General features: G+C 68.0%; 94 protein-coding genes and 3 tRNA genes (2 of these 97 only partly in view). 74 read left to right on the top strand and 23 right to left on the bottom strand.

Annotated features, from left to right (window positions below):
• Together BN3560_RS01525 and BN3560_RS01520 are read right to left on the bottom strand one after the other, a co-directional pair.
• Positions 1 to 36, bottom strand: the start of a protein-coding gene (locus BN3560_RS01525; RefSeq protein ID WP_096226750.1) for an RNA polymerase sigma factor. It extends 666 nt beyond the left edge of the window; the window shows 36 of its 702 coding nt (coding positions 1–36); its start codon is at positions 34 to 36; the stop codon falls past the left edge of the window.
• A 183-nt stretch (positions 37 to 219) separates the two neighbouring features.
• Positions 220 to 816 (bottom strand): flavodoxin family protein, encoded by a 597-nt coding sequence (locus BN3560_RS01520; protein WP_087190944.1) that lies wholly within the window; start codon positions 814 to 816, stop codon positions 220 to 222.
• 329 nt (positions 817 to 1145) lie between these two features.
• On the opposite strand from BN3560_RS01520, the gene BN3560_RS01515 reads away from it, so the two are divergent.
• The gene (locus BN3560_RS01515) at positions 1146 to 2312 is read left to right on the top strand and encodes a phosphoglycerate dehydrogenase (protein WP_096226749.1); all 1167 of its coding nucleotides are present in this window, start codon (positions 1146 to 1148) and stop codon (positions 2310 to 2312) included.
• A gap of 159 nt (positions 2313 to 2471) precedes the next feature.
• Here BN3560_RS01515 and BN3560_RS01510 read toward each other — a convergent pair.
• Both BN3560_RS01510 and BN3560_RS01505 read right to left on the bottom strand, forming a co-directional pair.
• Positions 2472 to 2547 (bottom strand) — tRNA-Lys (locus BN3560_RS01510).
• A gap of 89 nt (positions 2548 to 2636) precedes the next feature.
• Positions 2637 to 2713, bottom strand: a tRNA-His gene (locus BN3560_RS01505).
• 249 nt (positions 2714 to 2962) lie between these two features.
• Between BN3560_RS01505 and BN3560_RS01500 the strand changes: the two genes are divergently transcribed.
• Positions 2963 to 4807 (top strand): NYN domain-containing protein, encoded by a 1845-nt coding sequence (locus tag BN3560_RS01500; protein WP_096226747.1) that lies wholly within the window; start codon positions 2963 to 2965, stop codon positions 4805 to 4807.
• 126 nt (positions 4808 to 4933) lie between these two features.
• Positions 4934 to 5509 (top strand): DUF4230 domain-containing protein, encoded by a 576-nt coding sequence (locus BN3560_RS01495; RefSeq protein ID WP_096226746.1) that lies wholly within the window; start codon positions 4934 to 4936, stop codon positions 5507 to 5509.
• 94 nt (positions 5510 to 5603) lie between these two features.
• On the opposite strand, the gene sstT is transcribed toward BN3560_RS01495, so the two are convergent.
• The gene (gene sstT / locus BN3560_RS01490) at positions 5604 to 6860 is read right to left on the bottom strand and encodes a serine/threonine transporter SstT (protein ID WP_096226744.1); all 1257 of its coding nucleotides are present in this window, start codon (positions 6858 to 6860) and stop codon (positions 5604 to 5606) included.
• 116 nt (positions 6861 to 6976) lie between these two features.
• Here sstT and BN3560_RS01485 point away from each other — a divergent pair.
• Positions 6977 to 7061: transfer RNA gene (locus tag BN3560_RS01485), tRNA-Leu, on the top strand.
• Between the two features lie 236 nt (positions 7062 to 7297).
• Complete coding sequence (locus tag BN3560_RS01480) at positions 7298 to 8623, top strand: (Fe-S)-binding protein (RefSeq protein WP_096226742.1); 1326 nt, start codon at positions 7298 to 7300, stop codon at positions 8621 to 8623.
• Positions 8624 to 8725: 102 nt separating this feature from the next.
• On the opposite strand, the gene BN3560_RS01475 is transcribed toward BN3560_RS01480, so the two are convergent.
• A complete protein-coding gene (locus tag BN3560_RS01475; protein ID WP_041239908.1) occupies positions 8726 to 9085 on the bottom strand; it encodes a hypothetical protein in 360 nt (119 codons plus the stop codon).
• 341 nt (positions 9086 to 9426) lie between these two features.
• Between BN3560_RS01475 and tig the strand changes: the two genes are divergently transcribed.
• The 8 genes from tig (at position 9427) to BN3560_RS01435 (ending at position 19952) form a co-directional block, all read left to right on the top strand.
• The gene (tig, locus tag BN3560_RS01470) at positions 9427 to 10929 is read left to right on the top strand and encodes a trigger factor (RefSeq protein WP_227115307.1); all 1503 of its coding nucleotides are present in this window, start codon (positions 9427 to 9429) and stop codon (positions 10927 to 10929) included.
• A 171-nt stretch (positions 10930 to 11100) separates the two neighbouring features.
• Positions 11101 to 11736, top strand: coding sequence for an ATP-dependent Clp protease proteolytic subunit (locus tag BN3560_RS01465; protein ID WP_087190938.1), 636 nt, complete (start codon positions 11101 to 11103; stop codon positions 11734 to 11736).
• Positions 11737 to 11742: 6 nt separating this feature from the next.
• Positions 11743 to 13140 carry an ATP-dependent Clp protease ATP-binding subunit ClpX gene (clpX, locus tag BN3560_RS01460; RefSeq protein WP_096226738.1) on the top strand — a complete coding sequence of 466 codons (1398 nt, stop codon included), beginning with the start codon at positions 11743 to 11745 and terminating at the stop codon, positions 13138 to 13140.
• 96 nt (positions 13141 to 13236) lie between these two features.
• The gene (locus tag BN3560_RS01455) at positions 13237 to 15927 is read left to right on the top strand and encodes a valine--tRNA ligase (protein WP_096226736.1); all 2691 of its coding nucleotides are present in this window, start codon (positions 13237 to 13239) and stop codon (positions 15925 to 15927) included.
• A 214-nt stretch (positions 15928 to 16141) separates the two neighbouring features.
• Complete coding sequence (locus BN3560_RS01450) at positions 16142 to 16687, top strand: zinc ribbon domain-containing protein (protein WP_096226735.1); 546 nt, start codon at positions 16142 to 16144, stop codon at positions 16685 to 16687.
• Between the two features lie 225 nt (positions 16688 to 16912).
• The gene (gene thrS, locus BN3560_RS01445) at positions 16913 to 18826 is read left to right on the top strand and encodes a threonine--tRNA ligase (protein ID WP_096226733.1); all 1914 of its coding nucleotides are present in this window, start codon (positions 16913 to 16915) and stop codon (positions 18824 to 18826) included.
• A gap of 195 nt (positions 18827 to 19021) precedes the next feature.
• On the top strand, positions 19022 to 19579 hold the full coding sequence (locus BN3560_RS01440) for a hypothetical protein (protein WP_096226732.1): 558 nt from the start codon (positions 19022 to 19024) through the stop codon (positions 19577 to 19579).
• 37 nt (positions 19580 to 19616) lie between these two features.
• A complete protein-coding gene (locus tag BN3560_RS01435) occupies positions 19617 to 19952 on the top strand; it encodes a hypothetical protein (protein WP_096226730.1) in 336 nt (111 codons plus the stop codon).
• 62 nt (positions 19953 to 20014) lie between these two features.
• Here the strand turns inward: BN3560_RS01435 and BN3560_RS01430 are convergent, their stop codons facing one another.
• Positions 20015 to 21724 (bottom strand): cation:proton antiporter, encoded by a 1710-nt coding sequence (locus BN3560_RS01430; RefSeq protein ID WP_096226728.1) that lies wholly within the window; start codon positions 21722 to 21724, stop codon positions 20015 to 20017.
• 229 nt (positions 21725 to 21953) lie between these two features.
• On the opposite strand from BN3560_RS01430, the gene BN3560_RS01425 reads away from it, so the two are divergent.
• Complete coding sequence (locus BN3560_RS01425; RefSeq protein WP_096226726.1) at positions 21954 to 22862, top strand: ion transporter; 909 nt, start codon at positions 21954 to 21956, stop codon at positions 22860 to 22862.
• Positions 22863 to 23057: 195 nt separating this feature from the next.
• On the opposite strand, the gene BN3560_RS01420 is transcribed toward BN3560_RS01425, so the two are convergent.
• Positions 23058 to 23981, bottom strand: a complete 924-nt coding sequence (locus BN3560_RS01420; RefSeq protein WP_096226725.1) for a patatin-like phospholipase family protein — start codon at positions 23979 to 23981, stop codon at positions 23058 to 23060.
• A 428-nt stretch (positions 23982 to 24409) separates the two neighbouring features.
• Here BN3560_RS01420 and trxA point away from each other — a divergent pair, with 428 nt between their 5' ends.
• Positions 24410 to 24718, top strand: a complete 309-nt coding sequence (gene trxA, locus BN3560_RS01415; protein ID WP_087190929.1) for a thioredoxin — start codon at positions 24410 to 24412, stop codon at positions 24716 to 24718.
• A 227-nt stretch (positions 24719 to 24945) separates the two neighbouring features.
• Here trxA and BN3560_RS01410 read toward each other — a convergent pair whose 3' ends face one another.
• Positions 24946 to 25701, bottom strand: a complete 756-nt coding sequence (locus BN3560_RS01410; RefSeq protein WP_096226723.1) for a MerR family transcriptional regulator — start codon at positions 25699 to 25701, stop codon at positions 24946 to 24948.
• A gap of 184 nt (positions 25702 to 25885) precedes the next feature.
• On the opposite strand from BN3560_RS01410, the gene BN3560_RS01405 reads away from it, so the two are divergent.
• On the top strand, positions 25886 to 27232 hold the full coding sequence (locus BN3560_RS01405; protein ID WP_096226721.1) for an MATE family efflux transporter: 1347 nt from the start codon (positions 25886 to 25888) through the stop codon (positions 27230 to 27232).
• 117 nt (positions 27233 to 27349) lie between these two features.
• Here the strand turns inward: BN3560_RS01405 and msrA are convergent, their stop codons facing one another.
• The gene (msrA, locus tag BN3560_RS14920; RefSeq protein ID WP_096226719.1) at positions 27350 to 28351 is read right to left on the bottom strand and encodes a peptide-methionine (S)-S-oxide reductase MsrA; all 1002 of its coding nucleotides are present in this window, start codon (positions 28349 to 28351) and stop codon (positions 27350 to 27352) included.
• 232 nt (positions 28352 to 28583) lie between these two features.
• Here msrA and trxB point away from each other — a divergent pair, with 232 nt between their 5' ends.
• The 5 genes from trxB (at position 28584) to BN3560_RS01375 (ending at position 33864) form a co-directional block, all read left to right on the top strand.
• A complete protein-coding gene (gene trxB / locus BN3560_RS01395) occupies positions 28584 to 29558 on the top strand; it encodes a thioredoxin-disulfide reductase (protein WP_096226718.1) in 975 nt (324 codons plus the stop codon).
• A gap of 147 nt (positions 29559 to 29705) precedes the next feature.
• Positions 29706 to 30779 carry a peptide chain release factor 1 gene (gene prfA, locus BN3560_RS01390; protein ID WP_238386225.1) on the top strand — a complete coding sequence of 358 codons (1074 nt, stop codon included), beginning with the start codon at positions 29706 to 29708 and terminating at the stop codon, positions 30777 to 30779.
• A 314-nt stretch (positions 30780 to 31093) separates the two neighbouring features.
• A complete protein-coding gene (locus tag BN3560_RS01385) occupies positions 31094 to 32098 on the top strand; it encodes a N5-glutamine methyltransferase family protein (RefSeq protein ID WP_096226716.1) in 1005 nt (334 codons plus the stop codon).
• 199 nt (positions 32099 to 32297) lie between these two features.
• Positions 32298 to 32810 carry an L-2-amino-thiazoline-4-carboxylic acid hydrolase gene (locus BN3560_RS01380; protein WP_087190923.1) on the top strand — a complete coding sequence of 171 codons (513 nt, stop codon included), beginning with the start codon at positions 32298 to 32300 and terminating at the stop codon, positions 32808 to 32810.
• A 220-nt stretch (positions 32811 to 33030) separates the two neighbouring features.
• The gene (locus BN3560_RS01375) at positions 33031 to 33864 is read left to right on the top strand and encodes a purine-nucleoside phosphorylase (RefSeq protein ID WP_096226714.1); all 834 of its coding nucleotides are present in this window, start codon (positions 33031 to 33033) and stop codon (positions 33862 to 33864) included.
• A 40-nt stretch (positions 33865 to 33904) separates the two neighbouring features.
• Here BN3560_RS01375 and BN3560_RS01370 read toward each other — a convergent pair whose 3' ends face one another.
• A complete protein-coding gene (locus BN3560_RS01370) occupies positions 33905 to 34969 on the bottom strand; it encodes a PTS transporter subunit IIC (RefSeq protein WP_096226712.1) in 1065 nt (354 codons plus the stop codon).
• A gap of 390 nt (positions 34970 to 35359) precedes the next feature.
• Here BN3560_RS01370 and BN3560_RS01365 point away from each other — a divergent pair, with 390 nt between their 5' ends.
• Complete coding sequence (locus BN3560_RS01365; RefSeq protein ID WP_096228547.1) at positions 35360 to 36199, top strand: MBL fold metallo-hydrolase; 840 nt, start codon at positions 35360 to 35362, stop codon at positions 36197 to 36199.
• Between the two features lie 99 nt (positions 36200 to 36298).
• Here the strand turns inward: BN3560_RS01365 and BN3560_RS01360 are convergent, their stop codons facing one another.
• Together BN3560_RS01360 and BN3560_RS01355 are read right to left on the bottom strand one after the other, a co-directional pair.
• Positions 36299 to 36715, bottom strand: a complete 417-nt coding sequence (locus BN3560_RS01360) for a hypothetical protein (RefSeq protein ID WP_096226711.1) — start codon at positions 36713 to 36715, stop codon at positions 36299 to 36301.
• Positions 36712 to 36915, bottom strand: a complete 204-nt coding sequence (locus BN3560_RS01355) for a helix-turn-helix transcriptional regulator (RefSeq protein ID WP_015538696.1) — start codon at positions 36913 to 36915, stop codon at positions 36712 to 36714. Before BN3560_RS01355 ends, BN3560_RS01360 begins: the two co-directional genes overlap by 4 nt.
• 280 nt (positions 36916 to 37195) lie before the next feature.
• Here BN3560_RS01355 and BN3560_RS01350 point away from each other — a divergent pair, with 280 nt between their 5' ends.
• The 6 genes from BN3560_RS01350 to BN3560_RS01325 all read left to right on the top strand — a co-directional run bounded on the left by BN3560_RS01350 (position 37196) and on the right by BN3560_RS01325 (position 45172).
• Positions 37196 to 38119, top strand: coding sequence for a LysR family transcriptional regulator (locus tag BN3560_RS01350; RefSeq protein WP_015538695.1), 924 nt, complete (start codon positions 37196 to 37198; stop codon positions 38117 to 38119).
• A 335-nt stretch (positions 38120 to 38454) separates the two neighbouring features.
• Positions 38455 to 41052, top strand: a complete 2598-nt coding sequence (locus BN3560_RS01345; RefSeq protein ID WP_096226710.1) for a molybdopterin-containing oxidoreductase family protein — start codon at positions 38455 to 38457, stop codon at positions 41050 to 41052.
• A 4-nt stretch (positions 41053 to 41056) separates the two neighbouring features.
• The gene (locus BN3560_RS01340; protein WP_015538694.1) at positions 41057 to 41800 is read left to right on the top strand and encodes a 4Fe-4S dicluster domain-containing protein; all 744 of its coding nucleotides are present in this window, start codon (positions 41057 to 41059) and stop codon (positions 41798 to 41800) included.
• Positions 41801 to 41872: 72 nt separating this feature from the next.
• On the top strand, positions 41873 to 43192 hold the full coding sequence (locus BN3560_RS01335; protein WP_015538693.1) for a GntP family permease: 1320 nt from the start codon (positions 41873 to 41875) through the stop codon (positions 43190 to 43192).
• A 167-nt stretch (positions 43193 to 43359) separates the two neighbouring features.
• On the top strand, positions 43360 to 44889 hold the full coding sequence (locus tag BN3560_RS01330; RefSeq protein ID WP_096226709.1) for a purine-cytosine permease family protein: 1530 nt from the start codon (positions 43360 to 43362) through the stop codon (positions 44887 to 44889).
• Between the two features lie 73 nt (positions 44890 to 44962).
• On the top strand, positions 44963 to 45172 hold the full coding sequence (locus BN3560_RS01325; RefSeq protein WP_087190914.1) for a hypothetical protein: 210 nt from the start codon (positions 44963 to 44965) through the stop codon (positions 45170 to 45172).
• A 109-nt stretch (positions 45173 to 45281) separates the two neighbouring features.
• Here BN3560_RS01325 and BN3560_RS01320 read toward each other — a convergent pair whose 3' ends face one another.
• A complete protein-coding gene (locus BN3560_RS01320) occupies positions 45282 to 46184 on the bottom strand; it encodes a cysteine peptidase family C39 domain-containing protein (RefSeq protein ID WP_096226707.1) in 903 nt (300 codons plus the stop codon).
• A 359-nt stretch (positions 46185 to 46543) separates the two neighbouring features.
• On the opposite strand from BN3560_RS01320, the gene serC reads away from it, so the two are divergent.
• From serC to BN3560_RS01265, 11 genes are all read left to right on the top strand, one after another.
• Entirely contained in the window at positions 46544 to 47626 is a 1083-nt protein-coding gene (gene serC, locus BN3560_RS01315; protein WP_096226706.1) for a 3-phosphoserine/phosphohydroxythreonine transaminase, read from the top strand.
• A gap of 279 nt (positions 47627 to 47905) precedes the next feature.
• A complete protein-coding gene (locus BN3560_RS01310; RefSeq protein WP_096226705.1) occupies positions 47906 to 48196 on the top strand; it encodes a sodium:proline symporter in 291 nt (96 codons plus the stop codon).
• Positions 48189 to 48458, top strand: coding sequence for a sirohydrochlorin cobaltochelatase (locus BN3560_RS01305; RefSeq protein ID WP_096226703.1), 270 nt, complete (start codon positions 48189 to 48191; stop codon positions 48456 to 48458). The genes BN3560_RS01310 and BN3560_RS01305 overlap by 8 nt, the downstream gene beginning before the upstream one ends.
• 518 nt (positions 48459 to 48976) lie before the next feature.
• Positions 48977 to 50659: a dihydroxy-acid dehydratase gene (ilvD, locus tag BN3560_RS01300; protein WP_096226702.1), complete on the top strand. Its 1683-nt coding sequence runs from the start codon at positions 48977 to 48979 to the stop codon at positions 50657 to 50659.
• Complete coding sequence (ilvB, locus tag BN3560_RS01295) at positions 50656 to 52530, top strand: biosynthetic-type acetolactate synthase large subunit (protein WP_096226700.1); 1875 nt, start codon at positions 50656 to 50658, stop codon at positions 52528 to 52530. Before ilvD ends, ilvB begins: the two co-directional genes overlap by 4 nt.
• Entirely contained in the window at positions 52527 to 53012 is a 486-nt protein-coding gene (gene ilvN, locus BN3560_RS01290) for an acetolactate synthase small subunit (RefSeq protein ID WP_096226699.1), read from the top strand. Before ilvB ends, ilvN begins: the two co-directional genes overlap by 4 nt.
• Before the next feature lie 29 nt (positions 53013 to 53041).
• Positions 53042 to 54037 carry a ketol-acid reductoisomerase gene (ilvC, locus tag BN3560_RS01285; RefSeq protein WP_096226698.1) on the top strand — a complete coding sequence of 332 codons (996 nt, stop codon included), beginning with the start codon at positions 53042 to 53044 and terminating at the stop codon, positions 54035 to 54037.
• 215 nt (positions 54038 to 54252) lie between these two features.
• On the top strand, positions 54253 to 55833 hold the full coding sequence (gene serA / locus BN3560_RS01280; protein WP_096226696.1) for a phosphoglycerate dehydrogenase: 1581 nt from the start codon (positions 54253 to 54255) through the stop codon (positions 55831 to 55833).
• 30 nt (positions 55834 to 55863) lie between these two features.
• Complete coding sequence (locus BN3560_RS01275; protein WP_087190904.1) at positions 55864 to 56328, top strand: GyrI-like domain-containing protein; 465 nt, start codon at positions 55864 to 55866, stop codon at positions 56326 to 56328.
• 140 nt (positions 56329 to 56468) lie between these two features.
• Positions 56469 to 58001 carry a 2-isopropylmalate synthase gene (locus tag BN3560_RS01270; protein WP_096226695.1) on the top strand — a complete coding sequence of 511 codons (1533 nt, stop codon included), beginning with the start codon at positions 56469 to 56471 and terminating at the stop codon, positions 57999 to 58001.
• A gap of 294 nt (positions 58002 to 58295) precedes the next feature.
• A complete protein-coding gene (locus tag BN3560_RS01265) occupies positions 58296 to 59780 on the top strand; it encodes an aldehyde dehydrogenase family protein (protein WP_096226693.1) in 1485 nt (494 codons plus the stop codon).
• A gap of 171 nt (positions 59781 to 59951) precedes the next feature.
• Here BN3560_RS01265 and BN3560_RS01260 read toward each other — a convergent pair whose 3' ends face one another.
• The gene (locus tag BN3560_RS01260) at positions 59952 to 61415 is read right to left on the bottom strand and encodes a helix-turn-helix transcriptional regulator (RefSeq protein WP_096228546.1); all 1464 of its coding nucleotides are present in this window, start codon (positions 61413 to 61415) and stop codon (positions 59952 to 59954) included.
• A 298-nt stretch (positions 61416 to 61713) separates the two neighbouring features.
• On the opposite strand from BN3560_RS01260, the gene BN3560_RS01255 reads away from it, so the two are divergent.
• The 7 genes from BN3560_RS01255 (at position 61714) to BN3560_RS01225 (ending at position 70929) form a co-directional block, all read left to right on the top strand.
• Complete coding sequence (locus tag BN3560_RS01255; RefSeq protein ID WP_087190884.1) at positions 61714 to 63039, top strand: MFS transporter; 1326 nt, start codon at positions 61714 to 61716, stop codon at positions 63037 to 63039.
• Between the two features lie 52 nt (positions 63040 to 63091).
• Positions 63092 to 64102 carry an acetyl esterase gene (aes, locus tag BN3560_RS01250; RefSeq protein WP_096226691.1) on the top strand — a complete coding sequence of 337 codons (1011 nt, stop codon included), beginning with the start codon at positions 63092 to 63094 and terminating at the stop codon, positions 64100 to 64102.
• 94 nt (positions 64103 to 64196) lie between these two features.
• Positions 64197 to 65348 (top strand): crotonobetainyl-CoA dehydrogenase, encoded by a 1152-nt coding sequence (caiA, locus tag BN3560_RS01245; RefSeq protein WP_096226689.1) that lies wholly within the window; start codon positions 64197 to 64199, stop codon positions 65346 to 65348.
• A gap of 71 nt (positions 65349 to 65419) precedes the next feature.
• The gene (gene caiB / locus BN3560_RS01240) at positions 65420 to 66631 is read left to right on the top strand and encodes an L-carnitine CoA-transferase (RefSeq protein ID WP_096226688.1); all 1212 of its coding nucleotides are present in this window, start codon (positions 65420 to 65422) and stop codon (positions 66629 to 66631) included.
• Between the two features lie 164 nt (positions 66632 to 66795).
• Positions 66796 to 68400 (top strand): crotonobetaine/carnitine-CoA ligase, encoded by a 1605-nt coding sequence (gene caiC / locus BN3560_RS01235; protein ID WP_331712877.1) that lies wholly within the window; start codon positions 66796 to 66798, stop codon positions 68398 to 68400.
• Between the two features lie 171 nt (positions 68401 to 68571).
• Entirely contained in the window at positions 68572 to 69444 is an 873-nt protein-coding gene (locus BN3560_RS01230) for a MaoC/PaaZ C-terminal domain-containing protein (RefSeq protein WP_096226685.1), read from the top strand.
• A 33-nt stretch (positions 69445 to 69477) separates the two neighbouring features.
• A complete protein-coding gene (locus tag BN3560_RS01225) occupies positions 69478 to 70929 on the top strand; it encodes an MFS transporter (protein WP_154270495.1) in 1452 nt (483 codons plus the stop codon).
• A 330-nt stretch (positions 70930 to 71259) separates the two neighbouring features.
• Here the strand turns inward: BN3560_RS01225 and BN3560_RS01220 are convergent, their stop codons facing one another.
• Positions 71260 to 72252, bottom strand: coding sequence for a PDDEXK family nuclease (locus BN3560_RS01220; protein ID WP_096226683.1), 993 nt, complete (start codon positions 72250 to 72252; stop codon positions 71260 to 71262).
• Between the two features lie 544 nt (positions 72253 to 72796).
• Positions 72797 to 73582: an enoyl-CoA hydratase/isomerase family protein gene (locus tag BN3560_RS01215; RefSeq protein ID WP_096226681.1), complete on the bottom strand. Its 786-nt coding sequence runs from the start codon at positions 73580 to 73582 to the stop codon at positions 72797 to 72799.
• Positions 73583 to 74213: 631 nt separating this feature from the next.
• Between BN3560_RS01215 and fixA the strand changes: the two genes are divergently transcribed.
• From fixA to BN3560_RS01190, 5 genes are all read left to right on the top strand, one after another.
• On the top strand, positions 74214 to 74972 hold the full coding sequence (gene fixA, locus BN3560_RS01210) for a putative electron transfer flavoprotein FixA (RefSeq protein WP_096226679.1): 759 nt from the start codon (positions 74214 to 74216) through the stop codon (positions 74970 to 74972).
• 49 nt (positions 74973 to 75021) lie between these two features.
• The gene (locus BN3560_RS01205; RefSeq protein ID WP_096226677.1) at positions 75022 to 75906 is read left to right on the top strand and encodes an electron transfer flavoprotein subunit alpha/FixB family protein; all 885 of its coding nucleotides are present in this window, start codon (positions 75022 to 75024) and stop codon (positions 75904 to 75906) included.
• Positions 75907 to 76078: 172 nt separating this feature from the next.
• Positions 76079 to 77380 (top strand): FAD-dependent oxidoreductase, encoded by a 1302-nt coding sequence (locus BN3560_RS01200; RefSeq protein WP_096226675.1) that lies wholly within the window; start codon positions 76079 to 76081, stop codon positions 77378 to 77380.
• Positions 77377 to 77676: a ferredoxin family protein gene (locus BN3560_RS01195; protein ID WP_096226674.1), complete on the top strand. Its 300-nt coding sequence runs from the start codon at positions 77377 to 77379 to the stop codon at positions 77674 to 77676. The genes BN3560_RS01200 and BN3560_RS01195 overlap by 4 nt, the downstream gene beginning before the upstream one ends.
• Before the next feature lie 160 nt (positions 77677 to 77836).
• Positions 77837 to 78325, top strand: coding sequence for a DUF1269 domain-containing protein (locus BN3560_RS01190; protein ID WP_015538683.1), 489 nt, complete (start codon positions 77837 to 77839; stop codon positions 78323 to 78325).
• A 167-nt stretch (positions 78326 to 78492) separates the two neighbouring features.
• Here BN3560_RS01190 and BN3560_RS01185 read toward each other — a convergent pair whose 3' ends face one another.
• On the bottom strand, positions 78493 to 79701 hold the full coding sequence (locus BN3560_RS01185) for an MFS transporter (protein ID WP_096226673.1): 1209 nt from the start codon (positions 79699 to 79701) through the stop codon (positions 78493 to 78495).
• A 356-nt stretch (positions 79702 to 80057) separates the two neighbouring features.
• Between BN3560_RS01185 and BN3560_RS01180 the strand changes: the two genes are divergently transcribed.
• Positions 80058 to 80630 (top strand): helix-turn-helix domain-containing protein, encoded by a 573-nt coding sequence (locus BN3560_RS01180; RefSeq protein WP_096226672.1) that lies wholly within the window; start codon positions 80058 to 80060, stop codon positions 80628 to 80630.
• Positions 80631 to 80639: 9 nt separating this feature from the next.
• The gene (locus BN3560_RS01175) at positions 80640 to 82337 is read left to right on the top strand and encodes an AMP-binding protein (RefSeq protein WP_096226671.1); all 1698 of its coding nucleotides are present in this window, start codon (positions 80640 to 80642) and stop codon (positions 82335 to 82337) included.
• Between the two features lie 53 nt (positions 82338 to 82390).
• Here BN3560_RS01175 and BN3560_RS01170 read toward each other — a convergent pair whose 3' ends face one another.
• A complete protein-coding gene (locus BN3560_RS01170; RefSeq protein WP_096226670.1) occupies positions 82391 to 83971 on the bottom strand; it encodes a PucR family transcriptional regulator in 1581 nt (526 codons plus the stop codon).
• 279 nt (positions 83972 to 84250) lie between these two features.
• Here BN3560_RS01170 and BN3560_RS01165 point away from each other — a divergent pair, with 279 nt between their 5' ends.
• From BN3560_RS01165 to BN3560_RS01140, 7 genes are all read left to right on the top strand, one after another.
• Entirely contained in the window at positions 84251 to 86659 is a 2409-nt protein-coding gene (locus BN3560_RS01165) for a molybdopterin-dependent oxidoreductase (RefSeq protein WP_096226669.1), read from the top strand.
• Positions 86660 to 86668: 9 nt separating this feature from the next.
• Complete coding sequence (locus BN3560_RS01160) at positions 86669 to 87292, top strand: 4Fe-4S dicluster domain-containing protein (protein ID WP_096226668.1); 624 nt, start codon at positions 86669 to 86671, stop codon at positions 87290 to 87292.
• Between the two features lie 15 nt (positions 87293 to 87307).
• Positions 87308 to 88657, top strand: coding sequence for an NrfD/PsrC family molybdoenzyme membrane anchor subunit (nrfD, locus tag BN3560_RS01155; RefSeq protein WP_227115441.1), 1350 nt, complete (start codon positions 87308 to 87310; stop codon positions 88655 to 88657).
• Entirely contained in the window at positions 88641 to 89393 is a 753-nt protein-coding gene (locus tag BN3560_RS01150; RefSeq protein WP_161959465.1) for a TorD/DmsD family molecular chaperone, read from the top strand. Before nrfD ends, BN3560_RS01150 begins: the two co-directional genes overlap by 17 nt.
• A gap of 149 nt (positions 89394 to 89542) precedes the next feature.
• Entirely contained in the window at positions 89543 to 90487 is a 945-nt protein-coding gene (locus BN3560_RS14620) for a dockerin type I domain-containing protein (RefSeq protein ID WP_227115440.1), read from the top strand.
• Between the two features lie 90 nt (positions 90488 to 90577).
• Positions 90578 to 91615: a discoidin domain-containing protein gene (locus tag BN3560_RS01145; RefSeq protein ID WP_227115439.1), complete on the top strand. Its 1038-nt coding sequence runs from the start codon at positions 90578 to 90580 to the stop codon at positions 91613 to 91615.
• A 41-nt stretch (positions 91616 to 91656) separates the two neighbouring features.
• On the top strand, positions 91657 to 92451 hold the full coding sequence (locus BN3560_RS01140) for a hypothetical protein (protein WP_096226666.1): 795 nt from the start codon (positions 91657 to 91659) through the stop codon (positions 92449 to 92451).
• 25 nt (positions 92452 to 92476) lie between these two features.
• Here BN3560_RS01140 and BN3560_RS01135 read toward each other — a convergent pair whose 3' ends face one another.
• Positions 92477 to 93610: a hypothetical protein gene (locus BN3560_RS01135; RefSeq protein WP_096226665.1), complete on the bottom strand. Its 1134-nt coding sequence runs from the start codon at positions 93608 to 93610 to the stop codon at positions 92477 to 92479.
• A gap of 32 nt (positions 93611 to 93642) precedes the next feature.
• On the opposite strand from BN3560_RS01135, the gene BN3560_RS01130 reads away from it, so the two are divergent.
• From BN3560_RS01130 to ribF, 9 genes are all read left to right on the top strand, one after another.
• Positions 93643 to 95607 carry a GHKL domain-containing protein gene (locus BN3560_RS01130; RefSeq protein ID WP_096226664.1) on the top strand — a complete coding sequence of 655 codons (1965 nt, stop codon included), beginning with the start codon at positions 93643 to 93645 and terminating at the stop codon, positions 95605 to 95607.
• Positions 95608 to 95863: 256 nt separating this feature from the next.
• On the top strand, positions 95864 to 96334 hold the full coding sequence (locus BN3560_RS01125) for a ribosome maturation factor RimP (protein WP_096226663.1): 471 nt from the start codon (positions 95864 to 95866) through the stop codon (positions 96332 to 96334).
• Between the two features lie 15 nt (positions 96335 to 96349).
• Positions 96350 to 97567, top strand: a complete 1218-nt coding sequence (gene nusA, locus BN3560_RS01120; protein WP_096226662.1) for a transcription termination factor NusA — start codon at positions 96350 to 96352, stop codon at positions 97565 to 97567.
• 28 nt (positions 97568 to 97595) lie between these two features.
• A complete protein-coding gene (gene rnpM / locus BN3560_RS01115) occupies positions 97596 to 97874 on the top strand; it encodes an RNase P modulator RnpM (protein WP_087189631.1) in 279 nt (92 codons plus the stop codon).
• Between the two features lie 18 nt (positions 97875 to 97892).
• Positions 97893 to 100673, top strand: coding sequence for a translation initiation factor IF-2 (gene infB / locus BN3560_RS01110; protein WP_096226661.1), 2781 nt, complete (start codon positions 97893 to 97895; stop codon positions 100671 to 100673).
• Between the two features lie 109 nt (positions 100674 to 100782).
• Positions 100783 to 101235: a 30S ribosome-binding factor RbfA gene (gene rbfA / locus BN3560_RS01105; protein WP_087189633.1), complete on the top strand. Its 453-nt coding sequence runs from the start codon at positions 100783 to 100785 to the stop codon at positions 101233 to 101235.
• Positions 101232 to 102257 carry a DHH family phosphoesterase gene (locus BN3560_RS01100; RefSeq protein ID WP_096226660.1) on the top strand — a complete coding sequence of 342 codons (1026 nt, stop codon included), beginning with the start codon at positions 101232 to 101234 and terminating at the stop codon, positions 102255 to 102257. The genes rbfA and BN3560_RS01100 overlap by 4 nt, the downstream gene beginning before the upstream one ends.
• Complete coding sequence (truB, locus tag BN3560_RS01095; protein WP_096226659.1) at positions 102254 to 103267, top strand: tRNA pseudouridine(55) synthase TruB; 1014 nt, start codon at positions 102254 to 102256, stop codon at positions 103265 to 103267. The genes BN3560_RS01100 and truB overlap by 4 nt, the downstream gene beginning before the upstream one ends.
• Positions 103251 to 104174 (top strand): riboflavin biosynthesis protein RibF, encoded by a 924-nt coding sequence (ribF, locus tag BN3560_RS01090; protein ID WP_096226658.1) that lies wholly within the window; start codon positions 103251 to 103253, stop codon positions 104172 to 104174. Before truB ends, ribF begins: the two co-directional genes overlap by 17 nt.
• 14 nt (positions 104175 to 104188) lie before the next feature.
• Here ribF and BN3560_RS01085 read toward each other — a convergent pair whose 3' ends face one another.
• Both BN3560_RS01085 and BN3560_RS01080 read right to left on the bottom strand, forming a co-directional pair.
• Complete coding sequence (locus BN3560_RS01085) at positions 104189 to 105385, bottom strand: erythromycin esterase family protein (RefSeq protein ID WP_096226657.1); 1197 nt, start codon at positions 105383 to 105385, stop codon at positions 104189 to 104191.
• A gap of 183 nt (positions 105386 to 105568) precedes the next feature.
• Positions 105569 to 107635 carry an LTA synthase family protein gene (locus BN3560_RS01080; RefSeq protein WP_096226656.1) on the bottom strand — a complete coding sequence of 689 codons (2067 nt, stop codon included), beginning with the start codon at positions 107633 to 107635 and terminating at the stop codon, positions 105569 to 105571.
• A 318-nt stretch (positions 107636 to 107953) separates the two neighbouring features.
• Here BN3560_RS01080 and BN3560_RS01075 point away from each other — a divergent pair, with 318 nt between their 5' ends.
• Positions 107954 to 110071 (top strand): sodium-translocating pyrophosphatase, encoded by a 2118-nt coding sequence (locus BN3560_RS01075; protein WP_172623296.1) that lies wholly within the window; start codon positions 107954 to 107956, stop codon positions 110069 to 110071.
• Positions 110072 to 110666: 595 nt separating this feature from the next.
• A complete protein-coding gene (locus BN3560_RS01070; RefSeq protein ID WP_096226654.1) occupies positions 110667 to 111740 on the top strand; it encodes a DUF1848 domain-containing protein in 1074 nt (357 codons plus the stop codon).
• A gap of 222 nt (positions 111741 to 111962) precedes the next feature.
• Here BN3560_RS01070 and BN3560_RS14615 read toward each other — a convergent pair whose 3' ends face one another.
• A complete protein-coding gene (locus BN3560_RS14615; RefSeq protein ID WP_227115436.1) occupies positions 111963 to 112784 on the bottom strand; it encodes a cysteine peptidase family C39 domain-containing protein in 822 nt (273 codons plus the stop codon).
• 391 nt (positions 112785 to 113175) lie between these two features.
• Between BN3560_RS14615 and BN3560_RS01060 the strand changes: the two genes are divergently transcribed.
• From BN3560_RS01060 to BN3560_RS01050, 3 genes are all read left to right on the top strand, one after another.
• On the top strand, positions 113176 to 114576 hold the full coding sequence (locus tag BN3560_RS01060) for an NAD(P)/FAD-dependent oxidoreductase (RefSeq protein WP_096226653.1): 1401 nt from the start codon (positions 113176 to 113178) through the stop codon (positions 114574 to 114576).
• Between the two features lie 162 nt (positions 114577 to 114738).
• Entirely contained in the window at positions 114739 to 115011 is a 273-nt protein-coding gene (locus tag BN3560_RS01055) for a twin-arginine translocase TatA/TatE family subunit (protein WP_096226652.1), read from the top strand.
• Positions 115012 to 115255: 244 nt separating this feature from the next.
• Positions 115256 to 115343, top strand: the start of a protein-coding gene (locus BN3560_RS01050; RefSeq protein ID WP_227153925.1) for a helix-turn-helix transcriptional regulator. 1592 nt of this gene lie beyond the right edge of the window; 88 of the gene's 1680 nt are visible here — the first part of the coding sequence; its start codon is at positions 115256 to 115258; the stop codon falls past the right edge of the window.

Here is a 115343-nt window from a genome sequence, read left to right as displayed (position 1 = left end):
GCCCGCGGGCAGCGCTATCTCGCCTGATTCTTCCATATCCCATCTCCTTTCCCCTAGAACACGGGGAAGGAACCGTCATTTGTTGCGCTCTGCCCGAAAAAAGACGGGCGGTTTCGATCGCCCGTCGAAACCGCCCGTTGGATGCTCGCGCCCTCGCTTGCCTTGCCGCAGGCTGGCGTCCACGGGCTCCATCGCAAGTCAGCGCCCGATTCGCACGACCTACCGCAGTCCGGCACCCAGCTCGCGGGCCTCGTCGAGGGCGGGGTTGCCGGCGATGTCGCCTGTGCGGTACACGCCGCCAACCAGCACGCGCCCCAGGTCGCGCCAGCCCATGCGCTCGCAGAGCGTCTCGTAATAGGAGACGACGGGGGCGAAGTTGCGCTCCGTGTCCTCCTCGGCGGGCATGAGCAGCACGCAGCCCTTGCCGCCCGCCTCCGCCTCGGCCGCTGCCGCCTCGGCACCGCCCGCCTCTGCGGCGCGCATGCCGGCCTCCATGAGCGCGAACAGGCGGTCGAGCACGGCCTTTTCCTGCGCGGTGACGCTCCAGCAGTACATGGGCGACGCCAGCACCACCACGTCGGCCGCGCGGTAGGCGGCGTACACGGCATCCATGTCGTCCTTCTGCACGCAGGGGCTTTCCGCGTCGGCGCCTCCGCCCAGACAGCCCCGGCAGGGCGCGATGTCCATGAGCGCCACGTCGAAGCGCACCACGTCGTTGCCCGCCTGTCCGGCCCCTTCCGCGAAAGCGTCCACGAGCGCCGCCGTGTTGCCGTTTGTCCGCGGGCTCCCGTTCAGCACCAGCACGTTCTTCCCCATGGTCCTCCGCCTTCCCTCGTCTGCCTGGCTGCATCCGCCTTGCCGCGTTTCGCGCGCCGTGCCGTTTCCGTCAGCCGTGCGCGGCTTCCGTTGCAGCCGATTGTACCGCGCCCACCGCGGCCCCGCTGCGACGGTTTTCAAATCGCGCCCCTGCTTTCCGCCCACGCGCCCGTTCGCGCGGGCGCCGCCGTTCCCCCGCCCGCCGGGCGGGGGAGGGAGTATACTGCTACAGCAGGCTAAAGCGGCTCGGCTCCCACGCAACGACGGCGCGGCTCCCCTGCGCGACGGCAGCCCTCGGCCTCACCTTATACGAGAGAAGGAGAAGAACCATGCGCTACGTCCACTGCTTGAACAACATTTCCTCGCACGGCACCGACCTGCTCACCGACTCCTACGAGCTTACCGACGACCCCGCGCAGGCGTCGGCCATACTCGTGCGCAGCGCTGCCATGCACGACATGGCGTTCGGCGACGGCCTGCTGGCCATCGCGCGCGCGGGGGCGGGCGTGAACAACATCCCCACGGACCGCTGCGCCGAGGAGGGCATCGTCGTGTTCAACACGCCGGGTGCCAATGCCAATGCCGTGAAGGAGATCGTTCTGTGCGCGCTCTTGCTGGGAAGCCGCGGCATCGTGGACGGCATCGCATGGTGCCGTGACAACGCCGACGATCCGAATATCGCCAAGGCGGTGGAGAAGGCGAAGAAGCAGTTCGCCGGCCGCGAGATCAAGGGCAAGAAGCTGGGCGTCATCGGCCTGGGCGCCATCGGCGCCGAGGTGGCGAACGCGGCCGTGGCGCTGGGCATGGACGTGTACGGCTACGATCCGTACGTCTCGGTGGGCGCGGCGTGGCGCATCTCGAGCGCCGTCCATCACGTCACGAACCTGGACGACGTCTTCCGCACCTGCGACTACCTCACCATCCATGTGCCGGCCATGGAGGGCACCGTCGGCATGGTGGGCGGGCGCGCCTGCTCGCTCATGAAGGACGGCGCCGTGGTGCTGAACTTCTCGCGCGACACGCTCGTGGACAACGCCGCCATGGCCTCGGCGCTGGCGTCGGGCAAGGTGGGCGCCTACATCACCGACTTCGCCACGCCCGAGGTCATGAAGATGGAGCACGCGATCGTGCTGCCCCACCTGGGCGCCTCGACCGCCGAGGCAGAGGACAACTGCGCCGCCATGGCCGTGCAGGAGATGATGGACTACCTGGAGAACGGCAACATCAAGAACTCGGTGAACTTCCCCGCATGCGACATGGGCGCGTGCCCTGCCGGCATGAGCCGCGCGGCCGTCATGCACGAGAACATCCCCAGCATGATCAGCCGCATCACCGACGTGTTCGGCGAGGAGGGCGTGAACATCGAGAACATGACGAACAAGTCCCGCGGCGACGCCGCCTACACGATGCTCGACCTCGACCAGCCTGTGCCCGCCACCGCCGTGGAGAAGCTGGAGGCCCTCGAGGGCGTCCGCCGCGTGCGCGTGGTGTGCTAAGGGGCTCCGAGCCGCGCCGCATGCCCCTCGGGCATGCGGCCGACGGCGGGGACGGCCGGCTCCCAAGGTCCGGCGACCTTCGCCGTAGGCGGGGAGGGAAGATGCCCGCAAAACGAAAAAAGCCAGCCGGTTTCTGCCGGCTGGCTTTTAGATTCTCAATGGTGGACCGTCGGGGACTCGAACCCCGGACCTTGGGATTAAGAGTCCCCTGCTCTACCAACTAAGCTAACGGTCCAAAGAAAAACTATGTCAAAGTGCTCAAAGCGCTGGGCTATCTTAAAGCATGCGTCCAACGATTGCAAGCCCTAATTTCAAAAAGCGCGCTGGGGTGGCTAATCGGACTCGAACCGACGACCTCCAGAGCCACAATCTGGCGTTCTAGCCAACTGAACTATAGCCACCAAGGCGCAAGGTGGAAGTATACGGATTTTCCCTCCCGAGCGCAAGAGGATTATGGACAAATTGTATCAGACTTGCTGCAATCGGGCTCTGATCGGCCCGTTTAGAGTAGTATAGTCGCCTGAAACGCCGTGTTTTCCGCAGGTTGGCACCGCTTCGGGCTGCCGACCGTTTCCGGCCACGGCGCAAAAACCGGCGTTGCGCGCCTGGGCGCGCCCGCCTCCATCACTTTCACCGAGGAGCGGCACCACGTGGAAAAGCAATCATCTGAAAAGCGCTTTGCGCTCTTGATCGACGCCGACAACGTGTCGGCCAAGTATATAAAGCCCATCACCGACGAGCTGTCGAAATACGGCACCGTCACCTACAAGCGCATCTACGGCGACTGGACGCTCACGCTCCATGCCAAATGGAAGGACGCGCTGCTGGAGAACTCCATCACGCCCATCCAGCAGTTCGGCTACACGCAGGGCAAGAACGCCACCGACTCGGCCATGATCATCGACGCCATGGACATCCTGTACACGCGCTCGGTGGAGGGCTTCTGCATCGTGTCGAGCGACAGCGATTTCACGCGTCTGGCCAGCCGCATCCGCGAGAGCGGCCTCACGGTCATCGGCATGGGCGAGAAGAAGACGCCCACGCCGTTTCGCAAGGCATGCGATATCTTCACCACGTTGGAGCTTCTGCTGGGCGATGCGGGCGGCAAGGCGCCCGGCCGCGGCAAGGGCCGGGGCGACCAGGCCGGTGCGAACGCCGCCGGCGCGGGCGCGGGCACGGCCACCGCGAGCAAGGAGGAGATCGAGCAGGCCGTGGTGAACATCATCACCGACAACCAGAACAACGGGAAGTCCACGGGCCTCGGCGAGGTGGGCAGTCGCCTGCTGAAGCGCTACCCGGACTTCGACGTGCGCAGCTACGGCACGAACCTGCTGTCGAAGCTGCTCGACGAGTTCCCGAGCGTGCAGATCACGAAGGACGGCAGCTCGGTGACGGTGGAGCTTGCGGGCGACGATCGCGAGCGTCGGGGCGGCCGCGGCAAGGACGCCCCGCACGGCGCGGAGGCGCCGGCCTCAGAGGCGTCCGACGCGCAGGCCGAGCAGGAGCCGAAGGGGCCTGCCAGCGCCGAGGCCGCAGTCGACGCGCAGGCGGAGCCCGCCCCGGCCGAGGACGCCGGCGAGCCGGCGCGGCAGACGGCTGCGAACGGGGGCGGGGAGGGCGCTTCCGCGAAGAAGCCCCGTCGCTCCACGCGCGCGGCCACGCATCGCGGCGGGAAGGGCGACGCCCCGAAGGCGGCTGCCAAGGACGCCGTCGAGGCGAAGAGCGCCGAAGCCCCCGCCCCGGAGGTTCCGGCGGAGGAGCCGCAGGCTGCTTCGCGCGCCGAACAGCCCGAGCCTGTCGAAGAACCCCCCGTGGACAACCGTCCGGGCCGAGCCGCCCGCTTGCGGGCCGCCGCCGCATGGGCGAACGCCATGGGCGGGCGCAAGGCTGCGGCCAAGACGAAGCCGGCCGCGCGCAAGGAGCCGGAGGCGCAGGCGCAGGACGTCCCGGCCGCCCCACAGGCCGAGGAACCCGCAGAGGCGCGGCAGGAGCAGGCGCCGAAGTCGAAGTCCCGCCGCAAGCCGGCCTCCAAGGCCGCCGCTGCGGTCCCGCAGCCCGCCGAGCAGGGCGAAGTCCCGCCGCAAGCCGCCGAGGCCCCCGCAAAGGCCTCGGCGAAGGCTTCTGAGAGGCCGGCGCCGAAGTCCTCGGCGAAGCGCGCGAAGGCGGCCGATCCGGCCGAGACGGCGCAGCCCGCCGAGAAGGCCGCGAAGTCCGGGAGGGCTCCCAAGCCTCCCAAGGCTGCGCAAGCCCCCGAGGCCCCCGCGCAGGATGCCCTCGCCGCAGGCGGGCCCGAGGAGTACATCCGCCAGACGCTGGCCGAGGCCGGCCCCGACGGCGTGGCGCTCGCCACGCTCGGCAAGCGCGTGCGCGGCAAGTTCCGCACGTTCAAGCTGCGCGACCTGGGCTACGCCCAGTTCCGCCCGTACCTTGCCGACCTCGAGGGCGTCTCCGTCGAGCAGCGCGACGGCCAGTTCTACGCCCGCCTGGCCCGCTAGGCGGGCCGCGGACCAGCGAGACCGGGCGCGCGCCTCTTTTCAACCGCTCGTTGACGGAGGACGGGCGCCCGTTCGTCCGTGGTATCCTGCCCCCTGATCCCGTTTCCACCGAGAAGGAACCTTGCCATGAAGAAGTTACTCGCGATCGTGGCGGCCGGGGCGCTCGTCGCCGTGGGCGTCGTGGGCACGCTCGCGTTCCAGCGCGCCTTCGAGCCCAGCGTCAGGCTCTCGTCCACGTCCATCCAGGAGCAGCTCACGAACTCGAGCGAGCTGGCCACGGCCAAGCTGGAGTACCGCGGCCTCGTGCGCTACGAGAACGGCGACATCGACTTCATCAACAAGAAAGGCTTCACCATGGTCTACGACGCCGAGGTGCGCGCCGGCGTGGACCTGTCGCAGGCCTCCGTGGACGTGAGCGGCCGCACCGTCACCGTGCGCCTGCCGCAGGCCCGTCTTCTGGGCATAGAGATAGACCCGCACTCCATCGAGTTCTACGACTCCGCGTTCGCGCTGTTCAACTGGGAGAACAAGCAGGATACCGCCGAGGCGCTCAAAACGGCCCAGGCCGACGCCGAGGGCAAGGTCGACCAGACGGGCATGATCGGGCAGGCCAACGAGCAGGCGCGCACCCTCGTGGAGAACCTGCTGCACCCGTTCACCGTGGGAGAGGGCGCCTACACGCTGCAGATCGTGGACGCGTAAGGGGGCGCAAACAGCGCCTCATACGGAAACGGCGCGGCGGCCCGGTGGACCGTCGCGCCGTTTCCGTATGGGAAGGGGCTTGCCCCGCGCCGCCCTATGCCAATTCGTTCTCGTCGAACGCGTCGCGGCCCAGGCGGAAGCTGCGGCCCTCGAGGCGGCGCTGGCGGTACTCCGCCGCGGCGGTGAACAGCACGTCGGACGAGGAGTTCAGGGCCGTCTCGCACGAGTCCTGAACCACGCCGATGATGAAGCCGATGGCCACCACCTGCAGGGACACGTCGCCGTCGATGCCGAACAGCGAGCAGGCCAGGGGTATGAGCAGAAGCGACCCGCCGGCCACGCCCGACGCGCCGCAGGCGGAGGCGGCGGCCAAGGCGCTTAGCACCACGGCGGCGAGGGGGTTCACGGCGATGTCGAGCGTGTGGGCGGCTGCCATGGCCATGACCGTGATGGTCACGGCCGCGCCCGCCATGTTGATGGTGGCTCCCAGCGGGATGGAAACCGAGTAGTTGTCCTTGTCGAGGCCGAGCTTCCGGCAAAGCTCCATGTTCACCGGGATGTTCGCCGCCGAGCTGCGCGTGAAGAACGCCGTGACGCCGCTGTCCTTCAGGCACCGCAGCACGAGGGGGTAGGGATTCGCGCGCACGCAGGCGAACACGATGAGCGGGTTCGCGACGAGGGCGATGAACAGCATGCAGCCCACGAGCACGAGGAGGAGCCGTCCGTACTCGGCGAAGACGTCCAGCCCGTTCTGCGACACGGTGGAGTACACGAGCCCCAGCACGCCGAACGGGGCGAGCGCGATCACCCAGCGCACCACCGTGGACACGGCGTCCGACACGCTTGCGAACACGTCCTTCACCGTGCCCGACGCCGCGCGCAGCGCGATGCCCAGCACGACGGCCCACACGAGGATGCCCAGGTAGTTCGCGTTCGCCAGCGCGTCCACGGGGTTCGCCACCATGTTCGAGACGAGCGTGCCCAGCACCTCGCCGATGCCCGAGGGCGTGCCCTGCGCCTCCGCCGGGGCCGCCAGCGTCAGCTCGGTGGGGAACAGGTAGCTCGCCCCCACGGCCACGAGCGCCGCCGCGAACGTGCTCACCAGGTAGAGCGCCACGACCGTCCGCATGGACCCCGCCGCCTTCGCGTTGGCCAGCGCGCTTGTCACGAGGAAGAACACGAGCACCGGTGCCACGGCCTTCAGGGCCGACACGAACAGCGTGCCCAGAAGCCCCACGGCCTCTGCGTTTGGAAACGCGATGCCCAGCACCGCGCCCACGGCGAGTCCCGCCACGATGCGCTTGATAAGGCTGATGTCGTTGTACTTGCGCGCGAGCGCCTTGAAGTCCACGTCTGCTCCTTGCCTTCGTTCCCTACGGTTCGGGCGCCTATGATAGCAGACCGCGCAACCTGGCCGCGCGCCGCCAAGTTCTGCTATCATGTTCGCTGCGCGAAAAGGGCGCACGTGCGGGCGTGGCGGAATTGGCAGACGCGCCAGATTTAGGTTCTGGTACCGAAAGGTGTGAAGGTTCAAGTCCTTTCGCCCGCACCAGCATACCCGGGGAAGCTGCAAGCTTTCCCGGGTATGCTGCGTTTGAGGCTGCGGCCGAAGGCGCGGGCCGCGCACGCGGGCGCTGCTTCCGGGCGCTGCTCCCGGGCGCGCTTCCCGGTTGCCGCAGCGCATCGTCTCTGCCGCAGCCTGCGCAAAATGCGCGTCCTCGCCCGATTCTCGCCTCAGTCGGGGCGCATTGCGCTAAACTGGTCGCGGATACGAGGGGGGAGTACGCCATGCGCATGCAGCCACGACCGGAAAAACTCACGACCGAGGAACTCGGGCAGATCGCCGGCCTGGACGCGGCCAAGCTCGATATGCTGGCCGCCTGGGCGAACAAGAAGCTCACCTGCGCGCACTGCAAGCGCTGCACGCTGCGCTGCGAGGTGCTGAAGGAGCCGGGCCTGGACATGGGCCAGGTGGAGGAGGGCTACGGCGCCATAGCGGCGCTGCCGTTCGACGACCAGCCCGCCGCCGTGCTGCAGCTCGTGCAGGACCGCCCCGAGCTCTACCACGCGCTGCGCCGCTGCTGCTTCTGCGGCTTCTGCACGGCCACGTGCCAGACCCACGTGCTGGCGCCCGAGCGCATGCGCGACTGGCGCGTGCTGTTCATGCGCGCCGGGCTCATGCCGCCCGACGACTCCAAGCTCGTGATGGTGGACAACGAGTGGAACATCTTCAGCGCCTACCGTGCCGTCTACGGCATCGGCTACCCGGAGCTCACCTCGCTCGAGCAGGCGGCCGGGAACGGGCCGGGCCTGGCGGACACGCTGTTCTTCCCCGGCTGCTCGCTGGTGAGCTACGCGCCCGAGCTCACGCGCACGGTGGGGAGGTGGCTCACCGACAACGGCGTGGCCTGGGCGCTCTCCACCGATTGCTGCGGAAGCCCGCTCATGAGCGCCGGGCTGTTCGACCGCGCCGCCGCGCTGCGCCAGCGCATCCTCGACCAGATACGCGCGGCGGGCATCGAGCGCGTGGTCACGGTGTGCCCCGGCTGCGGGGAGGAGTTCGTGGAGCTCATGGGCGACGAGGTGGACATCGTCCCCTTGCCGGAGCTCCTGTTGAAGAAGAGCCGAGCCGCCGAGCGCGCCGGCCGTCCCACGGGCTTCGCGCCGCTTCCCGAACGAAGCGTCACGTTCTTCGACTCGTGCCACGACCGCTTCGACGGACGCCATGGCGCCGCCATCCGCGCGCTCGTGGCGCGCAACCTGCCCGAGACGGCCCGTCTGGAGATGGACCACCGCCGCAAGGGCACGCTCTGCTGCGGGGCGGGCGGCGCCGTGGCGGGCTACGACGGCGACGTCACGGAGCGACGCGTGTGGCGCATTATCGACGAGGCGCGCAAAACCGGCGCTGAAACGCTCATCACCACGTGCCCCACCTGCACCTACACGGTGGCGCAGGCCTGCCTGGGAGCGCCGTCCGAGCGCGGAATCGGCAACCGCCACTACCTGGAGCTGCTGTTCGGCCAGACCATCGACTGGTCGCAGGTGTTCGCCCAGCTGGGCGGCATGTGGGAAGGCGAGTACGGCCCCTGGCTCACGCAGACGTTCTTCGCTTAGGCAAGGGCCCTGCCCTTGCCCTACGCTCGACCCGGGAGAGACGACGAGGCATGACTTTCGATACCGCTCCTGCCGATCGGCGATTGGGGTGCGCCGTGGCCCTTACGCCAGGAAGCGTCCCAGCAGGAAGCCGGCCACCACGCAGAGCGCGGCGAACAGGGCCGACAGGCCGATGAGCCGCGCGTCGCGCTTCTCGCGGCGGACGCGCTCGCGCTCGGCGCGGTTGCGCTCGAGGAAGAAGGAGTACCCGTCCGAGGTGATGACCACGATGGTGCCGCGCTTGCCCTCGGCCTTCGCGGCCAGCGCTCCGGCGTCGATGAGCTCGGCCTGCAGCTCGTCGTCGGGGCGGTAGGGGAAGGCGCAGCGGTACACGAGCTCGCCCTCGACGCTGCACGTCGAGCGCTCGTAGTCGATGAGCCGCGCCAGCTCGCGCTCCTGCGGTATGTTCAAGGAGATGGCCACGCGCACCTCTCGGTCGGGTTCATGATGATGGTTTCCATGATAGCGGGTCGCGGCGGACGGTGGGTGTGGAAAATCGCCGGAGATCAGGAAACGTCCCGGTACCCAGAAGCTCCGGGCGGGCAACGCGGCGTTTGCGCCCCCATACCGCGCCTCTTTCGTCGGTTCTTCGTGAACCTGCTTCCTCAACCCTACCATATGTGCGATAATTCCGTTTCGGTGTGCCAGAGTGCGAATCGGACGTCTTGCGAGGCCGACGCGGATGCGCGCCGCTAGGGGGCAGCCGCCGAGAGCACCGCACGCTGCCGCGAGGCGATTTATCGGAAATGATGGAGGATAGTTACGTGGAGACAAAAGTTGAGGCATTGCAGGATAACCGCGTCAAGGTGACCGTTACCGTCGATGCCAAGGATATCGACGCGCGCATCAAGAAGACCTACAAGGACTTCGCGCACAAGTACAACTTCCCCGGGTTCCGCGCCGGCAAGGCGCCGCGCCCGATCATCGACAACGCGCTGGGAGCCGAGGCGGTCCCCGCCACGGTGACGGACGACGTGGTGAACGAGACCTATCCCCTCGCCATCGACGAATGCAACCTGTACCCCGTGTCGAAGCCGACGTTCGCCGAGGACATGGGCCTCGTGGCGGCCGGCAAGCCGTTCGAGTACTCGCTCGAGGTGGAGGTGAAGCCGGAGCTGGAGCTTTCCAGCTACGAGCCGGTGGAGATCGACATGCCCGCCGAGGGCGCGAGCGACGCCGAGGTCGACGACCAGATCGACCAGCTCCGCGAGCACTACTATGACTACGAGGACGCCGCCGCGGCCACGAAGGTCAAGGAGGACAGCTACCTCGACCTGGGCATGAAGGCCACCGACGACGCCGGCGAGGACATCGCCTCCCTGACCACCCCCACGCGCCTGTACGGCTTGGGCACCGGCCTGTTCCCGGCCGCGTTCGACGCCGAGCTCGTGGGCATGAAGAAGGGCCAGAAGAAGGAGTTCTCCATCGACGTGCCGGCCGAGCCGACCGTCATGACGCAGCCTCTCATGGGCAAGACGTCCAAGATCAACTTCGAGGTCGAGGTGCAGGCCGTCAAGAACAAGGTGCTGCCCGAGGTCACGGACGAGTGGGTCAAGGACACGCTCGGCTTCGAGAACGTGGCCGACCTGCGCACCCGCGTGGCCGACTCCATCCTGGAGCAGAAGGAGGAGGTGCTGCCCCGCATCAAGGAGAACCAGTGCCTCTCCAAGCTGGCAGACCGCCTGCAGGGCGACGTGCCGGAGGCCATGTGCGAGGAGGCCGAGACGAGCCTGCTGCAGGACTTCTTCCAGCAGCTGCAGCGCCAGGGCGTGAGCTTCGACGCCTATCTGAAGCAGCAGGGCATCACGCCCGACCGCTTCAAGGAGGACGTGAAGGCGCAGGCCGCCGACATGACCAAGCAGGACCTCGCGCTCGACGCGTGGGCGCGCCACTACAGCATGGAGGTCACGGACGAGGACGTGGCCGAGGAATTCGTGAAGAGCGGCGTGGAGGATCCGAAGAAGCTCCAGGAGGAGTGGCGCAAAAACGGCCAGCTCCACATGGTGAAGAACGGCATCGCCCGCACGAGGGCCGCCGAGGACGTCATGGAGAAGGCCGTCGTGACCATCGTCGAGCCGGGAGCGGCCGCCGACGACAAGAAGGACGAGAAGAAGCCCGCCAAGAAGGCCGCGGCCAAGAAGACCGCCAAGAAGGACGAGGCCAAGGACGAGGCTACCGAGAAGAAGCCGGCCGCCAAGAAGGCCGCCCCGAAGAAGGCCAAGAAGGACGAGGCCGCCGACGCCGAGAAGGCAGCGGACGCCGAATAGCGCCGCAGGCGGCTCTTCGGACGCGCCCTTCCGGGGGCGCGTCCGCTCGTCTCGCCGAGGGTAACGAAACGGTAGCCTGGCCTTGCGTGGCGGCGAAACGTACATCACTATGGCATTAGACGATTCCGTGCGGTCCCGCCGGGGCCGCGAGCGAAAGCGAGGCAACAAGCTATGAGCTACGATACCAAGGCAGCACTGATCCCCTACGTCATCGAGCAGTCCCCCCGCGGCGAGCGCAGCTACGACATCTACTCCCGCCTGCTGAACGACCGCGTGATCTTCCTGGGCGAGCAGATCGACGACAACGTGGCGAACTCCGTGGTGGCGCAGCTGCTGCACCTGGAGAGCGCCGATCCCGAGAAGGACATCTCCCTCTACATCAACTCGCCGGGCGGCTCCGTCACGGCGGGCCTGGCCATCCTGGACACCATGGACTTCATCAAGTGCGACGTGTCCACCATCTGCCTGGGCGAGTGCGCCTCCATGGCCGCCGTGCTGCTGTCCAACGGCGCCAAGGGCAAGCGCCTGTGCCTCCCGAACTCCATGGTGCTCATCCACCAGCCGTCCGGCGGCGCCCAGGGCCAGCAGACCGAGATCGCCATCGTGGCCGACTTCATGCTGAAGACCCGCAACCGCCTGAACAAGATCCTCGCGGACAACACGGGCCAGACGCTCGAGACCATCCAGGCCGACACCGAGCGCGACAACTACATGACCGCCGAGGAGGCGCTGGCCTACGGCCTGGTGGACCGCATCACCACGTCGCGCGCCGTCGCGTCGGACACCGAAGAGAAGAAGAGCGAATAACCTGTTATGACGAACGAGAGACACGAGGAATTCGCCGGCCGGGACGACATCGCGTGCGCCTTCTGCGGGAAGCACCCGCACGAGGTGGCCGCGATGATCTCGGGCCCCAACGGCATCTACATCTGCGACGAGTGCATATCCGTGTGCGCCGATGCCATGATGCGCGACCTGGGGCTCTCCGTGCCGCCCGAGGCGGCCGCCCCGATGGAGTCCGAGCCGCAGGGCCGCCACGCCAAGCATGCGGGCGAGCCGTACACGGCCGAGGCCGAGCCGGCGCCCGAGGACGTCCTGGCCGACCTGCCCACTCCCCACGAGCTGTACGCGGAGCTCTCCGAGCATGTGGTGGGGCAGGAGGCGGCCAAGCGCGCGTTGTCCGTGGCCGTGTACAACCATTACAAGCGCATCAGCCTGGGGGCCGACGCAGCCGAGGGCGACGTGGAGCTGGCCAAGAGCAACATCATGCTGCTGGGCCCCACAGGCTCCGGCAAGACGCTCTTGGCGCAGACGCTCGCCCGCACGCTGAAGGTGCCGTTCGCCATTGCGGATGCCACCACGCTCACCGAGGCCGGCTACGTGGGCGAGGACGTTGAGAACATCCTGCTCAAGCTCATGACGGCGGCCGACTTCGACATCCCGCGCGCCGAGATAGGCATCATCTACATCGACGAGATCGACAAGGTGGCCCGCAAGGCCGAGAACCTGTCCATCACGCGCGACGTGTCCGGCGAGGGCGTGCAGCAGGCGCTCCTGAAGATCGTGGAGGGCACGGAGGCGAGCGTCCCGCCGCAGGGCGGCCGCAAGCATCCCCAGCAGGAGCTCATCCACATCGACACCACGAACATCCTGTTCATCCTCGGCGGCGCGTTCGTGGGTTTGGCCGGCATCATCGCCGACCGCGTGGGAAAGAAAGGGCTCGGCTTCAACGCCGACCTGCCCGAGTCCAAGAAGCACGCCGAGGCCGAGCTTTTGGCCCAGGTGCTGCCTGAGGATCTGAACAAGTACGGCATGATCCCCGAGTTCGTGGGCCGCATCCCCGTGGTGACGTCCCTGAACGAGCTGTCGGAGGAAGACCTCGTGCGCATCCTCACCGAGCCGAGGAACGCGCTGGTGAAGCAGTACACGAAGATGTTCGACTTCGAGGATTCCACGCTCGTGTTCGAGCCCGAGGCCCTGCGCGCCATCGCGCACGAGGCCGTGGAGCACGGCACGGGTGCCCGCGGGCTGCGCTCCATCTGCGAGCGGGTGCTCATGGACGTGATGTACGACCTGCCCGAGCACGAGGGCGCCACTGCCGTCACCGTGCGCGCGAGCGACATCAAAGGCGAGACGAAGCCGGAGATCGAGCCCGCGGGCGGGGCAGGGGCCCTGCCGATGGGCGACGAGGTGAGCCTGCAGAGCGCATAGCGCGGTCGCGGGATACGGGAGACGAGCGGGCGGATCGCAGACGAGCGGCGCGCCCGCTTTTCGGTTTGAGAGACTTTGAGGACGAAAGAGCAGACCATGGCCGATAACACGAACGAGAAAACCGGGGCGAGGAAGATCGACTACGACTTCGCCGCCCACGAGCGCCCGCTTTTCGAGGCGTGGAAGGATGCCGGCTACTTCCAGCGCGGCGAGGGCTTCGGCGCCAAGAAGGGGCAGCCCTACACCATCGTCATCCCGCCGCCGAACATCACGGGCGTGCTGCACATGGGCCACGCCCTCAACGACACCATCCAGGACACGTGCATCCGCCGCGCCCGCATGCAGGGCCGCCCCACGCGCTGGATCCTCGGCACCGACCACGCCGGCATCTCCACGCAGACCAAGGTGGACAAGAAGCTGGCCGACCAGGGCATCAGCCGCCTGGAGATAGGCCGCGAGGCGTTCATCGAGGCGTGCTACGACTGGTACAAGGAGTACGGCACCACCATCGTGAACCAGATCAAGGGCATGGGCTGCTCGTGCGACTACGACGACGAGCACTTCACGCTGGAGCCGGCCTACGTGCGTGCCGTGCGCAAGCTCTTCGTGGACTGGTACCGCGACGACCTCATCTACAAGGGCAAGCGCATCGTGAACTGGTGCCCCCACTGCACCACGTCCATCTCCGACGACGAGGCCGAGTACGTGGACGAGGCGGGGCACCTGTGGTACCTGCGCTACCCGTTGACCGAGCCGGTGGACGGACTGGAGTACCTCGTGGTGGCCACGACGCGCCCCGAGACGATGCTCGGCGACACGGGCGTGGCGGTGAACCCGAAGGACGAGCGCTTCAAGCACCTCGTGGGCAAGACGGTGACGCTGCCGCTCGTCGACCGCGAGATCCCCATCTTCGCCGACTGGCACGTCGACAGGGAGTTCGGCACCGGCTGCGTGAAGACCACGCCCGCGCACGACCCGAACGACTGGGCCATGGGCGAGCGCAACGGCCTCGAGCGCATCAACATCTTCGACGAGACGGCGCACGTGGTGGAGGGCTACGGGAAGTTCTCGGGCATGGACCGCGACGAGGCCCGCGAGGCCGTCGTGGCCGCGTTCGACGAGCTCGGGCTGCTCGACCACGTGGAGGACCACGATCACTCCGTCATGACGTGCTACCGCTGCCACACGAAGCTCGAGCCCTGGGAGTCCGAGCAGTGGTTCGTGGCCGTGGACGGCCTCAAGAAGGATGCGGCGCGCGTGGTGGAGGACGGCTCCATCCAGTTCCATCCCGAGCGTTGGAAGCAGGTCTACCTCGACTGGCTCGAGAACCTGAAAGACTGGTGCATCTCGCGCCAGCTGTGGTGGGGGCACCGCATTCCCATGTTCTACTGCGACGCGTGCGGCTGGGAGGACGCTTCGGTGGAGGACGTCGAGACGTGCCCCGTGTGCGGCGCCCCGGTGCGCCAGGACGAGGACGTGCTCGACACGTGGTTCTCGTCGCAGCTGTGGCCGTTCGCCACGATGGGCTGGACCGAGGAGGGGGTGGACGCGCCCGAGATGCGCGCCGCGTACCCCACGCAGGTGCTGTCCACCGCGCGCGACATCATGGGGCTGTGGGTGGCGCGCATGGTGATGGCGTCCATGTACTGCACGGACCAGATCCCGTTCGAGCACGTCATCATCCACCCGACGGTGATGGCGGCCGACGGCAAGCCCATGTCCAAGAGCCGCGGCAACGGCGTGGACCCGCTGCGCCTCATGGAGGACTACGGGGCCGATGGCATGCGCTTCGGCCTGCTCATGCAGGTGACGGGCGCGCAGGACCTCAAGTTCAACGAGGAGAAGCTGGAAAGCTCGCGCAACTTCGCGAACAAGATCCGCAATGCCGCGCGCTTCGTCATGATGAACCTGGACGGCTACGAGCCGGGCGAACCCGCGCCCTCGACGCCGGCCGACCGCTGGATCTTCTCGCGCTTGGCGGGCCTCGTGGCGCGCCTGGACGCGGCGTTCGACGGCTTCGAGTTCGGCGAGGCCACGCGCGAGCTGTACGCGTTCTTCTGGAACGAGTTCTGCGACTGGTACATCGAGTTCTCGAAGGCGCGCCTGGGCGCCGGGGCCGACCCGGCGGACCGCCTGGCGTGCCAGCGCAACCTCGTGTTCGTGCTCGACCAGGCGCTGCGGCTGCTGCATCCCATCATGCCGTTCGTGACCGAGGAGATCTACCAGGAGTTGCCCATCGACCGCGAGGGCGCACCGTACCTCATCGGGGCCGCCTGGCCTGACGCGCAGGAGCTGGCGAAGTACGCGGACCCGGAGGCCGAGCGCGCCATCGAGATGGTGTGCGAGACGGTGTCGGCCATCCGCTCGACGCGCGCCCGCTACGGCATCTCGCCGAAGTCCCAGCTGGCCGTGGTCGTGAAGGCCGACGGGGCGGACGCGGCCCTGCTCGAGGCCCAGCGGGGGCTCATAGAGGGCATGGGCAACACGGCGTCGCTCGCCATCGGCGCGCAGGTGGAGAAGCCGGCCGAGTCCAGCGCCGTGCTGGGCGCGGGGCTTGAGGTGTACCTGGTGCTGTCGGGCCTCGTGGACCTCGGCGCCGAGCGCGAGCGCCTCGCGAAGGAGCAGGCCAAGCTCGCCGCCGACGCGGGCAAGCTGGAGAAGAAGCTCTCCAACCCGGGCTTCCTGGCCAAGGCCGCGCCCGAGATCGTGGAGAAGGACCGTGCCAAGCACGCCGAGCTCGCCGACAAGCTTGCTCGCGTGGAGGCCCAGCTGGCGGAGCTGGGGTAGGCGCGGGCGGCAGGCGGGCGCGGGACGTCCGCCTGCCGCAAAGGCGCATCGAGGCACGGGGTCTGTTGGGCGCCTCTTGCGGAAATTGCCTGAACACGGGGGTGCGGTCGGGCAATTTTGGTATAATGACTGACCGTGTCGACGCTTGTTGAGGTCGGCACGGTGCAACGGTCGCCCCCGCGGCGTCTGGCAAGTCGAAGAAAACGAGGTTGAAATGAGCGAACTGCTGTCCCAGTTGTGGACGCCCGAGTTGCAGGCCGCGTTCACCGTGGTCGTCATACTGCTCGTCATTCTGTACGTGCTCTCCATCGTCTGGGTGGTCCGCGACGCGTACCTGCGCGGCTCCTACTGGTACGTGTGGGCCATCGTGGCGCTCATCCCGCTGCTGGGCATCATCGCGTACTGCCTGCTGCGCCCGCCGCTGCTGCAGATCGACCGCGACGAGCAGGAGCTGGAGATCGCGCTCAAGCAGCGCGAGCTCATGAAGTACGGCGAATGCGCGAACTGCGGCTATCCGGTAGAGGCCGACTTCGTGCTCTGCCCGAACTGCCATCAGCGGCTGAAGAACCTTTGCGGCACCTGCAACCATGCGCTCGATCCGTCGTGGACCGTGTGTCCCTACTGCGCCACGCCCGTGGGCGGTGCCGCCCCCGCGCGCCGCAACGCTCCGCGCGCCCGAACGCAGCAGCCGCAGCAAGCGGCTCCCCAGCAAAGGCAGGCCCGGACCCGCTCCCCGCAAGGCGAGCATCCCGCCCCGTAACCCGCGCTGTCGAAGAAGCCGCCTCGTTTACCGGGGCGGCTTTTTATGCTGCGCCGGTGCCTGCCGCCTGCCGGCCTGCCGCCTGCTGCGGCGTCTGTTGAAACCGTGTGCTCGGAGGGCCCTCCGGCCGTTCGTGGCATACTGAGCCCGGGCTGCGCACTCAAGACGCAGCCATACCGATCGTGCAGGCGCTTTGTGCGCGCCCGGCACAGGAAAGGAACCATCATGAATATCGTACTTCCCGACGGCTCGCGCAAGGAGCTCGCCGACGGCGCTACCGTCGCGGACGTGGCCGCCTCCATCGGCGCGGGCCTTGCCAAGGCCGCGCTCGCCGGCATCGTGAACGACCGGCCGGTCGACCTCTCCGCGCCCGTGGCCGAGGGCGACTCCGTAGCCATCGTCACCGCCAAGAGCGACGAGGGCCTGGAGCTCCTGCGCCATTCCACGGCGCACGTCATGGCCGCCGCGCTCGTCGACCTCTACGGCGACGTGCAGTTCGGCGTGGGACCGGCCATCGAGGGCGGCTTCTATTACGACGTGAAGACGGGCCGTGCGCTCTCGCCCGACGACTTCGCCGCCATCGAGGCCCGCATGGCCGAGATCGTGAAGTCCGACGAGCCCTTCGAGCGCCGCGTGGTCACGCGCGCCGAGGCCGAGGAGATCTTCGCGAACCAGCCGTTCAAGCTGGAGCTCATCGCCGAGCTTCCCGAGGACGCCGTCATCACCACGTATACCATCGGCAAGTTCACCGACCTCTGCCGCGGGCCGCACCTTCCCTCCACCGGCAAGCTGGGCGCGTTCAAGCTCACGAAGCTCGCCGGTGCGTACTGGCGCGGCGACGCCGAGCGCGAGATGCTCACCCGCATCTACGGCACGGCGTTCTTCAAGCAGAAGGAGCTGGACGAGCACGTGCGCAACCTGGAGGAGGCCGAGAAGCGCGACCACCGCAAGCTGGGACGCGAGCTGGGCATCTACGTCATGGACCCGCTGGCGGGCGCCGGTCTGCCGCTGTACCTCCCCAAGGGCGCGCGCATCATCCGCACCCTGCAGGAGTGGCTGCGCCGCGACCTGTACACGCGCGGCTACGAGGAGGTCATCACCCCGCACATCTACAACGCCGACGTGTGGAAGACCTCGGGCCATTACGGCTTCTACAAGGAGAACATGTACTTCTTCGAGATCAACGAGGGCGACGACGAGAACCCCCGCATGACCGAGTACGCCGTGAAGCCCATGAACTGCCCGGGCCACGTCATGCTGTACAAGAGCGAGCTGCATTCCTACCGCGACCTGCCGCTGCGCTACTTCGAGTTCGGCACGGTGTACCGCCACGAGATGAGCGGCGTCGTGCACGGCCTGCTGCGCGCCCGCGGCTTCACCCAGGACGACGCGCACGTGTTCTGCACGCGCGACCAGGTGGTGGACGAGGTGGTGGCCATCCTCGGGCTCGTGGACCATATCATGTCCACGTTCGGGTTCGAATACGAGGCCGAGATCTCCACGCGTCCCGAGAAGTCTATCGGCACCGACGACATGTGGGAGCATGCCACAAACGCGCTCAAGGAAGCATGCGAGCGCCACAGCCTGTCCTACGACATCAACGAGGGCGACGGCGCGTTCTACGGCCCGAAGATCGACATCAAGGTGAAGGACGCCATCGGCCGCACCTGGCAGTGCTCCACCGTGCAGGTGGACTTCAACATGCCCGAGCGCTTCGGGCTCACCTACCGCACCGAGGACAACACCGAGGAGCGCCCCTGGATGCTCCATCGCGCCATTTTCGGCTCCATCGAGCGCTTCTTAGGCATCCTTATCGAGCACTACGCGGGCGCGTTGCCGCTGTGGCTGGCTCCTGTGCAGGTTGCCGTGCTGCCGCTGGCCGACCGTCACAACGAGGCGGCCCATGATCTAGCCTTGAAGCTGGCTGATGCGGGCGGTCGCGTGGAGGTGTACGACCAGAACGAGCCCATGCGCGTGAAGATCGCGAAGGCCCAGAGCCAGAAGATCCCGTACATGGTGGTGCTCGGCGACAAGGAGATCGAGAACGGCACGGTCAGCGTGCGCGAGCGCCACGAAGGCGACCTCGGCGCGTGGGACGTGAAGAAGCTGGTGCAGGCCATCAAGGACGCCGCGCTGTAGCGGCGCGCCGGGCGGAGGCATACCGCGCCGCCGGGCTCGGTCGCGCGGTATGCCCGAGCGGCGGCGCACCGTGTCCCAACCTCGCTTCGAACGGAAGCCCCCGCCTGGTCGGGGGCTTCTTTCGTGCTTGCCGAACAGTGCGGGGGCCGGTATGATGGCTTCATGTCCATTCAAGGTAGGGGAGGGGAACGTTTCATGAAGAGGATCAAGATAGCCGCCGTCTGCGCCGCCGCGCTCATGGTGCTGTGCCTGGGGGCGCTTGCAGGATGCGGGCCGAACGACGAGGAGGTCATCCGCAACGGGGTGGCCGAGGAACTGGACGGGCTGAAGAACCTGGACGAGGCAGCGCTCGCCGACCTCATGTCCGGTGCGGACGTTGCGGACCTGTCCGAGTTCGGCATCGATGCGAACGAGTTCATGAAGGCTTACCTGGCCGGCTTCGATTACCGTATCGGCGACGTGACGGTCGACGGCAAGGAGGCCCATGTCGACGTGGCGCTCACGTGCAAGAGCTATGCCGCCTACGAGCAGGCGCTCGAGGATGCTGCGGCGAAGCTGGCCGAGGACGAGTCGTTCCTCGAGCTTCCCGAGGCCGAGATGAACCAGAAGATCGGGGAGACCGTCATGGAGGCCACCGCGGCCATCGAGCCGGTCGATGCCGGCTCCGTCACGATCGACTACACGCTCGAGGGAAGCACCTGGACGCCCACCGAGCAGTCCACCCGCAACATAGCCGAGGTCCTGTTCGGTTAGGCGGGAGCGTGGAATACGGCTGGGGATTGCGGCGCTCATGGCGGGCCTGCTGCTCATGGGGCTCGTGTTCGTGGTGACGGGCGTCCAGATGGCCTGCAGCCGCTGGCGGCATGCGCTCGCCGGCGCCGCAGGGCTACCGGAGCGCGAGCGCGAAGCGAGCGGCGTGGCGCAGGCGACCCGCGTAGGCGGTGTGCTGCTCATCGTCGTCGGAGCGGGCGTCGTGGGCCTCGGCGGCTGGCAGGCTTGGGCGTCCTACACGCCCGAGAGCGACGGCATGCTGACGGTGGCCGGCGTGTTCCTGGTGCTTGTCGACCTGTTCGTGGTCTGGGCGCTGCGTGCCGCGCGCCAGGAATACGAGGACGGCTCCCGCTAGCAGTTCGTCCAAAAGCTGGCGCGATCCGTCCGGCTGCCAGCCGGCCCGTTTCGCGCCGTCCTTCAGGAACGGGGCCCGTCGTCCCCGTTCTCGTCGTGCCCCGCACGTGTGCCGTACCGGTCGCGCAGGGCAGACTCCCGCATCTCCCGCGCGTCCTCGAACAGCCGACGCGCGTCCTCGCGGCTGACGCCCATGCGCTCGGCCGCGCCGCCCAGCTCGTTCATGCGGCGTCGGTACTCCCTCACGGCATGCTCGGCAACAAGACGCCGCCGTTCCTCGCGGCGCTGCTGCCTGTCGGCCAGCCGGGGGCCGTCGCCGTCGGGATCGGCGTCGTCCACGAGCGCGCGGCGTGCCATCTCCTGAGAGGCGAGGTCCAGCGCCTCGTCGATGGCGCGCTTGCGCGCCGAGGCTCGCTGAAGCAGCGCCGCACGGTCCTGCCAGTCCAGGTCCTCGAAGCTGCGCCCCTCGTGTCGTGCCGCCAGCCGCTCGAGCGCCGCCTTGCGGGCGAGCATCCGCTCCAGCTCCCAGTGCTCGCGCAGGATGTCGCCGATGTCGCGCGGGCTGTGCGCTATCTCGCGCACAGCCTCGATGGGCTTCGCGTCGGCCACGCGGTAGGTGAGCATGCCCAGAAGCGGCATGAGGAACACGGTGATGGCGCCGGCCGCCACGAGCACGCTGGCCGTCTCCTGCGGCATGGCGCCCGCGCTCACGGCTACCGACGTGACGGCCACGATGATGGGCAGCGCCGTCGTGCAGTACAGCGCGATGGTCAGGCGGTTGTGCGTCGATATGTCGCGCGTGTCCTTGCCGGTTGAGAGTGCGGCGAAGATGGGCACCGCGCGGATGAGCAGCAAAAGCGCGATGAAGCCCACCAGCACCTCGGGCTGCTGGAACACCGCCGCCAGGTCGATCTTCGCGCCGGACACCACGAAGAAGATAGGTATGAGGAAACCGTACGCCACGCCGTCCAGCTTGTGCTCGAGCGCGTGGTCGCCCTCGGGGATGATGTAGCGGAGCACGAAGCCCGACGCGAACGCTCCCAGCACGATGTCGAGGTCGAACGCGGCCGACAGGGCCACCAACCCCACCAGCAGGAGCACCGTCACGCGCATCATAGTCTGCGAGGTGCCCTCGGCGTTGGCGGTGAGGAAGCGGAACAGCCGGTGGCCGGCCTTCTTCGCCTTGGCGGGCACCACCGCCACCAGCACGCACAGGGCCATGAACGCCATCAGGATGAGCACGGTCTTCCACTCGGCGCGCGTCGACAGCAGAAGCGCCATGGCGAGCACCGGGCACAGCTCGCCCCACGTGCCGTAGGCCAGGACGGACTCGCCCACGCGCGTGCCCATGAGCTCGCGCTCCTTCAGGATGGGCATGAGCGTGCCGAGCGCCGTGGTGGTCAGCGCGATGGCCACGGCCACGGACTCTATCTCGTTCGCGAACAGGCCGCTGGCGAAATGCACGAACAAAAAGGCCAGCACGATGGACACGGCCCAGGTGGCCAGGCCCCGCTTGCCCTGGGAACCGGTGAGGCTCTTCGGGTTTATCTCGTAGCCCGCCAGCAGGAACAGGAAAGCCAGGCCCAGGTCGGACAACAGCCCTACCGAGTCGGTGAGCTCTATGGCGCCCGCGAGGTTCGGCCCGAGCACGGCGCCGGCGATGAGCAGGAACACCGTCTCGGGGATGAGCTTGCCGGGGATGAGCTTGGCGAGGATGGGGCACGCCGCCGCGACGAGCGCGATGATGGCGAGCGAGATGAGGTCGACGGGCATGAAGGGCCTTTCGGGCGTGCGAGAACGACGTTTGCAGACGAACGATGCCATTGTAGCGCAACGGAGGGGGACGGCGTCGTGGTATGCTTAGGGCGCACGCAGAGCACGTACCGCCCGCCGCCCCCGCGGCGCGGGCGAGCGGGAAAAGGAGCGAACCCCATGATCGTCATCGCCGAGGTCTCCGCCGAGGACCGCCGTCCCCGTTCCGTCCCAGGGTGGACGCGGGCCCATGGCTAAGCGGGAGGAGCTGCTGGAGCGCCGGCTGGCACAGGCATCCCCGTTCAAGCGACAGGCGTTCCTCGCCTTGGAGGACGTGCGCGCGGCGCGCGGCGCAGCGCGGGCGGTGGGTATCGCGCTGTTCGCGCTCATCGTGGCGAACGCGCTGCTCGTGTTCGCCGAGCCGCAGCTGGACGTGTCGTCGGGCGTGTCGCATGCGATGCTCGTGTTCGGGCTGGCCTCGAGCGCGTGCTTCGCGGTTGAGTATGGGGCGCGCCTATGGGTGGCCGACTTCGTGCATCCTTGCTGCGGGCCCGTGAAGGCGCGGCTGCGCTACGCGCTCTCGCCCATGGGGCTCGTCGACCTGCTGGCGTTCCTGCCGGGGCTGCTGGTGCTGGCGGTGCCGGTGTCCGCCTCGGCGCTCAACGCCGCGCGCATTATCCGCCTGCTGCGGCTCGTCAAGCTGTCGCGCTACATGCGCGGGCTGCGGTCCATCGCGCGCGTGTTCGCGAAGCGCCGCCAGGAGATCGTCGCCGCGTTCACGGTGCTGGGGCTGCTCACCGTCACGGCCAGCGTGCTCATGTTCGAGGTGGAGCATCCGGTGCAGCCCGACAAGTTCGACAGCGTGCTCACGGGCATGTACTGGGCCATGACCACCATCACCTCAACGGGCTACGGCGACCTCGTGCCCCTGACGGCGGCGGGGCGCCTCGTGGGATTCCTCACCATGCTGCTGTCCATCGGCGTGGTGGCCATCCCGGCGGGCATCTTCTCGGCCGGCTTCGTTGCCGAGTTCCGCGCGCAAGACGCGCGGGCCCGCGCAAGATGCGGTGCGGACGAGGGGGATGTGCGCGACGGCGATGGGGAGCGTGGCGACGGGTGCTGCGAAGACGGCGTCGAGGCCGATGCCGACGACTTGTAGGGGCCCGGCGGGGGCGCAGGCGCAGCCCGTCGCTTGGCGGGGCATCACCTGCGGCACGGCTACCCCGCCGTCTGCGTGCCGGGCGCAGCGGCGCCCCGGGGCTTGCGACGCGCTCCGCCTCGTTGTCTGCGGCGTGGTCGCGCATCACGCCGATCTCGCCCGCGCATCCCTGTGATCGCCGAGGCGGCCCGGCTGCTATCCTGCCAGGTAACGCTCGAGCGCGGGCCAGGCACGCAGGGCCTCGGCGTAGCCCTGCTCGTAGAGGGCCATGAGCTTGGCCTGGTCCTTCTCCATGCTCGATACCGTGACGGGCTCCGGCGGGCGGATGAGGAAGAGGAGGCCCTCGTCGTGCAGGCAGGGCAGGGCCCGGTACAGGCGGTTGTACTCGTAGTGGCGATGCTGCAGGCGGTCGACGTAGAAGGGGAAGTCGGCGTAGCGCTGGCGCAGGAGCGCCATGAGCTTGTTCGGGCCCTTCAGGTAGTCTTCGGCTTGCGTGAGCACCACGATGCGCTTGGCGGGGCCGGTGAGCAGCGAGTAGATCACGGGCACGCTGTCGCACGTGCCGCCGTCCAGCAGGTGCTTGCCGTCCACCTTCACGATCTGGCTCACAAGCGGCATGGACGACGAGGCTATGAGGTAGTCGACGTCGGCCAGGGCGTCGGAGAACTCATGGTAGTCGGCCTCTCCCGAGTCCAGGTCGCTCGACACGGCCACGAGGCGCATCGGCGAGCTGTTGAAGGCGGCGTAGTTGAAGGGCTCCAGCTGGTTGGGTATCACGTTGAAGGCGAAGTCGCGTCCGCAGGCGTTGCCCGTGCGCACGAAGCTCTTCAGGGAAAGGTAGCGCCAGTCGCCCGCGTACTTCACGTTGAGGTAGCAGGAGCGGCCCGCGTCGCCGGCCACGTAGTTGTAGCCGCAGAGCGCGCCCGCCGACACGCCTACCGTGCGTTCGCAGAACAGCCCGCGGTCCATGAAGGCGTCCAACACGCCGGCCGTGAACTGGCCGCGCATGGCCCCGCCCTCCAGCACGAGGTCGACGGGCGTCACGGCATGCCCGCGCCAGGCGGGCTCGTGGAGGTCGCGGGGGTCGGTGCGGGGGAGGCGTGCGGTCGTGTCGCTCATGCGGGATCCTTTCTGCGTGCTCGCGTCCTATTATAGCGCAGCGGCCCCAACGGCGGCACGCGCTGTAGCCTAATCGGGAGGCGCCGTTCGCCTTGCCAGCTGGCCGGGACCGGTCGCGCTCGCAGCGCCCTGCACGAGGGCGGGCGCGCCGCTTCTCCGGCCGAGGGGACGGCGGCCGCAGCCCTTTTCCCGCATCTGTGAAGTAACCATGGAGCGCCTGCCGGCGATCGGCCGTTCGCGGGGCGAAAATGTCGGGAAACCCAAGTTTTATGCCCTAAACCGTAACAATTAGATGCACAGTTGAGCGAAGGCGTTTACAATACGGGCAGAACAAACTGATCGCGCGCCCGCCGGGCGCCGCGAGAGACGGTGCCCGCGGCACCGCGAGCAGGGCCGTGCGAGCGGCCGAGACTATAAGGAGGCTTTACATGAGCGAGGTTGTTTCTTCTTCCGATTTCCAGTCCAAGGTGCTCGACGCGCAGGGTCCCGTGCTGGTGGACTTCTTCGCCACGTGGTGCGGTCCGTGCAAGATGCTGGCGCCCACCATCGACGAGATCGCGGCCGAGCAGGCCGGCAAGGCGTCCGTCTACAAGCTCGACATCGACCAGAGTCCCGACATCGCCCAGAAGTACGGCGTGATGAGCGTGCCCACGCTCGTCGTGTTCGAGAACGGCCAGGTGAAGAAGCAGGCTGTGGGCGTGCAGCCCAAGCAGAACATCCTGTCGATGCTGGCCTAGCGCCGCCTCGCCGCAGGTTCCCGGAAGCGCCGGCCGCCTTGGGCAGCCGGCGCTTCCTTGTGCTCGGGGAGACAAAGGGAGACAAGGGGACGGGGATAACGTCACGTTCTTCGAAGTCCTCGGATCTCGTTAATCGCTTGGAATGTGACATTATCCCCGTCCCCTTGTCTCCCTTTGTCCCCTTGTCTCCCTCCTCCACGCATCCTGCCGCTCGTGCGCCCCTGCGGTCAGCCCAGCACCCAGGCGCGGTAGTAGTCCCAGCGCGCCGCGTGCGGGCCCTCCTCGACGGCGGTGAGCAGGTAGGTGCCAACCGCGAGGCGCGGCTCGAGGCCCTGCCGGGCCGCCTCGGCGAACAGTGCGGGGGCGTTGCTGCGGTTCGGGTCGTCCGGGTCAACCAGCAGCAGGCACTCGCGCCCCTCCCCGGCGCCCGGCGCATCCCGCTCCCAAACGGCGCCTGCGCGCGTGGGCGTGTCGGCTACCATCTCGAACACGGTTCCCGGGTCCGCTGCGTCCACGAGCACGGCGAAGCGCCAGGGCTCGTGGACGAGCAGGGGCCAAAGGGCCGGGTCGGCGTAGTCGATGGCGTCGAGGCGGGCGATGCCCGGCGCGCCGGGCCGCATGCCCGCCGCCTCCAGCTCCTCGGCCCGTGCGTTCAGGACACGCTGCCGCGCCAGGCGGGCCCGCATGGCCTCCAGCTCGGCGATGCGCTGCTCCACGTCGCGGGCCGTGCGGTCGAGTGCGTCGTCCAGGTCGCGTGCCGAGAGCGTACGGTAGCCCGCCAGCTCGCGCACCGGCACGCCCAGGCGACGGTAGAACGCTATCTCGCTCGCGTCGATGAGGTCGTGCAGGGCGTACTGCCGGTAGTCGTTGCCGCGGTTGCGGCCGGCGCGCACGAGCCCCTCGCGCTCCCAGTAGCGCAGCGTCGACGGTGCCACGCCCAAGTAGCGTGCCGCGTCCTTGATATCGTACAGCACGGGTTCCATGACGCGCTCCCTTTCCGTTTGGAGATTTGGGGGAGGTGGGCAGGGCGCCCCTTTACCTTAAAGTCGCTTTAAGGTTTAGAGTATCATGCGGCAATGGCCAAGACAAGCCCCGCCCGCGCAGCGAGGCGTTGGCGGAGGGGGTGCCCCTTGGGGGCGCGGTAGAGCACCGGCGGAGTGGAAAACCATGATCAAGAAGAATATGTTGAAAGAGTACCTGCGCTACATCCTGCCCACGATGCTCACGTTCACGCTCGCCAGCGTGTACAGCATCGTGGACGGCATGTTCGTGGGTCACGCGGTGGGCGATGCGGGCGTCGCGGGCATCAACGTGGCGTTCCCGCTCGTGGCCTTCGTCATGGCCGTGGGCACGGGCATCGGCATGGGCGGCGGCGTGATATCGTCCATCGCGCGCGGCGCGGGCGACGAGGCGAAGTCGCGGCGCGCGGTAGGCACGACGTTCGTCATGCTGCTGGCGGCCGCACTGCCTGTCATGGCGCTGCTGCTGTTCGCGGCCGAGCCCATCTGCCGGCTCCTGGGAGGCCAGGGCGGCACGCTCGAGCAGGCCGTGGCGTACACGAGCGTCATCGCGTGGGGCGTGCCGTTCCAGATCTTCGTCACGGGATGCACGCCGCTCATCCGCAACCAGGGGCGCGTGGGCTTCGCCATGGCGGTGCAGGTGTTCGCGGGCCTGATGAACGTGGTGCTGGACTACGTGTTCGTCATGCTGATGGGCTGGGGGACGGCCGGCGCCGCCGCGGCCACGGCGGTGTCGCAGGCTGCGGCGTTCGTGCCGGTGCTCGCGTTCTTCCTGCTGAGGAAAAACCGCATCGCGCGGGCCGACCTGCGCCCGGACGGCAAGATCGTCGCCCACGCGCTGAAGCTGGGCATGGCGCCGTTCGGCCTGACGCTGCTGCCCGAGGCCACGGTGGTGGCCATCAACGTGAACCTGTCGGCCTACGGCGGCGAGACGGCGCTCGCGGCCTACGCCGTGGTGTCCTACACCGCCTGCGTCATCCAGATGCTCATCCAGGGCGTGGGAGACGGCTCGCAGCCGCTCATCTCCAAGCACTACGGCGCGGGCGATGCCGACGGCGTGCGGCGGTTCAGGAACACGAACTACCTCATAACCATCTTGCTGGGCGCGCTGGGGCTTCTGGCCATGTACCTGCTGCGGAACCTTGTGCCTCTGGTGTTCGGCTCGTCGGCCGAGACGGCCGCCATCGTGGCGTACGCGTTGCCCATCTTCTCCATGGCGTATGTGTTCTACGGGTTCACGCACGCGTCCACGTCGTACTTCTACGCGGTGGACGACGCCCGCGCCTCGAACGCCATCGTATACGGCGAGGCGGTGCTCGTGGTGCTGGTGGTGTTCGGCATCGTGCGGGTGGCGGGCGTCGACGGCATCTGGTTCTCCGTGACCATCGTGCAGATGATGCTGGCCTGCGCGGCCGGGGCGCTGCTGCGCTACCGGCACCGGAGGCGCGCCGCGCAGGCCGCCCCGGCCCCGCAGCCGGTGGGCGAGGGCTGCTAGCAGCGGCTGCGCACGACCTGGTTAGGCTGCCGCGCGCTGGCCGACCCGGGCTGTGCTTTCGCACGACCCGGGCCGGCTCTGGTCGGCGTGCGACCGGTGCGGGCCGGAGGGGGGCGGTCAGCGGAGGGCCGGCATGCGGCTGGCCTCCTGCTGCTCCACGAGGGGCTTGAGGTAGCCGTAGCCCTCGGCGTCCATGCGCTCGAGCGGCACGAAGCGCAGGGCGGCGCCGTTGATGCAGTAGCGCAGCCCGCCCGCCTCGGCGGGGCCGTCGGCTGAAGGCGCGCCGAGGGCATCGTCCGCGCCATCGTCCGCGCCGCCCGCGCCGGCGTCGCCCGGATTGCGCGCTTCGCCGGCCGAGACGCCCTGCGTTCCAGGCGCATCGGCCCCGGCCCCGGGGATGGCGCCCATCACCGCCGGATCATCGGGCGATTCGCACAGGCCGTCGAACTGGATGCACGGCTGCCCTTCCGCAAGCCCCATGCGCCGTGCGAACGCCTCGGCGGCGGCCAGGTCGATGTGGCAGTAGCCGTGCGGGTTCTTGCCCAGGTAGTCCTGGTGGTAGTCCTCGGCTGCGTAGAAGCCGTCGAGGGGCTCGATCTCGGTGACGATGGGCTCGGTGTAGCGCGCCTGCTGGCGGCGCAGCGCCGCCTCGATGGCGGGCAAGTCGGCCTCGTCTTGCCAGTAGATGCCGCTGCGGTACTGCGTGCCCGCGTCGTTGCCCTGGCGGTTAAGGCTCGTGGGGTCCACGACCTCGAAGAAGCCGTCGAGCAGCACGTCGGTGGGCAGGATGCGCCGGTCGTAGGTCACGGCCACCGTCTCGGCGTGGCCCGTGTTCCAGTTGCACACGTCGCGGTAGCTGGGATTCTCGGTGGAGCCGTTAGCATAGCCCGCTACCGTGCGCCGCACGCCGGGCAGGCGCTTCAGGAACGCCTCGAGCCCCCAGAAGCAGCCGCCGGCCAGGTAGAGCGTGTGCAGGTCCTCGCCATCCGTCCCGCCGCGGCGGCCCGCACCCGCCTGCTCGCCTTTGTGCGGGTGCGGGCCGCCAGCCGACGCGCCGTGCGGGTGCGCGCTGCGTGCGGGAGACGATCCGGCCGGGTGGTTCGTGTTCTCAGCGTCCATGGAACGTTCCTTTCCTCGCTTGGTCGCATCCATGGTAGTGCGCCCTGCGGGCGCGCGGCGCCGCCTTCGCGAAACCGTCACGCACGCGTTGAGCACGCGGGGCCCGGCGCGGCATGACGGTTCGCCAACCGAATCCTGCTTATTCGGCGTAAAGTGGTGCCGATCTTGTGACAATTAGGCGACGAGCCCTATACTGGATGCAAAGCAAAGGTTCCGCGATAGGAGGCTTCCCATGACAGAGGAACCCAACAACGACACGTCCGCCGCGTGCAAGGCGGACGGAGCGCAGGAGAAGGCCATCGACGTCGCCGTCATCGGCGCCGGCCCCGCCGGGCTGACGGCCGGGCTCTACGCTGCGCGCGCCGGGCTGGAGACCGTGCTGTTCGAGCGCATCGCGCCGGGCGGGCAGCTGGCCCAGACCGAGCACATGGAGAACTACCCGGGCTTCCCCGACGGCACGAACGGCTTCGAGCTGGCCTTCTCCATGAAGCAGCAGGCCGACCGCTTCGGCGTGCGCAACGTGGGCGAGGAGGTGCTGGGCGTGGACTTCACCCAGAATCCGAAGGTGCTCAAGACCGCGTTCAACGAGTACCGCGCCAACAGCGTGATCATCGCCACCGGCGCCCGCCCGCGCAAGCTGGGGCTGGAGCTGGAGGAGGAGCTGCAGGGCCGCGGCGTGTCGTACTGCGCCACGTGCGACGGCAACTTCTTCCGCGACAAGACCGTCATGGTGGTGGGCGGCGGCAACACGGCTGCGGGCGATGCCATCTACCTCTCGCGCATCTGCAAGAAGGTGTACCTGGTGCACCGCCGCGACAAGCTGCGCGCCACCGCCATCTACCACAAGCGCCTGGAGGACCTGCCGAACCTGGAGTTCGTGTGGAACGCCGTGCCGCGCAAGCTCGTGGCCGACGAGGGCGCGCTCGCAGGCGTGCGCGTTGAGATGCTCGAGACGGGGGAGGAGCGCGACATCGCCGTGGACGGCCTGTTCGTGGCCGTGGGCACCGAGCCGAACACCGAGTTTCTGGCCGGTGCGCTGACGACGGACGAGACGGGCTACATCGTGGCCGGCGAGTCGGGCGAGACGGAGGTTCCCGGGGTCTACGTGGCCGGCGACGTGCGCACGAAGTTCCTGCGCCAGGTGGTCACCGCCGTGGCCGACGGGGCGCTGTGCGCCGAGGAGGCTGCGGAGTACCTGGCCATCTAGGGGAGGCGCCGCAGGAGGGGCTGCGCTTTGCGCCGCTCTCTGATATCATGAACCAGTTACCGTAATGGCGCCCGGTGCCTTGTGCACCGGGCGCTCGCCGCGCGCGGGGCGAGCGCCGCGCAACCACGTTCAAGAAGGACATATCCCATGCAGGAAACGGACATGCGAGAGAAGCTCGAGAAGATCATCCAGGCTTACGAGGACCTCCAGGGGCGCATGGGCGACCCGGCCGTGCTCGCAGACCAGAAGGAGTACAACCGGCTGGCAAAGGAGTACGCGAGCCAAGGGCCGCTGGCGAAGAAGGCCCGCGAGTACGTGCAGGCCTCCGACGACCTGGCGGCGGCCAAGGAGATGCTCGCGGACCCCGATATGAAGGAGTTCGCCCAAGAGGAGATCGCCGGCATCGAGGCGCGCCTGCCCGCGCTCGAGGAGGATATCAAGTTCATGCTCATCCCGGCGGACCCCGCCGACGACAAGGACATCATCGTGGAGATCCGCGCGGCCGCCGGCGGCGACGAGGCCGCCATCTTCGCGGGCGACCTCTACAAGATGTACGAGCGCTTCGCGGGCGCGCAGGGTTGGAAGACCGAGACCATGGACGTGTCGGCCTCCGAGGCCGGCGGCTTCAAGGAGATCCAGTTCAAGGTCAAGGGCGACAAGGTGTACTCGGTCATGAAGTTCGAGAGCGGCGTGCACCGCGTGCAGCGCGTTCCCAAGACCGAGAGCCAGGGGCGCATCCACACGTCCACGGCCACCGTGGCGGTGCTGCCCGAGGCCGATGAGGTGGAGGTCGACATCAACGAGAACGACCTGCGCATCGACGTGTACCGCGCCGGCGGCCCGGGCGGCCAGTGCGTGAACACCACCGACTCGGCCGTGCGCATCACGCACTTGCCGAGCGGTTTGGTGGTGCAGTCGCAGGACCAGAAGTCGCAGCTGCAGAACAAGATCGCGGCCATGGCCGTGCTGCGCGCGCGCCTGTACGAGAAGATGCTGGCCGAGCAGCAGGCCGCCGAGGGCGCCGAGCGCCTGGCGCAGATCGGCTCGGGAGACCGCTCGGAGAAGATCCGCACCTACAACGGCCCGCAGGACCGCGTGACCGACCACCGCATCGGCTACAACGGCACCTACAACGGCGTGCTTCTGGGAGACGGCCTGGGCGACGTGATCACTGCGCTGCAGGCTGCCGACCGCGCGCAGAAGCTCGAGGCGGCTGTGTAAGCTCGTACTCGGCCGTATCCCACATCGGCCGGCATGCGGCAGAACGCGCTCCGAAGTCACCGTTTTGGCCGCGGTGAAGCCTTTTCGCCGCGATAGGGGCCTTGTTTTCGACGGAGCCTCGGAACGACGAGAATCGACATGTGCTTGACCTGGCCTTCTCCGGAAGGGTTGTGGCACAGTGGGGCTGCGCGTCGAAAACGGGCTTCACAACGGCCAAAACGGTGACTTCGGAGCGCGAGAAACCGTAGGCTCGCTTCAAAGCGGGGCTTGACGGGGGCGGTTCCGGTACCTGCAAGATTCGGTTCGAAGGGGATATGGTCGTGGAGAACGACATCTGGACCATCAAGGCTGCGCTCGACTGGACGGTCGGGTACCTTGAGCGCAAGGGCGACGAGAGCCCGCGCATCTCGGCGCAATGGCTTCTGTCCGAGGCGTGCGGCCTGTCCCGCATCGAGCTCTACGCCAACTTCGAGCGCCCGTTGTCGATGGACGAGCGCGACGCGCTGCGCGGCTACGTTACGCGCCGCGGCCGAGGCGAGCCCTTGCAGTACATCACCGGCGAGGTGGGGTTCCGCCACATCACGGTGCGCGTGCGCCCCGGCGTGCTCATCCCGCGGCCGGAGACCGAGGTGCTCGTGAGCGAGGCGCTCGCGCTCCTGCCCCCGGCGCCGCGCCCGCGCGCGAAGGACGAGGAGGCCGAGGCGCCCGCCGAGGACGAGGCAGGGCTGGCCGGTGCCGCGGACTCCGATTGCACCGAGGCGCCCCCGGCGCCCGCCGAGACGTCCGCGCCCGAACCGCTCCTCGTGGCTGACCTGTGCACGGGGTCCGGCTGCATTGCCTGCTCCATCGCCTACGAGCATCCGCTCGCGCGCGTTTTCGCCACCGACATCGCACCCGAGGCCGTCTCCCTCGCGCGCGAGAACGCCGCGTCGCTCGGGCTGGACGGGCGCGTGAGCGTGGTCGAATGCGACCTGGGCGAGGGGCTTCCCGCCGAGGTCGTGGGCGTGCTCGACCTCGTGGCGTCGAACCCGCCCTACGTGCCCACAGCCGTGCTCGCCGGCCTCCCGCGCGAGGTGGCCGCCTACGAGCCTGCGCTCGCGCTCGACGGCGGCGCCGACGGGCTCGACGTGTTCCGCCGCCTGCTGGCGTTCTGCGCCCGTGCGCTCAAGCCGGGCGGAGGCTTCGCCTTCGAGCTGCACGAGACCTGCCTGGACGACGCGGCCCGTCTGGCCGCCGAGGCGGGCTTCGTGGACGTGCGCACCGTGTCCGACCTCGCCGGCCGCCCCCGCGTGCTCGCGGGACGTTCCGCGCGGACCTAGCTGCGGGCGGTGCGCATCTGAAGGGTTCGTCCGCGGCCGGCGCGGTTTGCGCGAGCGGCTTCCCACCGCTATGCGGCTCGCGCGAGCGGCAGCCCTGCGCCGCACGGCGATTCGCGTGTCGGGGCGCCGTTGGGGGCTGCGGGATGGTGCGAGGGCCTATAATGGAGCGGTTGCACGTTGGTGAGGGGAAGGGGATCGCATGAGCAAGATCGTCAACGAGCCGAAGAACACGTTCCCGCTGTTCGTGAAGGTGCGCGAGCAGCTGGAGCACCGGGCGCTGTGGCTCTACCTGCTGGTGGACGAGGCGCGCAAGCACGGGCTGCCCGATGACGCGTTCGCGGCCGATGCCGTGAAGCGCTGCGGGCTGTACCAGGGCGCCGAGATCGTTGAAAAGAGCGGCACGAAGAGCCTGAAGGGCCTGAAGAAGGTGCTGTTCACGAAGAGTGCGCAGATCGTGTTCGAGATGAAGGTGGTGGAGAGCACCGACGACAAGCTGTCCATCGACTTCCACTACTGCCCGCTTGTGAAAGCGTGGCAGAAGCAGGGCTGCACCGACGAGGAGATCTCCCGGCTGTGCGATTTGGCCATGTGCGGCGACCGCGGCATCGGCGAGGCGCACGGCGTGGAGCTGGACCTGCCCAAGACCATCGCACGCGGTGACGACTGTTGCGCCATCCGCTACGTGCGTCGCGACGGGGCGTCGACGAGCTAGGGAAACGCAGGTCGATACATGGTTCGACCGGTCGAGTAGGGCAAGGACCCTGCCGCCGACCCGAGGCAGTCTAACCTGTCGAAGGCAAGGGCGGGGGCCTTGCCCGAGCGCATGGACGAACGCCGCATGGATCGGCGTTTCCCTTGGTCGGCGCTCCGCTCCGACATGCGCTAGAATACGTCTAACAGTAGCTATCGTCCTCTATCTTGAAGGAGCAGCAATGGCCCAGCGCAACGTGTTGAAAGAGAACCTTGCCGAGTCCGCGCGCGTCGTGCGCGAGCGCATCGGCGACCGCCGGCTCGAGGTGGGCATGATCCTTGGCTCGGGGCTGGGCCCGTTGGCCGAGCGGATCGAGGACGCCGTCTACGTACCGTACGGCGAGGTTCCCCATATGAGGACGAGCACTGCCACGAGCCATGTGGGCCGCTTCGTGTGCGGCATGCTGGGCGGGAAACGCGTGCTGGCCATGCAGGGCCGTTTGCACGGTTACGAGGGCAACACCGCCCAGGAGGTGGCCTACCCCGTGTGGCTCATGCACGAGCTGGGCGTGGACACGCTGTTCGCGACGAACGCGGCCGGCGCCATCAACGAGAGCTACCGTGTGGGCGACTTCTGCATCATCGAGGACCATATCAACTTCACCGGGCGCAACCCCGTGGCGGGCCTCGAGCCCGACGGCATCGCGTTCCGCTTCTTCTCCATGCTGGACGCCTACGATCCCGCGTTGCGTCGCCTGGCGCGCGAGACCGCCGACGAGCTGGGCATCCGCGTGCAGGAGGGCGTGTACCTGGGGCTGCTCGGCCCGAGCTTCGAGACGCCGGCCGAGATACGCGCCTTCCGCGCCTGGGGTGCCGATACGGTGGCCATGAGCGTGTGCGAGGAGGTCATCGCGGCGCGGCACACAGGGATGCGCGTGCTGGGCATGTCGCTGGTGAGCAACATGGCCTGCGGCATCGAGGGCGCCTCGCCCACCGACGAGGAGGTGCTCGACGTGGCGCACGGCCGCGAGGCCGACTTCGCGCGCCTGGCCACCGCCATCGTGGAGCGCATGTAGGGAAAGTGCCCGCGCGGCGGGAGGAGCCTGCGCCCTCTCCTCAGTCCTCCAACTTGAGGTCGCCTTCGGCGATGAGGCCGGCGCGGCGCATGAGGGTGCATACCGCCCAGCTGATTACGGCGGGCAGCACCAGGCACACCAGCGCGAGGCCCGCCCACTCGAACGCGCCGGGTGCCGCCGCGCCGGCCTCCATGCCCGCCACCCAGCCGGTGTACACGCCGATGGGCCCCACGAGGCCGCACGTGCCCATGCCCGAGGCCACGGCAGGGCCGTTCTGCTGCAGGGCGAACACGCAGGTGGCAAGCGGCCCGGTGACGGCTGACGCCACGATGGGCGGCACCCAGACGAGCGGCTTCCTCATGATGTTGCCCATCTGCAGCATGGAGGTGCCCAGGCCCTGCGACAGCACGCCGCCCCAGCGGTTCTCGCGGAAGCTCATGACGGCGAAGCCCACCATCTGCGCGCAGCAGCCCGCGAGCGCAGCCCCGCCGGCCAGCCCCGTCAGACCAAGCGCCGCGCAGATGGCGGCGGACGAGATGGGCAGCGTGAGCGCGATGCCGATGACCACCGACACGATGATGCCCATGAACAGCGGCTGCAGCTCGGTGGCCCACATGATGAACCCGCCCACCGACGAGGCCAGCGCCCCTATCCACGGCGCCACGCCCAGCGCCAGCCCGCAGCCGGCCAGGACGGTGACGGCGGGCGTGACGATGATGTCCACCTTCGTCTCCTTCGACACCGCCTTGCCCAGCTCTGAGGCCGCGATGGCTATCACCAGCACGGCCAAGGGCCCGCCGGCCCCGCCCGCCGCGTTGGCGGCGTAGCCGACGGCTGCGAGCGAGAACAGAACGAGCGCGGGCGCGCGCAGCGCGTAGCCTATGGCAACGGCCATGGCCGGCCCTGCCACGCTCTTGGCGAACGTGCCGATCTCGTTGAAGAAACCGACGCCGGATAGGTCGCCCACCGTGGTGAGGATAGTACCGATGAGCAGCGAGGCGAACAGGCCCTGGGCCATGGCCGACAGCGCGTCGATGGCGTAGCGCTGGAACGATACCTCGATGTCCTTGCGTGCAAGAAATGCTGTAACGGAGTGCTTGGGCATGCCGTCCCCCTTCGGGCGCGAGCGGAGCTATGCGGTTCTGACCGGGATTTCTCATGGAACCATGGTAGACGAAGCCGCAGGCGGGAGGGACGGGAGCGCGGCCGGCGCCCGTCTGCGGCGGATTTCCGGCGAGCCTGTGCGGTTTGCGGCGTCCCCGCGCGGCCGAGGGGCGCTTCGGGTACAATCGACGCGAAGCGACAGGGCCGAAGGGCCGCGAGGCCGCGCGATGGGGCTGCGGGGCCGGATGGCGGTGCGGACGGAGCCGGGCGGGATCGGGCAGGAGGGGCGAGCGCAGGCGTGGATATGGTTTTCGAAGAGGTCTTCTCGCGGCGGCAGATAGAGGCGCGTCGGGTGGCCGACGGCGCGGCGGATGCGCCGGTTCCGGCTGCGATGCAGGCACGCCTCGGCACTCCTGTGCCCGGTGGGGCGCGCACGCTGCGCCTGCACGTGCTGGCCAGCGGCAGCCGCGGCAACGCGGCCGTGGTGGAGGACGCGGCCACGGGCGCGGGCGTGCTCGTGGACTGCGGCATCTGCAAGCGCGACTTCTTCGCGCGCTGCGACGAGGCCGGGTTCGATCCGGCGAGGCTCGCGGCCATCCTCGTGACGCACGACCACACCGACCACACGAAGGGCCTCGGCGTGGTGCTGCGCGGCCTGGCGAAGAAGGGCGTCGAGCCGGCCGTGTACGCGGACGACGCTGTGCGCGCTGCCAGCAGCGAGGTGCGCGCGCTCGAGGATGCGCATGACGTGCGGTCCCTGCGCGCAGGCGATGCGCTCTCGCTTGCCGGCCTGGCCGTCCACGTGTTCCGCACCTCGCATGACGCTGCCTCGTCGTGCGGGTTCCGCTTCGAGAGCGCCGGCGGCGACGTGGCGGGCTTCGTCACCGATACCGGCATCGTCACGGGGGAGGCGCACGAGGGCCTCATGCACGCGCGGCTGTTGGCGCTGGAGAGCAACCACGATGTGCAGATGCTCGCCGACGGCCCCTACCCGTATCCCGTGAAGCGCCGCGTGGGCTCCGACGTGGGCCACCTGTCCAACGACCAGGCCGCCGCCGAGCTCGAGGCGCTCCTATGCGACGAGCTGGAGCAGGTGGTGGCCATGCATATCTCGCAGAACAACAACACCTACCGCCTGCCCGCCGAATCCCTCGCCGCCGTCGTGCGCCGCGCGGGTCATCCCGCTGCGGTGCAGGCCGCCCTCCAATCCGTGCTCGTGAGCGTGGGCTGACCGAGGTGGCCGCTATACGGCCGTTGACGCTGGCAAAAGGGGAACGGTGCGAACGCCTGCACCCTGCGAGCGCTTCGCCCGCCCCGCTCTCGACATGCCCTACATGGTCTTCTGCGCCTTCGCGATGAACGCGACGTAGGCGATGAAGGCCACTACCTCGATGCCGACGAACACGAGCATGCCGACGAGGGTTACCTGGCCCAGCACCCACAGCACGAGCGCTGTCACCGGTACGAGCACGGAGAACAGCGTGAACGCCCGCGTCGCGGCCAAGTTGCCGATGGCCACGTTGCGCTCGTCGTTCTGTTCGACGAGCTCTTTTCGCGTGGGCTTGTGGGCGAGTGCGAACAGGCCGCACACGATGAGGGCGAACGCGCATCCTCCCAGGCCGAAGGCGGCTTGGGCGCCCAAGGGCAGCGCGTCCGACACACCGCCCAGGTTGAAGGCGAAGGCGAGCGTGGCCACGAGGAACAGCACCCCGATCGACAGGGTGATAACGGCGGGCTTGTTGTTCATTGCGCTTCCTCTCGGTAGATGAACACGTCTTCGATGCTCAGGTCGAAATGGCGGGCGATCTTGAACGCCAGCAGGATGGAGGGGTTGTAACGCCCCTTCTCCAGCGAGCTGATGGTCTGGCGCGACACACCCAGCTCCGTGGCAAGGTCCTCTTGCTTGATGCCGCGCGCCTTGCGGATTTCCTCCAAACGGTTCTCCATGCGCGCCCCTTTTTTTTCTTCCGGTGTCGCCAATGTAAAGCTAGCTTTCCATGCAGTATAGGCCTGCCTGGAAGAAATGTAAAGTAAGCTTTCCATAAAAAGGAGGACGGGTGCGGGGGCGATGACGATGTTTTTTTCTGCGGCTGTCAAAAAATCCTTCGGCTTGCATTCACCCGCGTTCGTTATGATGGGATTCCATTCGGCTTTAGCCGAATGCGGCCGGTTGAAAGGCCGCATAGGACGTGGATGGCAGGACGAGGCGTGCGAGGGGGCGTGGCCCATGCTGCTGGACGACATAGAGATTTTCACGGTCATATCGGAGACGAAGAGCCTTTCCCAGGCCGCGGAGCGCCTGTACATGTCGCGACCGGGGCTCTCGCAGAAGATCGCCAACATAGAGGCGCGCTACGGCACGAAGCTCTACGTGCGCACGTCGACGGGCGTGGTGCCCACGGCAGCCGGCCAGATCGTCACGAAGTTCGCCAAGAAGATCGCCACGTTGGAGACCGCGCTCTCGGCCGAGCTCGCGGCGGTCGACGAGCACTTCGACAGCACCATCGAGGTGGGCATGAGTATGAACGACGGCGTGGCGCTGCTGCCGGCGCTGGTCAAGCGCTTCCACGACCTGCACCCCGACGCGCTCGTGCACCTGGACGCGGGCTACGAGCCCGAGCTCATGGAGAAGCTGAAATCCGGCAAGCTTGACTTCGCCCTGCTGGAGAACCAGCCGCTCGACGACGGCATCTCGCGCGAGACGCTCGGTTACAAGCGCCTGCTGTTCTGCGCGCCCGACCGGCCGCCCTACAACTCCGTGCCCCAGCCCGTGAAAATCGAGACGCTGCTCGAATGGCCCATGATCATCTACGAGTGGAACTCGGGCCGCCACATGGTGGGCAACCGCCACTTCCGCGAACGCTACAACCTGTCGCTCACCGACCATAACATGGTGGCGCGCTTCGACACGCACGAGGCCATGGTGAACGGCGCGAAGGCGGGGCTCGGGTGGGCGAGCATTCCCGAGTGCGTGGCCGAGCGCTACCGCAACGAGCCGGGCCTCATCTGGTTCAAAATCGATACCGACCCCATGCGCTACCCGGTGGACCTGGCCTGGCACACCGGGCGGGTCATATCGCCGCTGGCGCTGGAGTTCAAGGACTTCATCCGCGACAACGTGCCCGCGGGCTACTTCCACGGGCGGGGGTAGGGCTTCCTGCGAGCAGGGGAGGCGTGCCGCGGCGTCCGCCCGTGCGCCGCGCTGCCGAGCCCGCTGTGCCTGCGCTCGCCTCCTAACGCTCGCCCGTCCCGACGGCACCGCCCCGTGCCAGCCGCGCGTCCGCGGACGTGCCTGGCGCTTCCGGCCGTCAACGTCGCTTTACGGCGGCGGTAAGCGAGCGCTTCCCGGAGCATCCCCTTACACCCCCTGCTTCCTATCGTGACGGCGAATCCGCCTGCGTGCCCAGCCGACGCCCTCCGCGGGGTCTAACCTTGCCTTCATCGCCCCGCCCGGAGACGAGGGGCGGCATAGGAGAAGGAGGAGCGATGGACAAGCAAGGCATCATCGAGGCCAGCCGCGCCCGACGCGAAGGGGAGCGCATCTTCTACACGTCGTGCCCGGCGAACGGCTGCTGGGACAGCGCGTGCATCCTGAAGTGCCACGCGAAGGACGGCCGCATAACGGCGATCGAGCCGGACGACTCGGTGAACCGAAACGACAGCCGCGAGGACTGCGGCTGGGAGAACATCTGGAAGGGCAACGTGCAGATGCGCCCCTGCGCCATGGGCCATTCGTGGAAGAAGGAGCTCTACGCCGAGACGCGCCTCCTCCACCCCATGAAGCGCGTGGGGGAGAAGGGCGCCGGGCGCGGGTACTTCGTCCCCATCAGCTGGGAGGAGGCGCTCGACACCATCGCAGAGAAGATGGTGGAGATCAAGGGGAAGTACGGCCCCTACGGCATCTTCCACTCGCAGTACCCGAGCTTCGAGAAGAACGGGTTCCCGCTCGCGCCCTGGTGGGAGGCCGGCTTCGGCGCTTGGGGCGAGCACTCCACGTCCGGCCACGCGGCGGGCGAGATGCTGCACCTGGGCGTGGACCTGTCCAAGACGGCCAAGGGCCTCTCCGAGGCGCTGCCGGGCTTCGAGGCGTCCGACATCTTCAACTCGAAGCTCTTCGTCATGTGGGGCATGGACCCGGTGGTGGCCTGGTTCGGGCCGTCCTCGTACTACATGCAGCTCGCGCACGAGTACGGGTGCAAGACCATCGTCATCGACCCGCGCTACACCCAGTCGGCCGAGTTGCTGGCCGACCAGTGGATTCCCATCCGCCCCGGCACCGACTTGGCCATGATGCTGGCCGTGGCCCAGGTGCTCTACGAGGAGGACCTCGTCGACCACGAGTTCGTGGACCGGTGGGTCGACCCGGTGGGCTTCGAGGAATGGCGCGCCTATTGCATGGGCGAGGGCGAGGACGGCATCAAGAAGACCCCCGAATGGGCGGCTCCCATCTGCGCGGTGCCGGCCGAGACCATCCGCGAGTTCGCGCGCCTCTACGGCACGACGAAGCCGGTGCACCTGCAGTACTTCTACTCGTGCGCGAAGCGCCACATGGGCGACTACAGCGCGTCGGCGTCCATGCTGCTGCAGGCCATGACCGGCAACATCGCCTGCGCCGGCGGCTGCCAGACAGGCGCCTGCCTGCCCACGCCCGGCCGCGTGCCCGCCCCGCGCGCCGACTTCGGGCGCGACCCGGGCGACTACCGGGTGCCGGTGCTGTTCAACAACAACTGCCTGACGGAGGTGCTGGCCTGCCAGAAGGACTACTGGGAGGGCCGCATGGACGAGAGCGAGTTCCGCCACCGCATCGGCTCGCCTACGAACGACGCCCCGCTGCCGAACGTCCAGATGATCATATTCGAGAACAACTACGCCAACAACCACTCGAACGTTAACAAGCGCTTCGCCGGCATGGCGTCGACCGAGTTCAACTGGGGCTTCCAGTGGCATCTCAACCAGCCCACGGCAGAGCTCTGCGATATCATCCTTCCGGCGCCCGTGTGGCAGTTCGAGGGCATGGACGAGTACATGTACGGGCACCAGCGCTTCGTGAGCGGCCCGAACGGCATGCGCAACTACTTCACGTTCTGCGCTCGCGGCGTGGACTTCCCCGGCGAGGTGCGCTCGAAGGAGTGGGTGTGGACCGAGATCGCCAAGCGCCTGGGCGACGAGGTGGTGCAGGGCTACAACCCGCGCCTGGCCGACGTGGCCTGGGAGGATTGGGTCGACGCGCAGGAAGCCATCTACCGCGAGGCCTTCGAGGAGTGGGCCGACAACGAGACCGTCATGGCGTACCTGGGGTACGACCACCGTCCCACTTGGGAGGAGTTCAACGCCAACCCCGTCGTGCGCACCGAGGTGGACGTGCCGTACTACCCGTTCAAGACCCTCATGGAGCGCGGCGAGAGCCCCTTCGGAACCCCGACCGGCAAGATCGAGTTCTCGTCGAACTTCGTGAAGGACCACGACATGACCGAAACGCGCTGGCGCGGGCAGATCGAGCCCATGCCGGTGTGGAGCCCGAGCTACGTGGAGGGCGACATCGGCTCGGCCTCGAACGACGGCTTCTACAACCCGAAGGCGAAGGAGTACCCGCTGTCGCTCGTGTCGCCGGTGTCCATCTACCGCCAGCATTCGAGCAACGACAACAACCCCTTCATGCGCGAGGACTGCTACCGCCACGCCGTGTGGATCTCGGGCGTGGACGCCCAGGCGCGCGGCATCAAGGACGGCGACCTGTGCCGCGTGAGCAGCGACCGCGGCGAGACCGTGCTCACGGCCTACGTGACGAACCGCATGATGCCGGGCACCGCCGCCGTGCACCACGGCGCGTGGTACCAGACCGACGGCACCGCGGCCGAGATGAACGAGTACGGCCAGGACCTGCGCGGCACGCCGAACATCCTCATCGACGACGGGCACCTGCCGCATATCCTGGGCGCGCTCATCACGGCCGGCCTCGTGGAAGTGGAGAAGCTGGCCGATGGCGACGCCGAGGGCTTCGGCCTGGAGGCGGAGCGCGGCGGCATGCGCGGGGCGAAGGCGGCGCTCGGCCTGCGGGCCGCGCTCGGAGAGGGAAGGGAGTAGGACCATGACGCAGTACGGATTTATGTTCGACATGAACCGCTGCTACGCATGCCAGGCGTGCAGCATCGCGTGCAAGGATTGGAACGGCCTCGAGCCGGGCGCCGAGAAGTGGATGGGCGTCTACGAGTGGGAGCAGGGCACGTTCCCGAACATCCGCCTGCACGCGCTGGCGTTCCCGTGCGGCCATTGCGAGGACCCGGCGTGCGCGAAGGCGTGCCCGAACGGCGCCCTCTACAAGGAGGACGAGTTCGGCGCCGTGCTCGTCGACCAGGACAAGTGCGACGGTTGCCGGAAGTGCTACGATGCGTGCCCCTACGGCGCGCCGCGCTTCGCCTCCGACGAGCCGGGCACGAAGATGAGCAAGTGCACCATGTGCGTCGATCGCCTGGCCGAGGGCATGCAGCCCGCGTGCACGGCGAGCTGCCCGCTGCGGGCCTTCGACTTCGGCCCGCTCGGCGAGCTGGTGGAGAAGTACGGCGACGTGCGCTTCTGCGAGGGCATGCCCGCGCCCGACGCGACGGGTCCCGCCTTCCTGATCTGGAACCCGCGCGAGAAGCAGCCGCTTGTGCCCTACGACGCCGAGGAGGCCATCGCGCTCAACCGCCAGCGCGGCGACTTGGGCATGCTCTTCGAGGGCGCCGAGGACCTCGTCTCCTTCGACGAGGGCACCGTCCGCCGCGACGAGCTGCGCATGAAGCACGGCACCGTGGTGGAGTTCATGCGTGCGACCAGGAACGATATGGCGTAGGAGAGCTCCGGGAGCGCTCTGGCGAGCGCTCCCGGAGTCGGGGGAACGAAAAACCAACGAAAGGGGAAAGCTATGGAATGGATTGGGGTTGCCGGCATCGTCGTCGGGCTCGTGTTCTTCGTCATCGCGGCCATGAAGGGGTGGAACGTGCTCATCACGTCCCTCGTCACGGCCGTCATCATCGCGCTCACCAACGGCATGGATATCGCCGCGGCCATGGTGGGCGGCGAGTCGTCGTACGTCACGGGGCTCGCGGGCTTCGTACAGAAGAACCTGCTCATCTTCATGGGCGGCGCCATCATGGGCGAGTTCATGGACAAGTCGGGCGCGGCCAAGGCCATCGCGAACGCCGTCATGGGGAAGGTGGGCTCCAAGAGCCCGTACCTCGTGCTGCTGGGCATCGCCGCGGTGGGCGCGGTGCTCACCTACGCGGGCATCTCCATGTTCGTGGCCATGTTCGCGCTCATTCCGCTGGCGCGACCGCTGTTCAAAGAGTGCAACATCCCGTGGCACCTGTTCTGCGCTGCCTGGACGCTCGCGGCCTGCTCGTTCACCATGGCCATGATTCCCGGCGTGCCCGCCATCGCGTGGATCAACGCCGCGAACGGCTGCGGCGTGTCGCTGACCGCTGCGCCCGTCATGGGCATCGTGGGCTCGATCGTCGCCATCGCGGTGTCGTGCGTGTACATCAAGTTCGCGCTGAAGCGCGCCCAGGCCAAGGGCGAGACCTACGAGACGTCCGCAGGCGAGGCCGAGGTGGCCGACGACAAGCCGCTGCCGGGCGTCGCCGTGGCGCTGCTGCCGCTCGTGCTGCTCATCGCCATCATCATCGTCGGCTCGCAGCTGGGCGTGGCGAACATCATCTACATCGCCATGGTGACGGCCGTCGTGGCCAGCATGGTCCTGTTCCACAAGCACATCGACAGCCAGCGCGACGTGCTGGGCAACGGCGCCAAGGCGGCCCTCGGGCCTGCGCTGTTCACCTCGGCCGCCGTGGGCGTGGGCACCGTGGCCGCCGCCTCCGTGGGTTTCACGGTCATCTACGAGGCCATCTTCAACATGCCGGGCGGCACCTACGTGTCCGCCGCCACCATGGCGGCCGTGCTCGGCGGCGTCATGGGCTCCGGCTCGGGCGCGGTGGGCATCATCGCCGGCAACTTCCTCGACCCGTACCTGGCCACGGGCGTGAACCCGGCCGCCCTCGCGAAGATCATCGCCACGTCGGCCACCATCGGCGGCGCGCTGCCGAACTCCGGCGCCATGTTCGGCATGCTGGCGGCCATGGGGCTCAACCACAAGAACTCCTACAAGCACATCGCGGCCATATCCATCGGCGCGGGGCTCTGCGCGCTGATCGTGATGATAGTGATGGCGAACATCGGAATCGTTTAGGTCCGAGCACGCCGCAGGTTCGAGGGCGTGACAGAGGGACGGGGATAATGTCTCATTCTCCGAAGTCCCTCGATTGCTGCAAGCGCAGGGGGAATGAGACATTATCCCCGTCCCTCTGTCACGCCCCCTCTGTCACGCCCGTCACACCTCTAACAAAGGGGGCAATCATGAAGGAAACACCGGTTGCCGGGAAGGCGCCCAACGAGGTGAAGGCGCCGGCTCGGGGGCGGGCGCCGGATGCGGCGGGGAAGGCGTCGCTGTTCGAGCGCGTGCCCGACGCGGCGCGGCTCGCGTGGCCCGACATCGCGGCCATCCTCTCGGGCGTGGTGTCCAGCCTCTCCAAGCTCATGGGCGGCGGCATCGTGGCGTTCTACGCGGGCTGCCAGCTGGGCGGGGTGGCCATGGCCATCACGTTCGCCTTGAGCTTCGTGCTCACGTACCTGGTGGGCAAGATCACGTTTCGCGAGGGCCTGCCCAACAACGTGGTCAGCCGCCTGTACATCTTCGGCACGAAGGGCTCGGCCGCCGGCTCCCTCGTGTGGATATTCCTGCTGGTAGGTGTTCTGGCAGTGGGGACGGTACAGCTGGGCAACGCCATCCTGTTCGCGTTCGGCTGGAGCGAGGAGTGGATGCGCTGGGCGCTGTTCGCAGGCATCTCGTGCGTGTGGGTGCTCATGGCGCTCTTCGGCACGAAGGCTATCGCGCGCATGAACGCCGTGTTCGTGGTGGCGCTGTTCGCCGTCATGGGCTACGTGGTGTACCTCGTGGCCGCGAACGGCCAGATGGGCGACGCGCTCACGCACGGGGTGCTCATCCCCGGCGTGGAGGTGGGCGAGGGATTCGCCTACGGGGTGAACTACGCCATCATGACGTCGGGGCTGCTCGCACTCTTCGCCGCCGACTTCACGCGCTTCGCCCGCCGCGAGCGCGACCTCGTGCCCATCTCGCTGGTGGGAAGCCTGTTCGCCGTGGTCACGTATTTGTTCGGCGCGCTCATCACGTACTTCGGCTTCGAGCAGTCGGCGGCGTACTTCTCCACCATGGGCTACGATGCCGCGGGCGCGGCGCATGCCGCCATCACGAACCCGGGCGTGTCGCTCGTGTTGGCGGCCGGCGGGGTGGGGCTCGCCATCATCTGCCTGTCGCAGATGAAGGTGGAGACGTCGAACTCCATCGGCGGCGCGAACGCGGTGTCGAACCTGTTCGACTCGCTGTTCGGCGTGAAGCTCTCCTGGCCCGCGGCCGTCGTGGTGGCGAACGCCATTGGGCTTTTGTTCATCCTGGGCGGCATCTTGGACCAGGTGAACGCGTTCATGAGCTTCGGCAGCATCCTCACCATCTCGTGGTGCGTGCTGCTCGTCACCGACTACTACCTCGTGCGCGGGCCGATGCGCATAGGCTCGCGCGGCCTGCCGCTCGACCAGGTGGAAAGCGTGAACTGGCGCGGCGTGGCCACTATCGCCGTCGTGAGCGCGGTGAACGGCGTGCTGTACGCCACTGGCGCGGTGGCCGTGCCGTTCGTGACCACGGCGCCCATGACCGCGGCCCTGTACGTGGCCTTGAGCTGGCTCGCCCGCGGTCGCGTGCGCGCCCGCGAGTCCGCGCGCGGCGCGGTGGCGGGGGAGCGGGCCGAGGGAGCGCCGGCGGCGGCCGGCGCCGCACCCCGCGGCGAGGATGCCGCTGCGGCGGCCGAATGAGGTTCCCGGCCGCACGGCCGTGAGCAAGAAGAGAAACCGACAGAGAAACCGACCAGAAGAAGGAGACAGAGCCATGTGCTTCAGACCAGCGGTAAGCGGGATGGGCCCCGTCAAGTGCCCGAAATGCGGTGCGGAAGTCGACCCGAAGCTCGACGAGTGCCCGAACTGCGGTGCGAAGGCCGCCCCGGCGCCCGGCGTCCCCGCCATGCCGGCAGCTCCCGGCGCGCCCACGCCGCCTGCGGCCCCGAAGCCGCCGAGCGCCCCGCCGGCTCCGGGAGCGTAGGCGCTCGGCGCGATCAACTCCCTCAAACGCGAGGCGCCCCCGAAATGCGGGGGCGCCCTGGCAACGAAAGCCGCCGCCGCATTTCGGGGGCGGCTTTCGTTGCGTCATGCTAGCCTGCCACGCTGTAGGCCCAGAGGCCGGTGCTCGATGGCAGGATCTCTTCGAAGTCCCAGTGCCGCTCCGTGCGGTCGACGCTCGCGGGGTCGTTCACGACAAGGCGGCCGCGCTCGTCGATGTCCGTCAGCACGATGTAGGCGGTACCGTTGCCGAATGCGCTGGACTGCACGGCGCAGACGACCGGGAAGCCCGAGTTGATCTGTCGCCTGACGGCTGGCTCGCTTGCCTCTACGGGACGTGCCGTCAGGCCGAGCCCGGCCGCGCCGTCGGTGAGCAGCGCCGTGGCGTCGGCTTGGTAGGCATAGCCGTCGCGCTGCGCGGTCGAGGCCACCTCCACCGGCCCCACGGAGGCGTCGCCCGTGAGGTCGATGCGCACCATGGCCAGGGCGAGCGGCGCAGCGCCGGACGTGCCGATGGTGCCCGAGCCGTAGGGGCGATCGGCCCATTGGGGATCCACCTGGTACAGCTGGGGCACGGTTCCCTGCTGCCACGACGATGGCGCCGCGCTGAGCGTGGCCTTCGTCGTGGCAGCAGGCTCGTCGGTCAGGATGGCATTGTCGACGATGCCGGTGAAGCCGTTCGCGACGCCGATGCCCACGAAGGCCGCGCCCACGGCGATAACCGCCATGAGCATGACCGCCGCCAGGATGCGCATGGGCTCGACGTCGGTGATCAGGGGCTTGGCATTGACCCGCGCACCGTGGGCCTGCGGAGGGCATACGGTTTCGCAGGCGCGGTAGGACACGACGCGCCGCTCGTTGCTGCGCGGCGCCGACGAGTAGCGCACGCCCTGCGCGCAGTCCGGCAAGGTGTGCCGCTCGGACGCGTACGGGTCGACGCGGCCGCCGGTGCTCGCTTGCTCGGCGACGAAGTAGGGCAGTCCACGGTACGGCATGCCGCGCCTCCTTTCCAAAGGTTCTCGAGCTTGCGGGGCCGGCGCGGTTCGCCCGCGTCCGGCGCCCGTGGTTTCTAAGGGTGCGAAGAGGGAGTTTAGGCTGTCCGTACGTGCTACCGCCTATGATCGGGGCATTCGTTTCCCGCGCATGGCCGATCAGTCAGCGAACCGACACGTGTGCAGCTCCTTACGCGGCTTCCCCGCCACCGGCGCCGCCCGCTGATCTTTTCCGCGCCGCCTGCGCAAACGCGTCGCGCGCATAGTACAATGCACCCATGACCAACCGCCACCGGCCTGCGTGCCGCAGCGCGCCACTTGCAGCGCGGCCGGCCGGGGAACCGAAGAGAGAGAAGGAGCGCATGGCCAGGGTGTACAACTTTTCAGCAGGTCCCGCCGTCTTGCCGGAGGAGGTGCTTGCCGAAGCCGCATCCGAGATGCTCGACTACCGCGGCTCGGGCATGTCCGTCATGGAGATGAGCCACCGCTCCAAGCCGTTCGGCGAGATCATCGAGAACGCCGAGGCCGACCTGCGCGAGCTCGTCGGCATCCCCGAGAACTACCGCGTGCTGTTCCTGCAGGGGGGCGCGTCGCAGCAGTTCGCCGCCGTTCCCATGAACCTCATGAGGAACCGCGTGGCCGACTACATCATCACCGGCGCTTGGGCGAAGAAGGCCTTCAAGGAAGCCAAGATCTACGGCGACGCCCGTGCCATTGCCAGCAGCGAGGACGAGACGTTCTCCTACATCCCCGACTGCTCCGACCTGGACGTGTCCCCCGACGCCGACTACGTCTACATCTGCGAGAACAACACCATCTACGGCACGAAGTTCCACACGCTGCCCAACACCAAGGGCAAGGACCTCGTGGCCGACGTCTCGTCGTGCTTCCTGTCCGAGCCGGTGGACATCACGAAGTACGGCGTCATGTACGGCGGCGCGCAGAAGAACATCGGCCCGGCCGGCGTGGTCATCTCCATCATCCGCGAGGACCTTATCACGGATGACGTGCTGGAGGGCACGCCCACCATGCTGAAGTGGAAGACGCAGGCCGACGCGAACTCGCTCTACAACACACCGCCCGCCTACGGCATCTACATCTGCGGCAAGGTGTTCAAGTGGCTGAAAGACCAAGGCGGCCTCGAGGCCATGCAGAAGCGCAACCAGGAGAAGGCCGCGCTGCTCTACGACTTCCTCGATGCGAGCAAGCTCTTCCGCGGCACCGTGCGGAAGGCCGACCGCTCGCTTATGAACGTCCCGTTCGTCACCGGCGACGCCGACCTCGACGCCGCGTTCGTGGCCGAGGCCAAGGCCGCCGGCCTGGAGAACCTGAAGGGCCACCGCAGCGTCGGCGGCATGCGCGCGAGCATCTACAACGCCATGCCCCGCGCCGGCGTCGAGGCCCTCGTGGCCTTCATGGACAAGTTCGAACGAGATCATGCGTAGGCGCTTTCCTCTTTGAAGAAGAGTCGCGGGCGGCGCATCGGAAAACGGTGCGCCGCTTTTTCTAGAGGCGTTTGCTAAAGAGGGCATCTGTTTGAGGTGCTTCAAGGATAAAAATCCTTAGAAAAATTGGCAAAAAGGCTCTGCGGCCCTTGGCCCGCAGAGCGAACACCTAGTCGGAGGGCATAGCATTTCGGCGTCCTTGCATTCGGGACTTGAAAAGGGGTAAAATAAGGTTCTTAATAAAGACCGCAATTAAGAACCTTATTAAGGAGAAAAGCTATGCCGGCTATTTACCCCTCTACTGCGCTGAAAAACCAGCAGCGTGAGATCAAAGAAATTGCAGACACCGAAGTTGTCTACATCACCGAGAACGGCCGCGGAAAGTATGCCTTCATGTCGGAGAACGTATTCCAGAAAAAGATCGACGATGCTGTTGAGCAGGCGCTTTACGAGCAGCGTATGGCGCAGGCCCTCCGGCAATCCCGCGATGATTTCGAGAACGGACGCTATTATTCTTCCCGCGACGACCTTATGGCTGCGGTGCATGACAAGCGGGCCTCGCATGCCTAGAATGGAGTACGCGGAGCGCTTCGCCGAAGATCTTGCTTTGGTAACCTCCCCGAAAGTGGAGAGTCGTATCCTTGAGAATCTGGACAACATCGAACGTTTCGGCGAATTTGGATCTTCGATGGTTCCCGCTTCGATCAAGGAAGAGTTCGGCGAAGGCGTTCGCAAAGTGGCAGTGAACCCTTTTGATCTCGTGTACACGCTCTACACCGAGCAAGATCTTGTGCGGGTGGAGGCGCTCGTACATCAGCGCGCCGCTCGCTAGGGCTGCGTGCGGTTTTGGAGATGAATGCCAGCTTCTCCCTCATTCCCGACCTCGTCCATGTGAATTTCCTACGGGAAACCTTCGATATTCAAAGTTTTTCTTGCGCAGGGCGGATCGGGGAGTATACTGGCGTCCAACAACCTCATAGATCGAAATGCGATGACGAGGACCAGTAGGGACGAATCCATCTTCCAGAGAGCCGGCGGAAAGCTGCGAGCCGGCGGTGGACGGTCCGAAAGCCCCCTCCGAGCAGTTCGGCATGAACGTTTCGCGCGCGGACGGACGATCTCCGGCCCGGCGCGCGGGGCAAGTAGGGCTGGACCGGCGACAACCGTTACCCGTCGAAGCGTGCAGTGCGGCTTAAGGCCGCGGTGCATTCTTTCTCCTAACCGTGGTCCTGGTGCAGCGACTTGCCTGCAGCGGGATTTTTTTATGGCTGGTTGACCGCAGGGCAGGGGCCCTGCCCTTGCCGGCGAGCGAGGTCGACAGCCAGCACGGACGAAGGAGGAAGGAACGGCATGAAACGAAGAAGCTCGGCCGTCACCGAGGGCGTGGCGCGCGCGCCGCACCGCAGCCTGCTCAAGGCCGACGGGATCACCGACGAGGAGCTGGAGCGGCCGCTCGTCGCCGTCTTCAACTCCCGAAACGACATCATCCCGGGGCACAACAACCTCGACAAGATCGCCGAGGCCGTGAAGGCCGGCATCTACCTGGCCGGCGGCGTGCCGTTCGAGATCTCGACCATCGGCGTGTGCGACGGCATCGCCATGAACCACGACGGCATGCACTACTCGCTCGTGTCGCGCGAGGCCATCGCCGACTCGCTGGAGTGCGCGGTGCAGGGCCACGCCTTCGACGCGCTCGTGTGCATCCCGAACTGCGACAAGATCGTGCCGGGCATGCTGCTGGGCGCGCTGCGCGTGAACATCCCCACGGTGTTCGTGTCGGGCGGCCCGATGCTCGCCGGCAAGCAGCCGGGCGGATGCGGACCCTCCACCGACCTCAACACGCTGTTCGACGGCGCGGCGCGCGTGAGAAGCGGCACGATGACCGAAGAAGAGCTCAAGTTCTACGAGGACACGGCGTGCCCCACCTGCGGCAGCTGCTCCGGCATGTTCACGGCGAACTCCATGAACTGCCTCACCGAGGCCCTCGGCATCGCGCTTCCCGGCAACGGCACCATCCCCGCGGTGTACTCCGAGCGCATCCGCCTGGCGAAGCACGCGGGCATGAAGGTGATGGAGCTCTTGGAGCAGGGGATCTGCGCGCGCGACATCGTGAGCGAGGCCGCCATCCACAACGCCATGGAGTGCGACATGGCCTTCGGCGGCTCCACCAACACGGTGCTGCACCTCACGGCCGTCGCCCGCGAGGCGGGCCATCCCATCACGATGGACGACTGGGACGCGGCGAGCGCGCGCACGCCGCACCTCGTGAAGCTCGCGCCCTCGGGCCCGCGCCCGCTCACCGACCTGTACGAGGTGGGAGGCGTGCCCGTGGTCATGACGGAGCTCGACCGCTTAGGGCTCATCGACCGCAGCGCGCTCACCTGCATGGGCCCGATGGGGGACTACCTCGACTACATGCACGCGGCCTGCGCCGGCGCGGACGGCGAGGTATGCCGCACGCACGACAACCCGTTCAGCCCGTCGGGCGCGCTCAAGGTGCTGCACGGCAACATCGCGCCCGACGGCGCCATCGTGAAGAAGTCGGCCGTCGATCCCTCGATGATGATGCATACCGGCCCCGCGCGCTGCTTCGACAGCGAGGAGGAGGCCTGCGCCGCCATCAACGCCGGGAAGATCGTGGCGGGCGATGTGGTGGTCATCCGCTACGAGGGGCCGAAGGGCGGCCCGGGCATGCGCGAGATGCTGACGCCCACCTCGTCCATCGTGGGGATGGGCCTGTCCACGAGCGTGGCGCTCATCACCGACGGGCGCTTCTCGGGCGCGACGAAGGGCCCTGCCGTGGGGCACGTGAGCCCCGAGGCCGCAGCTGGCGGCCCCATCGCGCTCATCGAGGAGGGCGACCAGGTGACGGTGGACATCGAGGGCGGCGCGCTCACGCTGGGCGTGGACGATGCCGAGCTCGAACGCCGCCGCGCGGCCTGGACGCCGCCGGCGCCGAAGCACGACCACGGCGTGCTCGCGAAGTACGCGAAGCTCGTCTCTTCCGCAGACAAGGGGGCGTATGTTTCATGACCGAGGCGAACCAGAACCAGCAGCAGCCGCGTCCCGGCGCGACGGCGGCCGTCAAGGGCGCGCCGCGCGGTCTCGGCAGCCGCACGGAGAAGCAAGGCCGCACCATGACGGGCGCGCAGGCGGTCGTCGCCTCGCTCGAGGCCGAGGGCGTCGACCTCGTGTTCGGCTATCCGGGCGGCCAGGCCATCAAGATCTACGACGCGCTCTACGACTCCACGCAGATCAAGCACGTGCTCTCGCGCCACGAGCAGGGAGCCGTGCACGAGGCCGACGGCTACGCGCGCGCCACGGGCAACGTGGGCGTGGCCATCGTCACGAGCGGTCCGGGCGCCACGAACACGGTCACCGGCATCGCGACGGCCTACATGGACAGCGTGCCGCTCGTGGTCATCACAGGCCAGGTGCCGCGCGGCGTCATCGGCACCGACTCGTTCCAGGAGTCCGACATCGTGGGCATCACCATGCCGGTGGTCAAGCACAGCTACCTGCTGCAATCCACCGACGAGCTGACGACTACGTTCCGCGAGGCGTTCCACATCGCCAAGACCGGCCGCCCCGGCCCCGTGCTCATCGACGTGCCGAGCGACCTCGCCAGCGAGGAGCTGGCGTTCGCGTACCCCGACGAGGTGAACCTGCCCTCCTACAAGCCCACCTACCGCGGCAACGCCAAGCAGGTCAAGCAGGCGGTGGCCCGCATCCGCCGCGCCGAGCGGCCCGTGCTCTACGTGGGCGGCGGCGTGGTGTCCTCCGGCGCGTCCGAGGAGCTGCGCGCGCTGGCCGAGCTCATGCAGGTGCCGGTGGTCACCACGCTCATGGGCAAGGGCGCGTTCCCCGCGTCCCACCCGCTGAACCTGGGGCCCGTGGGGATGCACGGCTCGAAGTACGCGAACCTGGCCATGACGGAGAGCGACCTCATCATCGCGGCGGGCGCGCGCTTCTCCGACCGCGTCACGGGCCGGCTCGACGAGTTCGCGCCGCACGCCGAGGTCATCCACATCGACATCGACCCCGCCGAGATCGGCAAGGTGCGCGAGGCGCAGATCCCCATCGTGGGCGACCTGAAGGGCGTGCTCGGGGGCATCGTGGCCCAGCTTTCCAAGGAGGGCGCGAGCCCCGAGACGAAGGCGTGGCTCGGGCAGATCGCCGAGTGGCGCCGTCGCCACCCGTTCTACCATCCGAACGTGGGCGACGCGCCCGAGGAGATCGTGCCCGAGGTGGTCATGGAGAAGCTCTCCGACGCGCTCGATCCCGAGAAGAGCATCGTCGTGACCGAGGTGGGGCAGCACCAGATGTGGGCCGCGCAGCACATCGCGCGCGAGCGCCCGCGCTCGTTCATCTCGTCGGGCGGCTTGGGCACGATGGGCTTCGGCTTCCCAGCCGCCATCGGGGCCGCCATCGGGTGCCCCGACAAGACGGTGGTGTGCGTGGCCGGCGACGGGTCGTTCCAGATGAACAGCCAGGAGATGGCCACGGCGGGCATCCACGGCGTGCCGGTTAAGGTGCTCGTGATGGACAACCGGTGCCTCGGGATGGTGCACCAGTGGCAGCATCTGTTCTACGGCGAGCGCTACTCCTCCACGCTGCTCGACGCCAACCCCGACTTCGTGAAGCTGGCCGACGCGTACGGCTGGCAGGCCGCGCGCGTGGAGAGCCCCGACGAGCTCGACGCCGCGCTGGCCGCCATGCTGGCCGCCGAGGGCCCCTACCTGCTGGACGTGGCCATCTCGCGCGACCAGAACGTGTTCCCCATGGTGGCGCCCGGGCGCGCGCTCGACGACGTGATAGGCGCCATCGACGTGGCCGTGGGGGCCGTGCGCACGGACGTGCCCGAGGCGGACGGCGCCGCGGGCGGGAAGGGAGGCATGCGATGAGGCACATCCTGTCCGTCCTGGTTGAGAACAAGCCGGGCGTGCTGTCGCGCGTGACGGGGCTCATCTCGCGGCGCGGCTTCAACATCGAGTCGCTGTCGGTGGGCCCCACCGAGGACCCCACCATGTCGCGCGTCACGGCCATCGTGAAGGCCGACGAGGTGGCCTACGAGCAGATCACCAAGCAGCTGCACAAGCTGATCAGCGTGCACAAGATCAACGACCTCACCGACGAGGGCGCCATCGAGCGCGAGCTCGTGCTGTTCAAGGTGAACGCCACGCCCGAGCGCAGAAGCGAGATCATCGAGATCGCCAACGTCTTCCGCGCGAAGATCGTCGACGTGGGGAAGAGCTCGCTCACCATCGAGGCCACCGGCGACGAGAGCAAGCTCAAGGGCATGGAGGACCTCTTCCGCGCCTACGGCATCAAGGAGATCATCCGCACCGGCAAGATAGCGATGTCTCGCAACAGCAAAGACGTTTAAAACCAGCCAACAGAAAGGAAACCAACACCATGGCTGTCACGATCTACCACGAGAACGATGCGAACCCCGAGCTCATCCAGGGCAAGAAGGTGGCCGTCATCGGCTACGGGAGCCAGGGCCACGCCCATGCGCTCAACTTGAAGGACTCGGGCGCCGACGTGCGCGTGGGCCTGCGCGAGGGCTCGAAGTCGCGCGAGGCCGCCGAGGAGGCCGGCCTCAAGGTCATGGGCGTGGCCGAGGCCGCCGAGGAAGCCGACCTCATCATGATCCTCACGCCCGACGAGACCCAGGCCGCCACCTACGAGGCCGAGATCGCCCCGCACCTCAAGCCCGGCGACACCCTTGCGTTCGCGCACGGCTTCAACATCCATTACGGCTGCATCACCCCGCCCGCGGACGTGGACGTGGTCATGATCGCGCCGAAGGGCCCGGGCCACATGGTGCGCCGCGTGTTCACCGAAGGGGCGGGCGTGCCCTGCCTCATCTGCGTGCACCAGGACGCGTCGGGGCAGGCCAAGGACGTGGCGCTGTCCTATGCCTGGGGCATCGGCGGCGCCCGCGCCGGCGTCATCGAGACCACGTTCAAGAACGAGACGGAAACCGACCTCTTCGGCGAGCAGGCGGTGCTCTGCGGCGGCGTGACGGCGCTCATCAACGCCGGCTTCGAGACGCTCGTGGAGGCGGGCTACCCGCCCGAGATGGCCTACTTCGAGTGCTTCCACGAGATGAAGCTCATCGTGGACCTCATGTACGAGGGCGGCATGGCCAAGATGCGCAACTCCATCTCCAACACCGCCGAGTACGGCGACTACTACGCCGGCCCCCAGGTGATCACCGACGAGGCGAAGGCCGCGATGAAGATCATCCTCGCGCGCATCCAGGATGGCAGCTTCGCCCGCGAGTTCATGGAGGACTCGCAAAACGGCCAGAAGTGGCTGCTCGAACAGCGTGCCGAGCACGCCGAGGCCCCCATCGAGCAGGTGGGCGAGGGCATCCGCTCTATGTTCAGCTTCGCCCGGCGCTAGGAAGGTCGCGCGGCGCCGCGCAGCTGCCGGGTTGAGCGGCGCCGGCGACCGATTGCTTGGGCGGCTTTTCGCATTTCGTCGATAATTTCCCGCCCGACCCGGCGCGGCGGGCGGTTTCGCCTTATCATGGGGCAGCCGCCCGGACGCGTCCCGACGGGTTCCCGCGCGGCGCAAGCGAAACATACCAGGAAGACTCTTGCAGAGGTGGTAGTTCTATGACGAAGAAAGTGCTGGTTGCCGAAAGGCTGGCCGACGCCGGCCTCGCGGTGCTCCGCGACAAGGGCTACGAGGTGGACGTCAAGCTGAAGATGCCCCCCGAGGAGCTGATCGCGGCCATCCCGGCTTACGATGCCCTCATCGTGCGGTCGGCCACGAAGGTGACGCGCGAGGTCATCGAGGCGGGGAAGAACCTGCGCATCATCGGCCGGGCCGGCGTGGGCGTGGACAACGTGGACGTGGAGGCCGCCACCGAGCGCGGCGTCATCGTGTGCAACGCCCCCACGTCGAACATCGTGAGCGCCGCCGAGCACACCATGGCCCTCATGCTGGCCTGCGCCCGCAACGTTGCCCAGGCCAACGCCTCCATGCACGAGGGCCTGTGGGAGCGGACGAGGTTCACCGGCGTCGAGCTGTACGAGAAGACGCTCGCCATCTTCGGCCTTGGCCGCATCGGCGGCCTCGTGGCCGAGCGCGCCCGTGCCTTCGGCATGAGGCTCGTGGGCTACGACCCGTACTGCAGCCCCGAGCGCGCCGAGCAGCTGGGCGTGACGCTCTACGACGACGTGGACGCCATCGTGCCGCTTGCGGACTTCATCACCGTGCACCTGCCGAAGACCAAGCAGACCATCGGCATGTTCGGGCCCGACCAGTATGCGCGCATGAAGGACGGCGTGATCCTGGTGAACGCCGCGCGCGGCGGCATCTACAACGTGGACTCGCTCGCCGACTTCCTGGCCGCCGGCAAGATAGGCGCCGTGGGGCTTGACGTGTGGGAGAACGAGCCGTGCACCGGAAGCCCGCTGCACGAGTTCCCCAACGCCATCCTCACCCCGCACCTGGGCGCGTCCACGAAGGAGGCGCAGCTGCGTGCCGGCGTGCAGACGGCCGAGTACGTGGCCGCGGGCCTGGCGGGCTCCATCGTGCCCACCGCCGTGAACATGGCGCCGGTGCCGCCCGAGGTCATGGACGCGGTGGGGCCGTACGTGCCCGCCTGCCAGATGATGGGCAGCATGCTCGCGCAGATCCACGGCGAGGTGCCGCAGTACCTGAAGCTCACGGCCGCAGGGTCGCTCGCCGATGCCGACCCGTCCATCCTGGTGGCCGGCACCGTCAAGGGGCTCCTGTCCTACCAGGGCCGCGCCACGGTCACGCCCGTGAACGCCGATGCGGTGGCCCAGCGCCACGGCATCAAGGTGGAGACGCAGGCGCGTCCCGATGCCGACGGCTACGCCTCCACGGTGGCCGTCATGGCCGACGGCACCGAGGTGGCCTGCACCCGCGGCGATGCCGCGCAGACCGCGCGCCTTGTGTCGCTCTTGGGTTACAAGATAGACATCGCGCCGGGACGCAAGTCGCTCATCTTCGAATACGTGGACGCCCCGGGCCGCATGGGCACCATCGGCACCATCCTGGGCGAGGCGGGCATCAACATCACCACCATGCAGATCGGCGCGAAGCCGGCCGACCGCTGCGCGCTCGTGTACATGAACGTGGAGGGCGAGGTGGACGACGCCGTGCTGTCCCGCCTGCGCGCCGAGATACCCGAACTGAAGAACCTCTGGTACGTGAAGCTGTAGCGAGCTCCTTCACCCAGCAAAGGAGGCATTATGCCCCGTATTACAGAATTTGCCCTGATCGATCGCGCCGAGCAGCCTTGCGTTGCGGTGAAGGAGCGTACGCCAGTCGCGCAGCTACCTGCGCTCATTGGTTCCGCGTTCCCGAAGTTGGGCGCCTATGTCGCTGGGGAGGGCCTCGAGCCTGCCGACATTCCGTACGTACGCTTTCTCGATATGGGCGACATGGATAACCTGCTCGTGGAAGTGGGCTTTCCGCTTGCCCGCCCGCTGCCGGGTGCAGGTGACGTCGTGGCCGGCAGTATTCCGGCTGGGCGCTACGTCACGTTCATGTTTCTGGGGCCGAACGAGGACATGGAGCCAGTCTATCAGGAGATGGAGGCATGGCTGGCACAGCGCGGGCTCGTCTCGTCAGGTCAGTGTATCGAGCAGTACTACAACGGCGCGCCGTTTCCGCGCGAGCAAGCGCTTACGGGCGTGTTAGTGCTTTTGGTTTGAGCGACGCGTTTCTTTTCCACGTCGCCAGGCAATCCCAAGTGATGCACTTGGGATATTTGCTAAGATAGTCGAAGCAATCGTGAACAACCCGCCGCCCCTGCGAGGATGCAGCGGTCGTTTAGAAGGAAAGGACGCATGACATGACGCGCAAGATCGACATTTTCGACACCACGCTGCGCGACGGCGAGCAGTCGCCGGGCGCTTCCATGAACACCGAGGAGAAACTGGTGGTCGCGCGTCAGCTGCTGCGCCTGAACGTCGACGTCATCGAGGCGGGCTTCCCCATCTCGAGCCCCGGCGACTTCGAGAGCGTGCGCCGCATCGCCGAGCTGGCGGGCGATGCGGCCGTGGTCTGCGGCCTCACGCGCGCGGTGGAGAAGGACATCGACGCGGCGGCCGACGCGCTCAAGTACGCCAAGCGCCCCCGCATCCATACGGGCATCGGCGTGAGCCCGAGCCACCTGCGCGACAAGCTGCGCATCACCGAGGACGAGTGCGTGGAGCGCGCCGTGAAGTGCGTGAAGTACGCCAAGCAGTTCGTGGAGGACGTGCAGTTCTACGCCGAGGACGCGGGCAGAAGCGACTACGACTTCCTCGTGCGCGTGATCCAGGCCGTCGTGGACGCGGGCGCCACCGTGGTGAACATCCCCGACACCACGGGCTACTCGCTGCCCGAGGAGTTCGGCCGGCGCATCAAGTACCTGGTGGAGGGCGTGAACGGCATCGAGAACGTGAAGATCGCCGTGCACTGCCACAACGACCTCGGCATGGCCACGGCGCTTGCCATGGCCGGCGTGAAGAACGGCGCGCGCCAGGTGGAGTGCACCATCAACGGCCTGGGCGAGCGCGCGGGCAACACGGCCATGGAGGAAGTGGTCATGGCCATCCGCATGCACGAGGACGAGCTGGACGCGCACACCGATATCAACACGCGCGAGTTCTGCAAGGCGAGCCGCCTCGTGTCGTCCATCACGGGCATGAACGTGCAGGCCAACAAGGCCATCGTGGGCGCGAACGCCTTCGCGCACTCCTCGGGCATCCACCAGGACGGCGTGCTGAAGAAGCGCGACACCTACGAAATCATCGACCCGGCCGACGTGGGCGCGGGCTCGAGCCAGATCGTGCTCACGGCGCGCTCGGGCCACGCGGCCCTCAGGCACCGCCTGGAGGAGCTGGGCTACGAGCTGGAGGGCGAGGCGCTCGACCAGGTGTACAAGGCCTTCCTCAACCTGGCCGACAAGAAGAAGGAAGTCTACGACGAGGATCTGGAGAGCCTCGTGAACGAGCGCGACCGCAACGAGAGTGCGCTCTACACGTTGGAAGGCGTGCAGATCAGCTGCGGCTTCCCGCTCACGCCCACGGCCACGGTCACGCTGAAGAACGCCGCCGACCAGGTGGTGACGGCATGCGAATACGGCACAGGCCCCATCGACGCCATGTGCAAGGCCGTGAACAAGATCGTGCAGGTGGACAACGATCTCACCGAGTTCGCCGTGCAATCCGTCACGCGTGGCATCGACGCGCTCGGCGAGGTGACCATCCGCGTGACCGACCCGACGGGCGACATCTACACGGGCCGCGGCGCCGACGGCGATATCGTGGTATCGTCCACGAAGGCGTACCTGAACGCCCTCAACCGCCTGCTCAACGACAAGCAGGGTAAGCGCGCCTAGACCTGGCCGAAGCGCTGCGGAGGCGCCGCGCCCTCATGGGATGCGCGCGCACCGCCTCATGACGGGGAGCCCGGGCCGTACGACGGCCCGGGCTCCCCGTTCGCGCATCGGCCCGGTTTCTCCTTTGCGCACCCTAATGCTACTTCATCAGCAGCGTTTCTTGACCGTTGACGGGTTTCCACAAAACCCCGACTGACACGCCTTCGAGGCGCGCGCTATGCTGGGATCGGCGGCCAAGCTGGCCGCGAGGTTGGGAGCAGCGGCGCGAAGCCGCCGGACGAAAGGATGCGCGCAATGGAGAACCCCGCACAGAAATCCTACCAGCTCTACATCGACGGCCAGTGGGTCGACGCCTCGGACGGCGGCACGCTCGACGTGTTCTGCCCGGCCAACGGCGAGCAGCTGTCCACCATCGCCGACGCCACCAAGGAAGACGTCGACCGCGCGGTCGACGCGGCATGGAAGGCGTTCGAGACCTGGGGCAAGACCGACAAGGCAGAGCGCGCCATCATCCTGAACAAGGTCGCCGACATCATCGAGGCCAACGCCGAGAAGCTGGCGCTCTTGGAGTCGCTCGACAACGGCAAGCCCATCCGCGAGACGCGCGCCATCGACGTGGCGTACTCCGTCGACCACTTCCGCTACTTCGCCGGCGTCCTTCTGGCCGACACGGGCGAGGCCGATATGCTTCCCGGCAACATGATGTCCCTCGTGCTGCACGAGCCCATCGGCGTGGTGGGGCAGATCGTGCCGTGGAACTTCCCGTTCCTCATGGCCGCCTGGAAGCTGGCCCCGGTGCTGGCCGCCGGCGACTGCACGGTGTTCAAGCCCTCGTCCACCACGTCGCTCACGGTGCTGGAGCTGGCGAAGCTCACGCAAGACGTCATCCCGGCCGGCGTGTTCAACGTGGTCACGGGCCGCGGTAGCAAGTCGGGCCAGTACATCCTCGACAATCCCAAGATCAGCAAGCTCGCGTTCACCGGATCGACCGAGGTGGGCCGCGACGTGGCCCGCGCGGCCGCCGAGCGCCTGATCCCCGCCACGCTGGAGCTGGGCGGCAAGTCCGCCAACATCATCTTCCCCGACTGCAAGTGGGACATGATGCTGGACGGCGTGCAGCTGGGCATCCTGTTCAACCAGGGCCAGGTGTGCTGCGCCGGCAGCCGCATCTTCGTGCACGAGGACATCTACGACAAGTTCGTCGAGGACGCGTGCCGCGCGTTCGGCAACGTGAAGATCGGCATGCCGTGGGAGGACGACACCCAGATGGGCAGCCAGATCGACCAGGGTCAGATGAACAAGATCCTCGAATACGTGGAGATCGCCAAGCAGGAGGGCGGCCGCGTCCTCTGCGGCGGCGAGCGCGCCACCGAGGGCGAGCTGGCCCGTGGCGCGTTCCTCAAGCCGACGCTCATCGAGGTGCCGAACAACTCGTGCCGCGTGGCTCAGGAGGAGATCTTCGGCCCCGTGGCCGTGGTCATCAAGTTCAAGGACGAGCAGGAGGTCATCGACCTGGCGAACGACTCGGTCTACGGCCTGGGCGGCGCCGTGTGGACCCGCGACATCAACCGCGCGTTCCGCGTGGCGCAGGGCGTGCGTACGGGCCGTATGTGGGTGAACACCTACAACCAGATCCCCTCCGGCGCGCCGTTCGGCGGCTACAAGGAGTCCGGCATCGGCCGCGAGACGCACAAGGTCATGCTCGAGCACTACACCCAGACGAAGAACATCATGATCAACCTGGGCGAGGAGCCGAGCGGCTTCTACCCGGAGAAGTAGCGACTGAGGAACAACTCGGTTCGAACAAGCGGGCGGCAGCGATGCCGCCCGCTTTTTGCGTTGGGGCCCCGCGGGAGAGGGGCCGCGCGATGCAGCTCCTATTATGCGTTCTGCTGCGTGCAGGGGCGCCCGAGCCGCTGAACGACGAGGGGGTGTCGGCGGGCACGTTCCCTAGAAGTCGCTCCTCTGCAGGTTGATGTAGTTCAGCAGCTCGCTGCGCTTGTGGATCTGCATCTTCTCGTAGATATGGCGGATGTGGGTGTTCACCGTGTAGGGTGATATGACCAGCTTCGTGGAGATGGTGCTGGTGGTGTAGCCGCGGGCGATGAGCCCGAGGATCTCGCGCTCGCGTGCCGACAGCGAGAACTCCTCGGCCACCTCGGCGCAGATCTCGTCCACCTCGGCCTTCGAGGGCGGTGCCGCCGTCAGGGCCACGATGCTGAACTCCTGGCGCACGAGGGGGATGAGCAGCGCCGCGAGCACGCAGATGAGTGCGAGGCACGTCTCGGGCGCCACGGCCAGCGCCATGGCGGGCGCATGCTCGTAGGCCACGGCCAGCGTGTTGCCGAAGGCGATGCCCGCGCGCACGCAGCCTCCCGAGAAGCTGAACGCCATGGCCGGCGTGCTGTAGCCCTTCGACATGAGGATGCCGAAGTACATGATGAGGAGTATCTCGAAGATGGACGAGATGCCCACCGCGGCCACGAAGGAGGGGAAGTACAGCGCCTTGTCGGCCAGGAACAACGAGAAGGCTACGATCTCGAACACGAGCAGCCATGGGTAGAGCTTGAAGATGTTCACCTTGTCCTTGGACGCGATGCAGATGCCGGCGATGGCCAGCATGAGCACGGCGCCGCCCAGGATGCCGAACGTGAAGCTGGACACCTCGGTGGGCAGCACCTCCCAGGGGATGACGGCCGCCAGGAAGTACGAGGCGAACGACGCCACGAACGAGATGGCGCACACCACTGCCATGCTCTTGAAGCCGCCGCCCGCGGCGTGCTTCGGCAGGAGCGCCGGAAACGAGCACGTGCCGTCGCGTCGAGCCAGCACCAGCAGCCCGCCCGAGGCCAGCGGCAAGAGCGCCACGAACGCCGTGGCCGCCACAGGCGGCAGGAGCAGGGTCGTGCCCACGCACGCGAGCAGCGTGAAGCCGAACACCGTGCCGATGTGCTTGATGGAGAAGTTCGCCTTCACGCAAGCGTAGCGTTCGCCCCAAAGTATCCACATCACGGCCTCCGTGGCGCCCAGGAAGAACGACAGCGCGTAGGCCACGCCGGGTGCCGTGAACGAGAAGGGCGCCAGGCACAGCGCGAGGGTGGCCGCCGTGGTGAGCGCAGGCGCCGCCCATGCGAGCCAAGGATATGACGAAAGGTGCCGTTTGCGCCCCAGCAGCAGCGCGATGAGGAACAGGAACAGCACGGTGGCGCCCAGGTTCAAGAGCCATGACACGGTCACGCGCTCGTCGAGCAGCTCGGTCTGCACGAACGCGTGCGGCACGAACCACAGCGCGTAGTGCCATGCCAGAAGCAGCGCGAAACCGACGTACTTCGCCGCCGGCCCCTTCGCGAGCCGCGCCAGCGATCCTTCTGCAACCTTACCCTGCTCCCTGCGATCCTCCGATTGGCTTCCCATGAACGCGCCCACCCCTTCGTTCTCGGTCATGCGATGGATGACGATGCTGCCTACCTGCCCGAACCGTCGGTGCGCGACGGCGGGCGCATGCGCTACTCATTGGTGAGAACCTATCACCAATTCTACGGTAACGCCTCGCAAAAAAGTAAGTATTCGGGTGTTCATGGCCATTTTGCGATGGCAAAACCACGGCTCGCGAACAGAATGCGCCCATCGGCTCGGAACCTGCCGCTCGCCGCCTCACCCAAGCCGTTGGGCGCCAGGTTCCCGGACAACCGCAAGGAGAAAGGAAAGCGCAATGTCACTGCTTGCCAAGAGCAAGGGCGAGGTGACCTACAAGGAGCTCTCGGGCTTCCACAAATGGTTCCTCATCATCCTCGTGTCGATGGGCTCCTCCATCATCTACACGCCCGTCTACCTGAAGAACGTGTTCTACGAGCCCCTCATGCAGGGTCTCGGCTGCACGAACGCGGACCTCGGCGCGCTGCTGTCGTGCTACGCCGTGGCGGCCGTGGTCTGCTACCTGCCCTCGGGCATCCTCGCGGACAAGATCCGCATGCGCACGCTGTCGTGGGTCGGCTTCGGCGGCACGGCGGTGCTCACGTTCGTCTACGCGCTGCTGCCCTCGCTCGGCCTTCTGTACGTGCTGTTCGTGGGCTTCGGCATCACGTCCATCCTCATCTGGTGGGGCACGCGCTTCAAGATCGTGCGCCTGTGCTGTGCCGAGGACGAGTACGCCTCCAAGATCGGCACGAGCTACTCCATCTACGGCGCCGCCGGCCTCGTCATCGGCCTCATCAACGCCGCCATCGTGTCGGCCATTCCGGTGCCGAGCGAGGGCATCCAGGTGCTGCTCGTGTTCCTGGGCGTGCTCATTGCCATCCTGGCCGTGTTGTCGTTCGTCTTCATCCCCAACTTCAAGGGCGAGATCGACCCGAACGCGAAGCTGTTCAGCCTGGGCGAGGTCGTGCAGGCCATCAAGCATCCCGGTGTCATCTGGGCGTGCCTGGCGTACTTCTGCGTGTACACGGTGTACCAGGGCGTCACCTACACCACGCCGTTCATGACGACGTGCTTCGCCGCCCCCGTGTTCATCGTGTCGGTCGTCGGCCTCATCCGCACCTACGGCATCGGCCTCATCGCGGGTCCGGTGGCGGGCCTGTTCGCCGACAAGCTGCTGAAGAGCCCCTCGAAGTCCATCCTGCTGTTCTTCGCCGCCGCAGCTGTCGTGCTGGCCTGCTTCCTCGTGCTGCCGCGCGATGCGGGCATGGTCGTGGCCGTGGCCGCCCTCATCGTGGTGCTGGGCTTCGTGACCTACGGCGCGTTCTCCATCGGCTCGTCGCCCCTCACCGAGGCCAAGGTGCCCATGGCCATCTTCGGCACGGCCTCCGGCATCCTGTCGGTCATCGGCTTCATGCCCGACGTGTTCGTGCACACCTGGTTCGGCGGCATGATCGACGCCCAGGGCGCCGACGCCTTCAACTCCATCTTCATCATCCTCATCGCGTTCGCCGTCGTGGGCTGCTTCTGCCTGGTCATGACGCGCCGCGCCATGAAGAAGAACGAGGCGCTCGAGGCCGCCAAGGCCGACGCCGCCCCGGGCGAGGACGCCGTCGCCGCCTAGCAGGTCCGAACCGCCCCGCACCCATCCGACCGACGCTGGAAAGGACGCCGCCATGAACAAGATCGACGTGCTCGCGAAGATCAATCCGCAGATGAGAGCCGTGCTGGCCCGCGAAGACGAGCTGGCGGGCGACGCGAACGACACGTCCGCGGGCTTCGAGAGGATGCGCGAGAACTACGTGGCCGGGCGCGCATGGTGGGCCGAGGGCGGCCCCGCCATGGCCGAGAAGGCCGACGGCGAGGTGCCCGGCCCCCACGGCGCCATCCCGGTGCGCTGCTACTATCCGACCGAGGCTGCCGCCGCGGGCCGCGCGGCGGGCGAGGGTGCCACGCCGGGCATCGTGTACGCGCATGGCGGCGGGTTCGTGCTGGGCAACCTGGACACGCACGACCGCATCTGCCGCATCCTGGCCGAGAAGACCGGCTCCGTGGTGGTGGCCGTGGACTACCGGCTGTCGCCCGAGGCGAAGTACCCCTCGGCCGTGCGGGAGGTGGCCGCCGTGGCCTCCTACCTGCACGGGCAGGGCGCCGCGCTCGGCGTCGACGGGGAGCGCCTGGCGTTCGCCGGCGACTCGGGCGGCGCGCACCTGGGCCTCGCCGCCACGCTGCACCTGCGCGAGGAGCTGGGCGGCAGCGGCTTCGTGAGGTGCTGCCTCTTGTTCTACGGCTGGTTCGGCCTGGCCGACTCGTCGTCCATGCGCCTGCTCGGCGGCCCGTGGGACGGCCTGACGGAGGAGGACTGGCAGTGGTACCTGGGCCTTTACGCCGAGGATGCCGCCGCGCTCGCCCGCGAGCCCTACGCGAACCTGTTCCTGAACAACATGACGCGCGACATGCCGGCCTGCTACATCGCCGCCGCGGAGTTCGACCCGCTGCGAGACGACTCGGCCACGCTGGCGGCCATCTGCGAGCAGTACGGCACGCCCGTGCGCTACGAGGTGTTCAAGGGCGTCATCCACGCGTTTCTGCACTACACGCGCATGCTCGACGAGGCGAACGACGCCCTCGAGCATGCCGCGACCTTCTACCGCCAACAGCTGGGGCTTGGCCCCCTGCCATCCTAGGCGCAGGCTGTAGGCCGTAGCCGAGGGATCTCGACAAACAAGGTTTTACGGCGGGGGGAAGCCCCGCTGGACACACTGAAAAAGGAGGATCGTCATGGATTTCAAGTTGACTGACGAGCAGGAGCTGATCGTCGACAGCTACCGCGAGTACATGGAGAGCGAGAACTGGGAGACCTACTTCCACGAATGCGACGAGAGGCACGAGTACCCGCTGCGCTGGGTGCGCGGCCTCTGCGAGCTCGGCTTCGACCAGATCATGCTGCCGGAGAGCCACGGCGGCCTGGGCCTCGAGCAGCCCTGCGTGACGCTGATGGCCGTGTACGAGATCCTTGGCAAGTACGGCGCGCCCACCTACGTGCTCTACCAGCTGCCCGGCTTCGAGACCGTCATCCGCGAGGGCACCCAGGAGCAGATCGACGCCGTGCTGGCCACGCTCGGCACCGGCGAGCAGATCTGGAACTCCGCCTGCACCGAGCCGGGCGCCGGCTCCGACGTGGGCGCGCTGGCCACCACGTACAAGCGCGAGAACGGCAAGATCTACCTCAACGGCACCAAGACCTTCATCACCTCCTCGGCCGGCGTGAAGTACCTGGTCATCATGGCCAAGAATGCCGATGACGAGTCCATGTTCACCGAGTTCTTCCTCGACATGTCCAAGCCGGGCGTGAAGCTGTCCCCGCTGACCAAGCTGGGCCTGCGCATGGACAGCTGCTGCGAGGTGTACCTGGACAACGTGGAGCTGGAGGAGAAGGACATCTTCGGCAAGGAGGGCAACGGCTTCATGCGCGGCGTGTCCGACTTCAACTTCGAGCGCTGGCTCGTGGGCGCCTGCGACTACGGCACCGCCATCAGTGCGTTCGAGGATGCCATGGCGCACGCGAACAGCCGCATCGCCTTCGGCAAGCCGCTTAGCCGCTTCCAGCTCAACCAGCTCAAGATCGCCGAGATGTGCATCAAGCTCACGAACATGAAGAACATGCTGTACGAAGCCGCCTGGAACGCCGACAACAACGACGGCAACTTCGATCCGGCCGCGGCCGCCATGTGCAAGTACTACTGCGCCAACGCCGCGTTCGAGGTGACCGACGACGCCATGCAGATCATGGGCGGCATCGCGGTGGCAAGCGAGCATCGCATCAACCGCATCTGGCGCGACCTGCGCGTGGACCGCGTCTCCGGCGGCACCGACGAGATGATGGTCCTCGCCACCTCCAAGGGAGCCTCCATCAAGTACAAGCAGAAGTAGCTCCTCGGACCCGTCCGCGGGGGCCGCTGCGCCCCCGCTTCTTGAAACCCATGCGAACAAGGAGGAACACCATGGCACTTCCCACCGAAAAGCCGTCCTACGGCCCCCTCGACGGCGTCAAGGTCGTCTACGCGGCGGTCGAGCTCGCGTGCCCGAAGGCCGCCGACCTCATGGCCGACTGGGGCGCCGACGTCGTCTGGCTCGAGAACACGGGCGCGGGCGACACCATCCGCGACACCCCCTACATCAAGCAGGCCGAGCGCCGCAACCAGCGCTCCGTGGCCCTGAACTACTTTTCCGAGGAGGGCAAGAAGGTCTTCTTCGACCTCGTCAAGGACGCCGACATCTTCATGGAGGCCTCCAAGGGCGGCACCTGGGCGCGCAAGGGCATCACCGACGAGGTGCTCTGGGAGCTCAACCCGAAGCTGGTCATCGTGCACGTCTCCGGCTTCGGCCAGGAGGGCGACCCCAAGATGGTCAAGCGCGCCGCCTACGACCTCACGGTCATGGCGTACTCCGGCATCATCATGCAGAACGGCACCGAGGAGCAGCCCATGCTGCCCGGGCCCTACGCCGGCGACTACTTCAACACGCTCATGATCGCCTCCTCCGCGCTCGCGGCCCTCTACAAGGCCGAGAAGTCCGGCAAGGGCGAGTCCATCGACCTGGCCATGTACGAGACGCTGCTGGCCATCGGCCAGTACTACCTGGTGGACTACCTGAACGAGGGCATCAAGTGGCCCCGTCCGGGCGCGCGCAACCAGAACCTCTGCGGCATCGGCGAGTTCAAGTGCAAGGACGGCTTTTTGGGCGTGTGCCTCTACGGCGTCGACCAGAACAAGTACTTCCTCGAGACCATCGGGCTGGGGCACCTCTGGGGCACCGAGGCCATCCCCGAGGACACGAGCGGGCTGTGGCTGTCCAACCCGCACGCCGACGAGATCCAGAAGGCGTTCGAAGACTACTGCCTGGCGAACTCCAAGTACGACATCGAGGAGGACTTCGCGGCGCACCGCATAGCGGCCCAGGTGGTCAACGACATGGAGGACCTCGTGGAGGAGGAGCACCTGAAGCTCCGCGACACGTGGGTGGACTGGGAGACGGCCGACGGCGAGACGTTCCACGGCTTGGGCGTGTTCCCGAAATTCAAGAACAACCCCGGGGCGATCTGGCGCCCGATGCCTCCGCAGGGCGGCGACACCGTCGACGTCATGACGAAGCTGGGCTACACGCCCGAGCAGATCGACGAGCTTGCCGCGGCCGGCGTCGTGAAGGTCGGCTAGGGCGTTCGCCGTCCGCCGTTCCGGGAGCTGCATCCCGGGGCGGCGGGCTCTGCGGATGCGCGGCCCGCATCGACGCCGCGCATCCGCTCGATGCTGCCCTCGTCGGGAGGGGCCCCGTGCATGGCGGCATCGAGCGGATAGCCGGGGAATCGGAGAAGGAAGAGGTGAGGCGAGTGACGGACATCGTGGGGAACGAAACGGTGCGCAGCCTGTGGGACGGCCTCGTGGCCGCCTGCGGCGAGCGCACGTTTCTGCGGTTCCGCAACCGCGCCGACGAGACGCGCTCCTACACGTACCGCGCCTTCGACGAGGAGATCAACCGTGCGGCCAACGTGTTCCTGTCGCTCGGTGTGGAGCGCGGCGAGCGCGTGGCGGTGCAGCTGTGCACGTGCCCCGAGTTCATGGTCGCGCTGTTCGGCCTGGCCAAGATCGGTGCGGTCATGGTGCCCATGAACGACCAGTACCGCGCCGAGGAGGCCGCCTACGTGCTGGAGGGCACGGAGGCCACGTGCGCGGTCATAGAGCCGAAGTTCTTGGGGCTCTACGCCGAGCTGCGCGATGCAGGCGGGCGGCTTCCCAAAGGGCTCTTGGTCGCGCGCATGGACGAGGACGACGTGGAGGGCGCGGCCGAGGCCCGCGCGGCGCTCGCGGCCGACCCGCTGCTGCGCGACTTCACGGCCCTGCGGGCGGGGGCGCCCGTGGGGCTTTCCGCGCGTTGCGAGCTGTCCTCTGACGACCCGGCCGAGATCATCTTCACCTCGGGTACCACCTCGCGCCCCAAGGGCGTCGTGCTGACGCATGCGAACATCCTGTTCAGCGGCCTGTACGCCGACTGGGAGGTGTCGCTCACGCGCGATGACCGCCTGCTCACCACCATGCCGGCCTGCCATTCCAACTTCCAGCTGGCGGCGCTCATGCCCGTGCTCACGGCCGGCGCCGAGCTCATCGTGATCGAGAAGTACAGCGCGAGCCGCTTCTGGTCGCAGATCCGCGAGTTCCGCGCCACGGTCACGCAGTGCGTCGCCATGATGCTGCGCACGCTCATGCTGCAGCCCGCATCGCCGGAGGACCGCGACCACGAGCTGCGCGAGATCCTCTACTTCCTGCCGGTGACCACGGGGGAGAAGGAGGCGTTCGAGCGCCGCTTCGGCGCGCGCCTCATGAACACCTACGGCTCCACCGAGACCGTCGGCTGGGTGCTCACCGACCCGCCCTCCGGCCCGCGCAACTGGCCGAGCGTGGGGCGCGCGGGCCTGGGCTACGAGGTGCGCGTCATGGGCGACGACGGCGCGGAGGCGGCCCCCGGCGAGGTGGGGGAGATCCAGGTCAAGGGCGTGCCCGGCCGCACGGTGATGAAGGGGTACTTCCGCAACCCCGAGGCCACGGCGGCCGCGTTCACCGAGGACGGCTGGCTGCGCACGGGCGACAAGGGCTACATGGACGAGAGCGGCTGGTTCTTCTTCGTGGACCGCAAGGCCAACATGATCAAGCGCGCGGGCGAGAACATCTCGGCCGGCGAGGTGGAGAACGTGCTCGAGTGTCACCCGGCCATCGCCGAGTCGGCGGTGATCGGCGTGCCCGACCCCATCCGCGACCAGGCCGTGAAGGCGTTCGTGCGGCTCGAGGCCGGCGCGCGCCTGACCGAGGAGGAGGTGCGGGCGCACTGCGAGGAGCACCTGGCCCCGTTCAAGGTGCCCTCCCTCGTGGAGTTCGTGGAGGACTTCCCCCGCACGTGCAGCATGAAGATCGAGAAGAAGCTGTTGAAGTAGGGACGCGGGTGGGGCGGGGATCGCGGGTGGGACAGGGGGGGGGTGAGACAGGGGGACGGTTCTCTTGTCCCGCGAATTCAGTGGGACAAGAGAACCGTCCCCCTGTCTCACCCCCCCCCTGTCCCACCCGCAGAACCAGTGACCGTATTCGAATGTGAAGGAGAGGGAGCCATGGCTATCAGCACCGAGATCGTGGGCAAGGAGTTCGGGCCGTTCGTCCGCGAGTACACGTTCAAGGACCTGGAAATCTGCGCGCTGGGATGCAACGCAGGTTTCGACGGGCAGACCGACCTCATTTACGTGAACGAGAAGGACGCCGCCAACCCCGACCTCAAGGTGCTGCCCATCTTCGGCGTGCCGCTCACGGTGCACGAGGAGATGACGCGCACGCTCGATTACGGCTACGACTACGAGGGCTCGCTGCACTACGGCTTCGAGATCCGCCTGCACGCGCCGTTCAAGATGAACGACCGCGTGGAGACGTTCGTCACCCAGGACGCGCTGTACGACCGCGGCGAGGGCCGCGGCTGCCTGTCGAAGCAGACGGGCCGTTCCTACTCCTCCGACGGCACGCTCTTGTGCGAGACCGAGACGTGGGACGTGTGCATCTACGACGGCGGCTGGGGAGGCCCCAAGCCCCCGAAGGACATCGTCGAGATGCCCGACTGCGCTCCCGACGCCGTGGTGGCCGAGACGATGCCGCTCAACATGCCGCTCATCTACCGCCTCATGGGTGACTGGCACCAGCAGCACATCGACTTCGCCTACACCGGGCAGACGGGCCTTGCGCGCCCCATCGCGCACGGCGTGAGCCTGGGCGGCTTCGCGATGCGCCACATCATCAGCTCGTTCTTCCCGGGCGAGCCCGAGCGCATGACGCGCTTCAAGACCCGCATCACCTCGCCGGTGCTGCCGGGCACCGCGCTCGAGACCCGCATGTGGAAGGTGGGCGAGAACGAGATCCGCTTCCAGCTGGTCGACGCCGACGCCGACCAGACGGGCGCCAAGCCGCATCTGAACTTCGGCATCTGCGAGTGGGACTAGGCGGTTCTGCTAAGACGAGAAGGTGGTGGCACCATGATCGATAACGTCAAACAACTTACCCAGGTGGCAAGCCCTCCAACCTCCCAGCAGGCAGCCGATGCCGCCCTGCAAATCGGTGGGGAAGTGGTGGACGCCACGAAGCGCGTCGTGAGAAAGACGCTCGACGATGTGTCAATGACCCCCTTCCTGCGCAAGATCACGTTCTTCGCCAGCGGCGGCGCCTTCCTCGACGGCTATGCGCTCTCGCTCATCGGCGTGGCGCTCACCCAGATCGTGCCCGCTTTCTCGCTCGCACCTGAGCAGAGCGCCCTCATCGGCGCGTCGGTGCTCGTGGGCATCTTCTTCGGCACCATCCTCGGCGGCTACGTCACCGACCGCATCGGCCGGCGCAAGATGTTCATCGCCGACGTAATCGCCATCTGCCTGTTCTCGCTGTGGAGCGTGTTTGCCCAGGCCCCGTGGGAACTCGCGGCGGCCCGCTTCTTCATCGGCCTGTTCATCGGCGCCGACTATCCCATAGCCACTTCGCTCATCGCCGAGTTCGCTCCCAAGAAGAGCCGCTCCATTAACATGGGTATCGTGTCGGCGGCGTGGTATCTCGGTGCCACGGTGGCCGCGGTGGTAGGGTATGCGCTCTACAGCGTCGACGATGGTTGGAAGTGGATGCTTGCCTCACCTATTCCCATTTGCATCTTCCTGCTCATTGGTCGCAGTCAGGTGCCCGAGTCGCCCCTGTGGCTCACAAGCAAGGGACGCACCCGGGAGGCGCACGCCGTCATGGAACGCGTCTACGGTATGGACGTGGAAATCGAACGCCCCGAGGTGGGCAAAAAGAAGATGACCGTGCTCGCCATCTTCCGCGGCGGCTATCTCAAGCGCATTGCGTTCCTCGGCATCCTTACGCTCTGTCAGGTGGCTCCCATGTACGCCATCTACACGTTCGGACCCGAGATCATGACCGCGTTCGGCCTGGGTGCGGGGCATGAGGCCATTCTCGGCGAGAGCGTGGTCAGCCTGTTCTTCCTCATCGGCTCCATCCCGGCCATGTTCTGGCTGAACTCCATGGGGCGACGACCGCTGCTCATCCGCTCGCTCGCCCTCATGGCCGTGGGCCTGGTCATCTTGGGGCTGTTCCCCGACGCGCCGGTGTTCGTGGTGGTCATCGCGTTTGGCCTGTACGCGTTCTTCAGCGGCGGTCCGGGCATCCTGCAGTGGCTCTATCCCAACGAGTTGTTCCCGACCGAGGTGCGCGCCTCGGCGGTGGGCATCGCCATAGCGTTCTCGCGCATCGGCACCGTGGTGGCCACGTACGGCACGCCGCTGTTCCTGGCCGCGTTCGGCGTGGGCCCCACCATGCTCGTGGCGGCCGGCCTCGTGATCCTGGGCCTGGTGCTGTCGGTGCTCATGGCGCCCGAGACCCGCGGAAAGACTCTTGAGGAGACGAGCGCGCTCGACCCGGGAGACGCGCGCCCGCGCGGCGCGTAGGGCAAAGCGCCCGCGCACGGTCATCCCGGGCCCCGAGGCCAGGCGGAAGCGCCCGCCGGGATGGCCTCGGTCTTCCAGCTCGCCCGCACTCCCGGCTCGCCCCCACATCCCTGCCCGATGGGCGCGGGCCGCCTGGCTCGCATGCGCCTGCCCCCTTTTTCGCGTCCAACGGTCAAAAAAGAGCCGGTTTGGCAATCTGCAGGATGGCCCAGACGCTTCGCTTCGGCCTTCTGCTCGAGAAAAGCCTGGTCGCTTTCCCTCTGAATTCAGCAAAGCATTTTGACGATTGCCAAACCGGCTCTTTTTTGACAGTCGAAGGCCTTTTCAACGTCAGGGGCGGGGTAAGCGCGGGTTTTCCAGGAGCATCCCATGCAAGACGTGCTGCCTCGCACGCCAGGAAGGCTGCCCGCTGCGCAAGCGCACCCCGAGCCGCGTCCGCAGGATCTGCGCGATGCGGTCGAGTTCGATGAGGTTCCGGGCGCTGCCCGACGTTACCGACACCACCGTGAACCCGCGGTTCAGGAGGACGTTGCGCCTTCTCGCGTCGTCCGCTGCCTGCCTGGGCCCGTGGAACTCCGAGCTGTCGTATTCGAGGGCGACGCGGGCCTCGTGCCAGACGAGGTCGCAGAAGCACTGCCGGTCCCCGGGGGCCAGCCGGCCGCGCCGCTTGGGCCGGACCTCGCGGTTCATCTGCGGTTTGGGGAGGTTGTACCCGCCCAAGCGCAAAGGAAGGCACAGCAGCATGACCATGCACGTCTCCATGGGCGAGGCAGAGCCGGAGGCGATGAAGCGCAGCGCCTTGCGCGCTTTGACGGTTCCCGGCATGTCGCCGGCCGCTTCGATGAAGCGGCCGAGGCGGGCAACCGTGGTGAAAGGGCGCTCGAAGCCGTAGTCGGCACGGGCGACCGTCGGTATGCCGTACGTGCCGCAAAGCTCGAAGCCGAGCCTGACGAGCGCGATGGGCGGCAGCTTGGTCGCCATCTGCACGAAGCAGAGCTCTGGCGAGCTGACGAGCACGCCCTCTGCAAGGCGGACGAAGGATCCCCGCGGATAGGTCGATGAGCTCACGTGGCAGGTCGCGAGTTCGCTCCTGCTGCGGTACGCGGCGTCGGGCACGAGGACGTGCAGGGGAAACGCCAAGTTGGCGATCTCGCGGCCTATGCTTTGGATGTCGCGCAGGGCGACCTTGCCCTGGGGCAGGGGTCGGCCCGTCCGCCAGCAGGGGGTCTTGCGCGGGTCGGCGTGCAAGGCGAGCGCAGCCGTCCCCTCCTTCAAGGAGGACCATACTTGGAGGGCCGATATGTGGCTGACAAATACGCTCATGCTGCCAACCTAGCATGGCCGTCGTGCGGTTGCCAGCATGTGAAGAGTACGTTGACCAGGTGTTACCATGAGCAGAATTTCCGCTGGATCTGCGTCGGGATTCTGCTGGATTCCTGCAAGATCCGTGCAAGGTCTCTGCAAGGTCGACGGAGGGGGCCGCGAAATGCGGACGCGCATGTCGCGGTTTTCGCCCTTCCCTGCCAAAAAAGAGCCGGTTTGGCAATCGACGAGAGCATGGTTTGCACAGCGGTTTCACGTGAGCTGGGGCGATAGGCTGTCGAATGCCGCGCAGGAGGGGCGAGCGACGCTTCCGGATTGCCAAACCGGCTCTTTTTTGGCAGGGAAGGGCATATTCGGCGGCAGGCTGGGTTCTGTAAGGGAAGCGAGGCTTCGGGGAGAGGGCGAAAACACGCTCTCCAAGGGAGAGGGCGAAAGCATGCTCCCCGAATGAAAACCCCGGGCTGGCGAGGGCCCGGGGTTTAGCGCGCCGGCGGGTGGTCCGCAGGCGCCGAATCGGCCCGCTGAAGCGGGGAGGGGAGGTAGGCTACTTGCCGATCCAGTTCGGCTCGCGCTTCTCGACGAAGGCCGCGGGGCCCTCTATGCCGTCGGCGGTCTTCTCCAGGAAGCGGTAGGCGGCGTCCGAGTAACGCATCGCGTCCTCCTCGGACATCTGGTCGGCGGCGTGCACGATGTACTTGGTCCACTTGAGGGCCAAAGGAGCGTTCTTCAGGCAGGCCTCGGCCAGCTCGATGGCCTTGTCCATGACCTCCTCGGCCGGCACGACGTAGTTGACCAGGCCGAGCGCCTTGGCTTCGGGGGCCAGGATCTTCTTGCCGGTGAGCAAAAGCTCCATGCAGTCCTTGCGGTTGATGTCGCGGGCGAGGCGCACGAGGCCGCCGGTGGAGGCGATGATGCCCAGGCCCACCTCGGTGCAGCCGAACTTGGCGCGTTCGGAGGCCACCACCATGTCGCAGGACAGCGCGATCTCCATGCCGCCGCCGGCTGCGGAGCCGTTGCAGGCCGCGATGACGGGCTTGGAGCACAGGCGCGCGGTCAGGCCGCCGAAGCCGTGCTCGGTCACGGTCTGGCACTCGCCGCCTTCGCTGAGCTCGGAGAGGTCCTCGCCCGCGCAGAACACCTTGCCCGTGCCGGTGACGATGATCGCGCGCACCGCGGGATCGGTCTCGGCGTTGTTCATGATGTTCTCCATGGCTTTGGAGGTCACGCCGTTGAGGGCGTTCGCCACCTCGGGGCGGTTGATGCGGATGATCAGCAGGCCGTCCTCGCGAAGCTCGGAAACGACGGTGTCGGTGCCAAAGTAATCTGCCATTGCTCCTCCTTGAATGGTTGCGACTCTCTGCGTATGCCGGACGTTGGCTGGCTGGCTCGCTCCCGTTTGAAGCAGGGGGGGGCTTGCAACGTGTCTGCCGCATCCGACGAACTGCCGTCCATGATGCGCCCCTCGTGCGCGCAGCGCATCGCAAGGCGCGCGGTAATTGCCCGCTACTCAAAAACGTGCCATCGCAAGAAAGTGAGTAGGCGCCCCTTCCGCACGGTGCGGCGCGTGCGAAGGGGGAGGGCGCCCGAAGCTGCAGCGCCCGGTTCGGGGAGGGATCGAAGGCGGAGCATCGGCGTTGGAAGGCATCCGTGCGAGGGCGGGCATAGGAGGAGGGGGCGGCTCTCCTCCGTATGGAGCGGGTGCGGAGTGCGATGTGCCCGATAAGGCTGCGAACGCATTGCCGATATGTTGGCTGGATTTGAATAACACCAGGTCAGTAATCGTTAGTTTTTGAGTATCGAGGGTTTCACAGCGATTTTGCGATGACGTGGCGCCGCCGTGGCCGCACACTGCCCTCAACGCGCTGGGAGGCGGACGGCTTTCGAGGATTACGGAAGGTCGGAAACCTCCTGGCAAGAACCCCCGCACCCAGGTACATCACACGAGAAGGGAAAGGTACAGGATGAACATCGTTGCTGCTTTCAAGGTGGTTCCCGACGATCAGGATATCCAGGTGTCAGCCGACCGCACGCTCGACTGCTCCAAGGCCAAGGGCATCGTGTCCGCCTACGATCTGAACGCGCTCGAGGCTGCGGCCCAGCTCGGCGCCGCGAGCGAGGACTCGCGCGTGGTGGCCGTCACTGCCGGCCCCTCGTCCATCAATGACTCCAAGCTCAAGAAGAACGTGCTCGCCCGCGGCGTGGACGAGCTCTTCATGGCTGCCGATGACGCCTACGCGAACATGGACGCCCATGCCGCCGCGGCCGCCCTCGCCTCACTCGTGGAGCAGGTGGGCGCCTACGACCTCATCCTCTGCGGTGACGGCTCGGCCGACAACTACGCGCAGCAGACCGACGTGCAGCTGGCTGCCAAGCTCGGCCTGCCCGTGGTGACCGGAGCGACGAAGATCGAGGCAAGGGAAGGCGCCGTGGTGGTCGAGCGCACGCTCGAGGACGTCGTCGAGACCGTCGAGGTCCCGCTGCCCGCCGTCGTGTCCGTTGCCCCCGACATCGCCGTGCCGCGCATCCCCGGCATGAAGGACATCCTCGCCGCCGGCAAGAAGCCCATGAACGTGTTCGGCGCTGACGCTGCGACGGATGCCTCGCTCGAGACGGTCTCGTGCCTCGCACCCGAGCAGGCCGACCGCAAGCAGCAGGTCGTGGACGCCTCGTCCGACGGTGCCATCGAACAGTTCGCCGCCGCCCTCAAGGCCTCCCTGTAATCTGCGCGTCCCCTGTCAACCCATAGCATTCGAAGAAAGGCTGGATACCATGAAAGCACTTGTCATCGCCGAACGCGCCGACGCCGCCCGCGAGTTGGCCGCCGGCGCCCGCACCCTGGCCGACGAGGTCGTCCTCTTCTCCTTCGGCGAGGCCCCCGCGGCCGTCGCCGACAAGGTCGTGAGCATCGCCGTCCCCGAGGGTGCCGTCCTCGACGACGCGGCCGACACCGTGATCGCCGTGTTCGACGCCGAGCAGCCGGGCATCGTCGTGGCCGAGCCCACGCGCCACGTGAAGACCATCGTCGGCAAGCTGGCCGCGCACGCGGGCACCTCCGTCGTCACCGACGTCATGGCCTTCGAGGACGCCGGCGCCCGCAGCATGTATTTCGGCGGCGTGGCCGAGCGCGTGCAGAAGCCGGTCGGCGGCGTCGCCCTCTACACGGTGGCCCCCGGCGCGTTCGAGGGCCTCGAGGCCTCCGGCGCGAATGTCCTGGAGGAGGCCGCCTGGGTCGCCCCGGCGAACCCTGTGAAGCTCCTCGACTCCAAACCCATCGAGAAGAGCGGCGTGGACCTGTTCAAGGCCGACGCGGTCGTGGCCGCGGGCCGCGGCTTCGCCGAGGAGGCCGATCTCGACCTCGCGCGCGCCCTCGCCGACAAGCTGGGAGGCGGCCTGGCCTGCTCGCGCCCCCTCACCGAGGGCGTGAACTGGCTCCCTACCGAGCTCTACGTGGGCGTCTCCGGTCTCATGCTGTCGCCGAAGGTGTACGTGGCGGCCGGCATCTCGGGCCAGATGCAGCACATGGTGGGCTGCAACCGCTCCGGCGCCATGTTCGCCATCAACAAGGACAAGAACGCGCCGGTGTTCAAGCAGTGCGACTACGGCCTGATCGGCGACGTGAAGGACGTCCTGCCGAAGCTCGTGGCGGCCCTGTAAGGCACCTGGCCGGGGAGGCTCCGTCAGCGCCCAGTCGCTCGGACAGCCCTCGCTTCGCTGCGGAACTCGCTTGGTGGGCGCAAACGAAGCCCCCCACGTTGACTTCGCTGTCGCCATGAGATTCGGCCGGTGGCCTTGCTATTGAACTAAGTAAGAAAGAAAGGAGCGCACGATGTCTGAAACCGATTTCGACGCGATCGTCGTCGGCTCCGGGTGCGCGGGGGCCGTGGCGGCCTACGAGCTCGCGAAGGCCGGCAAGAGCGTGCTCGTGGTCGAGCGCGGCAACTTCGCCGGCGCCAAGAACATGACCGGCGGGCGCATCTACTCGCACTCGCTCAAGAAGGTCTTCCCCGACTTCGAGCAGGAAGCTCCCCTCGAGCGAAAGATCACCCACGAGCGCATGGCGTTCATGGACCCCGCCGCGCAGATGGCGGTCGACTTCACGAGTCCGGAGCTCGCGGAGGAGGGCAAGGACTCGTACTCCGTGCTGCGCGCGCCCTTCGACCAGTGGCTGGCCTCCAAGGCCGAGGACGCGGGCGCGGAGTACATCTGCGGCATCGCGGTCGAGGAGCTCCTGAAGGACGGTGCGGGCCGCGTGACGGGCGTGCGCGCCGGCGAGGACGAGATCACCGCCGAGGTGACGATCCTCGCCGAGGGCTGCAACACGGTGCTCGCCGAGAAGTGCCTCGGCAACCCGCGCCCGAAGCCCTCCCAGATGGCCGTCGGCATCAAGCAGGTGTTCGAGCTGCCGGCCGCCCAGATCGAGGACCGCTTCCTCGTGGCGCAGGGCGAGGGCGCGGCGATGCTGTTCGTGGGCGACTGCACGCACGGCAACGTCGGCGGCGGCTTCCTCTACACGAACAAGGACTCGATCAACCTGGGGCTCGTGGCGACCATCTCGACGGCGGCCGACGGCGCGAACCCGCACCCGGTGTACCAGATGCTCGAGGACTTCAAGGGCCACCCGGCCGTGGCTCCCATCATCTGCGGCGCGAAGCTGGTCGAGCACTCCGGCCACATGGTGCCCGAGGGCGGCTACGACATGGTGCCGCGCTACGTGTTCGACGGCTGCCTCGTGGCCGGCGAGACGGCGGGCCTGTGCATGAACATGGGCTACCAGGTGCGCGGCATGGACTTCGCCGTGGCGTCGGGCCAGATGGCGGGCCAGGCGGCCGTGCGCGCGCTCGACGCGGGCGACACCTCGGCCGCGGGCCTGGCGTCGTACAAGCAGGCCATGGAGGACTCGTTCGTCATCAAGGACCTCGAGACCTTCCGCAAGTGGCCCCACACCATGGAGGGCTGGTCGAGCATGTTCACCGACTACCCGGTCATGGTGAAGGAGATCTTCAACGTCCTGTTCAGCGTGGACGGCGAGCCTCAGAAGCCGCTCATGAAGCGCATGATGCCCATTGTGAAGAAGCGCGGCCTGTTCAAGCTGGCCGGCGAGGTGAGGAAGGCGGTGAAGTCGCTGTGAGCAAGGTCAAGGAGATCACAGTCAACGTCGACGAGTTCCTGGCCATCGACAAGTACGAGGTGGACGAGGAGAACGCCCACATCGAGCTGGTCGAGGACCCCGACACGGAGGAGTTCCTGAAGCTCGTGCGCGTGTGCCCGGCGGCCCTGTACAAGATCGACGAGAACGGCGCCAAGTCCTTCGACTACGCCGGCTGCCTGGAGTGCGGCACCTGCCGCATCGCCTGCGGCGGCACCATCGTGGAGAAGTGGGAGAACCCCCAGCCCACCATGGGCGTGGAGTACCGCTTCGGCTAGGAAGGAGGCAGGGGAGCGGACACCCGCTCTCCTGCCTTCCCGCTCCCCGTCGGTTACGCGAGGGTTTCAGCCGGGTAGCAGCCGGCAACGCTTCCCGCCGCCCGCTCGTGCGGGCCTTACAGTAGAGGCTCCATCGAACGCAGCGAAAGGAGCCCTACCCATGAGCACCCTCATCGTGCTCGGCTATCCGAGCGAAGAAGAGGCGAAATCCGCCTACCAGAAGGTCCTCGACCTCGACAAGAACCTCATCGTCAGCCTCCAGTCCATCGCCGTCGTGGCGCGCCATGCCGACGGCAAGTACGACGTGGTCACGCCCGGCTCCAAGGTGGGCACCTCCACGGTGTGGGGCCTGTTCTGGGGCGTGCTGTTCGGCCTCTTGTTCTTCGTGCCCGTGTTCGGCGCGGCCATCGGAGCCGGCATCGGCGCGCTGACGGGCGCCATCGTGAAGCACGGCGTGGACAAGGACTTCCAGGACCGCGTGCGCAACCTGCTGTCCTCCGACGACAGCGCCGCCGTGTTCATGGTGGTGGACGAGATGACCACCGACAAGTTCATCGACGCCATCCGCCCGTTCGGCGGCGACGTGCTGCAGACGTCGCTGTCCGTCAAGGACGAGGACGAGCTCAAGCACGCCCTCTTCAAGAACTAGGCACGGTACCGCATCCCCCTGCGTGCCCGGCCCCGCGCTCCTCAACGACGAAGCCGCCCCTGTGGGCGGCTTCGTCGTTTCCGCACGCTCTTGCCGGCCGGGCGCCGGCGCTTCTTCGCGCATCCGGCCTCGCGGCCGCCCGCCCGCAAGGCCGGATGCGCCGCCTGTTACGCCCGTGCCTTCTTGCGCAGCCCCCAGGCGTACAGCCCTGCCATGACCACGGCCGCCCCTCCCGTGAGCACCACGATGCCCACGACGAAGTTCGTCCACGGCAGCGTGGCCAGCACGGTGGCCACCGACGTGAGGATGCTGTACGAGAAGTTCGAGAACGACGACGCCGCGCCCACGCGGTCGTCCGGCTGGTCCAGCAGCACCACGAACGCCATCGGTCGCACGATGCCCTCGGCCAGCGCATAGGGCACGAAGGCCACGAGGAACAGCACCGGGCTCGCGGTGCCGAACGCCGCCATGAGCGCGAACGAGAGCACGGTCAGCCCCACGCACAGCTTCAGGATGCCGCGCACCTTCATGGACTTGGACAGCCACACGTACACGTACGGCGCCGCGATGGTGACCACGCACTCCGCGGCGTAGATGCAGCTGTACGTGAAGTACGATACGGCGAAGAAGTCCATGAGCACGTAGGACACCACGGCGATGAACGCGAAGTACGGCATGCCGGCCACGCCCATGAGCAGCGCGAGCGCCATGAACGAGCGGTCGCCGCCGAGCGCGCGCACGCCGCGCAGCATGTCGCGCAGCGAGTCGGCCACGCCGGGGGCGGGCGCGTCGCCGCGCAGGTGCGTCTCGGATATGAGCAGCGACAGCAAAAACCCGATGACGCCGCACACGGCCAGGAACTCGAAGATGCCGCGCCAACCGGCCAGGCTCAGCACGAACGTGCCGAGGAACGGCGCGAGCGCCGGCCCGATGATGATGAGCGACTGCAGGCATGTCATGGCGAGCTTCAGGTCGGGTCCCGCGTAGGCATCCTTGATCATGGCCGTCTCGATGGTGGACACCGCGCCGTAGCCGAGCGCCTGCCCGATGCGGAAGGCCACGAGGAACTCCACGTTCGGCGCGAGGGCGCACAGGATGGAGGACGCGGCGAACAGGCCGCAGCCGGCCACGAGCACGGGGCGTCGTCCGAAGCGGTCGCTCACCGGTCCCGCGAGCACCACGCCCACGGCGCAGAATGCGAAGAACACGAACACCGTCAGGTTCAGGTAGGCCGCCGACACGTCGAAGGCGCGCTGCATGCTGGGCAGCGCCGGCACGTACATGTCGATGGACAGGATGAGAAGCAGGTTGATGGAGAGCGCGCAGACGAAGAACGAGCGCGGCCCCAAGTGCTTCTGGGGAACGGAAAGCTGCATGGAAGATCTCCTCGGACGGTCCTTTTGGCCGCACAGGTGCGCGAACCCGCTCGCCAGTATAGCACCGCTCCCTGCTGCACAGCGCGTTGACCAGCACTTAGTCTCAAATCGAGAACCCCGTGCACGCGAGGAGCAAAGTGCGACTGGAAGGAGGGCGTCTTGCGAAGGGCGCTCGGCCGCGCACCCGGCGCGGTGCCGCGAGCCGGCGAGCTCGTGCTGCCGCGCCAAGTTGCCGAGCCCGCACACCTTCCGCGCCCCTTGCGGGCTCGCAGGCCGTTTCAGGGGGTGCGCCCCGCCCCGTTTCGGGGGATAATGGCCGGCATACGATTTCGCGTCGAGCAAGAGGGGATTGCCGTATGGACGAGAACAAGCTGGGGAAGAAGATAACCACCCTGCGCGAGGCGCACCACCTGACGCAGCAGGACCTGGCCGACCGCAGCCAAAGCGACCTGTCCGTCATTGCGGGCCTCGAGGCGGGCGACGTTCCCGCATCCCTGGCGCCGCTCATCAAGATCACGCGCGCGCTGGGGGTGCGCCTGGGCACGCTCATGGACGACGACGAGAACCTGGGGCCCGCCTACATCGATGCCGAGCAGATGCGCGAGGTCGAGCGCGTGAAGAGCCTCGAGACCACCTCCGGCGGCGACCTCAGCTACTTCAGCCTGGCGGCCGGCCGCCCGTCGCGCCATATGGACCCGTTCGTGATCACGGTGGATCCCACCGGCGAGACCGACCACGAGCTGGTGGGCCACGAGGGCGAGGAATGGCTCTTCGGCATGGAGGGCTGCATCGAGATAGAGTACGGCCGCGAGGTCTACGTGCTGCACCCGGGCGAGAGCATTTACTACGATTCCATCGTGCCGCATCAGGTGCGCGCCCACGACGGGCAGAAAGCCAAATTCTTGGCCGTCGTGTACACGCCGATCTAGGGAGGCGACATGACGACCGAGGAAACCCCCGCGTCCGGCCCCGTCCCGGGCGATCCCGACTACCCGCTGCACTCCGAGAAGACCATCGGCCGCTACTTCCGCGACCAGGTGGCCATAGACCCCGACCATGAGTTCGTCGTGTACCCCGACCGCGCGCTGCGCTGGACGTACAAGGACTTCGACGAGCGCACCGACAACCTGGCCCGGGGACTCCTCGCCATCGGCCTGCGCCCCGGCGACCACCTGGGCGTGTGGGCGCGCAACATCCCCGACTGGCTCACGTTCATGTACGCCACCGCCAAGATCGGCGTGGTCATGGTCACGGTGAACCCCATCTACAAGTCCCACGAGCTGGACTACGTGCTCAAGCAGTCGGACATGAAGGCGCTCTGTGTCATCGACGCCTACCGCGACGTGGACTACCTGCAGATCATCCGCGAGCTCGTGCCCGAAACGCTCACCCAGCAGCGCGGCTACCTGGAGTCCGAGACGTACCCCTGCCTGAAAAGCATCATCTACATGGGGCCCGAGAAGCACCGCGGCTGCTACAGCGTGCCCGAGCTCATCCTGCTCGGGCAGCATGTGCCGGCCGACGCGCTCGAGGAGGCGGAAACGCACTTCGACAACAACAGCGTGGTCATGATGCAGTACACCTCCGGCACCACGGGCTTCCCGAAGGGCGTCATGCTCACGCACCGCAACATCCTCAACAACGGCTTCTACATAGGCGAGGGGCAGAAGCTTAGGTCCCAGGACCGCGTGACGCTGCCGGTGCCGTTCTTCCACTGCTTCGGCTGCGTGCTGGGCGTCATGGCCAACCTCACGCACCGCTCCACCATGATCATCGTGGAGGACTTCGACGCGGGCCTCGTGCTGCAGGCCATCCACAAGGAGCGCGCCACGGCCGTCTACGGCGTGCCCACCATGTTCATCGCCGAGCTCAACCATCCCGATTTCGACACGTTCGACCTGTCCAGCCTGCGCACGGGCATCATGGCCGGCAGCCCCTGCCCGCCCGAGACCATGCGCGAGGCCATGGACAAGATGAACCTCGCCGAGATCACCATCTGCTACGGCCTGACCGAGACGAGCCCCGTGTTCACGCAGACGAGCGCCGACGACGACATCGCGCACAAGTGCGAGACGGTGGGCCGGGCGCACCCGCCGGTGGACGTGCGCGTCATCGACCCGGCCGACGGGCACATCTGCGGCGTGGGCGAGCCGGGCGAGCTGTGCTGCAAGGGCTACAACGTGATGAAGGGCTACTACAAGATGCCGGAGGAGACGGCGCGCGCCATCGACGCCGACGGCTACCTGCACTCCGGCGACCTGGGCACCGTGGATGAGGACGGCTACTACCGCGTGACCGGCCGCATCAAGGACATGATCATCCGCGGCGGCGAGAACATCTACCCGCTCGAGGTGGAGAACTTCCTGCTCACGATGCCCGGCGTGCTGGACGCGCAGGTGGTGGGCATCCCGGATGCGCGCCTCGGCGAGATCGTGGGCGCGTTCATCCGCGTGCGCCCCGGCTACGAGGCCATGACCGAGGACGACGTGCGCGCCTTCTCCATCCCGCGGATCGCGCGCTACAAGGTGCCCAAGCGCGTGTTCTTCGTGGACGATTTCCCCATGACGCCGTCCATGAAGGTGCAGAAGTTCAAGCTGCGCGAGATGGCCGAGGAGCTGGTGCGCGCGGGGAGGTAGGAAAGGAAAGGCGGCTTCCAGGAGGGCTTGCTTCGACGCAGCCCCCCCAGCCCCTACCGCCGCCCCTGCGCGAGCAGCCGGCAGCTCAGGTGGACGCGCAGCAGGTCCGTGCCCGCGGCGGCGGGGCTCTCAAGGTCGATGCCGGAGAGGGCCTTGATGCGCTTCAGGCGGTAGGCCAGCGTGTTGCGGTGGATGAACAGGGCCTCGGCCGTGCGCGTGGCGTTGCAGCCGCTGCGCAGGTAGGCCAGCGCCGTCTCCACGTACGCGGCGCCGTCCTCGGCGTCGGCGCGCGCGAGCGCCACGGCGGCGTGGTCGAGCAGCCAGGACGCGTCGGTGTCCAGACCCAGGCGCACGCGCACGTCCTCGAACCAGCAGTCGTCGTAGAAGCACGACAGCGTGGAGCCGAACGCGCCGCCCAGCTCCGCGTCGTCCACGAGGTCGTAGGCGAGCGCTGCCTGGTCGGCGGCCGTGCGCACGAGCGAGAAGTCCGCGAGCAGCGAGGAGAACCCGGCGCGGAACCGCGGCTCCGCGCTCGTCTCCACGTCGTGGGCCGCATGCCGCGCGCGGAGCGCGGCCAGCGGGTAGTCGGCGTCGCGTGCCACCATGAGGGCCGCGTCCCCGTCGTCGAAGAAGCGGGCGAGCGGATAGAATTCGGCCACGAGGCGCATCGTCTGGCCGCGCGCGCCGACATCCTCGGCAGGCTCCGCGGCGCCGAAGCGCGCGACGAAGAAGCGGTCGTCGGCCCGCCAGCCCGCTTTCGACAGGGCGTACTCCAGCACCTGCGGCCGAACCGACCGCCCGTCCAGCAGGTCGCGCAGGGGCCCGAGTGGCTCCTCGGCCGGTTGCGGCCGGCTCTGGAGCGGCATCACGAGCGAGAGCAGGTTGCCCAGGTAGTCCACGAGCGCGAAGTCGGCCGGCTGGAACGGCGCGTTCACGTCCACGAGCTCGAAGCAGCCGTAGTACGCCTCGCCGCACATGAGGTTGCGCACGAGGTAGCTGCGACCGTCGCCGGTGGCGTTCTCCATGAGGAACGCCCGGTCCTGCGCGCCGGGGTCGGACGAGCCCGCCGCCCATGCCTCCATGCACAGCTCGATGGGGCACGCGCCCGTCGCGATGGCCGATGTCCACAGCCTGTCGTCCAGCTCCTCGGGAAGCCTGCCCGCCACCAGCACGAAGTAGAGCGTGGCGTCCGAGAGCATGAGCGGGTTCGCGAACTGCTCCGCGGCGATGTCGAACACCTCCTGCAAAGGGGCGTCCCGCGCCATGGCCGTGAGCAGGGTCTCGGACCATGCGTCCAGGCGCAGGCGCATCTCCAGAAGGCGCGCGAGCATCTCGGCCGGCCCGGGCAGGCCCGGGCCGGCGGGCACGTAGAGCACGGGCGGCGCGTCCGCCTTATCCGCTTCCTCGGGCGGGGCGTCGGCTCCCAGCACGAGGAAGGACCCGGCGGCGGCGAAGGCGTCGTCCAATGTGCCGAACGAGGCCGCGTCGACCACGAAAAGGCTCCCGGTGCGCGGGATGCTCGAGGGCCCGAGCACCTCCACGCGGTCGAGGTCGAGCCGGGAGTCGTGCCGGTAACGGGCCGTCGGGCCCAAGTCGGCGAGCTCGGCGAGCACGAGGTCGAGGTTGAAATTCACGGTTGCCTCCTTGGGCTGCCACGTGCGGTTTCGGCCGGCGAGCGGCAGGGGCGACGCGCAGCGCTCGATGACGGATCGGCAACGCCGCCTCCTCGCCGCCCTGACAATTACCTATATCATCAGGTATATCTTACGCCATTGTTCATAATGCACAAAATCGGCGGTCCAGATTTCGGCCGACGGGACGATGACGGGCCCCCGTCGCCTCCATACACTGTGCGCCGTCGAAAAACTACCATCTTGGTGAAAAGAAGAGCGAACGAAGAGAGGAAGGACCGTATGGAGCTGACGAGGCGCGGGTTCCTCAAAGGGTCTGCCGCGTGCGGCGCGGCCGCGGCGGCGGGCATGTTCTCCACGGGGGGCTGGCTGGCCCCGGCGAAGGCGTACGCGGGCATCGGCCCGGCCGGCGCCGAGGCGGCGGCCGCCGGCAACGAGTACACGGCCTGCACGTACCACCAGGGCCATTGCGGAGGCATGTGCCCGCTCAAGTGCACAGTGCGCGATGGCCGCCTGGTGAAGGTGGAGCCGAACACGTGCGTGGACGACCGCTACGAGACCATCTGCCTCAAGGGCATCTCGGAGGTGCAGCACATCTACGGCTCGCACCGCATCCAGACGCCTTTGCGACGGGTGGGCGAGCGCGGCGCGAACGAGTTCGAGCCCATCAGCTGGGACGAGGCCTACGACGAGATCGTGGAGAAGCTCACCGCCCTGCAGAAGGAGCACGGCCGCGACTGCGTCATGGTGGGCGCCACCACCGAGGCGAGCTTCCCGTTCCTCGCGCCCCTGCTGGGCGCGCAGACCGGCGGCATGGGCGGCATCGACAACGGCACGGGCAACGGCCTGGACCCGGCCATCGGCCACGGCGGCGGCTACGCCTACGCCACGGGCGAGGCGCGCGACTGGGTCAACGCGAACATGGTGCTCACCGTGGGCAGCAACTTCTGCGAGTCAACGCTGCCGCAGGTGCGCCTGTTCTTCGAGGCCAAGGAGGCCGGGGCCAAGATGGTCACGGTGGATCCGCACTTCTCCACCACGGCCTCGAAGTCCGACGAGTGGATACCCATCACGCCCGGCACCGACGCCGCGCTGTTCCTCGGCATGGCCACGGCCATCGTGGAGGGTGGCTGGTACGACGAGGCGTTCATGGCGGCGCACACCGCCTTCCCGTACCTCGTGGACGTGTCCACCGGAAAGCTCGTGCGCGACCACGCCGAGGACCCGGCCGCGGAGGAGCCGGAGACCGGCGAGCAGAACCCCTTCTTCGTGTGGGATGCCGCCGCGAACGCCCGCGCCCCGTACACGAGCGTGGCGAGCCCCGCGCTCGAGGGCACCTTCACGGAGGGCGGCACCACGTACAAGACCGTGCTCACCTTCTTCAAGGAGAGCCAGAAACAGCACACCCTCGACTGGGCGTCCGAGAAGACGGGCATCCCGGCCGCGCGCATCGAGGAGCTCGCCCGCGCCTACGCCCAGGACGGCCCGGCCACCATCGCGCTCGGGTGGGGCGGCAACGACAAGATGGCCAACGCCGACATCGCCGGCCACGCCGCCGCCGTGCTCGCCGCGCTCACGGGCAACATCTGCAAGCCCGGCGCCAACATCGGCGTGTTCGTGGGCGGCGCGTGGAACGGCTACACGGGCGACCTCGCCAGCTGGGAGCTGCCCGAGGGCATGGCCTCCGCCGACGACGAGATGGCCGCCTACGACATGCGCACGAGGCAGAACAAGGTGCGCGCCTTCATCTGCTGCGGCGACTTCCTCCAGCAGCACTACGCCAACATGAACGCCACGGTCGAGTGGGCGAAGAAGCTCGACCTCATCGTGTCCATCGACCCGTACTTCACCGAGGGCGCCAAGTGGGCCGACATCGTGCTGCCCGCGTGCACGCGCTTCGAGAACGAGGAGGAGGTGGGCAACCTCAAGGTGGGCTACAACCAGCTGGTGCTGCAGAACAAGGTCATCGAGCCCTTGTTCGAGGCCCGCACCGACTTCCGCATCCAGCGCGAGCTGGCCGAGCGCCTGGGCGCGGCCGACGCGCTGCCCAAGACCTCCCGCGCGTGGGTGGACGCCATGCTCGAGAACTCCGAGGACCCGTACCTGAGCGCCCTCACCGTGGAGGCGATCAACGAGAACCACGGCGCCTATCCCCTGGAGGGCATCGAGAAGCCCCGCCAGGCGTTCCCGGACCTCGTGTTCGGCACCCCGTCGGGCCGCATGGACGTGTACTACGACAACCTGGTGGGCTTCGGCCAGGCGCTGCCCGTCTACGAGGACCCCGCCGAGGCCTACGACGGCAACCCGGCCCGCGCGGACTTCCCGCTGCAGCTGGCGAACGTGCGCTCGCGCTTCCGCATCCACAACCAGTTCGCCGACGCGTCGTGGATCCAGCAGTACTACGAGCCCTACGTGGAGCTGAACCCCGCCGAGCTCGAGGCGCGCGGCATCGCCGCCGACGACACGGTGGAGGTGGGCAACGGGCGCGGCAGCTTCCGGTGCCGCGTGAAGGCGAACTCGGCCGTCCGCCCCGGATCGGCGCGCATGATCGAGGGCGCCTCGGCCGACTACCTCGCGTCCGGGAACCTCCAGAACGTGACGAACGACACCATGGTCGAGCGCGGCTACGAGCTCATGACCGGCCCGGTCATCCCGTTCTCGGACACGCTCGTCGAAGTGAAGAAAGCGTAGGGTGACACCATGACGAAACTGGCCATAGCCATCAACAAGGAGCGCTGCGTGGGGTGCCACACCTGCGCCAACGCCTGCAAGATGCAGAACAACGTGCCCATGGGCATGCTCTGGAACCGCATCCTCACCGAGGGCGCGGACACGCTCGACGGCGCGGTGGGCGAGTACCCGAACCTCACGCGCACCTACCTTCCCGTGCAGTGCCAGCACTGCGAGAATGCGGCGTGCCTGAAGGTGTGCCCCACGGGCGCCACGTACAAGGACGAGAAGGGCCGCGTGGAGATCGACTACGACAAGTGCATCGGCTGCCGCATGTGCATGGCAGCCTGCCCCTTCAACGCCCGCGTGTTCAACTGGGAGGAGCCCGTGCGCGACCCCGACGTGAACTACGGAGACGCGCGCGTGCCGGTGCGGAACAAGGGCGTCATGGAGAAGTGCACGCTGTGCAAGGAGCGCACCGACGACGGCGACGTGCCCATGTGCGTGCGCGTGTGCCCGGCCCGCGCCCGCACGTTCGGCGACCTGGACGACCCCGAGAGCGACATCTCGAGGCTCGCCCGCGAGCGCGCCGGCAGCGTGCACCATCTGCTCGAGGAAAAAGGCACCCGCCCGCAACTCTTCTACATAGGCTAGGGAGGAAAACCACTTATGAATTTCTCGAATCTCAAGAACCTCTCGGCCCCGTACAAGGTCGTCATGGGCGTGCTGGCCGTGCTGGTGCTGGCCGGCGTGGGCGCCTACGTGTACCAGTTCATGGGCGGCCTGGGCGTCACCGGCATGTCGAACGGCACGTCGTGGGGCCTCTACATCGCCTGCTTCATGTTCTTCGTGGGGCTGTCGGCCGGCGGCCTGATCGTGGCGTCGTCCGCGTCCATCTTCCACGTGGCCGAGTACAAGAAGGTGGCGCTGCCCGCCATCCTCGTGTCGCTCATCTGCATCTGCATCGCGGGCGCGTTCGTGCTCATCGACTTGGGCGGCATCGTGCGCATCCTGAACCTGTTCGCGTCGCCGAACTTCATGTCGCCGCTTCTGTGGGACATTTGCGTCATCACCACCTACCTGGTCATCAACCTCGTCTACCTGTACTTCATGACGTCGAAGAAGCCCGGCGCGCAGGACAAGGTGGCCATCGTGAGCCGCTTCGCGCTGCCGGTGGCCATCCTCGTGCACTCCGTGACGGCCTGGATCTTCGGCCTGCAGATCGCGCGCGCAGGCTGGTACTCCACCATCATGGCGCCGCTGTTCGTGGCCTCGGCCATGGACTCGGGCCTGGCGCTTCTGCTGCTGGCGCTTCTGTGGATGAACCGCGCCAAGGTGTTCGCCACGTCGCGCAAGCTCATCGCGAACCTGGCCGGCCTTCTGGCCGTGTGCATCGCGGTCGACGGCTACATGGTGGGCTGCGAGGTCCTCACGATGGCCTACCCCGGCACGGAGCACGGCATGGCGGAGCTCGGCCAGCTGTTCGCCGGGGCCACGGCGCCGTTCTTCTGGATCGAGATCATCGCGGGCGTCATCGTGCCGTTCACCATCCTCGTGTTCGCGAAGAACCGCCGCCGCATGGGTCTTGTGGCGCTCGCGTGCGCGGGCGTGGTCGTGGGCGTGTTCTGCAAGCGCCTGTGGCTGCTGTTCACCAGCTTCATCTTCCCGAACGTGTCCGGTGCGCCGGGGCTCATCTCGGGGTCGTCCTCGTCGCAGGGCGCGGCCGGCATCGACGGGTGGGCGGTTGCCAGCTCGTATATGCCCACGCTGCCCGAGATCATGATCGCGGTGGGCATGGTGGCGCTGGGGGTGCTCGCGTTCCTCGTGCTGACGAAGGTGTTCCTTTCCTACGACCCCGCGCCGGCACTGGCCGACGACGTGGCGGCGGGGTTGGCCCCGGCCGATGCGGCGCCCACGGTGGGCGGTGCGCCGGCCGGCGGCCGGCCGTGCGACGGCGTTTTCGGCGCGCAGGCGGGCGGCGCGCCGGTGGAAAGGCCTTCGCATGCCGACGCCTGCTGAGGTCTGGACGCGCCGGGCTCACCGGTTCGCGTTCTTGGGCAACAGCCTGCTCGCTCCGATGGCGGCCGATGCCGCGTTCGGGCTGGACGAGGCATTTTGGGACGAGTTTGCAGCTGGCGAGGTCGAGGGCCCGTCCGTCCGCCGCACGCTCGAGCGCCTGAAGGCCTACGCCCGTGCCGAGCAGGTGGACGGCAGGGAGATCGGGGAAGCCGTGCGGCGCGTGAACGTGGAGTACGCGCGCTTGTTCATCGGCCCGCCGAAACCGGCCGCGCCGCCGTGGGAGACGATGTACGCGCAGGCTGGGCAGGTGGGGGAGATCGGCTTCGGCCGCGCCACCGTGGCCATGCAGGACCTGCTCGCCGAGGCCGGCCTCGTGCTGGCGAACGAGAACAACCAGTACGCCGACCACCTGGGCATCGAGCTGCTCTACCTGGCCGAGCTCTGCCATTGCTGCGCCGCCGGTGCGGACGGCGGGGCCTCGGGAGTCGCTGGTGATGCGGACGGCGGGTCCTCGGCTGCCGCAGTGGCCACAGAAACGCGTGAGGACGCCGCAGCCGCGGTTGCCGGTGCGGCGGCGGACGAGCCCCTTGGCTGCGAGGAGCGCCTGCATGCGTTCGTGCGCGAGCACCCGGCCGCGTGGGCGCCGGCGTTTCGCGACCGCGTGGCCGAGGCCGCTCCCGACGGCTACTTCGCGCCGCTCGCCGCACTGGTGTGCGACCTGCTGGAAGAACTATAAGGGGAAGGCGCGAACAACGCGCCTTCCCCTTGCTTTTTCATGGGCAAACTCATAGTGTTTCCGTTACCTTTATGCTATCATTTGCGCAGCATATCACGCGGGAGGGTCCCGCACCTACGTAATGGCTGGCGAGAAACGGAAAATCGAACATGAAACGCAGTCCCCGCTTCCTCTCGGCGGCATTAGCCGTCGTCTTGGCCTTTTCGCTGTTCGGCATCCCGGCGTATGCTGTCGATGCTGATACCGACGACGCTACTCCGGCTCCGCAGGAGTCCCAAGAACCTGCAGCCGACCCCGCGGCTCCCGAGGTGCCCTCGGATACTCCGGCGGTTGTCGAAAACAACACCCTGCCGCCCAACGCGGACCAGCCCAAGAACGAGGCTTCCTCCGACCCGGTGGGCTCGATACGCCTCACCTTGGTCGAGGGCCGAACGGCCATCGTAGACTCCGCGGCGGGTATCAGCGCAGGGTACACTGTCTCGCTCGATGGTGCCGATGGCTTCCATCGCACCGCGACGGGCAATCCCTCTACGGCGAACCTGCAAAGCACCGTCCGCTTCGACGGCCTGGCCGACGGCGCCTACGAGCTCGCGGTGAGCGCGCCCGGTTTCCTGACGTACCGCCAGCAGATCGAAATCAAAGCCGACGCCGTGTCGCTTGAGCTGCGCACGGGTGACTTTAAGGTGAACGAAGAGGCGGCGCACCCCGGCCTGATGGTGTCGGGCGACGTGACGGGCGATGGCGTTGTCGATGTGTACGACGCCAAGGCTGTCATCGATGCCCTCGAGTCCCTCGATTCCCCCGACGGGCACGATCCCGCATGCGACCTCGACGGCGACGGCGCCGTGACGCTCGTTGACTTGGAGATCGCCGCTGCGAACATCGGCAAGACGCAGGTGAATGCCACCCTTACCCGCACGGTTTCGGCTGCTGCGGTGAAGGCGACGGCGAACGAAGGCGTTGAGGTTTCGGCCGATCCGGCTTCGCTGCTCAAAGGAGAAGAATCGGTCATCTTTGAGTCTAAAGATGCGATCTCGGATAGCAATCCTGTCGTGGTCCCGCTGGCGGCATCCGGCGTGTCGAGGCGCTGCTGAAGGGCGTCGACGGGCTTCTCCACGGAAGCCACGTACACCGACAACGCCTCGTCGCTCGGCAATCGTACCGTAGCCTATGAGGTGACGGCGGTGGACAAGTTCCTGAACCGCTCGGCAGCGAAGACGCTCGACCCCGTGAAGCTTTCCGGCAACGGCCTGCAGGACAAGACCGGTTGGACGGTTTCCACGAACATGGTCTCGCAGCAAGACGTGGTGCCGCCGTCTACCGACGACGACCCCGACGCCCCCGAGCCCCAGCTGGCTTCGGCACTTGCCGTGGACGGCAAAGCCGACACCGTGTTCGCGGGAGTGTCCGCAAAGGAGGATCCCTCCTTGACTATCGACATGGGCAAATCGACCCAGGTGACGTCGGTGCGCTACACGCTTGAAGGTGCGGATGCGGCCGCCGCCCTGGGTGCTTACCGCATCGAGACGAGCTTGGACGGGGAGGCCTACACGGCCATTAAGGAAGGCCGGCTGCAGCTGGGAGACGATGGCACGGCAACGCTCTACTTCGACAACGGCGACGATCCGTGGATCTGCACCTATGACGCACGTTACCTGCGCATCACGGGCGTGGGCCAGGCGGGCAAGACGCTTGCGGTGGGCGAGATCGACGTGTCCGGGCCGTCCGGCGACAACGTGGACTTCCTCGCGGCCGGCGAAGGCGAAGCCATCGGCATCCTCAAGAGCGACTTCGTGTACCAGCCTGCCATGGAGGGCCAGGCCGCGCGCTCAATCCCCAAGGGGTCGGTGGTGTTCGTGGGCGACTACAAGGGCAATCCAGCCTACAACGTGGTGATGCTCTACGACGCCCAGGGCAACGTGGTGGGCGGCGTCGATGAGAACGGCAACGTGGTGGCGAACCAGATCATCCTCGCGCCCAACCCCGGCGATGCGTTGCTGGGCGAGACGTCCGAGGGCCGGTGGGTGTACTGGATCGAGCCTGCGATGCTCAAGGAGATACAGCTACCTACCCAAGTGCGCGCCGAGCTCTACCGCGTGGACAACGCGCTCACAAACGAGGGCCAGCGCCTGACGAGCGACTCGCTGTTCGCGAGTCGGCCCGAAACGCTGCCAGAGATCGAGCTGACCGGCGACGTCGCGTCCGGCGCGAAGAACGACTAACCCGAGACGTGAGAGGAACGGTTGACGATATGATGAGTACGATGAAGAAATTTGCGGCAGGCGCCCTCGCAGCGTGCGCGCTCTGCCTCGCGCTGGTGCCGGGTGCCGCGTGGGCGGCGGTGGATCCCGAGGCGGTGCTCCAAAAGGTGGACGGCTCGGACGACGTGGCCGTGTCCCTCAAGCTGCCCGAGGGCGCTCGCGACAACGTGCGCACCCTACGATTGACGCTGACGGTGAAGGGCGCCGACCTCGATGGGGTGGAGGCCGGCTTCGCGTTCGACGGGTCGTTGGACGGCGTGGCGGTCAAGGAGGCGCGCTACCGGCATGAAGGCAGCGAAGGCGTCTTGAGCTTGTATTTGGCCGGCGACGCGAACTTGTTTGCGAACGACACCTTAGCACTCGGCAGCGTGCGCCTGGCGGGGGAGGAAGGCGCGACGGTCGAGATCGGCGTGGGTTCCTTGAGCGTGGTGAACGCTGCGCACGATGCGTCCGACCCTGCCGTGTACTCGCAGGGATCGGTGCCGGTGGAACTCGGGGCCGAAAGCACGACCCCGAACCCGCCCGAGCCTCCTGCGGGCGAAGGCGAGGGCAACGAGCCCGGCACCGGCGACAACCAGGGTTCCGGTGAAGGCACCGGAACGGGAAGCGGAAACGGGGGCACGGGCTCCGGCAACGGTTCGGCCAACACGAGCCCCGGCGCGCCCACCGGCACGGACCAGTCGCTCGTGACCACGGGCGATAGCCTCGCCTCCTCGCCCGCCGCATTAGGGACTGTCGCACTTGCCGCCGCTGCCGTAGTGGCTCTCGGCCTCGTGCGGCTCGGCAAGCGCCGCTGACGGCGCCGCTGGCGCCCTTTTTCGCCTACGGGCGCTTCTTGGCCAAGCTGCCCTTCGCGCGCAGCACGGCGAGGGCGCCCCCTGCGATGCCCACGGTGCCGACCGTGATCCCAAGGGCCCAGGCGAAGCCGGGAATCTGGTCGTTGCCATGCGGGGGAGCGCCGTCGTCTGGCGCGCTCCGGTACCCGCCGGTTTGCGCGCCGTTGCCGCCTGCCGAGCTTGCCCCGGTGCGTTCCTCCCTGCCTTCGCTTTCCGCGGCCTCGTGCTTCTCGGCGTCGCTTCCCGCCCCTTCTCCGTTCGCCTCGGAACCCGAGGCGGCTTGCGCCCTCTCCATGTTCGGCAGCAGGCTCTTCGGCGTGCTCCCGGGATCCACGCGCTCGCTCTCTCCTTGCACCGCGCCGCCCCGGTTGCCGCCGCTGTCGCCGGCGCCTGTTTCCGGCGGGTTCACGATGTTCGGAGGCTCGTCGTCGGGATCGTCGGGATCGTCGGGGCGCCATCCGCCCTCGTAGGCGATGAGCGCAGGTTCGAACTCGGTGGTCGTCAGCACGCCGCCCTCGCGTGTCACCGCGGTTGCGCGCAGGTAGAAGTCGCGGTAGTCGACGGCTTTCGACGAATAGCTGACGGTGCAGTACAGAATGGTCGGGTCTTGGTAGTTGTCGTCGAAGACGGGGGAGATGCTGTCCGCGCCTGATGCGTATTCCTGCCAATCCTCATCCCATTCGAACGTGCCCCAGCGCTCCCAGTTGCCCGGCTCGTCTGCATACGCCCGATCGACGTAGAGCACTTGCAGGGCGGGGTGCCCGGTATCCTCGTCGCGGCAGTACGGATCGACCGGCAATGACGGCAGGTACAGCAGCGCGCTCATGCCGACATCGGGGATGATGCGGATGACCTGGCCGAACGGCTGGTCCACGTGGCCGATGCCGCTTCCGGGGCCGCCGGTCCCGCTGCCGAGGGAGCCTCCGCCGCCCTCGCTGCCGGGGGCGATGCCCCCGACGCCGCCCGCCATGCCGCCGCCCGGCGAGCCGCCGAGCGCTCCTCCCGCCTCGGCATCCGCCCAAGCCGCCGTCCCGCCGTTTGCGGCCAGCGCGGCCGCCAAGCCCAGGGCCGCCGCGGCGCGGGCGGCGGGGCGGAGGCGTTTTCTGGTAAGATGCCGCACGGGGTGTCCTTGTCGTCGGGAGGGGGTCGTTGATGTCGGTTCGCTCGGCCGTGCGCGCGGCCGTTGGCGCGGCAGCGATCTTCCTGCTGGCGGGATGCCTGCTCGCGCTGGCGTACTACCATGATAACAAATACCTTTCCCCACCGCCCTATGGGGCGGGCGGCGTCCTCGAGCTGGCGGATGCCGACCTCGGGCGCCCCGTGCCCCTCGTGGACGGCTGGCTGCTCTCCGTCGACGGCGCGTCGCAAATCGAGACGTTCATCGGCCAGTACTCAAACTTCTCCTACGTGCCGGGCGGCGCCTCGGCCTTCGGAACCGCCGTCTACGAGCTCGAGCTGCGCTACGTGGGCAACGCTCCCGAGCGTGCACTCGTGCTGCTGGTGCCCGAGGTGTACGGAGACTTCACCCTGTACGTGGACGGCGCCGTGGCAGCGGCGGGCGGCGACGGTGCGGAGGTGGGCGTCGTGGTACGCGACGGCACGCGCCTCAAGCTGGAGGTGGAGAACCGGGAGCATTACTACAGCGGGCTGTACTACCCGCCCGTGCTCGGCACGGCGCAGGCCATGGGGCGGCTGGGCTTCGCGAGCGCGCTCGGCACCTGCGTGCTCGTGCTGGGCCCCCTTGCGGCGGCGCTGCTCTCCTTCGCGGTGCGCCGCCGGGGCGGCGGCGATGCGCTCCTGCGCGACTTCGCCGTGCTGTGCCTGGCGTTCGCGGTGGCCGGCGCGCACGGGTTGGCGTGGCGCGCGGGCATCGCGAACGCCTGGTGGTACGCCCTGGAGGACGCGGCGTGGGCGTGCGTGCTCGTGGCGGCCGTGGCGCTGGCCGCCCGCGCTGCGGGCCTGCCGTGGACGCAGGCGGGGCACCCGGCCGCGCGGTGGGGGGCCCGGGCGCTGTGGCTGCTGCCGGCCGTCACGTTCGCCTGGGCGGCGGCCCTGCCCGCGCTTCCCGCCTCCATCGGGGCGTACGCCGCGTTCCAGAGCGCGGTGCGCATCGCGTGCTGGGGGCTGTTCGCGGGCTGCGCCGTCGTGGGCCTGCGCAACCGCAGCGCCGAGGCGCGGTTCGTGCTGTACGGCTGCGCGGTGCTGGGAGCCGCCCTCGCGGCGAACCTCCTGGACGACAACGCCTACGAGCCGCTGTACGGCCTGTGGCAGCACGAGTACGCGGGGCTCATGCTGGTGGGCGTGTTCGCCTGGATGCTCGCGGTGCGCGTGCGGCGCCTGCGGGCTGCGCAGGAGCAGGTACGCGACCTGGAGGTGCAGGTGCACGCCGCCGAGGCGGGCCTCGTGCACCTAAGGCACGGCGAGCGGGAGGCGCGCACGGCGCGCCACGACCTGCGCCACCACGTGGCCGCCCTGCGGAGGATGGCCGACGAGGGGGCGTGGGAGGACTGCCGCGCCTACCTGGACGAGCTCGCAGGGCAGCAGGACGCCGCGCCGCCCCTGCGCTACACGGGCAACGTCGTGGCGAACGCGGTGCTGGCCGCCTACCTCGCGCCGGCGCAGGCCGCGGGCGTGCGCGTGGAGTGCGACGTGCGCGTGCCCGAGCGCCTGGGCCTGGGCGCCACGGAGCTGTCCGTGCTGCTGTCGAACCTGCTGTCCAACGCCGTGGAGGCGTGCGAGCGCGCCCGCGCGGCGGGCGAGGACGAGCCGTACCTGGCGCTCTCCATGCGCACGAGCGGCAACGTGCTGGCCCTGCGCTGCGAGAACTCGGCCGAGCCCGGCGCGTCGTTTCTGGCCACGAGCAAGGAGAACCCGCGCGAGCACGGCCTGGGGCTGCCCGCCATGCGCGAGATCGCCCGGCGCCACCGCGGCGAGCTCTTCGCGGAGGCCGCCGACGGCCGCGCCGTCGTGCGCATCGGCCTCGCGCTCGATGCCGGCGGTGTCGGCGGGGGCGTGCCCGCCGGTCCGGGCGGCAGCGCTTCTGGGGGCGGCTCCGCTGACGGCGGGCCCGTTTCCGCCGAACCCGGCGCCGCCACCGTCCGCGGCGAAATGTGGTGAGATTGCGAGAGCCCTGATCGCGTCACTAGGCAACCGTCGCAGAATATGGTATAACCTACCAAGCAAACGCGCACGAGGCGGGTGAGAGGTACGTGCGCACCATACTTTCGAAGCATGAGAAAGTGGGCCTGTTCCCGCTTTCTTTGTTTGTAGAGGGCCGGTTCGCCCCACGCCGCGAGGCGGGAGGGCGCCCGGTCCGGCAGGACGGCACGGCGGCGCGCAGGAGAAGGCGCGCCGGGCGAGAGAGGAGGCGGACGTGCTCGGCAAGAAGGAACAGCAGCTGCTCGACGCGCTGGCCCCCCGCGCGGCCGAGGAGGGCGTGGAGATTGTCACCGTGGAGGTGGTGGGCGCGAAGAAAGCGCCTACCATCAGGGTGTACATCGATGTGGAAGGCGGCGTGAGCTTCGACGAGCTCTCGGCCGCCCAAGGGTGGATCAACGACCTCATGGACGAGCTCGACCCGTTCCCCGGCGCCTACACGCTGGAGGTCTCGTCTCCCGGCATCGACCGCCCGCTGCGCACGCCGGAGCATTTCGCGCGGTTCGCCGGCGAGACGGCCGTGGTGAAGACGGCCGCCCCCCTCGACGGGCGCAGCGCCTTCACCGGCACTATCGCGTGCGTCGCGGACGGCGCGGTGGAGCTCGACGTGGACGGCACCGCCTTCCGCATTCCCGTATCCGACATCAAGCGCGCCCACCTCAAGGGCGCTGTCGACTTCAGCTCATAGGAAAGGACTTCAGACGTGGCAACTTCAGAACTGATCGAGGCCTTGCAGGCCCTGGCCCACGAACGCAAGATCGACGAGTTCTACCTCATCGAGCGGTTGGAATTGTCGCTGGCCAAGAGCTATGAGCGCATCTTGGACCTCGAATGGGACGCGCGCGTGACCATCGACCGCCAGACGGGGCATATCTACGTCTACGAGCTGGTGCCGGTGGGCGAGCCCGACGAGGAGACCGGCGAGTACAGCGAGTTCGAGGAGCGCGACGTGACGCCGGCCGACGTGAGCCGCATCGCGGCGCAGAACGCGAAGGGCGTCATCGCGTCCATCGTGCGCGAGGCGGGCCGCCAGTCCATCTACGAGGAGTTCTCGGGACGCGTGGGCGACCTGGTCACGGGCACGGTGCTGCAGGGCACGCCGGACTTCACCATCATCAAGATCCGCGAAGGCGTGGAGGCGGAGCTGCCGCACTACGACCAGAAGCGCAACCCGGGCGAGCGCAACGAGCGCCCGTCCAACGAGCACTACCGCCACAACCAGCGCCTGAAGGTGCTCATCATCGACGTGCGCGACCCGAACTCCGACGCGCCGAAGATGCGCGGCGAGCAGGCCCGCCCGGCCATCGTCGTGTCGCGCACGCACCCGGACCTCATCCGCCGCCTCTTCGAGATCGAGGTGCCGGAGATCTACGACGGCATGGTGGAGATCAAGTCCATCGCCCGCGAGCCGGGCGCGCGCTCCAAGATCGCGGTGGCCTCGCGCGAGGCGAACCTCGACCCGGTGGGCGCTTGCGTCGGCCCGAAGGGCAGCCGCGTGCGCATGGTGGTGGAGGAGCTGCGCAACGAGCGCGTGGACGTCATCCAGTGGCACGAGGACCCCGCGTCCTACGTGGCAAACGCGCTCTCGCCCGCGAAGGTGACGAACGTCATCATCGACGAGGACAACCACTACGCCACCGTCGTGGTGCCCGACGACCAGCTGTCGCTGGCCATCGGCAAGGAGGGCCAGAACGCCCGCCTCGCCGCGCGCCTCACGGGCTGGCACATCGACATCAAGAGCGCGTCGTTCGCCGGCGAGCCGCTGGCCGCGGGCGACAACATGCTCATCGACGAGGACGTGGAGGCCGACGACGAGGCCGGCCTGTGCGCCTACGTGAGCGAGGACGGGGCACGCTGCCGCAACCATGCCCGGCCGGGCAGCCGCTACTGCGGCGTGCACGCGGACCTCGACGGGGAATAGCGGCCAAGGGAAACGAGCGAGGCGACGGATGGCAACGGAGACGAAGAAACGGCAGCGCAGCTGCATCGCGTGCGGAAAGCAGGCCGGCAAGGCCGAGCTCTACCGCGTGGTGCGCACGCCGTCGGGCTCCGTGGCGTTCGACGGCACCGGCCGCGCGCCGGGGCGGGGGGCGTATGTATGCTCCGAGGCGTGCTTCGCCGCCGCATGCAAGACCAGAAAGCTTGAACGGGCGCTGAAGACGAAGCTCGATCACGATGAGTTGGAACGAATCGCAGCCGAGGTGTCTTCGGCGCTGCGCGGAGCGTAAGGGAAGAGGAGTTGGTATATGGCCAGCATGCGCGTACATGAGTTGGCGAAGGAATTCGACATGACGAGCAAGGAGCTGCTCGACAAGTTGAACGAGATGAAGATACCCGCGAAGAGCCACGCGAGCATGCTCGCCGACGCCTACGTGGCCAAGATCAGGAAGAACCTCGAGCCCGAGATAAAGCAGCGCGCGGGCCAGCTGGAGGCCGAGGAGGCCGCCGAGCTCGCCCGCGAGCGTGCCGAGGCCGAGGCCCGCAAGGCCGAGGAGGAGCGCGCCCGCCGCGAGGCCGTGGAGCAGGAGCGCGCCGCCCGCGAGGCCGAGCGCGCCCGCCGCGAGGCCGCCGAGGCCGAGGGCGGCGAGCAGGGCGGAGAGGGTTCCCAGGACGGGCGCAAGCCGGCCAAGGCGCCGGCCTCGTCGCCGTTCGAGAGCCTGGCGAGCCAGATCGAGAGCGAGAAGGAGCGCGTTGCCCGCGAGGCTGCCGAGGCCCGCGCCCGCGCCCGCCAGGCCAAGGCCATGGCCGAGGTGGCGAAGAAGCAGGCCGTGGAGGAAGCGCTGCGCCAGCGCAACAGCAAGAAGCAGAAGGGCTCCGCGTCCTCCGCGCCGAAGCCCGCTCCCGTGATCGGCGCGAAGAAGGCCTCTGGGTTCGATTCGCTCCTCTCGCAGATCGAGGCCGAGAAGCAGCGCATCGAGGCCCAGAAGAAGCAGGCTGCGTCGGCCGGCGCCGGCGCCAAGGACGCCGCGCGCAAGGGCGGCAAGCCCGAGCGCGGACCGAAGAAGGGCAAGCGCGGCGGCTCGTTCGAGCAGATCGTGCCCGAGCTGGAGGTCCAGCAGCAGCCTGCGGGCGAGGACCGCTACGCCCAGATGGCCGTGCAGGCCGAGAAGCTGCAGCGCGACAAGGTGCTGGCCGAGGCCCGCGCCGCCGTGGCCGCCGCCTCCACGCACGAGGGGGAGGGCCGCCGCAAGAAGCGCAAGGAGAAGCGCGAGGCCGAGAACCGCGAGCGCCTGGAGATGGAGGCCATCGAGAAGGGCCTCGACCCCACGCTCGTGCTGGACGACTCCGTGGTGGAGATCCCGCAGGGTGCCACCGTGGCCAAGTTCGCCGAGCTCATCGGCGTGCAGCCCAACGACGTCATCAAGCGCCTGTTCATGCTGGGCCAGGTGCTTACGCTCACGCAGTCCATGGGCGACGATTTGGTGGAGCTCATCGCCGACGACATGGGGCGCAAGGTGCGCGTCGTGTCGCCCGAGGAGGAATACGCCGTCGTCTACCACGACAAGGACGAGGACCTCAAGCCCCGCCCGCCCGTCGTCACCGTCATGGGCCACGTCGACCACGGCAAGACGTCGCTCCTGGACGCCATCCGCGACACGGGCGTTGCCGCGGGCGAGGCCGGCGGCATCACCCAGCACATCGGCGCGTCGGTGGTGGAGATCGACGGCAAGCAGATCACGTTCATCGACACGCCGGGCCACGAGGCGTTCACGGCCATGCGCGCCCGCGGCGCCCAGGTCACCGACGTCATCGTGCTCGTGGTGGCCGCCGACGACGGCGTCATGCCGCAGACCGTCGAGGCCATCAACCACGCGAAGGCGGCCGAGGTGCCCATCGTGGTGGCCGTCAACAAGATCGACAAGCCGGGCGCGAACCCCGACCGCGTGCGCCAGGAGCTCGTGGAGTACGGCGTCATCCCCGAGGAGTGGGGCGGCACGAACATGTTCGTGGAGGTGTCGGCCAAGCAGCGCCTGCACATCGACGACGTGCTGGAGACGATCATCCTCCAGGCCGACGTGCTCGAGCTCAAGGCGAACCCCGATGCCGAGGCCTCCGGCTTCGTCATCGAGGCGAACCTCGACAAGGGCCGCGGGCCGGTGGCCACCGTGCTCGTGCAGCGCGGCACGCTGCATCCCGGCGACATCGTGGTGGCCGGCACGTCCTACGGCCGCGTGCGCGCGCTGGTGGACCCGCGCGGCAAGCACGTGGACGAGGCCTACCCCGCCGACCCGGTGGAGATCCTGGGCCTGAACAGCGTGCCGGTGGCCGGCGACGAGTTCCGCGTGTTCGACGACGAGCGCGACGCCCGCAAGCTGGCCGAGGAGCGCGCGCTGCGCGCCCGCCTGGCCGAGCAGGAGACGAAGTCGCATGTGAGCCTGGACGACCTGTTCAGCCGCATCGAGGAGGGCAAGCAGACCGACCTGAACCTCATCGTGAAGGCCGACGTGCAGGGCTCCATCGAGGCGCTGCGCGACGCGTTCGAGAAGATGGACCAGTCCGAGGTGCGCATCAACATCGTGCACTCGGCCGTGGGCGGCATCACCGAGACCGACGTCACGCTGGCCTCCGCCTCCGACGCCATCATCATCGGCTTCAACGTGCGCCCCACGGGCAAGTCGAAGGTGCAGGCCGAGAAGGAGAAGGTGGACATTCGCCTGTACCGCGTCATCTACCAGGCCATCGAGGAGATCAACGCCGCGCGCGTGGGCCTGCTCTCGCCCGATATCGTGGAGGAGGACACCGGCGTCGCCGAGGTCCGCGAGACGTTCAAGGTGCCGAAGGTGGGCACCATCGCCGGCTGCTACATCACCGAGGGCGAGATCAACCGCGACGACAAGGTGCGCATCGTGCGCGACGGCACCGTGATCTTCGAGGGCGTCATGGAATCGCTGCGCCGCTTCAAGGACGACGTGAAGACCGTGAAGCAGGGCTACGAGTGCGGCATCGGCATCCACGGCTACCAGGACCTCAAGATCGGCGACACCATCGAGGGCTACCAGGTGAAGGAAGTCGAGCGAACGGAGTAACCGTTCGTAACCGATACGAGCATCGAAGCGCCCGTCGGCCGTCCCGCGATACACTGGACGCGACGGGCGCGTTTTTCGCGCAACCCCCGACTGTTTAGGAGGCGGCACCATGAAGCAAGGATCTTCGAACCGCAAGGTCAACGAGCAGGCGCGCGAGGTCATCGCGAGCATCCTCCTGTTCGAGATATCCGATCCGCGCCTCGAGCTCGTGACCATCACGGGCTGCGAGGTGAGCTACGACCGCAGCGTGTGCAACGTGTTCTACACCACCGAGCCCGAGCGCTACGACGACGTGGCCGCCGCCTTCCAGAAGGCGGCGGGGCGCATCCGCTCGCTCATGGCGCGGAAGCTCTCGTGGCGCGTGGCGCCCGAGCTGCGCTTCCTGCTGGACACGAGCGTCGACCAGGCCGAGCGCATTGCGAGCGCGCTCGCGGCCGACGCGCACCGCAGCGCCGTGGCCGCTCCCACGGACAGCGATGTGCCGGCCGATGCCGACGCGTTCGCCGCCGAGCGCGCGGAGGAGCAGGCCGAGGACCGCTCCCATGACGGGGAGGGCGCATGAGCGTCACGCCCCAGACGAACACGACGCTGCCCGGGCTGGCCGTCGCGCTCGGCGAGCGCGACGACTTCGTCATCTGCGGGCACGTGAGCCCCGACGGCGACTGCATCGGCTCGCAGCTCGCGCTCATGCACGCGCTGCGCTCGCTCGGGAAGCGGGCCGTGTGCCTGCTGGCCAAGGACGAGCCCATCGACGCGCGCCTGGCGTTCCTGCCGGGCGCCGACGGGCTCGTGCCCGCGGCGCTCTACGACGGTCCCGCCGCCACGTTCGTGGCGGTGGACGTGCCCATGCGCGACCGCATGAACTCCGCGGCGGCGCACCTGCTGGACGCGTGCGCCTTCTCGGCCACCATAGACCACCACGCCTACGACGAGCGCATGACCGACCTCGCCTACGTCGACCCCGCCTCCGCGTCCACGACGATGCTCGTGTGGGAGCTCGCCGGCCTCATGGGCGCCGAGCGCGGGGCCGAGCTTGCCGCGTGCTGCTACACGGGCCTCGTCACCGATACGGGGCGCTTCCAGTACCAGAACACCGACGCGGCCGCCCTCGCGGCGGCCTCGGCCATGGTCGCCGCAGGCGCCGACGCGGCGGGCGTGGCGCGCGAGATATTCCAGAGCCGCTCGCTCCCCTCCGTGGAGCTCGAGGCGCTGGCCGTCGAGCGCATGCGCTTCGGCGCCGACGGGGGCTGGGCGCTGAGCTGGGTCATGCGCGACGACTTCGAGGCCACGGGCGCCGTGAAGGCCGATGCCGAGCCCCTCATCGACGCGCTGCGATCCCTGCGCGGCGTGCGCGTGGCGTGCATGCTGCGCGACCAGGGCGACTCGGTGCGCGGCAGCTTCCGCGCGAAGGACGGCACCGACGTGGCGGCGCTCGCGCGCACGCTGGGAGGCGGCGGGCACCGGGCCGCGGCCGGCTTCACCGTGTCCGGCCCCATGGAGGCTGCCGTGGAGCGCATAAGCGCGCTGCTCGACGAGGCGCTCGCGGGCACGCCGGACGATGCAGAGGGGGAGCGCGGGGCGTGAAACGGGGAGATTCGGGGCTTTCCCTGGTCGTGGGGGTGAACAAGCCGGCGGGCATGAGCTCGCACGACGTGGTCAACCGGTGCCGCCGCATCTTCGGCGAGCGCCGCGTGGGACATACGGGAACGCTCGACCCCATGGCGACGGGCGTGCTCCCCCTCTGCGTGGGGCCTGCTACGCGCCTGGACGCCTACCTCGTGGGCCATGACAAGCACTATCGCGTGCGCATAGCGTTCGGTGCGGCGACCACCACCGACGATGCCGAGGGCGAGGTCGTCCGCACGGGCGACGTGCCCGCGCGCGTGCTTGATCCGGCGTTCGCCGCCTCGTTCGCTAAGGGCCTGACGGGCGCCCGCAAACAGCTGCCGCCTGCCTACTCGGCCATCAAGGTGAACGGGCGCAAGGCATGCGATGCCGCTCGCCAGGGCACCATCATCGACCTGGCGCCGCGCGACATCGTGGTGCACGACGCGCGCCTCGTGGCGGTGCACGAAGCGGGGGACGGCTGCGAGCTGCCGTCATGGGACGTGGAGTTCCACGTGTCGAAGGGCACCTACATCCGCGCCCTCGCCCGCGACACCGGCGCGGCCTTGGGTTGCCCGGCGCATGTGGCGGCGCTCGAGCGCACGCAGCTGGGCCTGCTGCACCTGGAGGAGTGCGTCACGTTGGAGACGCTGGCCGAGCTCGGCGACCGCGCCGCGCTCGATCCGGTGCGCCTGCTGGGCACGCGCTTCCTCTACGCCGACGGCCCGCTGGCCGCCGGCGTGCGCAACGGCAACGCGTTGCCGGGATCGACCGGACTGTTCGAGCGCCGGCGCGGCGCGCTGGACGCGGAGTTCTGCGCCTGCACGGCGGGCGTGCGCGAGAGCTGCGAGGCGCCGCACGACGGCGAAGTGGTGGCCGTGATCGCCGAGAACAAGCTCGTGGCGCTGTACGCTTACGACGAGGGCCGCGCCGCCTACCGCGCGCGGTGCGTGTTCCAGACGGGGGTTTCTCGTGGCAGAGATCTATGAGGTGGGGGAGGGTTTCGACCATGCGTTCTTCGCGGGCACGTCCTGCGCGTTCGGCGTGTTCGACGGCGTGCATGCCGGGCACCGGTACCTGCTGGCGCAGGCGTGCGAGACGGCTGGGAGGTCGGGCGGCAAGAGCGTTGCGCTCACGTTCGACATCGATCCCGACGAGGCGTTCCACCCCGACCGCCTGAAGAAGCTCATGACGAACGGGGAGCGCCTGGCCATGCTCGCCTCCACGGGCGTGGACGCCGTGGCCGTGCTGCCGTTCACGCCCGCGTTCGCCGCGCTTTCGCCCGAGGCGTTCCTCGAGGCCACGTTCGACGGCACGGCGCCCGCGTACCTGCACGTGGGCTGCGACTTCCGGTTCGGCGCGCGCGCGGCCGGAACCGTGGGCGAGCTGGAGGCATGGGGGGCCGGCGCCGGCTGCGCCGTGGCGGCGCACGACCTGAAGAGCGCCGACGGGGCCCCCGTCACGGCCACGCGCATCCGCCTGCTCTTGGCCGAGGGCGACATAGCGGAGGCCAACCGCCTGCTCGAGCGCCCGTACTTCATGACGGGCACGGTGGAGCCGGGCCGCGGGGAAGGGGCCGACCTGGGCTTCCGCACCGCGAACCTTGCGGTGCCCGATCAGCTGCGCCCGCTCGGCGACGGCGTGTACGCCGCCTACGCCCACGTGGACGGCGCGCGCTACAAGGCCGCCGTGAACGTGGGCGTGGCCGCCACGTTCGCCGACCGCGCCACCGCCACCTGCGAGGTGCACCTCCTCGACTTCGCCGGCGACCTGTACGGGAAGCCGGTCAAGGTGGAGTTCCTGCACTGGCTGCGCCCCATGCGCAAGTTCGACGACGTGGACGAGCTCATCGCCACGGTAAAGGGCAACATCCAGTGGGTGAGGGAGAACCTGTAGCGAGCGCCAGCGGGTCAGTTGAGGGGCGTGCAGTCCGGCGAATCCGACAGGAGCACCAATTTCTGGAAGTAGTCCGTCGTGGATAGGCCTTCGTCAGTGCCCTGGTTGACGAGGCTCTGCCCTGCTGCGAAAGTGCTGCCCGCTTCGTCGAGCGAAAAGAGCACGTCTTGGCCGAACCATTGCTCGAACGGTCGGTAATCGAGGTCTGCGTTGGAGGGCGAGTAGCTGCGGAGGAGAAGCGGGCCCTGCTCCGTATGGGCGAGCAGGATGGAGCACACCGCCCCTGCGACAGGCGATCCGGCCGCATCGAGTCGCATGGCGAACCGATTGTACGTGCTGGAGCAGAATTCGGTCTCGCAGGCGCTCTGGATGACGTGCTCGCTGCCGAGCTCGCCGAAGAAGGCCTCCTGCGGGTAGCGTTCAGCAACGAACCGGAAGTTCGCCATCATCGCCTCGTCGCGCAGGTCGTTCGACTTCGAGGACCGCTCCGCTTCCGTTCCCCGGTAATAGCGCACGGTGCGGTCGAAGTTCTCGGCAAACTGCACCGCCCATCCGTACGAGCTGCCGAACGCTGCCTGCGCCTCTTCCGGTTGCTCGCGTATCGCCTGCCCCAGCTCCTCCAATGCCTGAACATCGCCGCTTAGGGCCCTTTCCAAGGTTGCGGCGAAGGCCTCGCCGACGTCGGCGGAGCCGTCGGCGAGCAGGGAGAGGCCCCGGGCGGCGGTCTCGGGCTGGTGGTCTACGTCCAGCCCGATCACATGAAGCTTCTGCTGGTCGGGCAGGGCTGCATTGTACTCCCGGAGCCAAACCCAGAAATCCCGCTCTTCTTGGGTATATCCCATCGTGCCGCTGAGCTGTTCCAGGTAGAAGTCCAGCTCGTCCGCATTGCCTGTTTGGAGGTAGCGGTCCAGCAGCAGGCCGCTGCCGAAGCCGGTCTCCCAGAGGAGGTAGCGTACGCCTTCGTGTTCATGGAAGTAGCGCACAAGCAGCTTCTCTGCCTGCTTGTCCTTCGCCTTCGTGTGGGTTTCCCCGGCAAGGAACACTCGGTAGCCGTCGACGTTGCCGATGGAGCCCTTTGCAAGCGGCTGTTCCAGGTCGAACGGGTTTGCCTGGCGCTCAAGATATTCGCGCACGGCGTCGGGGATGCCGGTTCCGCATCCGGGCAGGGCGAGCAGCGCCGCTGCGAGCGCTATTCCGACCATTGCTCTCATCTGGTCCCTCCTAAGAGGCCGTATGCTATCCGAAAGGCCATGCCTAATAATGATGGGGGGGGGCGTGTGTCAATGACTGGCCGACAGATAAGGGGACGAAGGGGGTGCGGGCGGTTTCCTGTCGAGGTTTCCGGGGATGCTGCCTCATCGCGGATGAGGCAGCATCCCTCCGTGCCCGTTCACCTACCTTGCTGACCAGGCGGAATCCTTGTTGAACAGGTTGTCGTACTGCACCGTGGCGTAGGCGCGCAGGGCCTCCAGCGCGCCGGGATCCCCGCCGTCCTCGTCGCCGAAGCCGTGCCAGGCGCCGTCGGCGGTCAGGAAGCCGTTGAGGTTGATGGCGGGAATCGCCTCGCGCACGGCCAGCAGGAAGCGCTGGTAGCCCGTCGTGGGCAGGCCCGCGGCCTCCACCAGTCTCGATCCCAGGTAGTTGAGGCTCGTGCGCTCGTCCGCGCCGCCGTCCGGACCGTGGGCGCCCTGCGCGCGGGCGGCGTCGTTCGCCCAGATGAGGTATGGCACCGTGTAGCGCTCCTGCACGGCCTCGAGCCCCAGGTCGTCGGCTGCGGCGCCGTCGTGGGTCGCTTCGAACAGCCAGTCGCTGAAGCCGGGCTGGTGGTCGCCGAAGAAGCACAGCACCACGGGCCGGTCGAGCGCGTTGAGCTTGTCCACGAGGTAGGCGAGGTCGCGGTCGGCCTGGCGGATGACGCTCGCGTACTCGTCGAGCTCTGGCGACATGCTGCCGTCGCCGAGCGGCACGCTCACGGCCAGATCGTCGGACAGGCCGCCCACATCGTAGCCGCCGTGGTTCTGCAGCGTCACGTCGAAGACGAACTGCGGGCGCCCGTCGGCTTCCAGCAGGTCGAGCACGTAGTCGTACGTCGCGCGGTCGGTGGTGAGCCCGCGCAGCGTGTCGGCGCCCGCGAACGCGGACTGGTCGGCGAACTCGTCGAAGCCCAGCTGGTCGTACACGCGGTCGCGGCGCCAGTTCGTGCTTTCGGCCGGGTGGACGGCATGGGTCGCGTAGCCAAGCCCGGAGAAGTAAGACACGAGGCTCTCGGCGCCGTCGAGGTCGTACAGCACATAAGGGTACACGCCGCCGCCGAGATGGCCCATGCTCGAGCCGGTGAGGAACTCGAACTCGCTATTGCACGTGCCGCCGCCGAGCGCCGATACGTACGCGTCGCCCGCTTCGAGCGCTTCCGCGGCAATCTCGTAGTAGTGCGCGGGACGGGCGCCGGTGCCGGCGAGGCCGGGATAGCGCGAGAGGTCCGAGAAGGTCTCGTTCATGACGGCTATCACGGTAGGGGCTTCGGTTTTGCCGGCCGTCTCGGGCGCGCCGCCGAGACGGCCGATCAGCGCGGCCACGTCGTCGGCGTCGTAGCCGTCCGGTTCTGCCGGGCTTAGGTCCTGCACGTGCTTGAGGAAGCAGAGCGCCGAGCCCTGCTCGGCGTACGACTCCTTCACGCCCCAGACGTCCACCGTGCACGCGTACGCCTCCTCCAGGTCGTAGGAGCCCAACCACCAGCCGAAGCATGCTGCCACGGCCACGGCGCACGCCGCGTTCACCGCGACCCGCCGCGGCGAGACCGTCGCCCTCGGCAGGAGGGAGAGCGCCGCGAGGCACAGGGCGAGCACGGCGGCAGCCTCCAGGAGCCGTTCGTCGAGCGCGAACGTGTAGCCGGACCCCACCGATGCGGCCGTCGAGAGCGCGAGCAGGTCGGCCGGCACGATGGGCTGCCCCTTGAACGCGATCACGAAGTGGTTCGCCGTGCCGGCCAGGAAGCACGCGGCCAGGAACAGGCCGACGGACGCGCGCGAGCGCTGCCCGGCGAAGTACACGACGGCGAGGAGCAACGCGAGCACGCACAGGTTCGCCGCCGCATAGTAGGGGTCCATGGCGAGCAGGGCGTCGTTCCACGGCCGTTCCAACAGGTAGAAGCCTGCGGGCACGGCAAGCGCTACGGCGAGGGGCCGCATCGCGCCCGCCGTTTTGCCGTCGATGCCCGGAGCACGCCCGCGCACAAGCGGCACGCAGCCGCAGGCGGCCAGCAGCAGGGCCGTGAAGGCCGTTTGCGGCCAGGGCGCCTCGACAAGGCCGGCTGCGGCGTAGAGGCACAGGCCGAGGGCGGCCAGGGAGCCGGCCAGGACGGCGGCGAGCGCAAGGGCGCGCGGGCGCGTGGGAGCCTTGGGCGCCCGCGAGGCGGATGGGGGCTCGGTCGGGACGGCAAGGCGGGTCTGCCGCTCGGTCATTAGGTACTCCTCGGTGAAAGACGATGCCCGTTCGACACGATGCCCGTCCGCGTGCATAAAAGAATGCCCATCATACCGGTTTTCCCGCCGCCCGCACCGCAGGCTCTGGCGAGCGGCACGCGCAGGGGAGAACCGTAACCGTCGAGCAGGCCGATTGGAGCGTACCTCCAGAAAACCTCGATTTCCCCTTCACATTATCTCCGAATCCCCTAAAATGAGGCAGTTGCTATCTTCCCACCTCAATGCCCGGTGCGAAGGCAGCATCGTCAGTAACGGTCGAACCAAGGAGGAAGACACGTGACTACTGCAGTCGCATGGATGGCCCCCGTGTGCGCCTTGATTGGCATCTGCATGGCGGGCTACCTGGGTTCCTGGGTGCTCAAGCAGGACCCGGGTCCCGACAAGATGAACAACATTTCGCTGAAGATCCAGCAGGGCGCCAAGGCGTTCCTCATGAGCGAGTACAAGCTGCTCGTCATCTTCATGGTGATCGTCGCCATCGTCATGGCCGTGGCGCTGTCGCCCATCACGGCGCTCGCGTTCGTCACCGGCGGCGTCATGTCGGCCGCCGCGGGCTACGTCGGCATGCACGTGGCCACGCGCGCCAACACCCGCACGGCCCACGCCGCCGAGGAGTCGGTGGCCAAGGCGCTCAACATCAGCTTCAAGTCCGGCCTGACCATGGGCCTGTGCGTGGCGTCGTTCGCGCTTCTGGGCCTGTCGCTGTGGCTCATCGCCATGGTGTTCGGCATGGCTGTGGGCGTGGACATCAACGCCGAGCTGGCCGGCCTCATGCACACGAACATCGGCATGGTCGAGGGCTTCGCCACCGGCGCTTCCGCCGTGGCGCTGTTCGCCCGTGTGGGCGGCGGCATCTACACGAAGGCGGCCGACGTGGGCGCCGACCTCGTGGGCAAGGTCGAAGCGGGCATTCCCGAGGACGATCCGCGCAACCCGGCCACCATCGCCGACAACGTGGGCGACAACGTGGGCGACGTCGCGGGCATGGGCGCCGACCTGTTCGAGAGCTACACGGGCGCCATCCTGGCCCCCACCATCCTGGCGGCCACCTTCGGCGCGCTGGGCGGCTACTTCGCCACGGGCGACCTGGTGTGGGCGCTCGTGACCCCGGTCATCATCGCCGGCTGCGGCATCATCACGTCCATCATCGGCCTGTTCGCCGTGCGTGCCAAGGAAGGCGCCGCGCTGCACAAGGCCTTGAACCGCGGCACCTACGTCGCGGCCGGCATCGAGATCGTCGTGATCTTCTGCCTGTTCTACGTGTGGAGCACGCAGTCCGTCGACGCGCAGCCGCTGTGGCTGTTCGGCTCGGTGCTGTGCGGCCTGGTGGCGGGCCTCGCCATCGGCAAGATCACCGAGTACTTCTGCTCCGACAAGTACAAGCCGGTGCATAAGATCGCCGACGCCGCCGACACGGGCGCGGCAACGGTCGTCATCGAGGGCATCGGCACGGGCATGCTGTCCACCATCGCCCCCATCGTGCTGGTGGCGCTGGCCATCATCGGCGCGTACACGTTCGGCAACATGGCCTTCCCGCTCGCGTCGGCCGAGGGCGGCATCGCCGTAGGCCTGTTCGGCGTGGGCCTGGCCGCCACGGGCATGCTGTCCAACACCGCCATCACCATCGGCGTGGACGCCTACGGCCCCGTGGCCGACAACGCGGGCGGCATCGCCGAGATGGCGGGCCTGCCCGAGGAGGTGCGCGACCGCACCGATGCCCTCGACGCCGTGGGCAACACGACGGCCGCCATCGCGAAGGGCTTCGCCATCGCGTCCGCGGGCCTGTCGGCCATCTCGCTGTTCGTGTCCTACCAGGCCACGATGCACCATGCCATCCCGAACTTCGAGCTGACGCTCACCGATCCGCTCATCGTTGCCGGCATCTTCATCGGCGCCATGATGCCGTTCATGTTCGCGGCCCTCACCATGGGCGCGGTGTCGCGCGCGGCCCACGCGATGGTTGAGGAAGTTCGCCGCCAGTTCCGTGAGATCAAGGGCATCATGACCTACGAGGCCGAGCCCGAGTACGACAAGTGCGTGGCCATCTCCACCTCGTCCGCGCTGCGCGAGATGATGCTGCCGGGGTGCCTGGCCATCATCGTGCCGGTTGCCATCGGTTGCTTCAACCCGGCCATGCTCGGCGGCTTCCTGGCCGGCGCCGTGGCCACGGGCATGCTCATGGCCATCTTCATGTCCAACGCCGGCGGCGCGTGGGACAACGCGAAGAAGTACATCGAGCAGGGCCATCACGGCGGCAAGGGCTCCGAGGCCCACAAGGCCGCCGTCGTGGGCGACACCGTGGGCGACCCGTTCAAGGACACTTCGGGCCCGTCCATGAACATCCTCATCAACCTGATGACCATCGTGTCGCTGACGTTCGCGCCGCTGTTCATCATGATCCAGGGCCTGTTCTAGATCTTCCTGCGGAAAGAGACGCTCTTCTCGGGGACCTCGGCGCCAAGCCGGGGTCCCCGTTGTTTTCCGGGCGGGGGGGGGTGGCCGCCTCGTGGGCCGAAGGACCGCGCCCTGCCAGCCAGCCCGAAGGGACGCTACGGCTGCTTTAGTGGGGGCAAATGCTCCGACTTCCCCTTTGACGCATAGTCGACGATCGTGATCGTGCCGCATGCGCAAAGCACCTTGCTCATGTCTGCGGCGATTCAATATATGACTGAAAAAGTAATGGACAAAAAGGATCGGTAGTCTATAGATTTTGGACGGAAATCAAGCGGCAGTGAATGCGGCGTTTTCTAAACGCCTGGTAGCAGGCCCGGTGTTTTAACTATCTTTTATCCAGAATAACGACAACTGCCCCTTTTTGTCACGGCACCGTATGCCCCGCACGTTAGGCGGCTGCTTCGAGGACAACTGCACGCGAAGGTCGTCAGATTGTGCCAATCAGCCGATTGTTCGCCAAACAGGGTCAAACAGGGAATAAGAACAAATGTTTGCCCATTGCCGTATTCTATGGTATGTTCGGAGAGCACGCTGTTTCGCAGGAAGGAGGCTGCGCGTGATCGTCAGCGCATCGCGGCGCACGGACATACCCCGGTTCTTCATGGACTGGATGCTGAACCGTCTGGAGGAGGGGTACGCGCTCGTGCGCAACCCTATGAGCCGCACGCAGGTGAGCCGTGTGGCACTCGGCGCAGGGGCGGTGGACTGCCTGGCGTTCTGGACGAAGGACCCCGAGCCGCTGCTCGCGCAATCCGCTCGCCTGGAGCGTGCGGCGCCCGCCCCGTATTTCGTGCAGTTCACGCTCAACGCCTACGGCGCCGACGTGGAGGCGTGGCTGCCGCGCAAGGTGGAGCTCGTGGAGACGTTCCGCGAGCTGGCGCGCGTCCTGGGCCCCGAGCGCGTGGTGTGGCGCTACAGCCCCATCTTGCTCGGCGGCCCCGGCGGACGCTACACCGAGGAGCACCACCTGCGCTACTTCGAGACGTTCGCCCGCAAGCTGGAGGGTTTCACGCACGCGTGCCGGTTGAGCTTCCTGGACGTGTACCCCAAGATCGCGCCCCGCATGCAGGCGCTGGGCCTCTTCGGCGTGCCGGAGGGGCGGAAGGCCGCGCTCGCGCTGCGTCTGGCCGAGATAGGCGCCGCGCACGGCATGGAGGTGGGCGGCTGCGGCGATGCGGCCCTTGCGCAGGCTGGCCTGGCGGGAACCGGCTGCATCGATGCGGCGCTCGTCGCGCGCGTGGCCGGGGTGGATGCGCGGGCTGGCTCGCCGGCGGCGCCGGGGGCGTGTCGCTGCGCGCCGAGCGTGGACATTGGAACCTACGATACGTGCGCCAACGGCTGCGTGTACTGCTATGCGAACCCGGGCGCGCGGCGGGCGGGCGTCGAGCCGGGGCCGCCGAGCCCGGACGGCTATCCGGGGAAGGGCGCCGCGGGCTACGGCGAAGGTAGGGCAGGCGGATGTGCGGCGCCGCGCGGTCCACGGGCCGCACGGGCGGGGGACGGTGCGGCCTGGCGCCTCGCGCGCTACGATCCTGCCGCGCCGATGCTCTGCGACGCCCTGCGGCCGGGCGACGTCGTGACCGAGCGCGCCATGCCGCCGCTGCCGAAGGCCACGCTGCCGCTGTTCTGACCGACCGGGGACGGCGCCGTCGGCTGGACCGTCCGTGGGCGACGGGCGGGGAGGCGGGTGGGCGCTGCGGAGGGCGGCGCACGGGCGCCGGGGAGCCGGCGCCGGAAAGCAGAGTCCGCGTGACGGGCGTCGGCCGCAGGAGGCGGCGCAAGCGCCGAGCGCTTGTCGCACGCGACGTGCGCCGAAGCAGGAAACGGGAGCGCCCTTTGCTTCGGGTGCTTGCTAGCGCAGGTTGCTCACGTGCTGGCAAGCGTCGCCGTAGGGCACGTAGCGGTAGGAGGCCACGACCTCCTGGCCGTTCGCGGGATCGAGCGCCACGAAGTTGTCCAGCGTGAGCGCGTCGGGGTCTTGCGCGTCGCGGTAGCCGATGAGGCAGATCCAGTGCTCGCCGTACGGGCCGGACACGTGGGCGACCGTGGGGCGCCCGGCCGCGATCTCGTCGTAGGCCTCGCGCAAAAGCGCCCCATCGGAGCCGAGGGAGCGGAACGACGAGTTACCGCCGCCCCAGCCGGGCCAGGTGCAGCAGCCGCATCCGTAGAGGGCGTGGTCGTTGGCCTTCCCGGTGAGCACCGCGTCGCCGTAGGCGCAGGCGTAGCCCGGGCAGCACACGGCATGCCCGCCGGCGCTTTGGTTCCCGATGGCGGCTATGAGGGCCGGGTCGTACGCGAGCACCTTGTCGGTGCGCTGCGCGGCCGCGGCCGCCGCCCGCTCGGCCTGCTGCCGCTCGTAGACGGCCTGCGCTGTGACGAGTACCTGCAGGTCAGCTGTCGGGGATGCCGCCGTGTCGGCCGCGGGTGGGGCGGGCTCGTCTGCCGAGAGCGATGCGGCGAGGAACGACGAGGGGGAGGGAAGGGGAGAGGAAGAGGCTGCGCGAGCCAACGGCAGGCTCTCGTCGCCTGCCCCTGCGCGATCGAGGGCTGCCGCCGACGGGGCGACCGTCGTCGCCGGGGCCGCTTCTGCCCGGCCGGCAGGCAGGGAGAGCAAGAGCAGCAAGGCGAGCGCCGCTAGGTATGCGGGCGCTGCCGAAAGGGTGCGCGATGCCATGGTGCAGCATCCTTTCCACGGCTGTGTCGGGTTCGTTTCGAGGGTGTTTGCAGCCGTCGGCATCCGATGGTAACGAAACGGCAACGTTCGAGGCAGCGGGCCTGGTTGAAACCTGTCGAAGCATCACATCGCGCACACGCCTTCCCCACAGCTCCTGCAACGATTCTCCACGGTGCGCCGGGCGGCCCCGGATGCGCAGGGGCCGCGAGCCCTCGACCACGGATCGGGCGGACCGGCTCGGGGCGGCGGGCCGGTCTTTCGATGCGGAGGCTTAACGTCAAGGATGCGGCGTGCGGCTCGCGCGCCGGCAGGAGCGGGGCGTGCGCTACAATGCGGGAAGGGCGCGGCCGCGCGGTCGCGGTGCTGTGCAGGGAAGCGAAGGAGGCGCGCCATGGGCGCACAGGATATCGACGTCGTCATCGTAGGAGCCGGTCCTGCCGGCATCTTCTGCGCGCTCGCGCTCGTCGAGCGCGGGTTCGCGGGGCGCATCGTCATGCTGGACAAGGGGCTGGCCGTGGAGGACCGTGCGTGCCCCAAGCAGGCGGGCGGGCCGTGCGCCGGCTGCGATCCGTGCCGCATCACCACGGGGTTCTCGGGTGCGGGAGCGTTCTCGGACGGCAAGCTGTCGCTTTCGAGCGAGGTGGGCGGCGACCTGCCCGACCTCATCGGCCACGAGGCCGTGCAGGCGGCCATCGGAGAGGTGGACGGCGTGTACCTGGCGTTCGGCGCCGACGGCCGCGTGGAGTGCGCCGGCCCGCGCCCGGAGGTGGACGGCATACGCCTGCGCGCCATCGAGGCGGGTCTCAAGCTCGTGGACTGCCCGCTGCGCCACCTGGGCACGGAGCGGGCGCGCGAGCTGTACGCGCGCCTCGAGCGCCACCTGGCTGACGCGGGCGTTGACCTGCGCTTCCGCACCACGTGCACGCAGGTGCTCGTGGAGGGCGATGCCTGCACGGGCGTGGTGGCCGAGGGCCCCGAGGGCGCCTACGAGCTGCGCGCCCGCCATACGGTGGTGGCCACCGGCCGGCGCGGGGCCGACTGGCTGGAGCGCATGTGCCGCGAGCACCGGATAGCCCACGGCCCGGGGCCCGTGGACATCGGCGTGCGCGTGGAGGTGCGCAACGAGGTCATGCGCACGGTGAACGACGTGCTGTACGAGAGCAAGCTCATCGGCTATCCCAAGCCCTTCAAGAACAAGGTGCGCACGTTCTGCCAGAATCCCGGCGGGTTCGTGAGCCAGGAGAACTACGACGGGGGCCTGGCCGTGGTGAACGGCCACTCGTACAAGGAGCGGAAGTCCGCGAACACCAACTTGGCCATCCTGTGCTCGCACAACTTCTCCGAGCCGTTCGACCAGCCCATCGCCTACGCGCAGAAGGTGGGCGAGCTCACGAACATGCTGGGCGACGGGCGTATCCTCGTGCAGCGCCTGGGCGACATCCTGGACGGCAAGCGCACCTGGGACAAGGAGCTGCTGCGCAGCAACGTGGCGCCCACGCTGGGAGACGCGGTGGCCGGCGACATAACGGCCGCCATGCCCTACCGCGCCATGACGAACATCCTGGCCTTCATGCTGGCCGTGGACAAGGTGGTGCCCGGCTTCGCCGCCCCCGAGACCCTGCTGTACTCGCCCGAGCTGAAGTTCTACAGCAACCGCGTGAAGATGGACGAGGGCTTCCGCACGAGCGTCCGGGGCCTGCGCTGCCTGGGGGACTCGAGCGGCTGGACGCGCGGGCTCATGATGGCCTCTGTCATGGGCTACTTGGCGGGAGGCTTGCTCGCCGACGCCTAGAACAGGGGAAACGCGTGCGTACTCCATCTGCGTGACACGCTGCGCGCAGGCTGCATGACGAAAATCAGCCGTCTGCACGATAGCCGGGCGGTGCGCGCCGGTCCATACTGCGGAGCTGTTGAAACCGATGGGGGCGAATCCCCCGCGCATTGGAGGCGTACTATGAAGATCCTCGGTATGGGCATGCCCGAACTGCTTATCATCCTCGGCGTTATCCTGCTCATCTTCGGCCCGAAGAACCTGCCGAAGCTCGGCGCCGCGCTGGGCTCGACGGTGAAGAACCTGCGCGAGGGCCTGGGCGGCGACAAGAAGGTCGAGAGTGCTGACGACGAGGCCGAGATCGTGGAGTCCGAGGACGAGGACGCCTCCGGCGACGACGCCGAGGGCGACGAGCCTAAGGCCGCGAAGAAGGTGCGCGCCCGCAAGGCCGCCTAACCCGCTATCCCGCGCGCTGCGCGCAAGCGCATGCGCTGTTCCTTCCCTCGAGCGCGAACTCCCTCCTCGCGCTCGGCCACGCGCCCGTGCAACCGCACGGGCGCGTGGCCGTTTCGGGGGAGTTTACCGGACGAGCACGTTCGTCCGTGCTCGTTTTGCGGGTGCGCCCGCTGCGGGGCCGGCCGCGCGCCGGCATGCGCTATCATGGGGCTTTCGGTATCCGCAGGGGAAAGGAGGCCCGGGCATGGGCGCGCATCGCCGTGGCGGCAGGGCCTCCCTGCGCGCCGTCGCAGGGTTCGCCTGCAACCAGGGCTTCGTCTTCTCGCTGTTCT

The organism is Gordonibacter urolithinfaciens, assembly GCF_900199375.1.
GTDB lineage: Bacteria > Actinomycetota > Coriobacteriia > Coriobacteriales > Eggerthellaceae > Gordonibacter > Gordonibacter urolithinfaciens.
This window is presented reverse-complemented; position numbering and strand designations above follow the sequence as displayed.

Bases quoted from the DNA above. Each gene is read 5' to 3' on its own strand.
- BN3560_RS01520 (WP_087190944.1), bottom strand. From the start codon at position 816: ATGGGGAAGAACGTGCTGGTGCTGAACGGGAGCCCGCGGACAAACGGC.
- BN3560_RS01515 (WP_096226749.1), top strand. From the start codon at position 1,146: ATGCGCTACGTCCACTGCTTGAACAACATTTCCTCGCACGGCACCGAC.
- BN3560_RS01495 (WP_096226746.1), top strand. From the start codon at position 4,934: ATGAAGAAGTTACTCGCGATCGTGGCGGCCGGGGCGCTCGTCGCCGTG.
- BN3560_RS01480 (WP_096226742.1), top strand. From the start codon at position 7,298: ATGCGCATGCAGCCACGACCGGAAAAACTCACGACCGAGGAACTCGGG.
- BN3560_RS01465 (WP_087190938.1), top strand. From the start codon at position 11,101: ATGAGCTACGATACCAAGGCAGCACTGATCCCCTACGTCATCGAGCAG.
- clpX (WP_096226738.1), top strand. From the start codon at position 11,743: ATGACGAACGAGAGACACGAGGAATTCGCCGGCCGGGACGACATCGCG.
- BN3560_RS01455 (WP_096226736.1), top strand. From the start codon at position 13,237: ATGGCCGATAACACGAACGAGAAAACCGGGGCGAGGAAGATCGACTAC.
- BN3560_RS01450 (WP_096226735.1), top strand. From the start codon at position 16,142: ATGAGCGAACTGCTGTCCCAGTTGTGGACGCCCGAGTTGCAGGCCGCG.
- thrS (WP_096226733.1), top strand. From the start codon at position 16,913: ATGAATATCGTACTTCCCGACGGCTCGCGCAAGGAGCTCGCCGACGGC.
- BN3560_RS01440 (WP_096226732.1), top strand. From the start codon at position 19,022: ATGAAGAGGATCAAGATAGCCGCCGTCTGCGCCGCCGCGCTCATGGTG.
- BN3560_RS01435 (WP_096226730.1), top strand. From the start codon at position 19,617: ATGGCGGGCCTGCTGCTCATGGGGCTCGTGTTCGTGGTGACGGGCGTC.
- BN3560_RS01430 (WP_096226728.1), bottom strand. From the start codon at position 21,724: ATGCCCGTCGACCTCATCTCGCTCGCCATCATCGCGCTCGTCGCGGCG.
- BN3560_RS01425 (WP_096226726.1), top strand. From the start codon at position 21,954: ATGGCTAAGCGGGAGGAGCTGCTGGAGCGCCGGCTGGCACAGGCATCC.
- BN3560_RS01420 (WP_096226725.1), bottom strand. From the start codon at position 23,981: ATGAGCGACACGACCGCACGCCTCCCCCGCACCGACCCCCGCGACCTC.
- trxA (WP_087190929.1), top strand. From the start codon at position 24,410: ATGAGCGAGGTTGTTTCTTCTTCCGATTTCCAGTCCAAGGTGCTCGAC.
- BN3560_RS01410 (WP_096226723.1), bottom strand. From the start codon at position 25,701: ATGGAACCCGTGCTGTACGATATCAAGGACGCGGCACGCTACTTGGGC.
- BN3560_RS01405 (WP_096226721.1), top strand. From the start codon at position 25,886: ATGATCAAGAAGAATATGTTGAAAGAGTACCTGCGCTACATCCTGCCC.
- msrA (WP_096226719.1), bottom strand. From the start codon at position 28,351: ATGGACGCTGAGAACACGAACCACCCGGCCGGATCGTCTCCCGCACGC.
- trxB (WP_096226718.1), top strand. From the start codon at position 28,584: ATGACAGAGGAACCCAACAACGACACGTCCGCCGCGTGCAAGGCGGAC.
- prfA (WP_238386225.1), top strand. From the start codon at position 29,706: ATGCAGGAAACGGACATGCGAGAGAAGCTCGAGAAGATCATCCAGGCT.
- BN3560_RS01385 (WP_096226716.1), top strand. From the start codon at position 31,094: ATGGTCGTGGAGAACGACATCTGGACCATCAAGGCTGCGCTCGACTGG.
- BN3560_RS01380 (WP_087190923.1), top strand. From the start codon at position 32,298: ATGAGCAAGATCGTCAACGAGCCGAAGAACACGTTCCCGCTGTTCGTG.
- BN3560_RS01375 (WP_096226714.1), top strand. From the start codon at position 33,031: ATGGCCCAGCGCAACGTGTTGAAAGAGAACCTTGCCGAGTCCGCGCGC.
- BN3560_RS01370 (WP_096226712.1), bottom strand. From the start codon at position 34,969: ATGCCCAAGCACTCCGTTACAGCATTTCTTGCACGCAAGGACATCGAG.
- BN3560_RS01365 (WP_096228547.1), top strand. From the start codon at position 35,360: ATGCAGGCACGCCTCGGCACTCCTGTGCCCGGTGGGGCGCGCACGCTG.
- BN3560_RS01360 (WP_096226711.1), bottom strand. From the start codon at position 36,715: ATGAACAACAAGCCCGCCGTTATCACCCTGTCGATCGGGGTGCTGTTC.
- BN3560_RS01355 (WP_015538696.1), bottom strand. From the start codon at position 36,915: ATGGAGAACCGTTTGGAGGAAATCCGCAAGGCGCGCGGCATCAAGCAA.
- BN3560_RS01350 (WP_015538695.1), top strand. From the start codon at position 37,196: ATGCTGCTGGACGACATAGAGATTTTCACGGTCATATCGGAGACGAAG.
- BN3560_RS01345 (WP_096226710.1), top strand. From the start codon at position 38,455: ATGGACAAGCAAGGCATCATCGAGGCCAGCCGCGCCCGACGCGAAGGG.
- BN3560_RS01340 (WP_015538694.1), top strand. From the start codon at position 41,057: ATGACGCAGTACGGATTTATGTTCGACATGAACCGCTGCTACGCATGC.
- BN3560_RS01335 (WP_015538693.1), top strand. From the start codon at position 41,873: ATGGAATGGATTGGGGTTGCCGGCATCGTCGTCGGGCTCGTGTTCTTC.
- BN3560_RS01330 (WP_096226709.1), top strand. From the start codon at position 43,360: ATGAAGGAAACACCGGTTGCCGGGAAGGCGCCCAACGAGGTGAAGGCG.
- BN3560_RS01325 (WP_087190914.1), top strand. From the start codon at position 44,963: ATGTGCTTCAGACCAGCGGTAAGCGGGATGGGCCCCGTCAAGTGCCCG.
- BN3560_RS01320 (WP_096226707.1), bottom strand. From the start codon at position 46,184: ATGCCGTACCGTGGACTGCCCTACTTCGTCGCCGAGCAAGCGAGCACC.
- serC (WP_096226706.1), top strand. From the start codon at position 46,544: ATGGCCAGGGTGTACAACTTTTCAGCAGGTCCCGCCGTCTTGCCGGAG.
- BN3560_RS01310 (WP_096226705.1), top strand. From the start codon at position 47,906: ATGCCGGCTATTTACCCCTCTACTGCGCTGAAAAACCAGCAGCGTGAG.
- BN3560_RS01305 (WP_096226703.1), top strand. From the start codon at position 48,189: ATGCCTAGAATGGAGTACGCGGAGCGCTTCGCCGAAGATCTTGCTTTG.
- ilvD (WP_096226702.1), top strand. From the start codon at position 48,977: ATGAAACGAAGAAGCTCGGCCGTCACCGAGGGCGTGGCGCGCGCGCCG.
- ilvB (WP_096226700.1), top strand. From the start codon at position 50,656: ATGACCGAGGCGAACCAGAACCAGCAGCAGCCGCGTCCCGGCGCGACG.
- ilvN (WP_096226699.1), top strand. From the start codon at position 52,527: ATGAGGCACATCCTGTCCGTCCTGGTTGAGAACAAGCCGGGCGTGCTG.
- ilvC (WP_096226698.1), top strand. From the start codon at position 53,042: ATGGCTGTCACGATCTACCACGAGAACGATGCGAACCCCGAGCTCATC.
- serA (WP_096226696.1), top strand. From the start codon at position 54,253: ATGACGAAGAAAGTGCTGGTTGCCGAAAGGCTGGCCGACGCCGGCCTC.
- BN3560_RS01275 (WP_087190904.1), top strand. From the start codon at position 55,864: ATGCCCCGTATTACAGAATTTGCCCTGATCGATCGCGCCGAGCAGCCT.
- BN3560_RS01270 (WP_096226695.1), top strand. From the start codon at position 56,469: ATGACGCGCAAGATCGACATTTTCGACACCACGCTGCGCGACGGCGAG.
- BN3560_RS01265 (WP_096226693.1), top strand. From the start codon at position 58,296: ATGGAGAACCCCGCACAGAAATCCTACCAGCTCTACATCGACGGCCAG.
- BN3560_RS01260 (WP_096228546.1), bottom strand. From the start codon at position 61,415: ATGGGAAGCCAATCGGAGGATCGCAGGGAGCAGGGTAAGGTTGCAGAA.
- BN3560_RS01255 (WP_087190884.1), top strand. From the start codon at position 61,714: ATGTCACTGCTTGCCAAGAGCAAGGGCGAGGTGACCTACAAGGAGCTC.
- aes (WP_096226691.1), top strand. From the start codon at position 63,092: ATGAACAAGATCGACGTGCTCGCGAAGATCAATCCGCAGATGAGAGCC.
- caiA (WP_096226689.1), top strand. From the start codon at position 64,197: ATGGATTTCAAGTTGACTGACGAGCAGGAGCTGATCGTCGACAGCTAC.
- caiB (WP_096226688.1), top strand. From the start codon at position 65,420: ATGGCACTTCCCACCGAAAAGCCGTCCTACGGCCCCCTCGACGGCGTC.
- BN3560_RS01230 (WP_096226685.1), top strand. From the start codon at position 68,572: ATGGCTATCAGCACCGAGATCGTGGGCAAGGAGTTCGGGCCGTTCGTC.
- BN3560_RS01225 (WP_154270495.1), top strand. From the start codon at position 69,478: ATGATCGATAACGTCAAACAACTTACCCAGGTGGCAAGCCCTCCAACC.
- BN3560_RS01220 (WP_096226683.1), bottom strand. From the start codon at position 72,252: ATGAGCGTATTTGTCAGCCACATATCGGCCCTCCAAGTATGGTCCTCC.
- BN3560_RS01215 (WP_096226681.1), bottom strand. From the start codon at position 73,582: ATGGCAGATTACTTTGGCACCGACACCGTCGTTTCCGAGCTTCGCGAG.
- fixA (WP_096226679.1), top strand. From the start codon at position 74,214: ATGAACATCGTTGCTGCTTTCAAGGTGGTTCCCGACGATCAGGATATC.
- BN3560_RS01205 (WP_096226677.1), top strand. From the start codon at position 75,022: ATGAAAGCACTTGTCATCGCCGAACGCGCCGACGCCGCCCGCGAGTTG.
- BN3560_RS01200 (WP_096226675.1), top strand. From the start codon at position 76,079: ATGTCTGAAACCGATTTCGACGCGATCGTCGTCGGCTCCGGGTGCGCG.
- BN3560_RS01190 (WP_015538683.1), top strand. From the start codon at position 77,837: ATGAGCACCCTCATCGTGCTCGGCTATCCGAGCGAAGAAGAGGCGAAA.
- BN3560_RS01185 (WP_096226673.1), bottom strand. From the start codon at position 79,701: ATGCAGCTTTCCGTTCCCCAGAAGCACTTGGGGCCGCGCTCGTTCTTC.
- BN3560_RS01180 (WP_096226672.1), top strand. From the start codon at position 80,058: ATGGACGAGAACAAGCTGGGGAAGAAGATAACCACCCTGCGCGAGGCG.
- BN3560_RS01175 (WP_096226671.1), top strand. From the start codon at position 80,640: ATGACGACCGAGGAAACCCCCGCGTCCGGCCCCGTCCCGGGCGATCCC.
- BN3560_RS01165 (WP_096226669.1), top strand. From the start codon at position 84,251: ATGGAGCTGACGAGGCGCGGGTTCCTCAAAGGGTCTGCCGCGTGCGGC.
- BN3560_RS01160 (WP_096226668.1), top strand. From the start codon at position 86,669: ATGACGAAACTGGCCATAGCCATCAACAAGGAGCGCTGCGTGGGGTGC.
- nrfD (WP_227115441.1), top strand. From the start codon at position 87,308: ATGAATTTCTCGAATCTCAAGAACCTCTCGGCCCCGTACAAGGTCGTC.
- BN3560_RS01150 (WP_161959465.1), top strand. From the start codon at position 88,641: ATGCCGACGCCTGCTGAGGTCTGGACGCGCCGGGCTCACCGGTTCGCG.
- BN3560_RS14620 (WP_227115440.1), top strand. From the start codon at position 89,543: ATGAAACGCAGTCCCCGCTTCCTCTCGGCGGCATTAGCCGTCGTCTTG.
- BN3560_RS01140 (WP_096226666.1), top strand. From the start codon at position 91,657: ATGAAGAAATTTGCGGCAGGCGCCCTCGCAGCGTGCGCGCTCTGCCTC.
- BN3560_RS01130 (WP_096226664.1), top strand. From the start codon at position 93,643: ATGTCGGTTCGCTCGGCCGTGCGCGCGGCCGTTGGCGCGGCAGCGATC.
- rnpM (WP_087189631.1), top strand. From the start codon at position 97,596: ATGGCAACGGAGACGAAGAAACGGCAGCGCAGCTGCATCGCGTGCGGA.
- infB (WP_096226661.1), top strand. From the start codon at position 97,893: ATGGCCAGCATGCGCGTACATGAGTTGGCGAAGGAATTCGACATGACG.
- rbfA (WP_087189633.1), top strand. From the start codon at position 100,783: ATGAAGCAAGGATCTTCGAACCGCAAGGTCAACGAGCAGGCGCGCGAG.
- BN3560_RS01100 (WP_096226660.1), top strand. From the start codon at position 101,232: ATGAGCGTCACGCCCCAGACGAACACGACGCTGCCCGGGCTGGCCGTC.
- BN3560_RS01085 (WP_096226657.1), bottom strand. From the start codon at position 105,385: ATGAGAGCAATGGTCGGAATAGCGCTCGCAGCGGCGCTGCTCGCCCTG.
- BN3560_RS01080 (WP_096226656.1), bottom strand. From the start codon at position 107,635: ATGACCGAGCGGCAGACCCGCCTTGCCGTCCCGACCGAGCCCCCATCC.
- BN3560_RS01075 (WP_172623296.1), top strand. From the start codon at position 107,954: ATGGCCCCCGTGTGCGCCTTGATTGGCATCTGCATGGCGGGCTACCTG.
- BN3560_RS14615 (WP_227115436.1), bottom strand. From the start codon at position 112,784: ATGGCATCGCGCACCCTTTCGGCAGCGCCCGCATACCTAGCGGCGCTC.
- BN3560_RS01060 (WP_096226653.1), top strand. From the start codon at position 113,176: ATGGGCGCACAGGATATCGACGTCGTCATCGTAGGAGCCGGTCCTGCC.
- BN3560_RS01055 (WP_096226652.1), top strand. From the start codon at position 114,739: ATGAAGATCCTCGGTATGGGCATGCCCGAACTGCTTATCATCCTCGGC.